At 61.8% G+C, this 112,090-nt stretch carries 109 protein-coding genes and 1 tRNA gene (2 of these 110 running past the window's edge); 67 read left to right on the forward strand and 43 right to left on the reverse strand.

The genetic code is table 11. The features are described 5' to 3' along the window. Window positions 1–622, reverse strand: partial view of a mandelate racemase/muconate lactonizing enzyme family protein gene (locus tag ACIP6G_RS08335; protein ID WP_105656289.1) — the 5' portion only. The gene continues 512 nt to the left of window position 1, outside the view; only the first 622 of its 1,134 coding nucleotides appear in the window; the start codon lies at window positions 620–622; its stop codon lies off the left edge, out of view. Window positions 623–882: 260 nt separating this feature from the next. Further along, on the reverse strand, window positions 883–2,106 hold the full coding sequence (locus ACIP6G_RS08340) for a mandelate racemase/muconate lactonizing enzyme family protein (RefSeq protein WP_365943758.1): 1,224 nt from the start codon (window positions 2,104–2,106) through the stop codon (window positions 883–885). A gap of 280 nt (window positions 2,107–2,386) precedes the next feature. On the opposite strand from ACIP6G_RS08340, the gene ACIP6G_RS08345 reads away from it, so the two are divergent. The 4 genes from ACIP6G_RS08345 to ACIP6G_RS08360 all read left to right on the forward strand — a co-directional run bounded on the left by ACIP6G_RS08345 (window position 2,387) and on the right by ACIP6G_RS08360 (window position 6,655). Next, the gene (locus ACIP6G_RS08345) at window positions 2,387–3,313 is read left to right on the forward strand and encodes a carbohydrate ABC transporter permease (protein ID WP_105656291.1); all 927 of its coding nucleotides are present in this window, start codon (window positions 2,387–2,389) and stop codon (window positions 3,311–3,313) included. A 52-nt stretch (window positions 3,314–3,365) separates the two neighbouring features. Continuing rightward, complete coding sequence (locus ACIP6G_RS08350; RefSeq protein ID WP_400289488.1) at window positions 3,366–4,286, forward strand: carbohydrate ABC transporter permease; 921 nt, start codon at window positions 3,366–3,368, stop codon at window positions 4,284–4,286. Window positions 4,287–4,382: 96 nt separating this feature from the next. Beyond that, window positions 4,383–5,738 carry a Gfo/Idh/MocA family oxidoreductase gene (locus ACIP6G_RS08355; RefSeq protein ID WP_365943756.1) on the forward strand — a complete coding sequence of 452 codons (1,356 nt, stop codon included), beginning with the start codon at window positions 4,383–4,385 and terminating at the stop codon, window positions 5,736–5,738. Window positions 5,739–5,746: 8 nt separating this feature from the next. Next, window positions 5,747–6,655, forward strand: coding sequence for an NAD(P)-dependent oxidoreductase (locus tag ACIP6G_RS08360; protein WP_105656293.1), 909 nt, complete (start codon window positions 5,747–5,749; stop codon window positions 6,653–6,655). A 75-nt stretch (window positions 6,656–6,730) separates the two neighbouring features. On the opposite strand, the gene ACIP6G_RS08365 is transcribed toward ACIP6G_RS08360, so the two are convergent. From ACIP6G_RS08365 to ACIP6G_RS08385, 5 genes are read right to left on the reverse strand one after another with little or no spacing between them, the layout of a single operon-like run. Beyond that, window positions 6,731–7,825, reverse strand: a complete 1,095-nt coding sequence (locus tag ACIP6G_RS08365) for a M24 family metallopeptidase (protein ID WP_365943755.1) — start codon at window positions 7,823–7,825, stop codon at window positions 6,731–6,733. Window positions 7,826–7,827: 2 nt separating this feature from the next. Further along, on the reverse strand, window positions 7,828–9,957 hold the full coding sequence (locus ACIP6G_RS08370) for a DUF6807 family protein (RefSeq protein ID WP_365943754.1): 2,130 nt from the start codon (window positions 9,955–9,957) through the stop codon (window positions 7,828–7,830). Window positions 9,958–9,987: 30 nt separating this feature from the next. Continuing rightward, window positions 9,988–10,896 carry a sugar phosphate isomerase/epimerase gene (locus ACIP6G_RS08375; protein WP_105661980.1) on the reverse strand — a complete coding sequence of 303 codons (909 nt, stop codon included), beginning with the start codon at window positions 10,894–10,896 and terminating at the stop codon, window positions 9,988–9,990. Then, window positions 10,893–12,131: a dihydrodipicolinate synthase family protein gene (locus ACIP6G_RS08380; protein WP_400289622.1), complete on the reverse strand. Its 1,239-nt coding sequence runs from the start codon at window positions 12,129–12,131 to the stop codon at window positions 10,893–10,895. Before ACIP6G_RS08380 ends, ACIP6G_RS08375 begins: the two co-directional genes overlap by 4 nt. A gap of 11 nt (window positions 12,132–12,142) precedes the next feature. Continuing rightward, a complete protein-coding gene (locus tag ACIP6G_RS08385) occupies window positions 12,143–13,279 on the reverse strand; it encodes a Gfo/Idh/MocA family oxidoreductase (RefSeq protein ID WP_365943759.1) in 1,137 nt (378 codons plus the stop codon). A gap of 174 nt (window positions 13,280–13,453) precedes the next feature. Here ACIP6G_RS08385 and ACIP6G_RS08390 point away from each other — a divergent pair, with 174 nt between their 5' ends. The 10 genes from ACIP6G_RS08390 to ACIP6G_RS08435 all read left to right on the forward strand — a co-directional run bounded on the left by ACIP6G_RS08390 (window position 13,454) and on the right by ACIP6G_RS08435 (window position 22,438). Then, window positions 13,454–14,473: a LacI family DNA-binding transcriptional regulator gene (locus tag ACIP6G_RS08390; protein WP_359185465.1), complete on the forward strand. Its 1,020-nt coding sequence runs from the start codon at window positions 13,454–13,456 to the stop codon at window positions 14,471–14,473. Between the two features lie 173 nt (window positions 14,474–14,646). Beyond that, window positions 14,647–15,963, forward strand: coding sequence for an ABC transporter substrate-binding protein (locus ACIP6G_RS08395; protein ID WP_105661977.1), 1,317 nt, complete (start codon window positions 14,647–14,649; stop codon window positions 15,961–15,963). 571 nt (window positions 15,964–16,534) lie between these two features. Continuing rightward, the gene (locus ACIP6G_RS08400) at window positions 16,535–17,464 is read left to right on the forward strand and encodes a BadF/BadG/BcrA/BcrD ATPase family protein (RefSeq protein WP_365943753.1); all 930 of its coding nucleotides are present in this window, start codon (window positions 16,535–16,537) and stop codon (window positions 17,462–17,464) included. A gap of 96 nt (window positions 17,465–17,560) precedes the next feature. Beyond that, complete coding sequence (locus tag ACIP6G_RS08405) at window positions 17,561–17,878, forward strand: bifunctional 3-phenylpropionate/cinnamic acid dioxygenase ferredoxin subunit (protein ID WP_105656303.1); 318 nt, start codon at window positions 17,561–17,563, stop codon at window positions 17,876–17,878. Beyond that, the gene (locus ACIP6G_RS08410; protein WP_400289493.1) at window positions 17,879–19,012 is read left to right on the forward strand and encodes an NAD(P)/FAD-dependent oxidoreductase; all 1,134 of its coding nucleotides are present in this window, start codon (window positions 17,879–17,881) and stop codon (window positions 19,010–19,012) included. A gap of 7 nt (window positions 19,013–19,019) precedes the next feature. Next, a complete protein-coding gene (locus ACIP6G_RS08415) occupies window positions 19,020–20,276 on the forward strand; it encodes an MFS transporter (protein ID WP_365943751.1) in 1,257 nt (418 codons plus the stop codon). Between the two features lie 152 nt (window positions 20,277–20,428). Continuing rightward, a complete protein-coding gene (locus tag ACIP6G_RS08420; RefSeq protein ID WP_105661972.1) occupies window positions 20,429–20,917 on the forward strand; it encodes an Lrp/AsnC family transcriptional regulator in 489 nt (162 codons plus the stop codon). A gap of 200 nt (window positions 20,918–21,117) precedes the next feature. Next, complete coding sequence (locus tag ACIP6G_RS08425) at window positions 21,118–21,363, forward strand: hypothetical protein (RefSeq protein ID WP_105656307.1); 246 nt, start codon at window positions 21,118–21,120, stop codon at window positions 21,361–21,363. Between the two features lie 351 nt (window positions 21,364–21,714). Further along, entirely contained in the window at window positions 21,715–22,086 is a 372-nt protein-coding gene (locus ACIP6G_RS08430; protein WP_365943750.1) for a hypothetical protein, read from the forward strand. Window positions 22,087–22,249: 163 nt separating this feature from the next. Beyond that, entirely contained in the window at window positions 22,250–22,438 is a 189-nt protein-coding gene (locus tag ACIP6G_RS08435; protein ID WP_038993331.1) for a hypothetical protein, read from the forward strand. On the opposite strand, the gene ACIP6G_RS08440 is transcribed toward ACIP6G_RS08435, so the two are convergent. Continuing rightward, a complete protein-coding gene (locus ACIP6G_RS08440; protein ID WP_365943749.1) occupies window positions 22,435–22,656 on the reverse strand; it encodes a LapA family protein in 222 nt (73 codons plus the stop codon). The genes ACIP6G_RS08435 and ACIP6G_RS08440 overlap by 4 nt on opposite strands. 2 nt (window positions 22,657–22,658) lie before the next feature. Continuing rightward, entirely contained in the window at window positions 22,659–23,306 is a 648-nt protein-coding gene (locus ACIP6G_RS08445; protein ID WP_105656310.1) for a TetR/AcrR family transcriptional regulator, read from the reverse strand. Between the two features lie 106 nt (window positions 23,307–23,412). On the opposite strand from ACIP6G_RS08445, the gene ACIP6G_RS08450 reads away from it, so the two are divergent. The 3 genes from ACIP6G_RS08450 (at window position 23,413) to ACIP6G_RS08460 (ending at window position 27,391) form a co-directional block, all read left to right on the forward strand. Beyond that, window positions 23,413–24,840, forward strand: a complete 1,428-nt coding sequence (locus ACIP6G_RS08450) for an NAD(P)/FAD-dependent oxidoreductase (RefSeq protein WP_365943747.1) — start codon at window positions 23,413–23,415, stop codon at window positions 24,838–24,840. 3 nt (window positions 24,841–24,843) lie between these two features. Continuing rightward, window positions 24,844–25,716, forward strand: coding sequence for a universal stress protein (locus tag ACIP6G_RS08455; protein WP_365943746.1), 873 nt, complete (start codon window positions 24,844–24,846; stop codon window positions 25,714–25,716). Window positions 25,717–25,867: 151 nt separating this feature from the next. Further along, window positions 25,868–27,391, forward strand: a complete 1,524-nt coding sequence (locus ACIP6G_RS08460; protein ID WP_365943745.1) for an APC family permease — start codon at window positions 25,868–25,870, stop codon at window positions 27,389–27,391. Between the two features lie 91 nt (window positions 27,392–27,482). Here the strand turns inward: ACIP6G_RS08460 and ACIP6G_RS08465 are convergent, their stop codons facing one another. Beyond that, window positions 27,483–27,731, reverse strand: a complete 249-nt coding sequence (locus ACIP6G_RS08465; protein ID WP_146112217.1) for a hypothetical protein — start codon at window positions 27,729–27,731, stop codon at window positions 27,483–27,485. A gap of 167 nt (window positions 27,732–27,898) precedes the next feature. Between ACIP6G_RS08465 and ACIP6G_RS08470 the strand changes: the two genes are divergently transcribed. Then, window positions 27,899–28,303, forward strand: coding sequence for a low molecular weight phosphatase family protein (locus tag ACIP6G_RS08470; RefSeq protein ID WP_105656315.1), 405 nt, complete (start codon window positions 27,899–27,901; stop codon window positions 28,301–28,303). A 14-nt stretch (window positions 28,304–28,317) separates the two neighbouring features. Further along, the gene (locus tag ACIP6G_RS08475; protein WP_105656316.1) at window positions 28,318–29,511 is read left to right on the forward strand and encodes an MFS transporter; all 1,194 of its coding nucleotides are present in this window, start codon (window positions 28,318–28,320) and stop codon (window positions 29,509–29,511) included. 74 nt (window positions 29,512–29,585) lie between these two features. Here the strand turns inward: ACIP6G_RS08475 and ACIP6G_RS08480 are convergent, their stop codons facing one another. Beyond that, complete coding sequence (locus ACIP6G_RS08480) at window positions 29,586–30,068, reverse strand: Lrp/AsnC family transcriptional regulator (protein WP_105656317.1); 483 nt, start codon at window positions 30,066–30,068, stop codon at window positions 29,586–29,588. A gap of 227 nt (window positions 30,069–30,295) precedes the next feature. On the opposite strand from ACIP6G_RS08480, the gene ACIP6G_RS08485 reads away from it, so the two are divergent. Then, complete coding sequence (locus tag ACIP6G_RS08485) at window positions 30,296–30,502, forward strand: helix-turn-helix domain-containing protein (RefSeq protein ID WP_105656318.1); 207 nt, start codon at window positions 30,296–30,298, stop codon at window positions 30,500–30,502. Window positions 30,503–30,549: 47 nt separating this feature from the next. On the opposite strand, the gene ACIP6G_RS08490 is transcribed toward ACIP6G_RS08485, so the two are convergent. After that, window positions 30,550–31,341, reverse strand: a complete 792-nt coding sequence (locus ACIP6G_RS08490; RefSeq protein ID WP_365943744.1) for a MerR family transcriptional regulator — start codon at window positions 31,339–31,341, stop codon at window positions 30,550–30,552. Between the two features lie 503 nt (window positions 31,342–31,844). Here ACIP6G_RS08490 and ACIP6G_RS08495 point away from each other — a divergent pair. Continuing rightward, a complete protein-coding gene (locus tag ACIP6G_RS08495) occupies window positions 31,845–32,654 on the forward strand; it encodes a hypothetical protein (RefSeq protein WP_365943743.1) in 810 nt (269 codons plus the stop codon). A gap of 182 nt (window positions 32,655–32,836) precedes the next feature. Here ACIP6G_RS08495 and ACIP6G_RS08500 read toward each other — a convergent pair whose 3' ends face one another. Beyond that, window positions 32,837–33,070 (reverse strand): hypothetical protein, encoded by a 234-nt coding sequence (locus ACIP6G_RS08500; protein ID WP_365943742.1) that lies wholly within the window; start codon window positions 33,068–33,070, stop codon window positions 32,837–32,839. Window positions 33,071–33,195: 125 nt separating this feature from the next. On the opposite strand from ACIP6G_RS08500, the gene ACIP6G_RS08505 reads away from it, so the two are divergent. The 6 genes from ACIP6G_RS08505 (at window position 33,196) to ACIP6G_RS08530 (ending at window position 39,694) form a co-directional block, all read left to right on the forward strand. Then, on the forward strand, window positions 33,196–33,849 hold the full coding sequence (locus ACIP6G_RS08505) for a peptidyl-tRNA hydrolase (RefSeq protein WP_365943740.1): 654 nt from the start codon (window positions 33,196–33,198) through the stop codon (window positions 33,847–33,849). A gap of 145 nt (window positions 33,850–33,994) precedes the next feature. Further along, the gene (locus ACIP6G_RS08510; RefSeq protein WP_365943739.1) at window positions 33,995–35,956 is read left to right on the forward strand and encodes an SH3 domain-containing protein; all 1,962 of its coding nucleotides are present in this window, start codon (window positions 33,995–33,997) and stop codon (window positions 35,954–35,956) included. Window positions 35,957–36,034: 78 nt separating this feature from the next. Beyond that, the gene (hutG, locus tag ACIP6G_RS08515; protein ID WP_365943738.1) at window positions 36,035–37,000 is read left to right on the forward strand and encodes a formimidoylglutamase; all 966 of its coding nucleotides are present in this window, start codon (window positions 36,035–36,037) and stop codon (window positions 36,998–37,000) included. Between the two features lie 113 nt (window positions 37,001–37,113). Continuing rightward, complete coding sequence (locus ACIP6G_RS08520; protein WP_400289502.1) at window positions 37,114–38,070, forward strand: metal ABC transporter substrate-binding protein; 957 nt, start codon at window positions 37,114–37,116, stop codon at window positions 38,068–38,070. Further along, a complete protein-coding gene (locus ACIP6G_RS08525) occupies window positions 38,067–38,822 on the forward strand; it encodes a metal ABC transporter ATP-binding protein (protein ID WP_365943736.1) in 756 nt (251 codons plus the stop codon). The genes ACIP6G_RS08520 and ACIP6G_RS08525 overlap by 4 nt, the downstream gene beginning before the upstream one ends. After that, window positions 38,819–39,694, forward strand: a complete 876-nt coding sequence (locus ACIP6G_RS08530) for a metal ABC transporter permease (RefSeq protein WP_365943735.1) — start codon at window positions 38,819–38,821, stop codon at window positions 39,692–39,694. Before ACIP6G_RS08525 ends, ACIP6G_RS08530 begins: the two co-directional genes overlap by 4 nt. 289 nt (window positions 39,695–39,983) lie before the next feature. On the opposite strand, the gene ACIP6G_RS08535 is transcribed toward ACIP6G_RS08530, so the two are convergent. Together ACIP6G_RS08535 and ACIP6G_RS08540 are read right to left on the reverse strand one after the other, a co-directional pair. Continuing rightward, window positions 39,984–40,856 (reverse strand): HNH endonuclease family protein, encoded by an 873-nt coding sequence (locus ACIP6G_RS08535; protein ID WP_400289505.1) that lies wholly within the window; start codon window positions 40,854–40,856, stop codon window positions 39,984–39,986. A 291-nt stretch (window positions 40,857–41,147) separates the two neighbouring features. Further along, window positions 41,148–41,834, reverse strand: a complete 687-nt coding sequence (locus ACIP6G_RS08540) for a metal-dependent transcriptional regulator (RefSeq protein WP_400289624.1) — start codon at window positions 41,832–41,834, stop codon at window positions 41,148–41,150. A 230-nt stretch (window positions 41,835–42,064) separates the two neighbouring features. Here ACIP6G_RS08540 and ACIP6G_RS08545 point away from each other — a divergent pair, with 230 nt between their 5' ends. The 8 genes from ACIP6G_RS08545 (at window position 42,065) to ACIP6G_RS08580 (ending at window position 49,113) form a co-directional block, all read left to right on the forward strand. After that, window positions 42,065–43,099, forward strand: coding sequence for a LacI family DNA-binding transcriptional regulator (locus ACIP6G_RS08545; protein ID WP_365943732.1), 1,035 nt, complete (start codon window positions 42,065–42,067; stop codon window positions 43,097–43,099). 21 nt (window positions 43,100–43,120) lie between these two features. After that, entirely contained in the window at window positions 43,121–44,635 is a 1,515-nt protein-coding gene (locus tag ACIP6G_RS08550; RefSeq protein WP_365943731.1) for a sugar ABC transporter ATP-binding protein, read from the forward strand. Beyond that, complete coding sequence (locus tag ACIP6G_RS08555; protein WP_359185508.1) at window positions 44,635–45,603, forward strand: ABC transporter permease; 969 nt, start codon at window positions 44,635–44,637, stop codon at window positions 45,601–45,603. Before ACIP6G_RS08550 ends, ACIP6G_RS08555 begins: the two co-directional genes overlap by 1 nt. Window positions 45,604–45,652: 49 nt before the next feature. Then, the gene (locus ACIP6G_RS08560; protein WP_105656332.1) at window positions 45,653–46,588 is read left to right on the forward strand and encodes a substrate-binding domain-containing protein; all 936 of its coding nucleotides are present in this window, start codon (window positions 45,653–45,655) and stop codon (window positions 46,586–46,588) included. 74 nt (window positions 46,589–46,662) lie between these two features. Next, window positions 46,663–47,586, forward strand: coding sequence for a ribokinase (locus tag ACIP6G_RS08565; protein ID WP_365943730.1), 924 nt, complete (start codon window positions 46,663–46,665; stop codon window positions 47,584–47,586). A 34-nt stretch (window positions 47,587–47,620) separates the two neighbouring features. Continuing rightward, window positions 47,621–48,004, forward strand: a complete 384-nt coding sequence (gene rbsD / locus ACIP6G_RS08570) for a D-ribose pyranase (RefSeq protein ID WP_365943729.1) — start codon at window positions 47,621–47,623, stop codon at window positions 48,002–48,004. Between the two features lie 53 nt (window positions 48,005–48,057). After that, complete coding sequence (locus tag ACIP6G_RS08575; RefSeq protein ID WP_105661953.1) at window positions 48,058–48,249, forward strand: hypothetical protein; 192 nt, start codon at window positions 48,058–48,060, stop codon at window positions 48,247–48,249. A 63-nt stretch (window positions 48,250–48,312) separates the two neighbouring features. Then, on the forward strand, window positions 48,313–49,113 hold the full coding sequence (locus ACIP6G_RS08580; RefSeq protein ID WP_365943728.1) for an oxygenase MpaB family protein: 801 nt from the start codon (window positions 48,313–48,315) through the stop codon (window positions 49,111–49,113). 12 nt (window positions 49,114–49,125) lie between these two features. On the opposite strand, the gene ACIP6G_RS08585 is transcribed toward ACIP6G_RS08580, so the two are convergent. Continuing rightward, window positions 49,126–49,611: a DUF6328 family protein gene (locus ACIP6G_RS08585; protein ID WP_365943727.1), complete on the reverse strand. Its 486-nt coding sequence runs from the start codon at window positions 49,609–49,611 to the stop codon at window positions 49,126–49,128. Window positions 49,612–49,766: 155 nt separating this feature from the next. Here ACIP6G_RS08585 and ACIP6G_RS08590 point away from each other — a divergent pair, with 155 nt between their 5' ends. Both ACIP6G_RS08590 and ACIP6G_RS08595 read left to right on the forward strand, forming a co-directional pair. Continuing rightward, window positions 49,767–50,144, forward strand: coding sequence for a hypothetical protein (locus ACIP6G_RS08590; RefSeq protein ID WP_365943726.1), 378 nt, complete (start codon window positions 49,767–49,769; stop codon window positions 50,142–50,144). Window positions 50,145–50,197: 53 nt separating this feature from the next. After that, window positions 50,198–52,654, forward strand: coding sequence for an excinuclease ABC subunit UvrA (locus tag ACIP6G_RS08595; RefSeq protein ID WP_365943725.1), 2,457 nt, complete (start codon window positions 50,198–50,200; stop codon window positions 52,652–52,654). Between the two features lie 7 nt (window positions 52,655–52,661). On the opposite strand, the gene panD is transcribed toward ACIP6G_RS08595, so the two are convergent. From panD to ACIP6G_RS08615, 4 genes are all read right to left on the reverse strand, one after another. Next, window positions 52,662–53,084, reverse strand: coding sequence for an aspartate 1-decarboxylase (gene panD / locus ACIP6G_RS08600; protein ID WP_365943724.1), 423 nt, complete (start codon window positions 53,082–53,084; stop codon window positions 52,662–52,664). 110 nt (window positions 53,085–53,194) lie between these two features. Continuing rightward, a complete protein-coding gene (gene hutH / locus ACIP6G_RS08605) occupies window positions 53,195–54,736 on the reverse strand; it encodes a histidine ammonia-lyase (RefSeq protein ID WP_365943723.1) in 1,542 nt (513 codons plus the stop codon). A 141-nt stretch (window positions 54,737–54,877) separates the two neighbouring features. Next, window positions 54,878–55,450 (reverse strand): hypothetical protein, encoded by a 573-nt coding sequence (locus tag ACIP6G_RS08610; protein ID WP_400289510.1) that lies wholly within the window; start codon window positions 55,448–55,450, stop codon window positions 54,878–54,880. Between the two features lie 279 nt (window positions 55,451–55,729). Next, window positions 55,730–56,152 carry a hypothetical protein gene (locus ACIP6G_RS08615; RefSeq protein WP_365943721.1) on the reverse strand — a complete coding sequence of 141 codons (423 nt, stop codon included), beginning with the start codon at window positions 56,150–56,152 and terminating at the stop codon, window positions 55,730–55,732. A gap of 238 nt (window positions 56,153–56,390) precedes the next feature. Between ACIP6G_RS08615 and ACIP6G_RS08620 the strand changes: the two genes are divergently transcribed. Beyond that, complete coding sequence (locus ACIP6G_RS08620; protein ID WP_133834001.1) at window positions 56,391–56,900, forward strand: Dps family protein; 510 nt, start codon at window positions 56,391–56,393, stop codon at window positions 56,898–56,900. A gap of 78 nt (window positions 56,901–56,978) precedes the next feature. Here the strand turns inward: ACIP6G_RS08620 and hutU are convergent, their stop codons facing one another. Beyond that, window positions 56,979–58,655 carry a urocanate hydratase gene (gene hutU / locus ACIP6G_RS08625; RefSeq protein WP_365943720.1) on the reverse strand — a complete coding sequence of 559 codons (1,677 nt, stop codon included), beginning with the start codon at window positions 58,653–58,655 and terminating at the stop codon, window positions 56,979–56,981. 130 nt (window positions 58,656–58,785) lie between these two features. Then, a complete protein-coding gene (locus ACIP6G_RS08630) occupies window positions 58,786–60,000 on the reverse strand; it encodes an ROK family transcriptional regulator (protein WP_332487599.1) in 1,215 nt (404 codons plus the stop codon). A 158-nt stretch (window positions 60,001–60,158) separates the two neighbouring features. On the opposite strand from ACIP6G_RS08630, the gene ACIP6G_RS08635 reads away from it, so the two are divergent. The 7 genes from ACIP6G_RS08635 to ACIP6G_RS08665 all read left to right on the forward strand — a co-directional run bounded on the left by ACIP6G_RS08635 (window position 60,159) and on the right by ACIP6G_RS08665 (window position 67,485). Further along, entirely contained in the window at window positions 60,159–60,899 is a 741-nt protein-coding gene (locus ACIP6G_RS08635) for a sugar phosphate isomerase/epimerase (RefSeq protein WP_365943719.1), read from the forward strand. 5 nt (window positions 60,900–60,904) lie between these two features. Continuing rightward, on the forward strand, window positions 60,905–62,017 hold the full coding sequence (locus ACIP6G_RS08640; RefSeq protein WP_400289513.1) for a Gfo/Idh/MocA family protein: 1,113 nt from the start codon (window positions 60,905–60,907) through the stop codon (window positions 62,015–62,017). A 46-nt stretch (window positions 62,018–62,063) separates the two neighbouring features. Beyond that, entirely contained in the window at window positions 62,064–63,416 is a 1,353-nt protein-coding gene (locus ACIP6G_RS08645; protein WP_105656349.1) for an ABC transporter substrate-binding protein, read from the forward strand. 95 nt (window positions 63,417–63,511) lie between these two features. Then, window positions 63,512–64,504, forward strand: coding sequence for a carbohydrate ABC transporter permease (locus ACIP6G_RS08650; RefSeq protein WP_105656350.1), 993 nt, complete (start codon window positions 63,512–63,514; stop codon window positions 64,502–64,504). Continuing rightward, complete coding sequence (locus tag ACIP6G_RS08655; RefSeq protein WP_105656351.1) at window positions 64,497–65,336, forward strand: carbohydrate ABC transporter permease; 840 nt, start codon at window positions 64,497–64,499, stop codon at window positions 65,334–65,336. Before ACIP6G_RS08650 ends, ACIP6G_RS08655 begins: the two co-directional genes overlap by 8 nt. An 18-nt stretch (window positions 65,337–65,354) precedes the next feature. Continuing rightward, a complete protein-coding gene (locus ACIP6G_RS08660) occupies window positions 65,355–66,461 on the forward strand; it encodes a Gfo/Idh/MocA family oxidoreductase (RefSeq protein ID WP_365943715.1) in 1,107 nt (368 codons plus the stop codon). A 13-nt stretch (window positions 66,462–66,474) separates the two neighbouring features. Then, on the forward strand, window positions 66,475–67,485 hold the full coding sequence (locus ACIP6G_RS08665) for a sugar phosphate isomerase/epimerase (RefSeq protein WP_365943714.1): 1,011 nt from the start codon (window positions 66,475–66,477) through the stop codon (window positions 67,483–67,485). Between the two features lie 7 nt (window positions 67,486–67,492). Here the strand turns inward: ACIP6G_RS08665 and ACIP6G_RS08670 are convergent, their stop codons facing one another. The 4 genes from ACIP6G_RS08670 to cobA all read right to left on the reverse strand — a co-directional run bounded on the left by ACIP6G_RS08670 (window position 67,493) and on the right by cobA (window position 71,542). Then, window positions 67,493–68,266, reverse strand: coding sequence for an IclR family transcriptional regulator (locus ACIP6G_RS08670; protein WP_105656353.1), 774 nt, complete (start codon window positions 68,264–68,266; stop codon window positions 67,493–67,495). Between the two features lie 201 nt (window positions 68,267–68,467). Further along, window positions 68,468–69,376: a carbohydrate kinase gene (locus ACIP6G_RS08675; protein WP_105656354.1), complete on the reverse strand. Its 909-nt coding sequence runs from the start codon at window positions 69,374–69,376 to the stop codon at window positions 68,468–68,470. 46 nt (window positions 69,377–69,422) lie between these two features. Beyond that, window positions 69,423–70,523: a uroporphyrinogen-III synthase gene (locus ACIP6G_RS08680; protein WP_105656355.1), complete on the reverse strand. Its 1,101-nt coding sequence runs from the start codon at window positions 70,521–70,523 to the stop codon at window positions 69,423–69,425. Continuing rightward, window positions 70,523–71,542, reverse strand: a complete 1,020-nt coding sequence (gene cobA, locus ACIP6G_RS08685) for a uroporphyrinogen-III C-methyltransferase (RefSeq protein ID WP_286134062.1) — start codon at window positions 71,540–71,542, stop codon at window positions 70,523–70,525. The genes ACIP6G_RS08680 and cobA overlap by 1 nt, the downstream gene beginning before the upstream one ends. Window positions 71,543–71,832: 290 nt before the next feature. On the opposite strand from cobA, the gene ACIP6G_RS08690 reads away from it, so the two are divergent. Further along, window positions 71,833–72,507, forward strand: coding sequence for an alpha-ketoglutarate-dependent dioxygenase AlkB (locus tag ACIP6G_RS08690; RefSeq protein ID WP_365943713.1), 675 nt, complete (start codon window positions 71,833–71,835; stop codon window positions 72,505–72,507). On the opposite strand, the gene ACIP6G_RS08695 is transcribed toward ACIP6G_RS08690, so the two are convergent. Further along, window positions 72,504–73,382 carry an endonuclease/exonuclease/phosphatase family protein gene (locus ACIP6G_RS08695; protein ID WP_365943712.1) on the reverse strand — a complete coding sequence of 293 codons (879 nt, stop codon included), beginning with the start codon at window positions 73,380–73,382 and terminating at the stop codon, window positions 72,504–72,506. The two genes, ACIP6G_RS08690 and ACIP6G_RS08695, sit on opposite strands and share 4 nt — an antisense overlap. 208 nt (window positions 73,383–73,590) lie before the next feature. On the opposite strand from ACIP6G_RS08695, the gene ACIP6G_RS08700 reads away from it, so the two are divergent. Next, on the forward strand, window positions 73,591–74,817 hold the full coding sequence (locus ACIP6G_RS08700; RefSeq protein ID WP_365943710.1) for an MFS transporter: 1,227 nt from the start codon (window positions 73,591–73,593) through the stop codon (window positions 74,815–74,817). On the opposite strand, the gene ACIP6G_RS08705 is transcribed toward ACIP6G_RS08700, so the two are convergent. Then, on the reverse strand, window positions 74,814–75,251 hold the full coding sequence (locus ACIP6G_RS08705; RefSeq protein ID WP_365943709.1) for a VOC family protein: 438 nt from the start codon (window positions 75,249–75,251) through the stop codon (window positions 74,814–74,816). The genes ACIP6G_RS08700 and ACIP6G_RS08705 overlap by 4 nt on opposite strands. A 190-nt stretch (window positions 75,252–75,441) precedes the next feature. Between ACIP6G_RS08705 and ACIP6G_RS08710 the strand changes: the two genes are divergently transcribed. Beyond that, window positions 75,442–75,517, forward strand: a tRNA-Ala gene (locus ACIP6G_RS08710). Between the two features lie 134 nt (window positions 75,518–75,651). Continuing rightward, a complete protein-coding gene (locus tag ACIP6G_RS08715; protein ID WP_365943708.1) occupies window positions 75,652–76,224 on the forward strand; it encodes a dihydrofolate reductase family protein in 573 nt (190 codons plus the stop codon). Window positions 76,225–76,240: 16 nt separating this feature from the next. Here ACIP6G_RS08715 and ACIP6G_RS08720 read toward each other — a convergent pair whose 3' ends face one another. The 8 genes from ACIP6G_RS08720 to ACIP6G_RS08755 all read right to left on the reverse strand — a co-directional run bounded on the left by ACIP6G_RS08720 (window position 76,241) and on the right by ACIP6G_RS08755 (window position 84,818). Continuing rightward, window positions 76,241–76,828, reverse strand: a complete 588-nt coding sequence (locus tag ACIP6G_RS08720; RefSeq protein WP_365943707.1) for an NADPH-dependent FMN reductase — start codon at window positions 76,826–76,828, stop codon at window positions 76,241–76,243. A 138-nt stretch (window positions 76,829–76,966) separates the two neighbouring features. Beyond that, a complete protein-coding gene (locus ACIP6G_RS08725) occupies window positions 76,967–77,302 on the reverse strand; it encodes a cupin domain-containing protein (protein WP_365943706.1) in 336 nt (111 codons plus the stop codon). 2 nt (window positions 77,303–77,304) lie between these two features. Next, window positions 77,305–78,078, reverse strand: a complete 774-nt coding sequence (locus tag ACIP6G_RS08730; protein ID WP_365943705.1) for an IclR family transcriptional regulator — start codon at window positions 78,076–78,078, stop codon at window positions 77,305–77,307. A gap of 31 nt (window positions 78,079–78,109) precedes the next feature. Next, a complete protein-coding gene (locus ACIP6G_RS08735) occupies window positions 78,110–79,462 on the reverse strand; it encodes an MFS transporter (protein WP_365943704.1) in 1,353 nt (450 codons plus the stop codon). A 193-nt stretch (window positions 79,463–79,655) separates the two neighbouring features. After that, window positions 79,656–80,909 carry a M24 family metallopeptidase gene (locus tag ACIP6G_RS08740; RefSeq protein ID WP_013350050.1) on the reverse strand — a complete coding sequence of 418 codons (1,254 nt, stop codon included), beginning with the start codon at window positions 80,907–80,909 and terminating at the stop codon, window positions 79,656–79,658. Between the two features lie 296 nt (window positions 80,910–81,205). Beyond that, window positions 81,206–82,852: a BCCT family transporter gene (locus tag ACIP6G_RS08745; protein ID WP_400289626.1), complete on the reverse strand. Its 1,647-nt coding sequence runs from the start codon at window positions 82,850–82,852 to the stop codon at window positions 81,206–81,208. A gap of 100 nt (window positions 82,853–82,952) precedes the next feature. Next, window positions 82,953–83,747, reverse strand: a complete 795-nt coding sequence (locus ACIP6G_RS08750; protein ID WP_365943702.1) for a creatininase — start codon at window positions 83,745–83,747, stop codon at window positions 82,953–82,955. A 411-nt stretch (window positions 83,748–84,158) separates the two neighbouring features. Further along, window positions 84,159–84,818, reverse strand: a complete 660-nt coding sequence (locus tag ACIP6G_RS08755) for a GntR family transcriptional regulator (RefSeq protein WP_365943701.1) — start codon at window positions 84,816–84,818, stop codon at window positions 84,159–84,161. A gap of 151 nt (window positions 84,819–84,969) precedes the next feature. On the opposite strand from ACIP6G_RS08755, the gene glyA reads away from it, so the two are divergent. The 6 genes from glyA (at window position 84,970) to purU (ending at window position 92,353) form a co-directional block, all read left to right on the forward strand. Beyond that, the gene (gene glyA / locus ACIP6G_RS08760; RefSeq protein WP_365943699.1) at window positions 84,970–86,286 is read left to right on the forward strand and encodes a serine hydroxymethyltransferase; all 1,317 of its coding nucleotides are present in this window, start codon (window positions 84,970–84,972) and stop codon (window positions 86,284–86,286) included. A 2-nt stretch (window positions 86,287–86,288) separates the two neighbouring features. Next, window positions 86,289–87,506 carry a sarcosine oxidase subunit beta family protein gene (locus ACIP6G_RS08765; RefSeq protein ID WP_013350045.1) on the forward strand — a complete coding sequence of 406 codons (1,218 nt, stop codon included), beginning with the start codon at window positions 86,289–86,291 and terminating at the stop codon, window positions 87,504–87,506. An 11-nt stretch (window positions 87,507–87,517) separates the two neighbouring features. Next, window positions 87,518–87,817, forward strand: a complete 300-nt coding sequence (locus ACIP6G_RS08770; RefSeq protein ID WP_013350044.1) for a sarcosine oxidase subunit delta — start codon at window positions 87,518–87,520, stop codon at window positions 87,815–87,817. Then, entirely contained in the window at window positions 87,814–90,711 is a 2,898-nt protein-coding gene (locus ACIP6G_RS08775) for a sarcosine oxidase subunit alpha family protein (RefSeq protein WP_365943698.1), read from the forward strand. Before ACIP6G_RS08770 ends, ACIP6G_RS08775 begins: the two co-directional genes overlap by 4 nt. Continuing rightward, on the forward strand, window positions 90,704–91,312 hold the full coding sequence (locus tag ACIP6G_RS08780; RefSeq protein WP_365943697.1) for a sarcosine oxidase subunit gamma family protein: 609 nt from the start codon (window positions 90,704–90,706) through the stop codon (window positions 91,310–91,312). Before ACIP6G_RS08775 ends, ACIP6G_RS08780 begins: the two co-directional genes overlap by 8 nt. Before the next feature lie 180 nt (window positions 91,313–91,492). Next, complete coding sequence (gene purU / locus ACIP6G_RS08785) at window positions 91,493–92,353, forward strand: formyltetrahydrofolate deformylase (protein ID WP_193057963.1); 861 nt, start codon at window positions 91,493–91,495, stop codon at window positions 92,351–92,353. On the opposite strand, the gene ACIP6G_RS08790 is transcribed toward purU, so the two are convergent. Then, window positions 92,350–92,583, reverse strand: coding sequence for a hypothetical protein (locus ACIP6G_RS08790; RefSeq protein WP_134779510.1), 234 nt, complete (start codon window positions 92,581–92,583; stop codon window positions 92,350–92,352). The genes purU and ACIP6G_RS08790 overlap by 4 nt on opposite strands. A 4-nt stretch (window positions 92,584–92,587) precedes the next feature. Next, window positions 92,588–93,769 carry a S8 family serine peptidase gene (locus ACIP6G_RS08795; protein ID WP_400289528.1) on the reverse strand — a complete coding sequence of 394 codons (1,182 nt, stop codon included), beginning with the start codon at window positions 93,767–93,769 and terminating at the stop codon, window positions 92,588–92,590. 257 nt (window positions 93,770–94,026) lie between these two features. Between ACIP6G_RS08795 and ACIP6G_RS08800 the strand changes: the two genes are divergently transcribed. The 3 genes from ACIP6G_RS08800 (at window position 94,027) to ACIP6G_RS08810 (ending at window position 97,739) form a co-directional block, all read left to right on the forward strand. Then, window positions 94,027–95,910 (forward strand): BCCT family transporter, encoded by a 1,884-nt coding sequence (locus ACIP6G_RS08800; RefSeq protein WP_400289531.1) that lies wholly within the window; start codon window positions 94,027–94,029, stop codon window positions 95,908–95,910. Between the two features lie 120 nt (window positions 95,911–96,030). Next, on the forward strand, window positions 96,031–97,242 hold the full coding sequence (locus tag ACIP6G_RS08805) for an NAD(P)/FAD-dependent oxidoreductase (protein WP_400289533.1): 1,212 nt from the start codon (window positions 96,031–96,033) through the stop codon (window positions 97,240–97,242). Between the two features lie 47 nt (window positions 97,243–97,289). Continuing rightward, window positions 97,290–97,739: a universal stress protein gene (locus ACIP6G_RS08810; RefSeq protein ID WP_013350036.1), complete on the forward strand. Its 450-nt coding sequence runs from the start codon at window positions 97,290–97,292 to the stop codon at window positions 97,737–97,739. On the opposite strand, the gene ACIP6G_RS08815 is transcribed toward ACIP6G_RS08810, so the two are convergent. Then, window positions 97,736–98,089, reverse strand: coding sequence for a CHY zinc finger protein (locus ACIP6G_RS08815; RefSeq protein ID WP_013350035.1), 354 nt, complete (start codon window positions 98,087–98,089; stop codon window positions 97,736–97,738). The two genes, ACIP6G_RS08810 and ACIP6G_RS08815, sit on opposite strands and share 4 nt — an antisense overlap. Window positions 98,090–98,260: 171 nt before the next feature. Between ACIP6G_RS08815 and ACIP6G_RS08820 the strand changes: the two genes are divergently transcribed. Together ACIP6G_RS08820 and ACIP6G_RS08825 are read left to right on the forward strand one after the other, a co-directional pair. After that, window positions 98,261–99,640 (forward strand): MFS transporter, encoded by a 1,380-nt coding sequence (locus tag ACIP6G_RS08820; protein WP_133834904.1) that lies wholly within the window; start codon window positions 98,261–98,263, stop codon window positions 99,638–99,640. 321 nt (window positions 99,641–99,961) lie between these two features. Further along, window positions 99,962–100,504 (forward strand): hypothetical protein, encoded by a 543-nt coding sequence (locus tag ACIP6G_RS08825; RefSeq protein WP_400289536.1) that lies wholly within the window; start codon window positions 99,962–99,964, stop codon window positions 100,502–100,504. A 7-nt stretch (window positions 100,505–100,511) separates the two neighbouring features. Here ACIP6G_RS08825 and ACIP6G_RS08830 read toward each other — a convergent pair whose 3' ends face one another. After that, on the reverse strand, window positions 100,512–101,441 hold the full coding sequence (locus ACIP6G_RS08830; protein WP_400289537.1) for a LysR family transcriptional regulator: 930 nt from the start codon (window positions 101,439–101,441) through the stop codon (window positions 100,512–100,514). A gap of 141 nt (window positions 101,442–101,582) precedes the next feature. On the opposite strand from ACIP6G_RS08830, the gene mmsB reads away from it, so the two are divergent. From mmsB to ACIP6G_RS08855, 5 genes are all read left to right on the forward strand, one after another. Continuing rightward, complete coding sequence (mmsB, locus tag ACIP6G_RS08835) at window positions 101,583–102,527, forward strand: 3-hydroxyisobutyrate dehydrogenase (RefSeq protein ID WP_400289539.1); 945 nt, start codon at window positions 101,583–101,585, stop codon at window positions 102,525–102,527. A 2-nt stretch (window positions 102,528–102,529) separates the two neighbouring features. Then, entirely contained in the window at window positions 102,530–103,627 is a 1,098-nt protein-coding gene (locus ACIP6G_RS08840; RefSeq protein WP_400289541.1) for an alcohol dehydrogenase catalytic domain-containing protein, read from the forward strand. A gap of 31 nt (window positions 103,628–103,658) precedes the next feature. Beyond that, a complete protein-coding gene (locus ACIP6G_RS08845) occupies window positions 103,659–104,723 on the forward strand; it encodes an ROK family transcriptional regulator (RefSeq protein ID WP_400289543.1) in 1,065 nt (354 codons plus the stop codon). Window positions 104,724–104,793: 70 nt separating this feature from the next. Then, the gene (gene ppgK / locus ACIP6G_RS08850) at window positions 104,794–105,603 is read left to right on the forward strand and encodes a polyphosphate--glucose phosphotransferase (RefSeq protein WP_332727753.1); all 810 of its coding nucleotides are present in this window, start codon (window positions 104,794–104,796) and stop codon (window positions 105,601–105,603) included. 6 nt (window positions 105,604–105,609) lie between these two features. Further along, window positions 105,610–106,425 carry a Cof-type HAD-IIB family hydrolase gene (locus tag ACIP6G_RS08855; protein WP_400289545.1) on the forward strand — a complete coding sequence of 272 codons (816 nt, stop codon included), beginning with the start codon at window positions 105,610–105,612 and terminating at the stop codon, window positions 106,423–106,425. 276 nt (window positions 106,426–106,701) lie between these two features. Here the strand turns inward: ACIP6G_RS08855 and ACIP6G_RS08860 are convergent, their stop codons facing one another. The 3 genes from ACIP6G_RS08860 to ACIP6G_RS08870 are packed head-to-tail and all read right to left on the reverse strand — an operon-like array spanning window position 106,702 to window position 109,397. Further along, the gene (locus tag ACIP6G_RS08860) at window positions 106,702–107,910 is read right to left on the reverse strand and encodes an amidohydrolase (RefSeq protein WP_400289548.1); all 1,209 of its coding nucleotides are present in this window, start codon (window positions 107,908–107,910) and stop codon (window positions 106,702–106,704) included. Between the two features lie 11 nt (window positions 107,911–107,921). Next, complete coding sequence (locus tag ACIP6G_RS08865) at window positions 107,922–108,641, reverse strand: hypothetical protein (RefSeq protein WP_400289550.1); 720 nt, start codon at window positions 108,639–108,641, stop codon at window positions 107,922–107,924. 9 nt (window positions 108,642–108,650) lie between these two features. Then, the gene (locus ACIP6G_RS08870) at window positions 108,651–109,397 is read right to left on the reverse strand and encodes a DUF5058 family protein (protein ID WP_400289551.1); all 747 of its coding nucleotides are present in this window, start codon (window positions 109,395–109,397) and stop codon (window positions 108,651–108,653) included. 242 nt (window positions 109,398–109,639) lie between these two features. On the opposite strand from ACIP6G_RS08870, the gene ACIP6G_RS08875 reads away from it, so the two are divergent. Together ACIP6G_RS08875 and ACIP6G_RS08880 are read left to right on the forward strand one after the other, a co-directional pair. After that, complete coding sequence (locus tag ACIP6G_RS08875; RefSeq protein ID WP_400289553.1) at window positions 109,640–110,593, forward strand: Lrp/AsnC family transcriptional regulator; 954 nt, start codon at window positions 109,640–109,642, stop codon at window positions 110,591–110,593. A gap of 245 nt (window positions 110,594–110,838) precedes the next feature. Next, on the forward strand, window positions 110,839–112,090 hold the 5' end (the start) of the coding sequence (locus tag ACIP6G_RS08880; protein WP_400289555.1) for an aminotransferase class I/II-fold pyridoxal phosphate-dependent enzyme. The gene runs 1,484 nt beyond the window's last position; the window shows 1,252 of its 2,736 coding nt (coding positions 1–1,252); the start codon lies at window positions 110,839–110,841; its stop codon lies beyond the right edge, outside the window.

Genomic DNA, 112,090 nt, shown 5'->3' on the forward strand with positions numbered 1-112,090 from the left:
TGGCGTCGACCATGAGCGGGAAATCCGGGCCAATATGCTCGCGCACTGCGGCAACGCGGCGCAGGTCTTCGGCGCTGTCCGGCAGGCCGACCTTGATCTTGATGCCGCCGATCCCTTCCTCGATGGACTGGGTAGCCCGATCCTTGACCTCCTCGATGCTGGCGTTCAAGAAGCCGCCGGAAGTATTGTAGGTGCGCACCGAATCGCGGTGGGAGCCGAGGAACTTGGCTAGCGGAAGCCCCGCGCGCTTGGCTTTCATGTCGTAGAGCGCGATATCAAGTGCGGCCAGCGCCTGGGTCGCCACACCAGAGCGGCCCACCGAAGCGCCGGCCCAAAGGAGCTTGGTGTACAACTTGGCGATGTCACTTGGATCTTCGCCAATCATCGCTTGTGCGACTTCCTTGGCATGGGCGTACTGTGCGGGACCGCCGGCCCGCTTGGAGTAGGAGAACCCGAAACCCTCATGGCCCTGTTCCGTGGTGATCTCCGCGAAGAGGAAGACCACCTCGGTCATTGGCTTCTGGCGGCCGGTGAAAACTTTCGCATCGGAGATCGGTGTGGCCAGCGGCAACCGGGCCGTTGAAAGCTTGACGTGGCGGATGGCGTCGGGGGTATAGGTCATGGCGGGAATCTCCTGTTGGGATCACTGTGGGGGTAAGCTCATTTAATTACTTATCTTATAAGTAAGGAACTTATTACACAAGTGATTTTTCGAGTGTTTTCTTCGGTGGCCTGCTGCCCCTTTCTTCTCTGTGGTCGAATGCGCCCGGAGCTGCCGCTCGGGTGCTTGAAACCACGGCAGGTTCCCGTCTGGACGGCGGGGCTCCAGGCAATCGCGGGCTGTCCGCAATGCTTGAAGCGGCTATTGCCTTGCCGGATCATTTACCCTTCGCAAGGCGCAGTGGTCAAGACCAGATGCTTGAGGGCATGGTTTTCAAGAACGACTGGATCCGGAGTGAAACCGAGCCCGGCTTCCGTTGGCAGACGGATCGTACCCTCGTTAGTGAGCTTCCCCTGATGCGGCGCATGCCAAGGGTGGAGCTGGGTTTCCCAACCGAGGAAGGGGATTTCCAATTCCGGACGGAGTGACCCGTTGGCAAGCTGGACTTCCTGGTCTGCGGCGATCAGCTGCGCGGTGGCCAGGAGGGCCGGACCGTAGTAGAAGCAGTGTGGCACCACATGGACATTAAGCCGTTGACCCGCCTCGCGAATTTTGAGCATGGCGCTGAGTCCGCCAATCTTTCCGACGCTAGGCTGGGCAAACTGCAGGGCGCCGAGTTCCATATCCGAGGTCAGCCCCTGGACCCCTGAATGGTTTTCTCCACCGGAGACGTTGCCGAAACGAGCATTGAGGGCGGCTAGTGATTGCGAATCATCTGGCGGGAAGATCGGTTCTTCGATCCACAGCAGCTCCAGGTCCGCCATGGCAGCAATCGACGACCCGGCTTCGGCTGGATGATGCCACTTGCAATTGACATCGACCATCAGCGGGTGGGAGCCCACGGCCTGCCGTGCGGCCTTGATGGCTGGAATCGAGGACTCATGGATTTTGAACGCCTTGAATCCGTGTTCCAAAGCCCTGGAAAGATGAAAAGCAACCTCCTGCGGATCCTCGGCATAGTGGACCAAAGACGCGTAGGCATTGATTTCATGGCGGGCATCGATATTGATGAATTCCCGCAGCGTCTGTCCTGCACGACGTGCCGCTATATCCCAAAGAGCGATGTCCACTGCGGATAGTGCGAAGTGAATGGGTCCGGTGCGCCCGAAGGCGTGGAATGCATATTCGGCCGAGGCAATGCTCCCGTCGAGGGCCGATGAACGCCCCAAGAAAAAGGGGGCCACGATCTGTTCAAGGGCAGTCCATGTCGCGGGATTGGATTTGTGGCCGAAGGCTTCGCCCCAGCCGGTGAATCCATCCGCGGTTTGCACCTTCACCATTAATGATTCCATCTGGGTCAACGTGCGTGATGATGCATTGAAAGCATCGATTGATTCCGCATTGGAATCTTCCTGGCTTCGCCGCGCGGCATCAAAAGGCAGTGATATCCGATAGAGCTCTATTGACACGATAGTGTCCCTTAAACCGTCTTTGGCCTGCGACATTTTACTGATCTCCTATTTTCATATGGACGCATCCAGCGACTGTTCGCACCGTGTGATGGCGTCCAGCGGTGGCTCCGAGGCGATTCCCCAAACCTATCTCGCCAGTGTGGTTGACCTCACGTTGGTGTTTAGTTTAGCGTTGAGGAATAGAGATTGGAAAGCGCATTCCTGAAGTCGATTTCGAATCATCTTCATCAAGCGCTTCTAGCAAGGAGTCACTCATGTCGGTCCCGATTCGTAAGGGCTGCCTTCGCGTTTCGTCGAAAGGAGGTAGTGGTCAATGAGCGCCATTGCCGAACTGCAGAACCTCAGCAAGAACAATGGCCGCAAAGTCCCTCCCAAGGACAACAAGGCAGCGCATATCTTCCTCATTCCGTGGACGATCGGGTTATTCCTTATCACCCTGGGGCCCATGGCCATGTCGCTGTATCTTGCGTTTACGGACTACAACCTTTTGCAGGCTCCGTCCTTTTCAGGGTTTGAGAACATTGAACGGATGCTCGACGACCAGCGGCTGCATAATTCATTGCGGGTCACGTTCACCTACGTTTTGATCGGTGTTCCGTTGCAGCTGGCAGTGGCCCTCGCCGTAGCAATCTTGCTTGACCGGGGAATGCGCGGGCTCTCTTTTTACCGCTCAATTTTCTACCTGCCTTCCATGCTGGGTTCCTCAGTTGCAATCGCAGTGCTGTGGAAGCAGATTTTCGGTACCACCGGCCTGGTGAATCAGCTCTTGGAATTGGTCGGTATCCAAGGCATTGGATGGATCTCCGATCCAAACACGTCACTTGGAAGCCTGATCTTGCTCAACGTGTGGACCTTCGGCTCACCGATGGTGATCTTCCTTGCGGGTCTGCGTCAAGTTCCCATGATGTATTACGAAGCAGCCTCCATTGATGGGGCGAGCAAATGGCGGCAGTTCCTGAGTATCACGTTGCCGATGATTAGCCCCATTATTTTCTTCAACCTGGTCCTGCAGATCATTGGGGCCTTCCAGAACTTCACTCAAGCTTTCATCGTGTCCAATGGATCGGGCGGTCCTGCCGATTCCACCATGTTCTTCACGCTCTACCTGTACCAGCAAGGATTCAAACAGTTCGATATGGGTTATGCCTCAGCCATGGCATGGCTCCTGGTGCTCATAGTTGGTGCATTTACCGCTGTGAACTTCTTCGTTTCTAAGTATTGGGTGTTTTACGATGACTAATCAAACTTCACTTCCAGATTCGCAAGTACGCGGTGGGTCACCGCAAGAACTCGTGCTTGATGAAGAAGAACTTCTCGGAAAAAAGCCGCCGGTTGGCGGTACTGATGAACGAGGCAAGACCGTTAAAGATAAGAGCCCGAAGTTCAAGGTTTCAATGCGCTCATTGATCAAGCACGCGCTGCTGATCCTGGGTGCCGGAGTCATGATCTATCCATTGCTGTGGATGGTAGCTAGCTCCTTCCGCCCGAACGACCTGATCTTCCGTGAGGCCGGTTTGGTTATTTCCCAGGTGGACTGGAATAACTACCCCAGCGGTTGGAACGCGCTGTCTGAACCTTTCAGCAAGTACTTGATGAACTCTGCGATTTTGGTTTTGGGATGCATCCTTGGCAACTTGGTGTCCTGCTCCATGGCGGCATACGCATTTGCCAGGCTTGACTTCAAGTTCAAGAAGATTATGTTCGCGCTGATGCTGATGACCATCATGCTGCCGATCCACGTGATTATCGTTCCGCAGTACATCATGTTTTCTCAGATCGGCTGGGTCAATACCTTCTGGCCAATCATCGTTCCGAAACTGCTTGCCACGGATGGGTTCTTCATCTTCCTGATGATCCAATTCATCCGAGGAATCCCTAAGGATATGGATGAAGCAGCCCGAATCGATGGCGCCGGCCATCCACGGATCTTCCTGCAGATCATCCTGCCGCTTATGGTTCCAGCCTTGGCAACTACGGCAATCTTCACGTTCATCTGGACCTGGAGCGACTTCTTTACCTCACTGATCTACCTCACCAACCCGAGTAATTACACCGTGCAAGTTGCGCTCAACGCATTCATAGACTCCACCGGAGAATCCAACTGGGGCGCACTGTTCGCAATGTCGATCGTCACGTTGGTCCCTGTATTCCTTGCCTTCCTCTTCGGGCAGAAATACCTGGTCAAGGGCATCGCAACTACTGGGATCAAATAGCAGGAATATGCCACTGGCCTAGGACAACAGCGCTAGGCCAGTGGCCTCGACCGATACCAGCCACAAGCGCCAGAAACTTATCGTAGGAGAAACCGCATGGGAAGCTCATCACGCACCAGCTACGTACTGATCGGCACAGGGAACCGATGCGAAATGTACCTGACTGCTATCTTCGGTGAACATAGCGACGTCGCTGAACTTGTCGCATTGGCAGATACCAACCAGGGGCGAATCGAGTACTACCAAGACGTAGTTGAACAGACCTTCGGCGAGAAGGTCGGGTCCTTTGACCCGCAAGACTTGGCCAAAGTCATTCGAGAACGCCACATTGACCGGGTAATCATCACGAGCCCGGACTACACGCATGCTGAGCTGATCTGCACCGCTCTGTATGCCGGCGCCGACGTGATAGTTGAGAAACCACTTACAATTGATGCGCCGAGCACCGCTCGTATAGCTCGGGCGGTGGAAGAAAGCGGCCATCAAATCGTGGTCACGTTTAACTACCGTTATTCTCCTCGGAATACAGCCCTGAAGAAGGCCATCGACGATGGGAAAATCGGCCAAGTCACATCCGTGGACTTCAACTGGATGCTGGATACCGTTCACGGAGCAGACTACTTTCGCCGATGGCATCGACTCAAGGAAAACTCTGGCGGCTTGCTAATCCATAAGTCCAGCCATCATTTCGATCTGGTCAATTGGTGGCTCGACGATTCACCGCAGAAGGTCTTTGCAACAGGAGGGCTGAAGTTCTACGGGCCCGACAACGCAGAGTTCAGGGGCCGCCAAGCCAACGAACGCGGTACCCACGGGCTAAGCGATAAGGATCCGTTTGATTTGGATCTTCGCAGCGATGAGCGGTTGGAAAAGCTCTATCTAGAGAACGAACACTTTGATGGGTACCGCCGAGACCAGGGAGTCTTCAATGGCGAGATCACCATCGAAGACAATTTGAGCCTGACTGCTGAGTATCAAAACGGACCGGTGCTTTCATATTCCCTGAACGCGCACAGCCCATGGGAAGGATACCGGGTTGCGGTGAACGGGACGGAAGGACGCCTGGAACTGGACGTTGTCGAACGGGCAGCAGTACTGCCCGCGGCCGGCGGGCATCCGGTGGATCCTTCATATAGCAATGATGGCCAGAGCGGCAATGCCAGGTCGAAAGGCGAGAGATTGCTTTTGCAGCGGCATTGGGAAGAAGCAGTGGAGATCCAGATCGAAAACTCGAATGGATCGCATGGTGGCGGCGACAAGCTCCTGCTCGAAGAGCTCTTCCGCGGAGCCAACGAGGATGGATATGCGCGGCAAGCCGGATTCATCGACGGTGTGCGCGCCATTGCTGTCGGGATTTGCGGAAATCAATCGCTGGAAACCAGGCAGCTCGTGGACGTCGGGAGTGCTGGCCTGGGCGTGGACATTTCGTTTCAACCGAAGGTCAAGGTGTAAACAGAGCCATGGGTGAAAAAGTCGTCATCACCGGGGGAGCAGGGCGTTTAGGCCGTGCCGTGCTCGCGGGGTTCTCCCACGCAGGGCATGAAGTGATCTCTCTTGACAGGCAGATTCCGGAAGAACCTCTCGATGGCGTGGAGTATCACTGCATCGATCTGATGGATGCGAAGGCTACGCATGCGCTATTCGAGCAGCTTGCTCCGCAAGCGGTGGTGTCCCTCGCGGCAATGGCTGTTCCTTTCATGGCCCCGGAAGAGGTGCTTCTGCACACGAACGCGACCATTGCCCATAACGTCACCTCGGCGGCAGTGGAGGCCGGTGCTACCAGGGTCGTGCTGGCCTCCAGCCCATCAATAATGGGCTATGGTTCTCCGGGCGGATGGGTGCCGGAGAAGCTGCCTCTTGATGAAAACGAAGTTCCCAAGCCATGGCATGCTTATGGGCTTTCCAAATTCGTAGCCGAGCAGATTGCCGCCATGTTCGCAGCGAAAATGGGACCGGCAAGTTCGGTGAAGTTCGCTTCCTTCAGGCCCTGCTATGTGATCGCAGAGGAAGAGTGGGCCGGCGCTCCAACGCAGCAGGGACACACTGTTGCTGAGCGCCTACAAGATCCTCGCTTGTCAGCGCCTGCGCTATTCAATTACGTTGATGCGCGGGACGTGGCAGATTTCCTGCTGGTACTGCTTGAACGGTTTGACCGCGTAGAGAATGGCTCGGTGTTCTTCGTTGGTGCAAAGGATGCCATGGCAACGCGTCCGCTCGCAGAGCTGATCCCAGAGATTTATCCGGAGCTCGAGGACGTCGCAGCGGGACTCACCACGGATAGCCCTGCCTTCAGTATCCAGAAAGCGCGAGATGTCCTTGGCTGGGAACCGAAACGCAGCTGGCGCTCGGAATTGAAGGCCACCGTATAAAGGGCATCGGTACATAAAATTATTGGCTGGGAAACCTCAAAAGGATTTCCCAGCCAATAATTGTTTAGGGTGCGCTTAGCGTTGAAGTACTGCTGGCCGTGGCAAACCGTTAACCAGGTTTGAGGGCCAGAGCGGATCGAAGGTGAGAACCTCAAAATCCCCGGACTCGGTCAGCAGCATGGTGTCCTCAACTTTGAACGCCAGACCATCGCGTGCTGCACTGGGATTGAACGCAAAAGCCTGGTTCAACTGGAAGAGATCAGTTGCTCCTGGGGTGAGCCGGGGATCTCGTCCGTTGTAGCCGGCAATGCCGCCTTGATGATGCAACGACCATTCCCCGGCATCGAAACCATGCTCCGGGTAGGATCCCTGGATGACGGCCAATAATTCACCGAGAACGCCGCCAGGGCGAATTGCCGCAAGGATATCTGCCTCGACAGCCAGGATGTCGTCTTCTCCAGAGAGTTCCTGAGGCGTCGGCGCACCGAATCGCACCCACCTGGTGATGTTGGCAATGAGCCCCTGACGTCTTACGCACAGCACTGCCATGGCTTTGCCTCCGAGCGGGGCCGCGGTTGGCAGGGGGTGCCGGGCTGCGGCACGTGAATCGCCGCTGACCAAGGCAACGAGCACTTCGCCTCCTTGGGCGATGGCTCCAGCTGTCAGCTTGGCTGCCACATCAAACTCGGAATCATCGCTACGGGCGGCCGACAGCACTTGGGTCATGAGCGCAGCCGTGTCGCGGCAAAGAGCGCGATACCTATTAATCTCAGTTTCATTGAGTGCTGAGCGAAGGGCTCGCAAATCGGACTCGATTTCCCGCTCGCTGAGGATCTTTTGTCCGCTCGCCGCTGGAAACCATTCTCGGACATTGTCGAGATCCTGGTACCAGGCGGTGACATGCACCGAAACTTGTTCCACGTTGCCGAGCTCTTCTCGCTGGATCCGTGCAGCTTCACTCACGGACGTTGCAAGCTCGCACCCCTGGGCATGAACCAGAACCCTGGCAATGGGTGGTGCCGCAAGAGATACGTGCGTGCGGGCACCGCCCAAGAGCCAGGCAAGCGAAGCGGGGGTTGAGAGAAGCAGATACTGCCCATCGCGGCTTCTGATGAGCTCGACCAGTTGGGCATGCTTCTTTGCGTATTCATGAGTGGCGGTGGTGGGCACAATCAGCCTTCCTTGGAACCTGAACCGTATTTTCGGGCTAGCAGGGCCACGGTCTGCACCGGGACCCTCCCATCAACCACGAGTACTCGTACCTGGCGGGTTATCGCTTCCTGAGGGTCCAGCACAACCGGTGTAGACCAGGCCAGCGAACTGCCGACACCCGGATATCCAGAACTGCGAACAAACCATGGGTCATCATGCTCACTGCAGAAAATGATGGTGGCATCCCCGTGGCCTTCAGCAAGATCAGCCAAAGCCACCGAGTCCGAAGAGAACGTAGCACTGAAGGCGAGCCACGGACTGTGCACACCGTGGACTTGCGATTCCCCGGAAGCCGATGGGGTAAAAATCTGTGGATCAGCGATTGGCGGCAGACGCCAGAAAAAACCTCCGTAGCCGCCGTTGTGACGGCCATTGGTACCCGGAGAGTCAAGCGACACCTGGCGTTCGCGCGCCGAGAGCCTGAAACTGAAATCCAGGCTCCAGCCGGTGATGGCGCTTTCATGGTCCTCAAATGCATTGAGCTCAATCGAACGGTGCTCATCGAGCAGGATTTCCTGTTCGTGGCTGACCCATTCAAGCTGCGAATCCAAAGCGCTGCCATTGCGGGTGAACGCATTGGACGCTGTGCGGATATGTCCATGGTCCGCACGCCATATGTAGCGTGACGCGTCACGGGTGTAGGTGCGCCCACCCCAGAAATTGGTCCCGTTCACATCTTGCAATGCAACCCCGACACCTAGATGCCAGGTGTGGTCAAGCGGTTGCTGCTCACTGACCACAACTCCGTTGAAGGTCTTCAGATTATCCAAGAAAGGACGCGGTGAATTGGTGCGGGAAATATCTTCTCCCGTCCGCAACTCCGCAAGGGTGCGCTGCTTCCCCGTTGCGGGATTGATCAGCGACAACGAGCCACTGGTTTTCGCTGGCAAGGCCCAAGGCGCTCCGAGCGAAGAGAAACTGGACTGCGCCGCCACCGCTCGGTCGATGAATCGTTCGATGTTCGGTATCACTGGGTGGAAATCTGCTCCATCCCCGGCAGGGATAACCTGCTCTTCTGCGATCTGAGTTGGAGCATCCGAGGTCCGTATCTGCTCGAGGACGCGCATGAAAGCACCGGCCGACGCCAAAGAGCTCAAGAGTTCAGTTTCGCTGCCGTTGCGCACCTCGACGAGGTTCTCGAGAAGGTTGACTCGTCCGAAAACTTCAGAAGATTCTGGAAGTCCCAAGTCCGGGTTGGGTCGAACTAGCAGCTCATCACGGGTGTAGTACAACGTTGCGGTGCCCTCGGTGCCATAGATGGTGATCCATGGATCCTGCTGTTCACTGGCGCAAACGGTCAGCGCGGCAATGACGGGGATTCCGGTGCTCGTTTGCACGCGCACCACGGAGGTATCGTCTGCTTCGATGCTGTGCGCGTGATACAGCTCGGTGGCAAGATGGGCGACGTCCTGGGCTTTGCGCGCTCCGGCGATGTGCAAGGCGCTGGCGACCGCGTGGGCCAGGGGATTGGTCACTACACCGTCGGCAATCTCGACGCCGTCGAGTTTTCGATGTCCTGCCCAAGGCGAACGTGCATAGTAGCCCGTGGTGCGGAGCCAATTTCCACTGGCACCCACCGCACGAAGGGCCCCGATGGGAGAGTTCTTCGCGTTATCGGCGAAGAACCCATCTATGGTTTTCAAGGCTGTCGAGCCAAGGGCCTGGAACCCTACCTGCACGTGGGCGCCAGCATCGGCCGCGGCTTGCAGCAGGCGTGAATACTGATCCAGGGTCGCTGTCGGCGGTTTTTCGAGGTAGAGATCTGCACCTGTACGCAAGGCCTTCATCGCCAGGTCGGCATGCGTACTGATCGGCGTTGAAATAATGATGATGTCCGGGGTTAATCCGGAGCTGAGGAAAGCATCAAAGTCGGCGAACACGTGCGTGTCCTTGCCGCGAATCTCTTTCCCGGGATCGACCGGATCGATGCCGGCAAGGAACGTGATTTTCTCCTCGGCTGCGAGTCGATGGATATTTGCCAAATGCTGGCGTCCGAATCCGTTCAGACCAATCAGCACCACCGCAGGAGCAGTTGGCGCTGCCAGGGCACTAGTCGTTGCAGATCCCGCTGCGGTGGCTTGCTGATTCATCGTGTTCCTTCAGAGATATTCGAATTCAGATCAGTTTAATGCGCTGGCCGGCTGAACGCCCGCAGCTTGCTCAAGATGGGGCAGTACGAGAGTTTCGTAGCGCTGGGACATGGTTGCCAAGGTCAGCGCGGAATCCTGCTGGTTGATCTCGTCATTGAAGATCTCGACTTCAACTGGACCTCGGTATCCAGCCTGTGACACCCATCGGGAAATCGCCGAGAAATCGATATGGCCGTCGCCCATCATGCCTCTGGATTGCAGCGCATTGCTGGCAATTGGCAGATTGAAATCACAGATCTGGTAGCTGGCCAGGCGATGCTCAAGGCCCGCCCGCTGGATCTGCTGCTGCAACTGCGGATCCCAGAACACATGAAAGGTGTCAACAACAACGCCCACGGCCTTGGTCGGATAAGGACTAGCCAAGTCCAGGGCCTGTCCGAGCGTGGAAAGCACCGCTCGGTCGGCGGCATACATTGGATGCAACGGTTCTAGCACCAGCCGAACGCCGTGTTCCAAGGCGATGGGAACCAGTTCTTCCAAGCCGCGCGCGACGCGATCGCGAGCCGCGACAATGTTCTTGTCTGCTGGATCCCCGGTGCCGCCCAGAATATGCGCGGCCGACGGCAAGCCGCCCACGACCATGATCAATTCATTGGCGCCGATGACGGCAGCTTCCTCGATGGCCTGCCGGTTCGATGCCAGCGCGGCAGCTTGGGCTTCGGCCGAAGGTGCAGTGAGAAAGCCGCCACGGCACAAGGTGCTGGCTTTGAGCCCTGCCCCAGCGATGATCTGGGCTGCTGGCCCAGCGCCACCGGCCTCGGCAAGCAAATGCCGCCACGGACCAATATGGCTCAGGCCCGCCTGCGCTGCAGCTTCGGCGGCTTCGTGGAGGCTGAGATTCGGGGTAGTGCCGGTATTAAGCGATAGTTCGAATGTCATGACACACCTGTCAGGGACGAAGTTGTAGTTTTGATTCCAGAAATTGCCAGGAGCTGTTCCATTCGCTCAGCAGCCAGATCAGGGTTTTGCAACAGGCCAGCGCCATCAGCGAGAACGAATGTGCGCACCAAATGCGGCAGGGAACGTCCGGCGTGCAGCCCGCCGATCATCTGGAAACCGCTTTGGTGCCCATTGAGCCACGAAAGGAAGGCAATCCCGGTCTTGTAGTAGAACGTTGGGGCGCTGAAAATATGCAATCCCAGCTCTCTGGTGGAGTCCAGGATCTTCCGGCCGCGTTCTGCGTCGCCTGCATCGAAAGCCTGCAAGGCCGTTGACGCAGCGGGATAGATGGCGGCGAAAATTCCCAGCAACGCATCGGAATGCAGTTGCCCGTCACCGTGAATCAGCTCGGGATAGTTGAAATCGTCGCCAGTGTAGAGGCGCACTCCAGCTGGCAATGCGGCACGAAGCTGTTTCTCATGCTCGGCATTGAGCAAAGAGACTTTGACGCCGTCGATTTTCGACGCGTGCTGCTCCAGAATGGACTGGAAAACCCCGGTGGCTTCTGCCAAATCCTGTGTTCCCCAGTAGCCGCTCAACTGTGGATCGAACATGTCGCCAAGCCAATGCAGGATCACTGGCTGTTTGGCAGCATCGAGCAAAGTCGCATACACGTCCAGATAATCCTGCGAGGTGCGCGCAGCCTTGACCAGGGCCCGGGAGCACATCAAGATCGCCTTCGAACCTGAATCTTCAACAAGCCGCAGCATCTCCAAATAAGCGTTGGTGACTTCAGCCAGCTGGCCCGGCTGGACAGTGTCTGCCGACAGCTGGTCCGTGCCGACACCGCAGGCGAGAATATCCCTGACGGTGAGCCCGGCCAAGGCCGGGTAGCTGTTCTTCTGGAGAACCCCGGCCGCTTCGATCGCCGATCGCCTGATCAACTCGCAGGTAGCCGCGTAGTCCAGCCCCATGCCTCGCTGCGCCGTATCCATCGCATCGGCGACACCCAGACCGTAGGACCATAGCTCGTGCCGGTAGGCCAGCGTCGCATCCCAATCGATGCTTGCCGGTGCGCCAGGCGTATTGTCTGCTCCCATGAGGGGGATGACATGGGCTGCGGCATAGGCTTTGCGCGAGGAAAGCGGGGCAGACGGCCGCTGGAATTCTCCGGGGCCTTTCAACCGATAGGAAAAGTTCTGCCCGTTTTCGTCAATGAGTGTCAATTCGGGCAAGGATGCGTAGCTCATAGCGTGATCTCCGGGATATCGAGGGTGCGTCGTTCGGCGGCTGACTGCAATCCCAAAGCCGCCAGCTGGACACCGCGAGCTGCCGAAAGCAAGCCATACTGGTGTTCGCGTCCCGCTGCGACGTCGGCCAAGAAATCTTCCCACTGCAGCTTGAAGCCGTTATCCAGGTCGGCATTGGCGGGAACTTCCATCCACTGGTCGCGGAACGACTCAGTGACTGGCAAATCGGGGTTCCAAACAGGCTTCGGAGTGTGGGCGCGTTGCTGGGCAACGCACTTGTTCAATCCCGCGACGGCGGAACCGTGGGTGCCGTCGATCTGGAATTCCACCAGCTCATCGCGGTAGACGCGCACTGCCCACGAGGAGTTGATCTGCGCAATTACTGCATCGCCGGAAGGAGTTTCGAGTTCGAAGATGCCGTAGGCCGCATCATCTGCGGTGGCTTCGTAGGCTTCGCCTCGTTCGTCCCAGCGGGTAGGGATGTGGGTTGCCGTGGTCGAGGTGACCGACTTGACCTTGCCGATGATTCCTTCAAGGACGTAGTTCCAGTGGCAGTACATGTCGGTGGTCATCGATCCGCCATCCGCAAGACGGTAGTTCCAGGAAGGCCGCTGCGCTTCCTGGATGTCTCCCTCGAATACCCAGTAGCCGAACTCGCCGCGCATTGAGAGAATGCGTCCGAAGAAGCCTTCGTCGACCAAGCGGCGTAACTTCACCAGGCCGGGCAAGTAGAGCTTGTCGTGCACGACGCCGGCGGTAATTCCCTTGGCCTGTGCCTGGCGGGCGAGATCAACGGCCTCTTCGAGGGTTTCAGCGGTCGGTTTTTCGGTGAAGATATGCTTGCCTGCCCCGATGGCTTTCGACAGCGTTTCGTAACGCAAGGAAGTCATGGACGCGTCGAAAATGATGTCGACACTCGGGTCATCAATCAGGGAGTCAAGATCGGTGCTGTAGTGCTCAACCTGGTGCTTCTGAGCAAGTTCGCGCAGCTTCGCTTCGTTACGTCCAACGAGGATCGGTTCAACGGTCAGCTTCGAACCGTCCCCGAGAATGATTCCTCCCTGGTCTCGGATAGGAAGGATTGAACGCAGCAAGTGCTGGCGGTATCCCATGCGGCCGGTGATGCCGTTCATGGCGATGCGTAGAACTTTTGTTTCTGTCACTGGGGTCTCCTCAAAACGGGGAATGCGTAAGGGAATAGAATGGGAATGCGCTTTCCACGATAGTGAGGTGTAATTGGAGTGTCAACCATCACGTTCGCGAAAGATAAGCTTGTGCCAAGTTGCAGAGAATGATAAGGATTTCAGATGGCTGTTCGACTAACTGATGTGGCTAATGAAGCCGGAGTTTCCCTGGCGACCGCTTCGCGAGTGCTCAATGGGTCAGCACGCAAGCCGGCTGTGGAAATCTCGGATAAAGTGCGTGCTGCGGCTGAAAAGCTCGGATACTTCCCCAATGCCCAAGCGCAAGCGCTTGCCAGATCCACCACGAAGCTGATCGGCTTGGTGGTCAGGGACATAGCCGACCCCTACTTCTCTACCATCGCCCGGGGAGTGCAGCGCTCTCTTGGTGATAGCGGTGTCCAGCTGCTTTTGGCCAGCACGGAGTACGATCCCGAGCGGGAAATCGAAGCCGTTCAGGCATTCATGTCGCAACGGACGGACGCTATCATCCTGTCGGGATCGCGCAGTTTGGGCGAGAATGGGCAGTTGCTGAAACTGATCGAGAATTATCAGGAAAACGGTGGCCAGGTCATGATTATCGGCCAGCCTATGACCGATATGGGCGGCATACAAATCGACAACGAAGCAACTGCCGAGCATCTGGCGGCCGAGCTGATCAGTGCCGGCCACCGCAGGTTTGTCGTATTGGCAGGGGAAGCGAATCTGCTGACATCGAGGGACCGTTCCAACGGGTTCCTGGAGAAGCTGAAGCGCAGTGGCCTGGATGCAGAGGAAGTTATCAGCGGTCCCTTCTCGCGCGAGGGGGCCTATGTTGCAATGAGCGACTACCTCAAGCAGCAGAAGTCGGCAGGCGGTGTCCATCGGGTGTGCGTGTTCTGCGTTTCGGATGTCATGGCCCTGGGTGCCATTCGGGCGATTCGCGAAAACCGCTTGCGTATTCCCGAAGATATCGCTGTGGTGGGATTCGATGACATCCCGACCCTTATCGACATTACGCCCACGGTCAGCACTGCTCGACTTCCTCTGGAAGAAATCGGAAAATGGGCTGGTGAGATGGCGCTGAACCACGGCGAACTGCGGAAGATTGTGGTTTCCGGTGTGCCGGTCCTGCGCGAGTCCACGCAGCTGGCTGACGGCCAGTAGTGATGTTCATTGGGAATCGTGCCATGCGAAAACTAACTGACTTGATCCCCGAAACCCCTTGACCAGTGACCGCAATCACACCTAGATTGTTTGGCAAGCGCTTTCCACAATGAAAAACCGGGTGTTGCTTGCAGGATGGCCTCGCATCACCACCCCACCCAAGGAAGATTTTCATGACTCAGCAGGTATGCACGAGAAAAACTGGACGGAAATTCGGTCTGCGGCTAAGCAAATCAGTTGCAGTTGTGGCGGTAGCCGCTCTGGCCCTCACTGGCTGTGGCGGTAGCAGCGCTGCCGACGGTGAGGACGGGAAGATCCAGCTTCGTTTCTCATGGTGGGGCTCGGATTCGCGGGCCCAGGCAACCAATGAAATTATTGAGGCTTTCGAAGCGGCCAACCCGGACATCGATGTCCAAGGCGAGTACTCCGACTGGAGCGGCTACTGGGACAAGCTCGCAACACAGGTTGCCTCCAACGATGCTCCGGACATTATCCAGATGGACGACAAGTACCTTCGCGAATACGCGGACCGCGGCGCATTGCTGGACCTCGAAGGCGTAGATGTTTCCAAGTTCGAAGACGTTGCCGTTCAAAACGGTACGACCGATGCCGGCCTTGTCGGCATTACCACCGGAATCAATTCCTTCACATTGACCGCCAATCCAAAAGTCTTAGCCGAAGCTGGCCTGGAAGTTCCAGATGACAAGACCTGGACGTGGGATGACTACCGGACGATCACCGAGACGGTGAGCCAGAAGCTCGACGGCAAATATGGAGCCGAAGCCCCGAACGAACCGGCCGGGTTGCAGACCTGGTTGCGTCAAGACAAGAAGAATCTGACGAGCTCGGATGGATCACTCGGATTCTCGCCTGACGATCTGGCCAAGTACTTCCAGCACCACAAGGACTTGATGGATAACGGTTCTTATCCAAAGGCCTCGGTCCTGGCGGAAAACCAGAATGCAGGTCCAGACCGTTCTATGACAGGCACGGGAGTGGCAGCCTTCGGCATGTGGTGGAGCAACCAGTTGGGAGGCCTTTCCACAGCGGTTGGTTCGGACTTGGTTCCGCTGCGACTGCCAAGCCACACCGGCAAGGCTGAGGACAATGGTCTTTGGCACAAGTCGTCAATGATGATGTCGGGGTATGCTCGCACCGAACACCCGGAAGAGGTCAAGAGATTTGTTGACTTCATGGTGAATTCGCAAGAAGCTGGCGCGCTGAACCAGATGGACCGCGGGTTACCTTCGAACACCGAAGTGCGGGAACAAGTCGTCTCAAAATTGGATTCAATCGAAGCTTCTTCTGCAGAATTCGTGACGAGCTTGAAACCCGAACTTCAGAGCACGGAACCAATCCCGCCAATGGGGTTCAGTGCGGTTCAGGATGTCCTCTACCGTTATGAAATGGAAGTGTTCTTCGAGCGCCAGAGCGTAAGCGACGCGGCGCAGAATGCCTTCAAGGAAATCGAAACTGCGGTAGCCCAATAGCTGAACGAGAATCAACCATCGTTCTTGCGGTCGTTGCAATCCCTGGATCCCGGGGATTGCAACGGCCTTTGCGCGTTCGAGGGAAAGTTCATTCTGCTCCTCCTTCAACTCTCTGCGCGGTGCAATCCTTGAATTCGCCACGGCGCGTGCCGTACAGGGCTGCGGTTTGAACCAGGGCTTCCAGATGCCTCATAACCTTGTTCGGTCGTGATCTGCGCCCAAGCAAGCCTCTCCAGCCATTTGCGTGCGACGAGTCGCGAGTGCACCAGCAACCGGGATGCGAGTCGCCAGCGGCCGTTGAACTTTCCAGGGCATGGCCTATCGGAAGGGCGCTGCCAATCAGCTGGAATCCCGCAGAGGTGGATTGCCATTGGGTTCCTGCTTTCTTCCATCCATTGCCAGAGGCAACCACACCGCGGTGCCCGCAGTTCTGGGCCGCGCAGCTGCTGGCTCGACCTTGCCGGTGATCGGTTTGCGGCACCTGGGGATTGCAGGTCGAACCCCGCCAGCTCTGCGGCCAATGCGGGGAGCACAAAGTATCCTGAAAACTAAGTGCAAGAGGAATGGAAAAATGGCATCTGGACTTTTGGCAGTAGACGGCGGGCAGACCGGAATCAAGCTGAGATTCGAGCAGGATGGCGAAACTGCAGAATTAGCGCTTCCCGGTGTGCAAACCCATGAACCCGTCCTGCCCCAACTGGCACGCGCCATTAACCAAGCTGCCGCTGGCGCCGGATGGGAGTGCAGCACCGTGAGCGTAGGCACCACAGGCCTGGTGAAAGCCGAACATGATGCACGGCAGCTCTACGACCTCATCGGATCCAGCGCCATTTCCCATATTGCGCTGGCCCACGACTCGGTGACCAGCTATCTCGGAGCGCTGGGAGAACGCCACGGCGCTGTCGTTGCAGCCGGTACCGGTGTCGTCACCTTGGCGGTAGGCCCCTGCTCGGTGGCCCGAGTTGATGGATGGGGCCACATCATGGGTGATGCCGGCAGCGGCTATTGGATTGGCCAGAAGGCAATGAACGCGGCCATGCGCGGCTTTGACGGCCGCGGGCCAGCTACCGCGCTGACCGGGGAACTCGCGAAGCGCTGGCCCGATCTCTCCGAAGCGTATATTGACTTGCAAGCGATGCCGGACAGGGTGGCCATCGTCGCCTCCTTTGCGCAGAGGGTTGCCCAGTTGGCCGCGACCGATGAAATGGCGGCGCGGATCTGCGCGCTCGCCGGTGCAGAACTGGCCAGCTCCGCAGCAACGGCATTGTGCCGCGCGGGGCTGGAACAACAGGCCGGAGCGATTCCGGTCGCAGCCATCGGGGGAGTGCTCGCCGGCGAATTCGCCAGAAGCAGCTTCGTGCGGGAGCTGCACCTGCTGGTCCCTGCCGCGCAAGTCCAGGATTCGCCGGGAAATGGGCTGGACGGAGCCCGTGCATTGGCCCTCCTGCCAGCGGACCACGCCTTGCAAGGCCTCGTATCGCGCTTTCGCGCCCAGCCATAAGACGTGGGCAGCGGTGATAACTGGCCATCAAATAGGCGCAGGCAATCAATAGGTGACAAGATTAGTGGAGAACGTCGTGATTATTAAGGAGTCATCGTGAGTTTCCGAGTCGGTCCCGTAGATCTTGTCCCCGAAGGCGAATCGCTGCTGGTTGAAGCCAAAGACAGCGGCGCAAGCGAAGACATCGCGATCTTCCACGCCGAAGACGGCAACTTCTACGCGCTGCAGGATGAATGCACCCACGAGGTCGCTTCGCTTTCCGACGGCTGGCTCGAAGACTGCAGCATCGAATGCCCCATCCACTCCTCGACCTTCGACCTGAAAACCGGCAAGGTGCAGTGCATGCCAGCCACCGTGGACGCCCGGACCTACAAGGTGGACGTCGTGGACGGCTTCTTGGAGCTTGAAATCTAAATGCCTTCCGTGCACATCATCGGAGGCGGGGTCGCGGGGTACGCACTGGCCCGGCACCTGGTGCAGCAGCAGTACGCCGGATCCATCAAGATCAGCGATGCCCAGGGCCTGCCCTATGATCGTCCGCCGCTGAGCAAGTCCCTGCAGGTTGAACCGTTCGCACCGGTGTCCTGGTACCAGCACCATGGCGTCGGCCTGATCCAGGAAGATGTCCAAAGCCTGCAACTGCCGCAGTCCGCTGACGACTGGGTAGTGCTGGCTACCGGCACCACGCCCAAGGCATTGGATGTTCCCGGCGGGCACCATGCGCTCAGCCTGCACAGCGCAGCTGACGCCGCCCGCATATCAGACGTCCTGGAATCGGGGATGTTCGGCCAGCGGGTGCTTGTCATCGGAGCGGGGCTGGTAGGGGCCGAGTTCGCGTCCACCGCCAAGATGTCCGGGGCACAAGTCACCTTGATTTCCAGCTCCGACGCACCTCTTGCCCACGTGCTGGGCCACGAACTTGCCGAACAGCTGCACGCGGATCATGCCAACCACGGCATTGCCACCTTGACCGGTGCGGTGACCGAGCTCGGCCCCAACTATGCAATGGCCAATGGCCAGCGCCATGATGCGGAGCTGATCGTGGCAGCCATCGGCGTCGAACCCGAAACTGCGCTCGCCGAGCAGCTGGGCCTGGAAGTCGACGACGGGATCGTGGTCGACGCGCAGCAGCGTTCTGCCAGCTGCCCCCAGGTGCTGGCTATCGGCGACGTCGCCCGGGAGGAAAACCAGCCCCGTGCGGTGCACTGGGAAGCTGCCATGGAAGATGCCGCCCAAGCGGCGGCAACCATCATGGGCACAGCCGCACCGAAGCGTTCGGTGCCATGGTTCTGGAGCGACCGCCACGAAATGCACGTGGAAACGGTGGGCGACTTCAGCCAGGCCGCCAGCACCGTGACGCGCCTGAACCGGCGAGGCAAGATCCAGACGGTCTTCGGGCTCGACGCCAAGGGCTCATTGGTGTCCGCCTCGATGATCGATGGCGGCCTGATGGCCAAGGCCGTGAGACGGCTCATTGCGAAATCAGCCACCCCAAGCATTGAACAATTGAAGGACCCCCTGACGGGTCCGCGCGAGTTAGGCCGGTAAGAAACTTATGAATGCAGCCGAACCACTGAAGGTTCCCGCGGCCCTGCAGACGCCCACCAAACGGGTTGGCCCTGGCTGGATCGCTGCGGTTGTCATTGTCCATATCGGTATCAATGTCGGCTTCTTCGCACCGATCCAGGTACTGCTCGGATTGCATGCCGAACAGCTGGATGCCAGCCAGAAGAACGCGATTCTCTCGCTGGTCACCGGCGTTGGCGCGGCCGTCTCGCTGGTAGCCAACCCGCTGTTCGGCGCGCTCAGCGACCGCAGCACATCGAAATTCGGGCGCCGCATCCCGTGGGTGTTCTTTGGAACTATCTGCGCTGCGCTCGCCCTGCTGCTGATGTCGACCTCGCAAACCGTGAGTACGCTGGTCATCGGCTGGGCGCTGATGCAAGCTGCCGGCAACGCCGCGCTGGCTGCGATCTTCGCGGCCATCCCGGACAAGGTGCCGGTAGAGCAGCGCGGCATGGTTGGCGGGCTGGTGGCCTTGGGCCAAACCTGCGGTTCGCTGATCGGTGCCGTGATCGGCATGGTCGCTGCGAGCAATCTGGTCTTCGGCTACGCCATCGTCGCAACCGCCGTGGCCATTTGCTCCATTCCGTTCGTGCTGATGCGCCAGGATCTTCTGCTGCCCAAGGGAGCACTGGAGCCTGTCAAGCCGCTGGAATTCGTGCGCAGCTTCTGGATCAACCCGGTCAAGCATGCCGACTTCGGATGGGCGTGGCTGACCCGGTTCTTGCTGTATCTCGGCTGCCAGCTGTGCCTGGTCTACCTGCTGTTCTTCCTGCAGGATGCCATCAAGCATCCAGAACCGGCCCAGGGTGTGCTGGTGCTGACCGCGATCTACGCCTTCTGCGTGATCTTCTCTTCGGTGATCTCCGGCAAGCTCTCGGACAAGGACGGCAAGCGCAAGAAGTACGTCATCATCTCTTCGGTCATCGTGGCCGCCGCGGCCGGCGTGCTGGCCACGGCAACCTCCTTCGCCACCGCCATTGTCGCCGCAGTGCTCCTGGGCATCGGCTTCGGCGCCTACCTGGCGGTGGACTTTGCGCTGCTGACCCAGGTATTGCCGAACGCCGATTCGCGCGGCAAGGACCTGGGCATGATCAACATTGCCAACTCGCTGCCGCAGGTGGTCGCCCCGCTGATCGCCTGGCTGGCGGTGAGCTGGTTCGGCGGCTACCCAACCCTGTTCCTGTGCTCTGTGGTGATCAGCCTCCTCGGCGCCGTGCTGGTACGCCAGATCAAGAGCGTTCCGTAGGTCCTGGACGAAGCATTCCCCAGCGTCGCGCACCGAACGGAACGGAAACGGTGCGGCACCGGGAACTGGTGGCGGAAAAACGCCAAGGGGACGCCAACCGGGCCGTATGATGAATCCAGCGAACCGCGATAATGAGGAGCAGGTGCGGCTGAATGTCGATGAACGAATCCGGGCGGGAGAGCCGTGCAACGCAGCTTGATGGCATAGACCGCAAACTGCTGGCGTTGCTGACGAAGAACTCCCGGCGGACCAACAACTCCCTGGCCGAGGAGCTGGGCATAGCACCGTCCACCTGCCTGGCGCGGTTGAATGCCTTGCGCGATTCGGGAGTGATTTCGCGCTTCACCATCGAAGTGGATCCGCAGGTTCTGGGCCGGGAGCTCGAAGCGCTGATCTTCGTGAAAATCCGTCCCGGAGCCCGTCACCTGATGTCGAACTTCGCTACTGACATGCGCAGCAAACCGGGGGTGCGACAGCTGTTCTTCCTGGGCGGCGCTGACGACTTCGTCCTGCACGTAGCGGTGCGCAATTCTTCGGATGTGCGCCAGTTCGTGCTCGATAACCTCTCGGCCAATCCGGCCGTGGCCACCACCCAAACCTCCCTGGTATTCGAACACGGCCACGGCAGCGGAGAGTACTAGGCCCCATTCTTGACCGATTTCCATCTCGCCCATGTTCGCAGGAACAACCCGCAGCCCTGCGTTGGTCGAAGAAACATGCTAAACTTGATGTTCTTCTCTTGGCATGGCTGCGGCCCGTTGGCAGCTGGGGATCGGTTCTCCAGACAAGCAACGGACCCCACCGCAGCTGCGACTGAAAGAATGGGGAGGTCGAGAAGATAATGCATTTTGACGCAACTGTTGTCACCGCACTGGTGACCTTGATTGTTCTGGCCATCGCAACCGTTGTGCTGGTGATCCGGTACAAGCGCACCCACCAGGCAGAAATCCGCCAGGCCCTGGTTGCCAAGGCCCGGAAGCGCGGCGTTGCCTCGCCGGAAGACCTGTCGAACCACGATCTGGTACTGCAGATCCGCGCGGCAAAGCGCCAGCGCAAGCAGGATGGGCAGGACCTGAAGACCGCATAGGGTTTGCGCTGACGATGCTGAGCCCCAGTCCATTTCCGGACTGGGGCTCAGCCGCGTCAAGGGCCCTTGGGCGGCCGCTGGCCCCGTCTTTATCCAAAGCTGATGAACCGGGAAATGGCGTCGGGAATAAACGGCAGGTGCCAGCGGAATGCAGGCAGGTAATTAACCTCGCGCAATTCCGGGAAACTATGTCCCCGATCACCAGAAAAGCCGATTTAACCCCTGAATCATGCGGATTGCATCACAGGGGCATGTGGGTTTCTGAACAAACCACTTCTCAATAGACAAATGGTCGGAAATGATGGATATGACTGGAAATGCAGCAGCGTTAATTCTTTAGGAGCAACAACAATGGCCTCGATCCCACTCGGTGAAGACATCCTCTTGGCACGCCACGGCGCCAACATCGTCAAGCTCCGCCAGGATCGGAAGAACCGCACCACTGTTGCCCATCTGCGCGGTGGAGCCACCGATACGGCCTCGAACCTGCTCACCGCACCAGTTCCCGCATTGACCCCGGCAGCCAGCTTCACCCAGGGCGCGGCTCGCTACTTCAACGATGAAGCCGAGGTTAGCCGCGGCGAAGTTCGTTCGCTGGTCAAGATCTCGCTCGGCTTTTCTGCCATCATGGGCATCGTCTTCGGCGGCCTGGTCTTGGCTTTGTACAAGGTCGGCGGCAATGAAGCTCTCCAGTCGCTGAGCTACATGGGCGCAAGCCAGTAGCTCTCGCAAGCATTTCCAGGAAAACGGGATTCCGAGGCAACTCGGGATCCCGTTTTCCTGTTTCCGGACCAGGTGCTTACTCCGAGGCCGGGCTTGCGGCAAGTCTCGTATTTCTTGCCCGGCAGGCATAGGATGGCGGCAACGGGAAGGACGGGAGCAGGCCATGCGTTTTGTTTTGGAAGTTAACTTCGATACCGAGAACATGCAGCTCAAGCCATTGGAGGAGCTGCAGAAGATTCTGCGCGACTGGTCGACGAACATCACGATGTATCCGATCGTTGCCGGCGCCCAGGAAGATGTCTACGACTCGGATAACGAGCAGGTAGGGGAATGGGCAATCCTCGACGACTAGCCTCGCCGTCTGGAGAACCACCCGATGGCATACCCCGCGCCCAGGGTAATGAGCAGGACAAGCCACAGCGGGGCCGTGGAATGGATCAAGAAGAATTCAACGCGGACGAAGGCCAGGTTCTGCAGCATGAAGACCACCGCGAGGATCACCAGTGCAATAGCTGCCCATTGCTTGGCGCTAAGCCCCTTCTTCGGCGGCCGCTGCTCCGGATAGCCCATGCTCAGCTTCCGTTCGCCAGCAAGCCGGCAACGAGAGCCGACAACCCGCGCTGGAACGAATCGTCGCTGGTATCAAGCTCTGATCGGCGTTGCGCGGCCACAGCCTGGGTGAAATGCGGAGTGAGATCCTGGTGATTGCTGGTGTCGAAAATGTCATGCGGAGCGGCCGTATCCATGGCCGAGCCGAAGATGAATGATTCCAGTGCGACAATCGTCGGAACAATCTCGTTCTCTGCCATGCCGAAGTCTGCCAGCGCTTCGGCAACGCGCTCGTACATTCCCAAGGTGCGCGGCGAATCGGAGACGGGCAGTACCGCGATGACCGGAATCAGGGGAATGTGCCGCGCGAAGACGTTCCGGTAGCTCGTAGCCCATTGAAGCAAAGCCTGCTTGGTATCGGCTTGGTCGAATACCGAGGTGTCTATATCGGCCATGACCAGTTCCTGGATCCACTGCAGGAGGTCGTGCTTGGAATCGACGTGGTTGTAGAGGGCCGATGGAGAGACGCCCAGGGATTTTGCCAGCCGCTGCATGGTCAGGGACTCGTAGCCGTCCCCGGAAACAAGTTCCAGCGCGTGCTCGGTAATGCGCTCCCGATTCAGCACCGCCTTGCGCGGGCGCCCGGCTCGCCTGGCTTCCGTTTCACTCATGCGGACCTCTTCCTGACGTGGGGTGCTTCACAACTGGATCTTCGTACCCTATGCTATATGACAGGTAAATGAACCTTATTCATTTAAATGTGCAAGGGAGTCGATCATGCAACATCTGGAACGCGACGTCGTCGTCATCGGTGCAGGGCCATCGGGACTGACAGCAGCCTATGAGCTGAGCAAGGCGGGCAAGTCCGTCGCGGTGCTCGAAGCCCGCGACCGCGTCGGCGGGCGCACCTGGACCGACGTCATGGACGGCGCGACCATCGAGATCGGCGGCCAGTGGATCAGCCCCGACCAGACCGGCCTCTACTCGCTGATCAATGAACTTGGCATCGAGACCTTCGAACGCTACAAGGCGGGCAAGAGCGTCTACCTCACCGGGGAAGGCGAGCGGATCGCCTATGAGGGCGAGGACTTCCCGGTGGCCGCCAGCACCGTGGCCGAAATGGACAAGCTGGTAGAACTCATGAACCAGCTGGCCGCCGAAATGGACCCGGACAAGCCGTGGGAGCACCCTCAGGCCCAGGAGCTGGACCAGATCTCCTTCCACCACTTCCTGCGCCAGCACTGTGCCGACGAGCTGGCCTGCAACAACGTGGGCCTGTTCATTGCCGGGGGCATGCTGACCAAGCCGGCGCACACCTTCTCCGCGCTGCAGGCGGTGCTCATGGCGTCCTCGGCCGGCTCCTTCGACAACCTGGTGGACGAGGACTTCATCCTGGACCGGCGCATCGTGGGCACCATGCAGGGCGTATCCAAGACGCTGGCCGAGAAGCTGGGCCAGCAGACCGTCTTCCTGGACAACCCCGTGCTCAAGCTCGAATGGTTCGATGGCGGGGTGGTGGCCCACGGGAGAACCGTGACCGTCTCGGCGAAGAAGGCCGTGCTGGCGGTACCGCCGAACCTGTACTCGCGCATTTCCTACGTCCCGGCGCTGCCGCGCAAGCAGCAGATCACCCACCAGCACCAGTCCATGGGCCTGGTCATCAAGGTCCACGCCGTCTACGACACCCCGTTCTGGCGCGAAGAGGGCCTGTCGGGCACCTGCTTCGGCCCGAGCAGCCTGGTCCAGGAGCTCTACGACAACACCTATGCCGGGGAGGAAACCGGCACACTGGTCGGCTTCATCTCGGATCTGAAGGCCGACGCCATGTGGGAACTGGACGAGGAACAGCGCCGCGCGGTGATCCTCAAGGCCATGGCCGGCTACCTGGGCGAGAAGGCACTGGATCCCAAGGTCTTCTACCTCTCGGACTTCGCCGCCGAGGAATGGACCCGCGGCGCCTACGCCACCAGCTACGACCTGGGCGGGCTGCACCGCTTCGGCCCGGCGCAGAACGAGAATGTCGGACCGATCTACTTCTCCTCCTCGGATCTGGCCGGCGAAGGCTTCCAGCACGTGGACGGCGCGGTGCGCATGGGCCGCCGCTCGGCCGCGCGCATCATCGCCGCACTGGATGGCACCGCCTACGACCAGAGCTACGATGGCGTTGCCACGCTGACCCCGTCCAAGGAAAAGGCCAGTGCCTAGGCCATGAAATTGCTCGTAGGTTACACCGCGGACCAGCGCGGTGCCGAAGCCATCGAACTGGCCAGCGCCCTGGTGGCCGGTACCCGCGACGCGTCCTTGCGGATCGCCATCGTGCTGCCTGCCGCCACCCCGTTCAACGCGGTCTACCCCGGCGGGGACCATGGGTTCTCCTCCATCCTTTCCGACCAGGTGGACCGCTGGGCGGCGCAGGCCCTGGCCCTGGTGCCGGAAGGAATCGCCACATCGGTGGTAGCCCGTTCCGTGCCCTCGGTGGCCGAGGGGCTCATCGGCCTGGGCGAGGAATTCGGGGCGCACGGGATCGTGCTGGGCGGCCGCAAGCGCCACCGCGCCGGATTCTTCAGCCCCGGGGCGATCGCCAATGCGCTGCTGCATTCCTCGCCGATGGCCGTGTTCATGTCCTCGCCGGCCTCCTTGGCCACGCTGCGCGCAGCCGGCGGGAAGATCACCAGGCTGACCGCATTCGTGGGGGACCGCCCGGGGGCACGGGAAGTCATCGGCCTCTCGGCGCGGATCGCCGCCGCCTGCGGACTGCCGCTGCGCGTGGCCACGCTGGTCTCCCATATGGATCTGGGCGACCCCCGGCTGGAGCTGGATGACCATCTGGCCCAAACCCGCAGCTACCTGCAGGAACTGACCGGTTCCCTGGGCCTGGAGGCGGTAGTCGAGGTGGTCTCCGGGCGCGGCCTGGACGAAGCGGCCGCCCAGCTGTCCTGGCAGGACGGGGACCTGGCACTGCTGGGATCGGCCCGGCTGGCCGCCCCGCGCCGATTGTTCATCGGCCCCAAGGCCCAGCGGATCCTGGGCCAGCTCAACGTCCCGATAGGCGTCATCCCGACCCTCGAGGCTGCCAGCTAGAAGGCAGCGCGTCATTCTTGCACGATCCTTGTTCCCCGGGCACTTGCCGTCGCGAAGCACGCGGACGGTGCCCATCTGACCCCTGACGGAAGGTGGCTCGGTACTTCTGGCCGACGCACTCACACCTCGCTAATTGTTTAAGGTAACCACCATGTCGCACGACCTGAGGCAGGCATCGCCGCCTGCACGCTCCGAGAGCGGATTGCACGAAAAAGGACTGTCCAAGGGCACCGTTGGCGTTCTGGGGCTTGTCGTTATCGGCATCTCCTGCATCGCCCCGGCCTACACCCTCACCGCAGGCCTCGGCGCCACGGTGGCCGAAGTCGGCACCAGCCTGCCTGCGATCCTGCTGGCCGGATTCCTGCCGATGCTGCTGGTGGCCTTGGGCTACCGCGAGCTGAACAGCGCAATGCCCGATTCGGGCACCTCCTTCACCTGGGCGACGCGTGCCTTCGGCCCGATGATCGGCTGGATGGGAGGCTGGGGCCTGATCGCCGCGACGGTGATCGTGCTCTCCAACCTGGCGGCAGTGGCCGTGGACTTCTTCTATATCCTGATTGCCCAGCTCACCGGCCAGCCATGGATTGCGGAGCTGACCGGCAACCTGTGGGTCAACATCCCCACCACGCTGGTGTTCATTGCGGTGGCCGCCTGGATCTCCTACCGGGGCATGAACGCCACGAAGGTCTTCCAGTACGTGCTGGTCGGGTTCCAGGTGGCGGTGCTGCTGCTCTTCGCGGTCATGGCCCTGACCTCCAGCCAGCCCAATGATCCGACACCCATCACCTGGCAGATGTTCAATCCGGCCGGCATCGATACCTTCTCGGCCTTCGCCGCGGGCATCTCGCTGTCCATCTTCGTTTTCTGGGGCTGGGATGTCACCCTGACCATGAACGAGGAAACCACCGATCCGAAGAAGGTCCCCGGACGCGGTGCCACCTGGACGGTGCTGGTGATCATCGCGTTGTACCTGGCCGTATCCCTCGGGGTGATCTACTGGGCCGGGGTGGGCACCACGGGCCTGGGCGCAGGCAACCCGGAGAACCAGGAATCAATTTTCGCGGTGCTTTCCGGTCCGGTCATGGGCCCGCTGGCGATGCTGATGTCCTTGGCCATCTTGTCCTCCTCCGCGGCCTCGCTGCAATCCACCATGGTTTCGCCGGCACGCACCTTGCTGGCCATGGGCTACTACAAGGCGCTGCCCTCCAGCTTCGCGAAGATCTCCGCGCGCTTCATGTCCCCGTCGGTGGCGACTTTCGCCTCCGCTGCTGCCGCTGCCCTGTTCTACGTGGTCACCAGGCTGCTCTCGGAGAACGCATTGTGGGACACGATCACGGCGCTGGGCCTGATGATCTGCTTCTACTACGGGCTGACCGCCTTGGCCTGCGTCTGGTACTTCCGCGGGGAACTGTTCGCCAATGCCAGGAACTTCTTCTGCAAGTTCTTGGCGCCGTTGGCAGGTGGCGTCGTCTTGCTGGTGATGTTCTTTGCCACCGCCATCGAATCCATGAATCCGGACTACGGTTCGGGCTCCAATATCGGGGGAGTGGGCATGGTGTTCATCCTCGGGGTCGGCGTGCTGCTGCTGGGCGTTGGCATCATGCTGTGGATGCGGGTGCGCCACCCGGCGTTCTTCAAGGGAGAAACCATCAAGACCTACAAGCTGCTGAAGTAGGACCGGCGCAACGAACCAGAAGGACCACTCGCGAACGAATCGCGGGTGGTCCTTCGTGTTCGGTGCCGCCGCCGCAGGAGCTATCTTGCCGCTAGTCGGCGGCGTCGGCCCGGGTCATGTGCTTGGCCACGCCGATGGCGGCCAGCACGGCGCCGAAGGGGATGAGCGCGCTCTGGATCAATGAATTAAGGAAAGCCAGCGGCGCGCTGCCCAAAGGGCTGCTTCCAAAACCGGATTCGAAGCTCCACATCGCCAGGACTGGCAAGATGCTGCTGATGAGAACGCCTGCCAACACGATGACGACGCCGGATACAATCATCTTCTTATGTAGAGCAAGCAACGTTTTCTCCTATTGCCTTGGGCTGAGTATTTCCAACCGTAGCCAAATCCGCCACTTTTAGCTATAGCGGGAGTGCTGTTTGCTTTCGCCAAGGGCAGGTCTTTTCCTGCTTCGCAACCTTCTCGTCCAAAGGCCCCTAACCGGCGCGCAAATGGTTCAATAGGTGCATGGCTAACTCGGTACTTTTCATCTGCTCCCGCAATGCAGGCAAATCGCAAATGGCGGCCGCATTGATGGACTACATTTCTGAAGGGAAAGTTACCAGCTACTCGGCTGGAACCAACCCAGGTTCAGGCATCAACCACGAAGCGGTTGAATCGCTCTCGCAGGCCGGCGCGGACATGTCGCAGGGCACGCCCAAGGCCATCGACCCTCGCGTCGTCGAGCAAGTTGACCGCGTGGTAATCCTTGGCTCCGATGCGAATCCGCAATTCGATCCGTCCATCAAGACCGAACGCTGGGTCACCTACGAACCCAGTGAAGACGGCATCACCGGTGCCGAACGAATGAACATGATCCGCGATGAAATTGCTGATCGCGTCCGTGAACTGTTCCACGAGTTGGAGCGGTAGAAATCACTGTTCGCATGACCACCCGAAAGGCAACTCCGTGGTGGCTTCCGGGCGTATGCCTTGTGCTCACTGGTTGGTGTGCCAACCAATACGTATCGCTGATCAATTGGTACCAGCAATTCCGCGAGCTCAGTGAGTTCGAGGCCATGCTGGTCATGGGCAGCTACCTGGCGGGCATGATCCCGGCGTTGGCTTTCGGCGGACCGCTGGCGGACAAGTTCGGGCGCAAGCCATTTTCGCTGCTTGCCCTGGCCTGCTCCATTCTGGGATCCCTCGGGCTCATCTTCGGATCGGTTCACGAGTCCGGTCTCTATGCGGGACGCATCCTGACCGGCTTGGGCATGGGCCTGGCCATGGTTGCCATCACCAGCTGGGTGAAGCTGCTTAGCCCGGGAGCTGCCGGCGCGACTCGTGCCGCGCTGTGCACGTCCTTGGGCTTCGCGCTGGGACCGGTCATTTCAGGGGCAATTGTCGGGACCAGCGGCAGCCCGGAACTGGCATACATCGTCCATGCCGCCGCGGCGCTTTCCTGGTTGCTGTTGATGTTCTTCACCCGAGAAGACCGAGTCACTGACCGGGCAGGGCATCATCTGGAGGCCGACGTGACGACTCCGGCAAACCTCCAGCGGTTCTACCGCATCGTCTTGCCCGCAGCCCCATGGGTCTTTGGCATGGCGGCAACAGGGTTTGCCGTGGTTCCGGCGCTGAGCAACGGCGCCGGTGAATCCAGCCTGTTCTACACCACCTTGGCAGTCGCGGTCACCATGGGCATGGGCACCTTGATCCAGCCATTCGTCAAGAGATTCAATGACTTGGGCAAGATCAAGCTGCTCATGGCTGGACTGGCTACCTCGCTGGCTGCACTGCTCATGATGATCGCAGTGTCGCTGAGCGGCTCAGAATTCTTGGGAATTATCGCATTCGCCATAGCCGGTTCGGCCAATGGCATTTTGCTGGTTGCCGGGCTAAGCCAGGTATTGGATCTTGCCGGCGGCGCCGATGTCGGCAAATTGACCGGCCGGTTCTACATGTGCTGTTTCATCGGGTTCAGCTTCCCGACATTCTTTGCACTGTGGCGCACGGTCGCTCATCCTGCTCTATTCATTGGCCTGCTAGCCGTGCTCTGCCTGCTGTCCATGATGCAGGTGTACCGCTCGGCCAAGTATCTGCCCGCTGCCATTCTCGAAGAAGTTCCAAACAGGCCATAATGCCAAACGCCGCTGCCGGCCACCTTGCGGTGCCGGCAACGGCGTTTACGCATTGGACTCCAACGTACTGGGAGCTAGTCCTGGCTCAGCTTCTTGAGCAGCTCGGTGGTGCGGAATGGGATGACATCGCGCAGGATCATCGAGGTGGAAGTGCGGGTTATGCCCGGGCAGAGGCGGATCTCTTCACTGACCCGGTACAGGTCATCCGGGTCAGTCGCGGCCACACGAATCAACAGGTCCGTGTCTCCCGCCGGCGCGACGCATTCCAGAACCTCGGGAATCTGGCGCAGTGCGGCGATGGCCTCATTCAAGCTGGCCTGGTTCAATTCAGCGCTAACGAAAGCGCTGACGCCACGGCCCATGGACGCAGGGAGGATTCGCGCGGTGTTCGGGCGCAACGCACCTGAATGGGCCAAGCGTTCCAAACGAGTCTGCACGGTGCCGCGGGCCAGGCCCAGCTGCTGCGCCAGCATCATGATCGGCACACGCGGATCCGCATCGAGTGCCAGAAGGATACGCCGGTCGGTTTCATCGAGCTGATACGTATCCGAATTCATGTGGTGGTCTCCTGAGACAGGTTGTGTTGCGCGTGCATAAGTACCAACCTAGATTTTAGTCAATATGACCAGTGAATCCCAAATGTGTTGCGCGGATTGGCCGATATTATTGCGTGCAAGTCGGCTACTGGGGCCAACAGGGCGAATGCTCGGGCGAAAAGCCATCTTTTATCCACAAAATAACCAGGCTGAGATCAAATGGGCGCTAATCACAGTAACCTGTTGATATGAGGTTTTTGCGGTTGGAAGACGTGGCAGAGGAACTGAATGTGAAGCTGCCCCAGGTCCGCGCTTTGGTGAAAAGCGGCGAGCTGCCGGCCATCCAAATTGGCGGGCGGGGCATGTGGCGCGTGGAACGCGTTGCACTGGAGAACTATATCCAAGAACGCTATGCGCAGGCCCGCGACGATATCGCGAACGAGTCCCAGAGCTGAATGCGGTGCCCTTGGCTGTTCCCGAGTCCATCGGGAACAGCCACCGCCTAGTCCAGCTCGATAGCCCGTTCTGCAAAGACCCGCAATGCGTCGCGAACCAGCTCCGCGTATCCGCCGTAGTTCTTTGCAAACCGCGGATCAGCGACATACATCTCGCCGAGATTGCAGATATATGCCTTGTGCTGTGCCGGATCGCCGGAATCCAGCGGGGTGCCCTTGGCGCTCTGGAGCCAGCGCACATGTCGAGCCGCTAATTCCTGGGCTTCGAAGCTGTCCGCTGGGACGGAATTCTTGCCCGCCGTAATCCAATCCTGATTGAGCATTTTCACCTCTTCCATGAATGCGTTTTGCTGGTCCCCGGTTTTGGAACGCCACCAGCGATTCGATGCTTCATACGCGTCGGCGCCCCAGCGTTCGGCGACCTCTTGCTTGTACTGCTCGTTGAAGCCGTCAAAGCTCTTTTCCAGTTCCATGTTTCCTCCTGTCGTTAGTGTTGAAATGCTGTGCTCCAAGGCAACGATCTGCCGGTCCAGCGCCGCACGCTGCCTATGGAGCTGTTCCTTGTGGGTGCTCAGCGCGACCAGTTCATCGCGTTGCTCGTCCAGGATTTCAGCGATGGTCTCCAGCTTGATGCCCAGCTGCTTGAGTAGGAGAATCTGCTGGAGCCGGACCAGCTGCCCGTCGGTGTAGAACCGATAGCCGTTGGCGGACACGTAGTCAGGTTTCAGCAAGCCGATCTGGTCGTAGTGCCGCAAGGTACGGCTGCTGATGCCAGCGGATTTTGAGACGTGCGCAATCGAGTGGTGAACTGCCGGCTCGTGGCTAGTTGAATCCTTCATGGCTACCACGCTAATGGTTGACGCAACGTCAAGGTCAATAGTCCCAGTCGCATTTCCTAATCAAAATTTGTGATTCAGATCTCAGGGCAAAATGGCGAATAATAGCGAGGCATTCCTTGCCTGATTGATCATATTGACTAGTTGTTAGCACGCCTGTTGCACAGTGTGATCTATGTGTAGTTCACTGTTGGTAGATGAAGTTGAACAGGCTACCGCCGAAATCAACGAGGACCGCCTGATGACGTGAACCATCTGCATTTACGGGATCAAGGAGCCCTGGCCACCCACGCCGAGGCAAGGTAGAAGACATAGTCCAGATGGCTCGCGGGCATTCCAGTTGGGTGGAATGCCCACGGGCCATCTGGCATTTCTGCCAAGATCACTGACGTTCGGATCATAAGCTCCGAGCGAGTTGGGGGAAACGCCTGCCGGCATTCGCGATGCTTCGCTCTGGCTCTGGAACAATGAGCGCGTAGGGACACCGAGGAGTAAGAGTGGGTTCAATGAGGCGCGTCTGGCAAAACTGGTGGATGCAATTGGTCGCCGGATTGCTGATCACTGCGATCGTGGTGTTGCCGTGGTTATGGATCGGTCAGGAAGACCGCTCAATTCTCCCGCATGCCAGCGACGACGCCCAAGGGCTACTAGTGGTTTTCTCCGTGATCACCCTTTGGGGCAGCTGGTTTGCCCGACGCGTTGGATATAGCCGCACCGGCTTTGCCATCGTGACTGCCGTGGGCATGGTCCTGGGACTCTTGGGCCTGGGGTTCCAAGGACTCCATGCATTCGAACCGGGGCTTTTGAAGGGGGAACTCTCCGCAGCTTCGATTCGCCATCTCTGGGTTTTCGGTGGCCTGCTGCTGGTCAGCCAAGCCTGGTATTTCCTGGCCACTAAATTGCGGCTGCCCATAGCGGTGCTCTTCTATGCAACGCTCACTGTGGGCGTGAGCTATTGGCTGCAGATCATCGCATCGCTCGTTGCGGGCGCCCAGTCGTACTACGTTTACCTTTGGTATTCCGGGCCGCTGATCCTCGGCCTCATCTTGGGATTCGTCGGGTTCTCGAGGATCATGAACCTGCTGATGTGGGTTTTCGCATTGGCTATCCAATGGATGATGCCGGCAGTCGTGGAAAGCGCGGCCAGGGTTATTGGGTCGAAGACCACTGGCTGGAAGACCGTCGGCTCCTTCTGGGAACAATTCACCGCAAGTGTCCTGGAAATTCCGTGGCAGACTCCGCTGCTGGTCAGCTTGGCGACGGCCATGCTTACAAGTGTCATCTTGCTGATTGTTCGCAAGGTGCGGCGGCGCTAGGCAAGAGTCCAAGCCGCTAGTTAGCCGGTGCTGGCCAAATATCGGCAACGACGCGAACTGCACCCTGGAAGTTCATTGCTGCCAAGACAGCATCAAAGGCTTGCGGGCCATTCGTAATGGATTTTTAGAACAACGGTGACCAGGCGCGCCCAGCTCCTCGTGGTTGGCAAGAGTGCGCGCCGTCAGGATCTCCGCTGGATCGTTGCCCGGAACACCAGGGTCCACCACGTTTTGCCGACAGCCTCATCGAGCAGCACGGTGCCCAGCCCATCGGTACGTACCGTGGGCTCGATGAACTGCACGCCCACTGGCAAAACGGTAGTGTTCATGGAGGTGATTGGAATCAGCTTGCTGGTCAGCTTGCCGTTCCCCGAAGCACCAGTGCTCGGCCCATCGGCCAGCAGTAAGCCAAGCATTGGAACATGGCGCAATGCCGCGCTGTGCACGCGGTGGAAGCCGGGGAGCAATCGGCTTCGCCAGTCGGGGCACTGCTAGTCCGCTCCGAGTATTTCAGGGCCACCACTCGCCATAGAATAAGACTATGACTGAATTGCGCGATCGCGACCCCGGAGAACTGGTCCAGCCCATCATCCTGCGAATCGACAAGGAGGATCCGTCGAACGAGGACGAGGGCCTGTCAGCGGTGGCACGAGCAGCTGTGATTGCCTATCTGCAAGATCCGCAGAACCCGGATTGGCAGCAGTGGGCTTCACAGGCCTACGCCAAATCGGTACGCCGGGCTAATCCCAAGATGTTCGCCAAGGTGCTGGAGATGTTCCCTGAGCAAATGGTCAGTGAAGTGGGCAAGGCCCGAGCCGTTGGCTTGCCTCCATTGCCGGCCGCGGACTTGCCGAAGCTGATTGCCAAGTTGCAGGTCTCCGGCACGCAGCTTCCAAAAGCGGAGGAAGTCCTGGATGCGCAGATCAGCATCGCGCTGAACAAATCCTTGAATATGTCCACAGGCAAGGCCGCGGCGCAGGCAGCGCACGCGCTGTTCGCCTGGCTGACCGAATCCCCAGCGGAAGAGGTCGAAGCGTGGCTCCAGATCCATGCTCCGGTGGGAATCAGGCACCTGCCGCGCAAGGAATTCGACCGCTTGTCGCGGCAGGCCGCAGGACCTGTCATCCAGGATGCCGGGCGAACTGAAATCGAACCCGGATCCGTCACCGCTTTCGTTATTTCCAAGGCACGCTAGAACCTTAGAATCCAAGCGCGGTGAAACCGCCATGCCTGTGTCATGATTTCCTTGGCGGTAACAGCAATTGTCACCACAGCGGATCGCTGTGCACTTCCGTGGGCCGCAGGAAACGGCAATATGCCCTTGCTCGAAAGCACTGACATTGAAATTCTCTAAACGTGTACTGGGCCTGCTGCTGGTCCTGATTCTGTCCTTCGGGACCGCAGCTGGTGCCAGCGCCTCAACGCAGGCTCCAGCCGGCCTTGCGCAACTCGCAGCCGCTCCTCCGGCAATTGCCAAGCAGACCACCACCAACCTGAATTTGCGCAAGTCGCCATCGGTCCGATCCGCGTCGCTGCTAGTCATTCCCAAAGGTGCCAAGCTCCTCGCGTCCAAGGGTTCATCGGGCTGGGTGCAAGCGACTTACATGAAGAAGACCGGCTGGGTCTCGGCCAAGTACCTGGCAACGCCGAAAGCGCCGGCGCCGGCAAAGCCCAAGACTTCAGCCGTGCGCTATCTGATTTCCTTCCAGCCGGTGCGCAAGAAGGCATCGGCGGCATCCGCGGCCTTGACCGGGGCCATGCGCAAAGCCGAGGTCCGGCGTCTGGGCTCAACCGGTTCCTGGAGCCGGATCAGAATCGGCAAGATCACCGGTTTCGTGCCCACCAGCCAGCTGTCTACCGCAATGCCGGCGCCGGTGTACCGGTATGCGAAAACCGCGCAAGTGCTGCGCAAGTCCGCCTCTGCCAAAGCGGCACGCGTCGCGAGTGTTCCAGCTGGAGCCAAAGTCGAGTGGCTGCGCACGTCGGGCTCGTGGACCTATGCCATTTCTGCCGGAAAACGCGGCTGGCTGCCGGCCAAGCAGCTGTCGTCGCAACCGGCAGCAACCCGGAAAACGATCGGGAACCGTTGGCTGATCAGCAACAGCGTCCTGCGCCAGTCCAATCGCAGCTCATCTCCATCCCTTGGAAGCCTTGCACCGGGTGAAAAAGTCGGCTTGTACGCAACCCGAGGTTCCTGGTCCCAGATCAAGTCCCAGCGCGGCACCGGCTGGGTGCCTAGCGCTAGCCTGTCCAGCACCGCCTACAAGCCCGCCAACCCATCGGCTCGCTGGATCCTGGCTAATACCGCCCTGCGCGTCGGCGCTTCGGGCTCTGCCAAGTCCCTGGGGACCGTGCCAGCGGGGTCCAAGCTCACCCTGCACGGCACGTCGAATGGCTGGGCGCGAGTGAAGACTTCTAAGACGATGGGATGGGTTCCATCAAGCGTACTGGTGGCCAAGGCCTACACGCCGCTGAAGCAGGCCAAGCGCTGGACGACGGCTAATGTGCACCTGCGCTCAGGGTACTCCACCGGCCATAAATCACTGGCGGTCCTCTCCAAGGGCCAGCAGGTCAGCGTCCTGGGAACGGCCAATGGCTGGACGCGAGTTGCCTCAACGCAGGGCACCGGATGGATCAGCAATGGCTATCTTGCTACTAGCAAACCGCAGGCACCGCGACCGGCACCGGCACCGAAATCCGAATACCGCTGGACCACAACCAACGTGAACCTCCGCGCCGGCGCGGGAATCAGCCACCAGAGCAAAGCGGTGCTGCCAGCGGGGCAGAAAGTCGCCTACCTGCGCAGCGATTCAGGATGGGCGCAAGTCGCCGCTCCCCAGGCCACCGGCTGGGTCAAGGAAAACTACCTTTCCAAAAATGAGCCGGGAACGTTGCAACCCGATGCGCAGCGGGTCATCGCTGCGTTGCAGGGGAAGACCGGCGATACCATCAGCGCCATTCATACCATTCGAAGCGGCTCTGCCGGGCACAGCTCCGGGAAGGCCGTGGACCTGATGATTCGCGACTACAAGAACCGGCAGCGGGTTGCCCAGGGCCAGAAGCTGGCCCAGTTCCTGCTGGATAACCGCAGCCAGCTGGGTATCTATTATCTGATCTGGCAAGACCGGATTTGGCTTCCCACGACAGGCTGGACGCCGTATTCCGGATCAGGAAAGTACGGAAACCAGTTCACCGGCAATTGGAATGACACCACGATGCATATGGATCACATCCATGTGGAGGTCTACGGCAATTCGGCCACGGGCGGTCCGCTGGACTACGGGGCGCTGCGAACCCGCTAATCTGCTGCTGTCTGGTGTTTCAGACGAAGATGCGCAGGGGGCATAGCGTACTCGCGGTGTCTCTGGTCAGCTGGAACCATGGAGAATTTTAAGCCGGAATTGGCTGTTGACCGGGCAGCGGCTACGTGGAGCGGGCGCAATGACGGTGCCGGAGAGCAGCACCTGAGATGGCATCAGCAAATCAACCGCAAGGCTGACGACCAGTCCGGCGGGCGGGGACCGGCAGCGCTGCTCGGTTTCGCTTCGGATGCCGGCGTGCTGCGCAACGAGGGCCGGGCCGGGGCGGCGCAAGGACCGCAGGCGCTGCGTGCCGCCTTAGTTTCCCTGGCTATCCACGAGCCACGGCTCCTGATTGATGCTGGTGATGTCGTGGTATCTGGCGATGAGCTTGAATCAGGGCAGGAGCGGCTGGCGCAGTCGGTGAGCGCTTTGCTCGGAGAAGGGACGCTTCCAATAGTGCTCGGCGGCGGCCATGAAACGGCTTACGGTTCATTCAACGGGCTTTTCCGGCATTGCAGCCAAGAGCCTGGAACCCGGCTGGGCATCTTGAATCTGGATGCGCATTTCGATCTGCGCAGTGCTCCGCGGCGGAGCAGCGGCACCCCTTTCCTGGATATTGCCAAGGACCTGCAGGCGGCGGGACAAGATTTCAACTATGCCGTGGTGGGCATCAGCAAACCGAACAATACCCGGGTCCTCTTCGAGCGGGCCCGCGCCCTGGAAGTGCGCTACCTGCTTGACGAGCAGTGCACTGCCGGGCAGCTGCCTTCCGTCCTGGCGTTCGTTGCCGACTTCATGGAGAGCGTAGACAAGCTGTACCTGACCATTGACCTGGATGTGCTTCCTGCCTCGGTCGCCCCCGGGGTCAGCGCCCCTGCTGGATTCGGGGTGCCGCTGGAAATAATCCACGGGGTCTGCGCGATGCTGGCGCGCAGTGACAAGCTGGCGCTGGTCGATGTTGTGGAGTTGAACCCATCATTGGATATCGACGGAAGAACGGCACGCACCGCAGCCAGGCTGGTCAATACCCTGCTGGGGGTCTGAAGCAGGAGGCCGCACCGAAATCTGCCGACGCGAACTTGCAATGTTCGACCCCTCAAACATTATGATTGAGAGGGACGAACTAGTCGTCATGGCGAGATTTGGAATGGTGTGCAATGGTGCGAACCCTCAAGCCCCGATCACGTGCGGGGCAACGCGCAGGCTGGCTGGCTGCTGGCCTGGCATGCCTGTTCGCGCTCGCTGGATGCGGCGGTAGCCAAAGTGCCGTGCCCGCAGACAGCCAAGACCACCGGCCGGTGGTGCTGACAACCTTCACGGTCCTGCAGGACATCGCCCAGAACGTCGCAGGCGATCACCTGCGCGTTGAATCAATTACCCGTCTTGGTGCGGAGATCCACGGTTACGAACCTACGCCTGATGATCTGCGCCGGGCATCGCATGCGGACCTGATTCTCGATAACGGGCTGAACCTAGAAGCCTGGTTCCAGCAATTCGTCGAAGGCAACGACGCTCCGCATGCCACCGTCAGCCAGGGGATCAAGGCCATCGATATCGTCCAGGAAGAAGGTGCGGGAAAGCCCAATCCGCATGCGTGGATGAGCCCATTGAACGTGAAAATCTACGTGGACCGCATGGCAGATGCATTTACCGAACTGGACCCGGCCAATGCGCGCGACTACCGGGACAACGCCAAGGCCTACCAAGCCGAACTGCAAAAGGTCCACGACGAGCTCGAAGCGGCACTGGCAGAGATCCCCGAACGCCAGCGGGTACTGGTTACCTGCGAAGGGGCCTTCAGCTATCTGGCCCGGGATACCGCCATGGCCGAAAAGTATCTCTGGGCTGTCAACGCGGAATCGCAGGCTACGCCGCGCAAGGTCGCCGCGGCGATTGACTATGTCAGGGAAAACGATGTTCCTGCGGTCTTCTGCGAATCCACGGTCTCCGATGCGGCCATGCAACGAGTCGTCGAATCCACCGATGCCTCCTATGGCGGAACGCTCTATGTGGACTCGCTCTCCGAGCCTGGCGGTCCGGTACCCAGCTACCTGGACCTGATCTCGCATGACACCAGAACCATCGCCCGTGCCTTGAAAGGCGGAACACCATGAACGCGAAGCCCAGCGATGCCCTCGCAATTGATGTGTCGGCCGCGACCGTCCACTACGGCCCCGTGCTGGCCCTGGACCATGCCTCCTTGCAGTTGGGCCGCGGACGGGTCTGCGGCCTGGTCGGGATGAACGGCTCGGGCAAATCCACGCTGTTCAAAACCATCATGGGGCAGATCAAGCCCGACACCGGCAGCGTGCGCATCAACGGCACCGACCCGCTGCAAGCTCGGAAAAGCGGGCAGATTGCCTACGTGCCGCAAAGCGAAGCCGTGGATTGGAACTTTCCGATCTCGGTGCGTGAAGTGGTGATGACCGGGCGCTACGGGCAAATGGGATGGACCAGGAGAGCCAGGAAGAGGGACCACGCCGCCGTGGATGAAGCCCTCGAACGGGTGGAGCTGGCCAGCTTTGCCAACCGGCAAATCGGCCAGCTCTCCGGAGGCCAGAAGAAGCGTGCCTTCGTCGCCCGATGCATTGCCCAGGGCGCCAATATCATGCTGCTGGACGAGCCTTTCGCAGGCGTGGATAAACGCAGCGAAGCAACGATCACCAAGCTGTTGCGCGAAGTTGCTGATGAAGGCGGCAGCGTGCTGATTTCCACCCACGACTTGCACGCGCTTCCGGAACTTGCCGATGAAGCGGTGCTCCTGATGCGCAAGGTGCTGATGCATGGCCATCCGGATCTCGTGCTGCAGGCAGAAAACCTGGCCCTGGCCTTCGGGCTGGATCCCATGAAGCGAGGCGGGGAATGAACCTCATTGAATTGCTAGCTGAGCCGCTGGGCTACACCTTCATGGTGCGCGCCCTGCTGGTTACGATCATCGCCGCCGTACTGTGCGCGGTCCTGTCCTGCTGGCTGGTCCTCATTGGCTGGTCGCTGATGGGCGATGCAGTTTCGCATGCGGTCTTGCCCGGAGTCGTGCTGGCCTACATCGTGGGTGCTCCCTTTGCCCTGGGTGCCCTGGTCTTCGGATTCCTCGCGGTGGCCCTGATCGGGGGAGTCCGCGAGACCACCAAGCTCAAGGAAGATGCTGCCATTGGCATCGTCTTCACCACGCTCTTCTCCATCGGGCTGGTGCTGGTATCGGTCACGCCGAGCCATGTGGATCTGAACCACATCATCTTCGGCAATTTGCTGGGCGTCTCGGCCAATGACCTGTGGCAGGTCCTGGTGCTTGGCGCGATCACCTTCGCCATCCTGATTCTCAAGCGCAAGGACTTCACCCTCTATGCCTTTGACCAAACGCACGCACATGCCTTGGGGATGAGCCCGCGGATCATCGGCGCGGTGCTCCTGGGGCTATTGGCCATGACCTCTGTTGTGGCTTTGCAGGCGGTGGGCGTCATCCTGGTAGTTGCCATGCTGATCATCCCCGGCGCCACGGCCTATCTGTTGACCGATCGATTCGGGAAGATGCTCCTGATCTCGCCGATCCTCGCAGCCTGTGCAGGAATCCTGGGTGTCTACATGAGCTATTACCTCGATGCATCAACCGGCGGAATGGTGGTTCTGGCCCAGGCGGCGATTTTTGGAATTGCCTATCTGTTCAGTCCGAAGCAAGGACTCATTGCCACCCGGCTGGCCAGCAAGGGGCGGCGCAAGGCGCTTGCGGCGAACACGTAGAAGGCGGTGGCAAGTTTCCCGCAGCTGAAAGGAAATTGGCGTGTGAGACGTGCGCTCGCCGGCGTCAGCTGATGGGCAATGGGTGCACGCATCATCGAATCAGCGTATTTCCCATGGCCGGCAACGCTGCGGCAGGTCCTCTCGATTCATGGCTGGATCCGGATCCGGGCGATCCGGCGCATGGCTTGAACCTCCACCCGACCACCCTGCTAACTGGAAGGGCGCTGCCCTGCGCTGCGCCCGGATGGGCAGCTGAATCAGTTGGCTCGATCGGGACCTGCAAGCGGCATTAGGCGCGCCAGCGCAGTTTGCCCTTGGCGTCGGTCTTGCAGGTGTAGAGCTTGCCGGCCTTGGACTTGCCGCGCTTTCCCTTGTCTGCCTGCTTGCAGTAAGCGCCCGGATGCACGGTGCCCTTGACCACGGAAGGAGCCTTGTGCACGTCCTTCTTCGGTGATGCCTTGGGCTTGGAACCGGCAGGCTTGATCGTGGTGACTTTCGCGGCCTTCTGGTTGCGGCAGCTCTTGAGCACTTTGGCCATGGCCTGCTTTTCGGCTTTGGTGACCGACAGCGAGTACTTCTTCTTGACGCTGATCTGGGTGGCTACGTACTGGCATCGGAAGGACTTGTTCTTGGGGAGCCATTCAGCTGTGTTCTTATCGCCCTTTTGGCGATTGGCAGAGGCATCAGCGGCCATCAAATTCAGCGGGTCGTTAGCCAGAGCCTGGCGCTGGGCCTGGGAAAGCTTCTGGCCGCCGGAGAGCCACGCGTTCTTCAGGGAAACCACGTGGTCAATGTCGACGCTGCCTGACTTGACCTTCCAGTTGATCCTCTTGCCGGTGTAGCTGTCATGCAACGTGCCCGAAGCTAGGGTGCACTTCTTGCGGTCCTTGAACTTCACCTTGGACATGTCCCGGGACAAGGTGTCCTGGCGTTCATCGCATTTGTCCTTGTCGAAGTCCTTCCACCCATTGCCGAACTTCTTGTTCCGGTTGTACCCAGTGGCGGCCGCCTTGCCCTTTACCGGCAGGGTCTTGAGCATTGCGGTGGCCTTGGGGCCCTTGAGCTTCGCCCCGGGAAGGACCTTCTTGCTGCTGGTGGCAGCCCGTTCAACCAGCAACGGACGATCTGTTGCCAGCAGGTCTTCAACCGGTGCGGGATCCATCCCGGTAAGTGCCGAAGGTTCCGCCGGTGCGCTGCATCCAGCGAGCACCAAAACTGCAGCGCAGAGCGCAGCAATGAGTTTTCTTGGCAAGGTGATGTCTTTCAAGAGAGTGTGAGCGCAGGAGTTCGCCAAGAATGCTGCAATGCACCCCCATGTAAAACTTGTACATTGCAGTATCCCTGGTTGATCATCACTTTAGACTATTGGCCGGACAATCAGCACCCTGGGTGCAGGGACGCGTCGATTCCACGGGCCTTCCGCGTGCCGTTGACCAGAACCTGGAAGGGCATTTCAGGGGAGAAGGGAGACCCATGCGGCCGCGGCTGCACGTGATCCCAAGCGCAGGGTTTCGCCAGTTGAGCAGACCTGGACATTCACTGTCTCGGAGAATTGCTCGCCAGCGGTAATGCGCAGTTGCGCGCCGACAACGATCCGGTGATCGGAGAAATACTGCAGCAGCTGCGAATCGTCATCGGCGATGCGTTCGACAACCACCTGGGCGTCATCGCTGGCATCGCTCAGGTTGAACGCCTGCGGGATGGAAATGCGGCCTTCGGCCGTCGGGATGGGGTCGCCATGCGGGTCGCGGGTGGGGTGCTCCAGCAGGCTGTCGATGCGCTCGATCATGAAATCGGATACCGCATGCTCCAGGCTCTCGGCCTCCTCATGCACCTGGTCCCAGCGGTAGCCCAGCATCTGCACCAGGAAAGTTTCGATCAGGCGATGGCGGCGCACCATGGTCACCGCATACTCGCGTCCCAGTTCGGTCAGCGTTACGGCGCCATAGGGCGCATGGTCTAGCAGGCCCTGCTGGCGTAATTTGCCCAGGGCGCCGGAAACCGTGGAGAGCTTCATGCCTGATTTGCTGGCGATGATGCTGGCGGTTACCGGATCGCTCGACCACTCGTTGAGACCGAAGATGATCTTGAGATAGTTCTGGGCGCTATCTGAAAGCTGGTTGACCGACACAAGCACCATCTTAGCGACCATCGGGCCAGCTGGCCGCGAGGTGACTTTGATTATGGGGCATTTCGGGCTGGAGACCGCTGACAACTGAAAGTGGCTAGTCACGAGCCTAAAAATTCTGCTCCATGGATAAGGATTATCCGAGGCCCAGGGGCAGCGTATTGACTTAAATTTCTTTGTGAGGAAAACTGTGTAATCGATTCCATGGAATCGATTACACGTAAGCAAAGGGGCTTATCGACATGAACGCTGTCACCATCAAGGATGTGGCACTTGCAGCCGGAGTATCTTCCGCGACTGCCTCGCGCGTTCTATCCGGCCACCCCGCCACTTCGGCCGCTTCCCGCGAAAAAGTGGAAGCTGTCGCCAAGGATTTGGGTTTCGTGCCCAATGCCCAGGCCCGCTCCCTGCGCTCCACCAAAACCGACACCATCGCGCTGCTGATATCCGATGTGCGCAACCCCTACTTCTCCGATCTCGCGCATGCCGTCGAGCAGCAGGCCCACGCCGCGGGAATGATGACCTTCATCGGCAATGCCAACGAGGACACCGAACAGCAGGACCAGTTCCTCGCCGCGATGCTTTCGCGCCGCGTTGACGGATTGATTCTCGTTCCCCAGGGCCTTGATGAAGACGCCGACCGGCCAAGCCAGATGATGCAGCGCATCATTGCCTCGGGCACTCCGCTGGTTTTCGTCGACCGCACCCTGCCCGAGCTTCGCATCCCATCCATCACCGCCTCCAGCACCGGAGCCCTGGAAGAAGCCATCGCGCGGCTGAAGGCCTTGGGCCACGCCAAGATCGCTTTCTTGGGCGGCCCGGCCCACGCTTCCACCGCCCGCGAGCGCCACAGCGCCTTCGACTCGGCGATGGCAGCCAACGGCCTGGATACCGATCCTGCCCTGCACTTTGCCGGCGACTTCCGCGCCGCCTCGGGTGCCGAAGGCGCCCGCTGGCTGCTGGGCCATGAACTGCAGCCCACCGCGGTGGTCATCGCCGATGCGCCAATGGCCATCGGCGCACTGACCGTGTGGCGCGAAGCCGGCATCCGGATCGGGAAGCAGCTCTCGGTGATCACTTTCGACGAGGTGGACGCAATGCTCATGCACGATCCGCCGATCGCCACGATCAGCCACGACCTGACCAGCATGGGCCGCGCCGCGGTCACCGCGCTCCAGGACGTCATGGCGGGCAAGAGCCCCGAGCCCCAAGAATTCATCAGCCGATTCACCGCGCGTGAGTCGCTGGCCCCAACGCAACCCGCCACCGGCGCATAGGCGAGGATGGAAGGAACGAAAATGAGTAATGACGCTCTGCTGGTCCTGGACAAGGTCTGCAAGTCCTTCGGCCCGGTACAGGTGATCGACGAGGTCACCGTCGAGGTGCATGCCGGCAAGGTCTCGGTGCTGCTCGGCGAGAACGGCGCAGGCAAGTCGACGCTGATCAAGATGATCGCCGGCGTGCACGAGCCGGACGCCGGCCGGATCCTGGTGGACGGCAAGGCCGTGAAGATTCCCAACACCAAGGCCTCCGAGGCATTGGGCATCGCCACCATCCACCAGGAACTGAACCTGGTCCCGTCGATGACCATCGCCGAGAACATCACCCTGGGCCGCGTGCCACGCAAATTCGGCATCATCAACCGCCGCGCCATGCGCCAGATCGCCCGCGAAGCGATGGACAAGCTCGGACTGGCGCTGGATGTCGATACGCCGGTGGGCCAGCTGGGCCTGGCCCAGCAGCAATTGGTGGAGATCGCCAAGGCGCTGAGCCTGGACGCCCGCGTGCTGATCCTCGATGAGCCCACCGCGGCATTGACCAAGGCCGAAATCGCGCACCTGTTCTCGGTGGTCGCCACCCTGAAGCAACAAGGGGTGGGCATGGTGTTCATCAGCCACCACCTCGATGAGATTGCCGAAATCGGCGACTTCGTGAACGTGCTGCGCGATGGCAAATTCATTGCCACCGTGCCGGCGGACACCGAGGAGAACGAGCTGGTCCGGCTCATGGTCGGCCGCGATATCGACGCCCAGTTCCCGCGCGTAGCCACCGAGCCAGGCCAGAAGCCGTTGCTGAGCGTGCAGAACCTGTGCGAGGGCATGCTCAAGGACATCTCGCTGGAAGTGCGGCCCGGCGAAGTGGTTGCCCTGGCCGGCCTGATGGGTGCCGGGCGCACCGAGCTGATCCGCGCCATCGCCGGAGCCGACAAGTACGCCAGCGGCGTCGTGGCGGTCAACGGCAAGAAGCTGGCCAGCTTCGACGTCGCTGCAGCTACCCGCGCTGGGATCGGGCACGTTCCCGAGGACCGCAAGACCCAGGGCCTGGTGCTGGATGCCTCGGTGGCCGAGAACATCGGCTACGCCACCATGGCCGCCACCGCCAAGAACGGACTGGTGGACCGCAAGGGCCAGAAGGACCGCGCGCAGCAGGTCGCCGAACGCCTGCGCATCCGCATGGGCAGCATCGATGCGCCCATCCGCTCGCTCTCGGGCGGAAACCAGCAGAAGGCCGTGTTCGGCCGCTGGTTCACCGCCGGGGCCAAGGTGCTGCTGCTCGATGAGCCGACCCGCGGCGTGGACGTGGGAGCGAAGGTCGAAATCTACGAACTGATCAATGAGATCACCGCCTCCGGAGGCTGCGTGTTGATGGCCTCCAGCGAACTGCCCGAAGTGCTGGGCATGTCCGACCGCGTCCTGGTCATGAGCCAGGGACGCATCGCCGGGGAACTGGCCACCGAACAAGCCACCCAGGACGCCATCATGTCCCTGGCCGTCAGCAATGTGCACCGCGAAGAAGAAATGGGAACCAAGTAATGAGCAGCGTAGCTACTGCCCCGAAGAAGGGCTTTGATTTCAAGGCATTCCTTGCCAACAACGGAGCCCTGGTTGGCCTGGTCATTCTTTGCCTGGCCCTGTTCATCGCCACCCCGCGCTTCCTGACCGGACCGAACCTGATGAACATCGGCATCCAGGTCTCCACCATCGCGGTGATGGCCTTCGGCATGACCTTCGTGATCGTCGCCGCCGGCATCGACCTCTCGGTCGGCTCGGTCGCGGCGCTCTCGGCCATGGGCTCCTCCTACGCCATCACCACCGCCGGCCTGCCCGATGGCCTGTCCATCCCGATCGGCCTGGCCGTCGGTGCACTGTGCGGCTGGGTCACCGGTGCGATGAGCGCCTACGGCAAGCTGCCCACCTTCATCGCCTCGCTGGCGATGCTCACCGTGGTGCGCGGGCTGACCCTGGTGATCTCCGATGGCCGGCCGATCTCCACCAGCTCCTCGGTGTCCTGGCTGGGCGATGACCTGGGCCCGATCCCGGTGCCGATCCTGATCCTGGTCGTCTCCGGCCTGCTTGCCGCCTTCGTGCTCAACCGCACCGTCATCGGCAAGAACGCCTTCGCCGTGGGCGGCAACACCGAAGCCGCGCGACTGTCGGGCATCCCGGTCAAGCGCGTGCTGGTCACCGTCTTCATCATCTCCGGCGTCTTCGCGGCCCTGTCCGGCATGATCCTGGCCGGGCGCCTGGACTCGGCCCAGCCGACCCTGGCTTCGGGCTACGAGCTGGATGCCATCGCGGCCGTGGTCATCGGCGGCGCATCGCTCTCCGGCGGCGTGGGACGCATCTCCGGCACCCTGATCGGCGCCCTGGTGCTGGCCGTGATCCGCAACGGGCTGAACCTGCTTTCGGTTTCCGCCTTCTGGCAGCAGGTAGTCATCGGCGCCGTGATTGCGATCGCCGTGGGCTTCGACGTGCTGCGCCGCAAGAACGTCAAGCACTAGATTTTCCCTCCGTACCCAGCAATTCAAGAAAAGTTCAAAGGAGAACCCCATGAAGAACATCATCCGCAAGACCGCAGCCGTCAGCGTCGGACTGGCCCTGGTGGCCGGCCTGGCCGCCTGCAACCGCGGCACCGAAGCAGAGGCCGGCTCGGCCACCTTGGCAGTGTCCACCCTGAACAACCCGTTCTTCGTCGACCTGCGTGATGGAGCCCAGGCCGAGGCCGAAGCGCAGGGCATCGACTTGTCCGTCGTCGACGCGCAGAACGACTCCGCAACCCAGGCCAACCAGCTGGCCACCGCGGCAACCAACGGCTCGGCCGGCCTGATCATCAACGCCGTGGATACCGAAACCGCTGAAGCCGGCCTGAACCCGGTGGCCGAGGCCGGCCTGCCGATCGTTGCGGTTGACCGTGCGGTGGGCGAGACCAAGATCGCTTCCTTCGTGGCTTCGGATAACGTTGCCGGCGGCGAGCAGGCTGCCAAGGCGCTGGGCGAGGCGCTGGGCGGCAAGGGCAAGATCATCGTGCTGGAAGGTGTTCCAGGCGCCTCGGCAACCAACGAGCGCGGCGAAGGCTTCGACAAGGGCCTGGCCGAGTTCAAGGACATCGAGGTCGTCTCCTCGCAGACCGCCAACTTCGACCGAGCCGAAGCACTGGACGTGGTCACCAACCTGATGCAGGCCAACCCGGATGCCGCTGGCGTGCTGGCGATGAACGACGAAATGGCCCTGGGCGCCATCCAGGCACTGGGCGACAAGGCCGGCAAGGACGTGTTGGTAGTCGGCTTCGACGGCACCGACGACGGCTTCAAGGCAGTCCAGGATGGCACCCTGGTTGCCACCATCGCCCAGAACCCGGCCGAGCTGGGCAAGCAGTCGGTGCAGATCCTGGCCAAGGCCATCAAGGGCGAAGAAGTCGAAGCCAATGTGCAGGTCGCCGTTGACACGGTAGACGAGAAGAACGTCGCCGACTACGCAGGCGAGTAATCTGCCCTTAGCGGCAATCAAGCAGTGCACCGGCGCCCATCGGCCGCCGGGTGGAGAGAACCAGAGGACATAGCATGCAGCAGGACATCCAGGTCACCATTGTGGGCTCTAGCAACGTGGACATCACTGCGCTGATGGCCCGCCTTCCCGGCCCGGGTGAAACCGTGCTGGCAGATTCCTACCAGCTCTCGCCCGGCGGCAAGGGCGCCAACCAGGCGCTGGCCGCCCAGCTGGCCGGTGCCGCCACGGAATTCATCGGCGCCGTCGGCAACGACTCGCACGCCGAAATTGCGCTGGGCCAGCTCGGGGAAGCCGGCGTGAAGCTCGATCGCGTGGCCCGCACCAGCGAGCCGACCGGCGTAGCCATCATCCAGGTGGACCGTGGCGCGGAGAACTCCATTGCCGTGGTCTCCGGGGCCAACTCGACCGTCTCCGGCGAGGCTGTGCAGGGCGCCGGGGGCATCGAGGGCATCCTGGTGCTGCAGGGCGAGATTCCTGCCTCGGGCATCAAGGCCGCCATGGATGCTGCCACACAGCGCATCGTGCTCAACCTGGCGCCGGTGATCGAACTGGACCGCGAGTACCTGCTCAAGGCCAACCCGCTGGTGGTCAACGAGCATGAGGCCGAAGCCGTGCTCCAGCAGCTGAACCCGCACCCGGCTCGCCGGTTCGACGGCAAGTACGAGCGCCTGGCCGGGATGCTGGTCGACGAGGGCATCGCCAGCGTGGTCATCACCCTCGGCGCTAATGGCTGCCTGGTTGCCGACCGGTTCCCAGGGGAGAACGGCGGGGTCCAGGTTCGCGCGCTGCCCGCCGTGAAGGTCAAGGCCGTGGACACCACCGGTGCCGGCGACGCATTCACCGGTGCGGTGGCTGCCCGCCTGGCCAAGGGCGATGACCTGGCGCAGGCCGCAGAATTCGCCGGCAAGTTCGCCGCGCTGACGGTGCAGGCGCACGGAGCCCAAGCTTCCTACCCGCGTTCCCTGCAGAACCTCTGAGACCCCTTTTCGAGCAAGACCTGAGGAAGCCGCTGTGCTGAAATCCGAAATTCTCAACGCCCCGCTGCTGGCCGCCCTGGCCAAGTGCGGGCATACCGACACCGTGGTGATAGCGGACTGCGGCCTGCCGCTGCCCGAAGGCCCACTGGTCATCGATCTGGCCTTGGTGCAGGGGCTGCCCAGCTTCGATCAGGTGCTCGAGGTCCTGGCCCGGAACATGGTGATCGAGAACAGCACCCTGGCGGCCGAAGCAGAGAACGGCCCGGTCCAGGAACTGTGCCTGGCCAGGGGCCTGGACCCGGACTTCATCTCCCACGAAGAGCTGAAAGCCCAACTGCCCCAGGCCAAGGTCATTGTGCGCACGGGGGAAGCTACCCCCTACGCCAACGCGATCCTGCACTGCGGGGTAGCATTCTAGGCACCGGATGCCGCAGCTGTTTCGCGGCAGCGCGCTACCCGAGGAGAGACGCAGTGAAGAAGATGTTCTATGCAGCTTTCGCCCTCATGGTGCTGGGGGCGGCCGTCCTGATTCTCACCGTGCCGGCGTTGTCCAGCGACCCGGGCCAGACGCCCCAGAGCATTGCGGTGATCGCGGGAACCGTGTTCATGGCCGCAGCTTCCGTCGTTGTCCTGCTGAAGAAGGGTGCGACGCAAGAATCCTGAGCGACTTCCTGCAGCCATCGGCGCCAATGACCTTGGGCAAGCCGACTGCCTAGAATGGAGGTCATGAAGCAAAGGAACCTGGCCGCAGAGAACGGCGAGCCCTTCTCGAGCATCGCGCCGGAAGCCGGGCTGCTGCTCGGAGCGGGCCGAGCCATCTTGCTTCAGCTGGCCCACCCGCAGATTGGCCGGGCCATTGCCGAGCACTCTGATTTCGCCGCCAACCCGCTCAGCCGGCTGATTCATACCCTCGGCTATATCTATGCATTGAGCAATGGCACAGCAGAACAGCAGCGCAAGATCATCGCCCATGTTGACGCGGCGCACCGGCCCATTCGCGCAACGCGTGACGAGGGCAGGCCCGCGTATTCTGCGCTGGATCCCAGGCTGCAGTTGTGGGTGGCGGCCACGCTCTATGATTCGGCTCGCGTAATTGCCGGCCAGATCCTGGATGAAAACAAGGCCGACCAGGAAGAGCTCTACCTGCAGTACGCACGGCTCGGTGAGGCCTTGCAGATGCCGGGCGACTACTGGCCGCAGGACCTCGGCGGCTTCGAGCAGTACTTTGCGCAGAATCAAGCGAAGCTGGAAGTCACCAACCAGACCAGGGCGCTGGCCCGCGAACTTTTCGAAGCACGCAATGCCCCATGGTGGGTCCGGATCGGCATGCCGCTGATGCGCGACGTGACCATCGCCCAGCTGCCGGCCCCGGTGCGCGAGGGCTTCGGCTATCGCCTCACCGGGAAAGCAGCGCAGCGCAACGCCCGCGTCATCGCCGTCGCCAGGGCCGCCACGCGGCTGCTGCCGCGAGCCATCAGGCATGCGCCGATGCGGCTGATATTGCGCCGCGTCGACAAGATGGCCTAGCCGGCCCGAAGCCTAGTGCCCCAAGCCGTTCTCTGGTCCAACCCGGATCAGGATCCGCGGCAGCGCCACCAGCAGGAACAAGGCCACCAGGATCAGCGGCCCTCCGATCCAGGCCCCGATTTGCCAGCCGAAGAGCACCTGCAGCACAAACCAGACGCAACCCGAGACCAGCAGCCCCACGCCGATGCCCACGATCTTCACGACGGCGTGCCCCAAGCTGACCGTCTGCTCCTTGAGCCGCTGCCCGAAGAGATACCGGTGCACGGCCACGGGGGTGATCAGCAGCAGAATCAGCACAGTGGCCGCCACCAGCAAAATGATGTAGACCACCTCGTCGGTTCGGCTGAGCATCTCGAACCTCGCCTGGAAGGGCAAAACCACCAGGAAAGCAGCCAGGATCTGCACACCAGTTTGCATCACCCGCATTTCCTGCAGCAGCTCGTTCCACTGCCGGTGCGGTGCGCCATCGCTGGTATCGGGGTGGGAACGCTTGATCATCACTGTTCTCCTCGGCCTCAATCCGCCAGCTGGTTGAACCCCGCCGGCTCAAACGACTATGCCAAGCAATGCCGGTGCAGGCAAGAGCCTGCCGGCCCGCCGGGCCAAACTGTAGGTCGCGGCCGGTACATTCGGGAGCCAAGCAGAATTCGACGATGGAGGAGCAGATGGAACCCGATGGCGCCGCCGGGAGCAGCATTGATGTGTGGTCGATGCCCAGCCAGGGCCTGGCCTGGTGCGATTGCGGCAAAGGCCATGAACTCACGGAGGAGATCGTGCTCCAGGCTATGGCGGCAGCCGGATTCGGACCCGGCCGGCCGCTGGCCCATGGACAGCTGGCCGAGCTGATTGCGGATCTCTGGCACTACTCACAGGTCTGCCGGTTCTTCCACCTGGCCGTGGCGCAGGCAGCGATGCGTATCCACGGGAAGGTCGATGAAATCTACCCGTGGGAACACAGTACCGATATCGTCGGATACTTCTCGAAGACCTGGCAAGGATGCCCCGACGCGGCCTGCCAATCCGAAGGGTGAGCGCGCGAGGTGCGAATTGAGTTCGCCCCGTGCAGGCGCATAGTGTGGGAAAGATGAAGAGCTTTGCATCCTTCCGGGCACCTGCCGACCATGACGGATTCATCCACGTGCGGGGTGCCAACGAGAACAACCTGGACAATGTCGAAGTGCGCATTCCGCGCGATGCCATTGTCGCCTTCACCGGGGTCTCCGGTTCCGGGAAATCTTCCCTGGCCTTCGGAACCATCTTCGCTGAATCCCAGCGCCGATTCCTGGAATCGGTGGCTCCCTACGCGCGGCGGCTGATTGCCCAGGGGCACACGCCCAAGGTGGAATTCATCTCCGGGCTGCCACCGGCCGTGGCCCTGCAGCAACGGCGTGGTGCTGCCAGTTCCCGTTCCACCGTTGGGACCCTGACTACGCTGTCCAACTCCGTGCGCATGCTGTTCTCCCGCGCAGGAACCTACCCCCAGGGTGCACCGAGGCTGGATTCGGATGCCTTTTCCACCAACACCGCGGCCGGCGCCTGCGCGCAATGCCACGGTGCGGGAACGGTGCATTCGGTCAGCGAGGAATCGCTGGTCCCGGATTCCTCCCTGAGCATCAGGGACGGCGCGATTGCGGCTTGGCCCGGCGCCTGGCAGGGCAAGAACCTGCGGGACATCACCACGCACCTGGGCTACGACATCGACGTTCCGTTCCAGCAGCTGCCCGCGGAAACACGGAAGTGGCTGCTGTTCACCGAAGACCAGCCAGTCGTGGAAGTCACCCCGGAACGGGATCGCGTGGCCAAACCGTACAAGGGCCGGTTCTGGAGTGCCGAACGCTACGTCCGGCACACGGTTGCGACCTCGAAGAGCGAGAACCTGCGGTCCAAGGCGCTGGCTTTCATGCATTCGCAGGATTGCCCGGCGTGCTCGGGGACGGGATTGCGCCCCGATGCGCTCCAGGTCACCTTCGACGGTCTGGATATCGCGGAATTCAACGGCAAGCCGCTCAGCTCCCTGGCCGAGCTCTTGCGCCCCTTCGCGGCTGATGCCCAGGCAGAGGCGCAGGCCGAAGTCGCGAGCATCATCAGCGCCGACCTGCTGGGCCGAATCCAGGTGCTGGTCGAGCTCGGGCTGGGATACCTGAGCCTGGACCGCGCCACCCCGACGCTGTCGCCGGGGGAAATGCAGCGCCTGCGCATCGCCACCCAGCTGCGCGCGGGACTGTTCGGCGTCATCTACGTGCTCGATGAGCCATCTGCCGGGCTGCACCCGGCCGATGTGCAGCCGCTGATCGAGGTGCTCGACGCGCTCAAGGCCGAAGGCAACTCGGTATTCGTGGTGGAGCACAATATGGATGTGGTCAGCCGTGCGCAATGGATTGTCGATGTCGGCCCCGGCGCGGGCAGCAACGGCGGGCAGGTGCTCTACAGCGGAGAAGTTTCCGGCCTGTCCGGAATTCAGGAATCCGTGACCCGGCGCTTCCTCGATCCCGGGCCTGCGCCGCACCGCGAGCCGCGCGAAGCCCAAGGATGGGTGCAGCTGCGCGGGGTGAACCTGCACAACCTGGACGACGTGGACGCCGCGTTCCCGCTGGGGGTCTTCTGTTCGGTCACCGGCGTGTCGGGATCGGGCAAGTCCAGCCTGGTCTGCGGTGCCCTGGCCCAGGCTGCGGGCGGCCCGGTGCTTGCCGGGCCGGAGGATCCGGAAGCGACGGCGGATCGCGCGGTGATCGCCGAGGTCACCGGCGCAGACCAGCTAAGCCGCGTAGTGCTCATGGACCAAAAACCCATCGGGCGCACGCCCAGATCCAATGTCGCAACCTACACGGGCCTGTTCGATGCGGTCCGCAAGGCTTTTTCCGAGCTGCCGCTGTCCAGGCAACGCGGCTACAGTGCCGGACGCTTCTCCTTCAACGTCGCCGGCGGGCGGTGCGAGAACTGCCAGGGCGAAGGCTACCTGGAAATCGAGCTGCTCTTCTTGCCAGGGACCTACGGGCCATGTCCCGAATGCCGCGGAACCCGGTACAACCAGCAGACCCTGGACGTCGAATACCAGGGCAAGAACATTGCCCAGATCCTGGAACTGGACGTCAGCCAAGCCGAAGAATTCCTCTCCGGAATCCCTTCCGCGGCACGGGCCCTGGCGACCCTGCGCGAAGTCGGACTGGGGTATCTGCAGCTGGGCCAGCCAGCTACCGAAATGTCCGGCGGCGAAGCCCAGCGCATCAAGCTGGCCACCGAACTCCAGCGCCAGCGCCGCGGGCACACGCTCTATCTGCTCGATGAGCCCACCACCGGACTGCACCCTGCCGACGTGCAGCTGCTGGTATCGCAGCTGCAGCAGCTGGTCGACCAGGACAACACCGTCATCGTGGTGGAACACCAGATGGATGTGGTTGCCGCAAGCGACTGGGTGATCGATTTGGGGCCGGCCGGAGGGGATGGCGGCGGGCGCATCGTTGCCGAGGGGACCCCAAGGGCGGTGGCGCAAGACAAGGCCAGCAGAACCGCGCAATACCTTGCGCGCCGGCTGGCCTTGTGAAGCTGGACTAGTTGCTGTTCAGCAGTGCGTGCGGCGGGGTCTGCACCCCGTCGGCCACTGCTTCGGCAGGATCATCGCCGAGGTGGATGATCTTGTTATCGGCATCCACATGCACCACGCTCGGCACATAGCTGCGCGCCTCGGCATCGTCCATCTGCGCATAGCTGATCAGGATGACCAAGTCGCCGGGGTGCACCAGATGCGCTGCCGCACCATTGATGCCGATGACCCCGCTGCCCGGCTCGCCAGCGATGGTGTAGGTTTCCAGGCGGGCGCCGTTGGTGATGTCTACGATGCTGACCAGTTCGCCGGGCAGGATATCCGAGGCTTCGAGCAGCTCGGAGTCAACGGTGACCGAGCCTACGTAGTGCAGGTCTGCCTGGGTGACAGTTGCCCGGTGGATCTTGGACTTGAACATGGTGCGTTGCATTAGACGATTCTTTCACGCGAGGTAAGTGGTTTCCCGGTATCCAAGCTTACGCCTCTTGCGCGCAGATGCCCGGGCATTGTCCGGCACCCCACACAGTTGGCCGCGAACGGCTACTTTGGCAGATGGGTTTCCAGCACGCGATGCACTTCCCCGGAGGCCAGCAACTGGCAAGCAGCTTCCAGCTCGGCAGAGAGGAAACGGTCCTCGCCCGGGCCTGCAACCTTGGTGCGCAGCAGCTCCAATACGGCGCGGGTAGCCGGGCCAGGCTGCAATGGCTGGCGCAGATCCAGGGCTCGGCCGGCAATCAGCATTTCTATTGCCAGGATGCGGCGCAGGTTGGTGACCGAGGTGCGCAATTTGCGCGCCGCGTGCCAACCCAGGGAAACATGGTCTTCCTGCATCGCTGATGACGGGATGGAATCCACGCTGGCCGGTACGGCCAGACGCTTGTTCTCCGCGACCAGTCCGGCCTGCGTGTACTGGGCGATCATCATGCCCGAATCCACGCCCGGGTCATCGGCAAGGAACGCTGGCAGGTCGCGGGAACGAGCCGGGTCGAGCATGCGATCGGTCCGGCGTTCTGCAATGGATCCCAGGTCAGCTACGGCAATGGCCAAGAAGTCCAAGACGTACGCCACGGGAGCACCGTGGAAGTTGCCGTTGGAAGTGACTTCACCCGATGGCAGCACGACAGGGTTATCGATGGCTGCTGCCAATTCGCGGGTGGCGACCAGGCGGGCATGGGCGATGGTGTCGCGTACTGCGCCGGTAACCTGCGGGGAGCAGCGCAGCGAGTAGGCATCCTGCACGCGGCCGTCGCCTTCGCTGTGCGAAGCGACAATGGGGGAGCCCGAAAGGAAACTGAACATGTTTGCAGCACTGCGGCCCTGGCCCGGATGCGGGCGCAGCGGTTCGTGCAGTTCAGCACGGAAGACCTGGTCGGTGCCCAGCTGGGCTTCGACGCTCATGGCCGCGGTGGCATCGGCAATGTCTGCGAGCTCTTCCAGGTCTGCCAGTGCCATCAGCAGCTGGCCGAGCATGCCGTCGGTGCCGTTGACCAGCGCCAGGCCTTCCTTCTCCGCCAGTTCGACAGGTTCCAGTCCTGCTTCAGCAAAGAGCTCCGGCACGGGGCGCTTCACGCCTTCGCGGTCAGTGGCTTCGCCTTCGCCCATCAGGACCAGTGCGCAGTGGGAGAGCGGAGCAAGGTCTCCTGAGCAACCCAGCGAACCGTACTCACGCACTACCGGGGTGATGCCGGCATTGAGCAGTCCAACCATGGTTTCCAGCACTACCGGGCGCACGCCGGTGCGGCCCGAGGCAAGGGTCTTGGCACGCAGGAACATCAGCGCGCGCACCACTTCGCGCTCAACTGGGTCGCCCATGCCGGCTGCATGCGAGCGGATCAGCGAACGCTGCAGCTTAGCGCGGTCCTCGGGAGCGATGTGGCGCGTTGCCAGGGCGCCGAACCCGGTGGAAATGCCATAGACCGGGGTGTCGGCTGAAGCGAGGGCATCGATGTGGGCGCGGACTGCTGCCAGTTCTTCAAGAACCTGAGGCGCGATGCTGATTTGCGCGTTGTGCCGAGCTACCGCAATCACGTCATCGGCGGTGGCGCCAGCTAGGTCCAGGGTTACGTGCGGGGAAGTAGCCATGATTTTCAATCCGTTCTCTACGCTGCAATGAGGTCTCTAATCTCCATTGTTCGGCAGAACGAGTTTGCACGGCACTGATATTCGGGTCATCTGTCCGAAATGCCAGACAGTGCCCTGGAGGCCCGTTCAGGGGTTCCGGTTTCAGAAGGTGAGGCCTTCGAAGGCATCCTCGCCAAATTTGTTGGACGAGCCGTTGTCCGTGACCTTGGCGTTCTCGTTAAGGGATGCGGCCGAATTGCCGATGCCGCTAAAGGTTACGTGCTTGATGTTCTTGACTGCTGCGATATTACCGCTGCCGTCCAGCTCAAGATTTTTGATGTGCGGAGCGACGATCATGTTTCCGGAACCAGAGATGGTGACGTTCTGGCAATCGCCGATGAGCTTCAGCATTTGACCCATTTCAGAGATATCCATGCCGCCCGTGCACCTGATTTCGGTCGCTTGCGCATCGAGGAAATCATAGACGAACTGGAAGGTGCTGTCCGCAGGTGCCTTCGGAACATTGGGAGTACGAGTAGAAGCGCCTTCTGGGGCTTTGGAGCTTGGGGTGACGCTGCCTTCGATAGGCCCGGCGTTCTCCGGTGCCATGCTTTCTTCTGCTGGTGCGCTTGTCTCTTCGCTGGAGGGTTGGATGCTCACGCAACCTGCCAGTGCGCCTGCAAGGATTCCAACCGCCAGCGGCCCAGCGAAGCGTTTGGTAATTTTCGAGAACATGACCATCCTGTCAATCGAACCGGCCAGCGCATTTGGACACGTGGTATAGATACATTCTGCGTTGAATGACGATAAATGACCAACGCGAACGGCACAGGAACGAATGAGTTCTCGTGCCCCGGGAGCACGCAACCATGCAATTTACTGACGATTCCATGCGGGGACAAAAGCAATCGCTTCACCGCATGCCCAGTGCAAGCAGTGAAGCTACTACTAGTGCCCAGGGGGAGAAGGGGCACGGTTTGAGCCGGCAGGCGAACCTACCGGGCTAGTTGGTTCCTAGAATCCTTCATTCCGCTCTTCGGAACCAAACTGGCTTTCATCGTTTCCATACGATTGGCCATCGGACTGCTGTCCGGCCTGGCTTTCGCCGCCAAACGATTCCTCACCGGATTCGTTGCTATCGCCGTAGGATTGCTGCTCCGACTGCTGGCCTTCACCGCCGCCGTAGGACTGCTGGCTTTCGCCACCGCCGTAGGACTGTTGTTCCGACTGCTGGCTTTCGAAGCCTTCAGATTCGTTGTTGTCGAAGTTCCCGAACTGCTCGTTTGCATCCTGCTCAGATGTGCTGTCCTCCGTGGGTCGGTGCTTCCTGACTTGCCCTACGCTATGCGCAGAAAAAGCCCGGATTCCGGGGAAGCTCAGAGCCGCTGGAAACCCGCAGTTAAGCCAATACCCATGGTGTTCGGAGACTTCGGCCAATATTCACCACTGCGTGCTAAAAGGAATCGCCGTTCCCGGGAACCCGAGGGGCAAAGAGTATTTTCCGCAGCTGCCATGGCGGCTTCTGGAATCGCTCAACAGGCGCGAAGAGAAAGCTGAGCGTTCTCCGAAAGAATTGTCCATCCAGTCGGAATCCGCCCGGTAAATCGGTAGTGTCCAGACTGGGACACCGAGACAGGTCTTGCCCCAAGCGTCCATGACAACGTAAGGAGAAGCATTGGCTAATTCGAAGAAGACTCCAGCAAAGAAAACTGATCGCGAAAACGCAGAAAACGGGTTCGTGGCTCCGGAAGTGCTGCGCGAGTCCTTGCAGACCGTGCTGATCCAGCTGCTGGACCTGCAATTGGTGGGCAAGCAAATCCACTGGAACGTCGTTGGCCCCAACTTCCGCGACCTGCACCAGAATCTCGACGAAATCGTTGACATCGCGCGTCGCGGCTCGGATGAAATCGCCGAGCGGATGCGAGCTTTGCATGCCACTCCGGACGGGCTGGCAGCAACGGTCACGAAGTACACGAAGCTGGAACAACCGGTGAATACCGAAATCCTGACCACTAATGCAGTGGACATGGTTGTCAAGGCACTGCAGACCACTGTGGGAGTCATGCGAGAGGTCCATGACCCGGTGGATGAAGCGGATCCGACCACCGCCGATATCCTGCACCAGTACATTGCGGATCTGGAGCAGCAAGCCTGGTTTATCAGCGCGGAAACCCGGAAGCCTTAACCCGGGCCGCGCGGTCCTGGAATTGAATAAATAGCCTGAGGCACCACAATCAGTGGTGCCTCAGGCTATGTGCGCGTCCTACTTCTCCTGTGCGGCCATCGGGATGCGCACGCCGCGCTCAGCGGCAACTTCGGCGGCGCGTTCGTATCCGGCATCGACGTGGCGGATGACGCCCATGCCCGGGTCATTGGTCAGCAGCGCCTCCAGCTTCGCGGCGGCCATTTCGCTGCCGTCAGCCAAGGAGACCTGGCCGGCGTGGATGGAACGGCCCATGCCCACGCCACCGCCATGGTGGATCGAAACCCAGGTGGCACCCGAACTGGTTGCGGTCAAGGCGTTCAGCAGCGGCCAGTCGGCCACGGCATCGGTGCCATCCTTCATGGCCTCGGTCTCGCGGTACGGCGAAGCTACCGAACCCGAATCCAGGTGGTCGCGGCCGATCACGATAGGTGCAGAGACCTTGCCTTCGGCGACCAGCTGGTTGAACAGCAAGCCGGCCTTGTGGCGCTCGCCGTAGCCCAGCCAGCAGATGCGCGCCGGCAGGCCCTCGAACTCCACGTGCTTCTGTGCGGCATCCAGCCAGCGGTGCAGGTGCTCGTTTTCCGGGAACAGGTCCTTCAGCGCCTGGTCGGTGACCTTGATGTCCTCGGGATCCCCGGACAGCGCTACCCAGCGGAACGGGCCCAGGCCTTCGCAGAACAGCGGACGGATGTAGGCCGGGACGAAGCCGGGGAATTCGAAGGCGCGGGTGAAACCGCCCTTGCGTGCCTCGTCGCGGATCGAGTTGCCGTAGTCGAAGACCTCCGCGCCGGCGTCCTGGAATCCCACCATCGCCTCGACCTGCGCGGCCATGGCGGCCTGGGCTTTCTTGGTGAAGCCGGCCGGATCGGCTTCGGCTTCGGCGTGCCATTGGTCCATGGCGTATTCCACCGGCAGGTAGCTGAGCGGATCGTGGGCACTGGTCTGGTCGGTGACGATGTCGAAGGAGAATTCTCCAGCTTCGTGGCGCTTGAGCAGCGCCGGGAAGACCTCGGCGGCGTTGCCGACGTAGCCCACCGACAGCGGTCGGCCCTCGGACTTGGCTGCCAGGACTTTGCCCAGCGCCTTGTCCAGATCCAGTTCGACCTCATCGAGGTAGCGCTTGGAGGCACGGCGGCGCAGTCGGGTTTCATCCACGTCAACGATCAGCACGGCACCGCCGTTGAGGGTCACGGCCAGCGGCTGGGCGCCGCCCATGCCGCCGCAGCCACCGGTCAAGGTCAGGGTTCCGGCCAGCGAGCCCTTGAAGCGCTTCTCGGCGATCGCGGCGAAGGTTTCGTAGGTGCCCTGCAAGATGCCCTGGGTGCCGATGTAGATCCACGAACCGGCGGTCATCTGGCCGTACATCATCAGGCCTTCGGCTTCGAGCTTGCGGAAGTGCTCCCAATTGGCCCAGTCGCCAACGAGGTTGGAGTTGGCAATCAGCACCCGCGGTGCCCACTTGTTGGTCTTGAAGACGCCGACCGGCTTGCCGGACTGCACCAGCAGCGTCTCGTTCTCTTCCAGGTCCTTGAGCGTCTGGACGATCGCATCGAATGCCTCCCATGAGCGGGCTGCCTTGCCGGTGCCGCCGTAGACCACGAGATCCTCGGGGCGTTCGGCAACTTCCGGATCCAAGTTGTTCATCAGCATGCGCAATGGGGCTTCGGTGGCCCAGGACTTGGCGGTCAGTTCGGTACCGCGCGGGGCGCGGACAACACGTGGTTCGTGGCTCATGGCAATTCCTTACGATGTAACGTAGCTAACTGATTCCATCATTGGCTATCGGCCATGGCTTGGGTACCGGAGAATGGGCAGAGCTGTCCGGTATTTCAGAATCGGAGGAATTTCCGGTTGCCTCCAGCTCCTAGGTGGCGGGGATCAGCGCCAGCGCGCTGCGTTCGATGGCCTCCGGGCTCAGGGCTTGGCTGATGGCGATCATGCTGGCTCCGCGCAGGGCTCCAACTTCCCAGCTGCGCGAGGTGCGGATCTGCAGGTGCTGGGTGGAAAGCGGCGCTCCGCGCTGGTAGACCACCTCGCGGATGCCTGCCAGCAGGTGCTCTCCGGCGGCGGAGATCCGACCGCCCACCACGATCAGCGACGGGTTCAGCAAGCTCACGCTGGCAGCCAATACCTCGCCCAAGTCGCGGCCGGCTTGGCGCACTGCATGGATCGCTTGGATGTTCCCCGAGTTCACCAGGGCGACCACATCGGTGTTGCTGTGCGCTTCGATGCCCTGCGCCCGCAATGCGGTGGCAATTTTGGGTCCGGCGGCTACGGCTTCCAGGCAGCCTTCATTGCCGCAATGGCAGTAGATGCCATCGCCGCGGCGGATGCGCACGTGCCCGATATCGCCGGCTGTGCCCTGCGCTCCGCGTTGCAGCAGCCCTCCGGAAATGATGCCCGAGCCGATGCCGGTAGCCAGCTTGACGAAAATGAAGTCCTCGCTGCCGGTCTCCAGCTGGTCCTTCTCGCCAATGGCCATGAGGTTGACGTCATTGTCCACGACCACCAAGGCGTCCAGCTGCTGCTGGAACCAAGCGGGGATGTCGAAGTCGTCCCATCCGGGCATGATGGGCGGATTGGCGGGACGGCCGGTCTCGAAATTCACCGGCCCTGGCACTCCCATGCCTATGGCAATGACATCGTCACGGGTGCGGCCCAGCGAATCGAGCAAGCCATCGGCCAGATCCATCGCGGTCTGCAAGATCGCCACCGGGCCGTCGGCGAAGGAAATGGGAGCCTGGGATTGCACCAGGGGAGTGGGGGCCAGATCGGTCAGCGCAACGCGCAGGTGGCTGGCTCCCAGATCGACGGCCAGCACCAGGCGGGCATCGGGGAGCAGGGCAAGCCGCTGGGGAGGGCGGCCTCCGGTGGACGCGCCATCCGCGATGGTGCCAACCAGGCCCAGCTGGATGAGCACGTCGAGGCGCTCTTGCAGGGTGGAGCGAGCCATGCCGGTCAGGGCGGCAAGGTCCGTGCGGCTGTGCGCGGCACCGTCCATGAACAGTTGCAAGACGTCGCCTGCCCCACTGGCGCCGCGGGCGAATTGCATGCTTTGGGGGCTCGAAGGATTGGCCATGAACCCAGTAAAACACAGCAATGGACGCGAAGCCGAAACACTTTATGAGAATGTCGACATACTTCTATTGACTATCGACAAAAGTAAAACTAGTCTCAAGGTGTGATGCAAGTCATGAGCATCTGGATCGCACCCACCACTTCTTTCAGGAGACGCCTTTGCCTGCCCACGACCTATCAATCCAGCTGTACACGCTGCGCGAGCACATCGCAGAGAACCTGGCCGCGACGCTCGAACGCGTAGCTGGCATCGGCTACACGCAAGTCGAGCCGTACAACTTCGTGGCCCGCGCTGACGAGTATGCACAGGCGCTGGCCGAGAACGAACTCAGCGCGCCAACGGCGCACGCACCGCTGCTCTCCTCGGACTACGACGAGGTCTTCGCCGCGGCCGGCAAACTCGGCATCAGCACGGTCATCGATCCGTTCATCCCGGCGGAGCAGTGGCAGGATGCCGAGTCCATCGGTGCCATCGCGCAGAAGCTCAACGCCGCCTCCCGGCGCGGTGCCGAATACGGCATCAAGGTCGGCTACCACAACCACGACTGGGAGATCTCCAGCAAGATCAATTCCAAAACGTCCCTGGAATACCTGGCTAGCCTGCTGGACCCGGAGGTCGTCCTGGAAGTGGACACCTACTGGGTTGCTGTGGGCGGCGCCGATGTGCTCCAGCTGCTTGAAGCGCTGGCACCCCGCGTTGTGGCCCTGCACATCAAGGACGGGCCGAAGTCCAAGAACCACAAGGAACAGGTTCCGGTGGGCAGCGGATCCATGCCGATCGACCAGATCATCGACGCCACCAGCGGCATGCTGCATGTGGTGGAACTCGATGACTTCGCAGGCGACATCTTCCAGGCCGTGTCCGAAAGCCGCGCCTACCTCGTAGCAGAAAAGAACTAGGGACTATGGAATTCCAGAATCAGCCCATGGGCGTGGGCATTGTCGGAGCCGGCACCATCAGCGACCAGTACCTGGAGAACCTCACCGCATTCCCGGACCTCGCCGTGCGGTTCATCGCCGACCTGGATACCGAGCGCGCAGCAAGCCAAGCGCGCAAATGGTCCGTGGAAGCCTCGGGAACCTATGCTGAATTGCTGGCCCGCGAAGAGATCCAGATCGTCGTGAACCTGACGATCCCGGCAGTTCATGTCGAGGTAGCCCTGCAGGCGGTGGCCGCCGGCAAGCACGTCTGGGGCGAGAAGCCCTACGCACTGGACCGCGAATCCGGACGGCAGCTGGTCGAAGCCGCCAAGGCAGCAGGAGTCCGCGTCGCCGTGGCCCCGGATACCATCCTGGGTGCGGGCCTGCAGACCGGCCTGCGGCAGATTGAAGCAGGCGCCATCGGCACCCCGCTTTCGGGCCTGGCCATCTTCCAGGGCCCCGGCCCGGAATCCTGGCACCACAGCCCGGAATTCCTCTTCGCCCACGGCGCGGGACCGCTCTTCGACCTCGGGCCCTACTACCTGACCACCCTGGTGCGAGTCTTCGGCCCGGTAGCCAAGGTTGCCGCCCTGGGTTCGCAGGCCCGCGCGCAACGGGTCATCGGTGCAGGCCCCAAGGTCGGAACCAGCTTCCCGGTCGAGGTCCCAACCCACGTCGGAGCGCTGCTCTCCTTCGAATCCGGGGCCAGTGCGCAGTGCATCTTCAGCTTCGACTCCAAGCTCAAGCGTGCAGGGTTCGTGGAGATCTCCGGAACGGAAGGCACCGCGCAGCTGCCGGATCCGAACGAATTCACCGGAGACACCATCCTGCACTTCGGGGACCAGGAGCCGAGCGTTGTCACCGCCCAAGGATCCACCTACGGGCGTGGCACCGGCGTTGCCGAACTGGCCCAAGCCATCCGCGAGGGCCGCAAGGAACGCGTGTCCGGCGAACTGGCGTTCCACGTCCTGGACATCATGGTCTGCGCCGCGGAAGCCATGGAATCGGGAGCTTTCATCGACGTGGCCTCGACGGTCGAGCCCATCGCGCTGCTGGACCCGGCCTGGGATCCTTCGGCTCCCGGCATCCTTGCCTGAAGCACCACCCCTTGACAGCATCACCCGCACCTGAAAAGGAATAAACATGTCTGCACCACATTTCAAGAGCAAGCTGGGGCGCTTCACGGCGATCACCTCCATCGCAGCGCTGTCGCTCAGCGGCCTGGCCGCCTGCTCCGGCTCGGCTTCCGGCTCCGGGTCGGAAGAAGCCGGCGGGACCATCACCTACTGGGCTTCGAACCAGGGCAGCTCGGTCACCCAGGACGAGGAGATCCTGGGCGAATCCATCAAGCGGTTCACCGAGGAAACCGGCATCGAGGTCGAGCTGGAAGTCGTCCCCTGGGCCGACCTGTACAACCGCATCCTCACCGCCGTCTCCAGCGGCGAAGGGCCGGACGTGCTGAACATCGGCAACACCTGGGCCACCACCTTGCAGGCCAGCGGTGCCTTCGTCCCCTTTGAAGGCGAGGCGCTGGAGGCCATAGGCGGAGCCGAGAAGTTCGTGCCGGCAGCCCTGGCCACCGGCGGCGCCGAGGGCCAGGCCCCCACCTCGCTGCCGTTGTATTCCATGGCCTACGGCCTGTACTACAACACCAAGATGTTCGAGGAAGCCGGCATCAAGCAGGCTCCGAAGACCTGGGATGAATTCTTGGCCACCGCCAAGAAGCTGACCAAGGATACCGACGACGACGGCAAGGTCGACCAGTACGGCTTCACCTTGGCCGGACAGCGTACCGCCAATAATGCCCACTCCGCATTCATCCTGGGCATGCAGAACGGCGGCGAGCTGTACACCACGGACGGCAAGCCGGACTTCACCAATGATGGCGTCGTCAGCGGCGTCAACGACTGGATCCAGCTGATGGGCGAGGACGGCGTTGTCTCCAAGTCCAACGCCGAGATCAATGACGGTTCGGTGCTGCCAGGGGAAATCATGGACGGCAACGCCGCCATGTTCTTCGACCAGGCCCCGGGCAAGTCCTTCAATGCCGCTGACTTCAAGGACTACGCCATGGCGCCCATCCCGCTGAAGAACGCCGATGCCACCGGGCTGGAAGCCACCCAGTCGCTGGTTGCCGGCATCAACGTGAGCGTCTTCGAGAACTCGGATAACAAGGATGCCGCCCTAGAATTCGTGAACCACCTGCTCAGCGTCGATGAGCAGAAGAAGCTGAACGCCAAGTACACCTCGCTGCCATCGGTCACCGAAGCTTTCGACGACCCGGCCTTCGACACCCCCGAGCAGCAGGCCAAGAAGGAGATCCTGGCCAATAACGCGGCCCCGATGCCGCTGTTCCCCACCGAAGGGCAGATGGAATCCCTCGTAGGCGAGGCCATCGCCAAGCAATTCGCCAGGATTGCCCAGGGCGAAAAAATCACCGAGGCCGATGTCCGCAAGGCATTGGAAGACGCGCAGAAGCAGATGCCGGCTAGCTAGCGGCCCGACACGTTGCACTGGCCGCGGGAGCGGACCTCCTTGCGCCCCCGCGGCCAGTTGCAGCACCCAAATTCGTTTTCATGAAAGGAGACCGAATGTCGGCGCCAGCCCAGACACCGCCTCGAATCAGCGAACCGCTCAAGCCCCGCGACGCTTCAAGGGCGATCAAGCGCAGTTCAATCAAGCGCGACCGGTTCTTCCCCTATGCGCTCTCAGCTCCCGCAGCATTCCTGGAACTGCTGATCCACATCATCCCGATGCTGCTCGGCGTATGGATCGCCTTCCTCTCGCTGACCCAGTTCTCCATTGCCAACTGGGTCAAGGCCCCGTTCGTGGGACTGCAGAACTTCACCACCGCGCTGGACCCCAACGGTCCGATCGGTTCCCAATTCTTCGACGCCCTCGGGCGCACCTTCCTGTTCACCTTCCTGGTAGTGGCAATCGCCTGGAGCCTTGGCATCTTCGCCGCGGTCTTGCTGGCATCCAAATTCCGCAGCAACGGATTCTTCCGCACCCTGTTCCTGGTGCCCTACGCACTGCCAAGCTACGTCACCACCATCGCCTGGGCGTTCATGTTCAACCAGCGCGATGGCATGGTCAACCGCTTCCTGGTCGAAGACCTCGGGATCCTGGAGGAAGGGCCGTTCTGGCTATTGGGCGGGAATTCCTTCTTTGTCATGGTGGTTGTCGCCGTCTGGCAATTCTGGCCTTTCGCTTTCCTGATGCTGCTGGCCGCCCTGCAATCCATCCCGAACGAAGTCTATGAAGCCGCTTCCCTGGATGGAGCCAGCCTGTGGAAGCAGTTCACCAGGATCACCCTGCCAATGATCAAGCACGCCAACGTGGTGCTGCTTTTGATGCTGGGACTGTGGGTGTTCAACCAGTTCGACATCCCCTACCTGCTCTTCGGCCCGGTGTCCCCGGAAGAAGCAACCCTGATTTCCCCGTTGATCTACCAGCAGTCCTTCAACAACTGGAACTTCGGCGTGGGTGGCGCCTTGAGCGTCGTCCTGCTGATTGCCCTGCTGATCGTCTCAGCGTTCTACATCCGACTTGTCATGCCGAAGGGAAAGAGCATCGATGATTGAGACCCGCGGCTTCCGCATCCTGCGAGTTTTCGGACTAGCCTTCATCACCCTGATCATCGTGCTGCCGCTCTACGTGGTGCTCACGACCTCCATCAAGCCCCTCAAGGATGTGCGCGGCGCCTTCGAGTGGATTCCCTCGGAAATCACGCTGGCCCCGTACCTGGATATCTGGACCACGGTGCCGCTGGGCAAGTACTTCGCCAACTCGTTGATCGTGACCATCAGCGCCACCATCCTCTCGGTTTCCATCGCGATCCTAGCCGCCTATGCGCTCTCGCGCTTCGACTTCCGCGGGGCACGGTCCTTCCGGCTGATCGTGCTCTCCACCCAGATGTTCCCCGGCATCCTGTTCCTGCTGCCGCTCTTCTTGATCTTCACCCAGCTGGAGCGTGCCGTGGGACTGCAGCTGAACGGAACCTACCTGGGGCTGATCGTCACCTACATGACGTTCTCCCTGCCATTCTCCATCTGGATGCTCACCGGCTTCTTTGCCGCCATGCCCAAGGAACTGGAAGAGGCGGCCATGGTCGATGGACTTGGCCGGCTCGGCGCACTGCTCAAGGTGGTCTTGCCGGTAGCACGCCCGGGGATCATCGCGGTGTCGGTCTACTGTTTCATCACTTCCTGGAGCGAAGTGCTCTTCGCCAGTGTGCTCACCAATTCGGACACCAGGACGCTGTCCATCGGCTTGCAGGCCTACGCTTCGCAGACCGATGTGTACTGGAACCAGATGATGGCCGCCTCGGTGGTGGTATCGATTCCGGTGCTGGTCGGTTTCCTCTTCGCGCAACGGCACCTGGTCGCAGGCTTGTCCTCCGGCGCGGTCAAGTAAGAAAAGACAAGGAATTACATGTCCCATTTGAACAGCCAGCAGGCTGCACCGGCCATGCAGGAACTGAAGGTCGGCGTCATCGGCGGCGGCTTCATGGCCCGGACCCACGCCGATGCGATCCGCCGGGCAGGCGCCCAGCTCATCGGGGTGCGGTCCAACGGCGAGCAATCCACCCGCCAAGCGTCAGCCGCCCTGGGCGTGCCCGGTTTCGGCAGCGTCGAAGCGCTGCTCGCCCAATGCGACGCCGTGCATGTCACCTCGCCCAATGCGTTGCATGCCGAGCAGGCAGCCGCTGCACTGGCAGCTGGCCTGTCCGTTGTTTGCGAGAAGCCGCTGGCGACCAGCGCCCGGGAAGCCGGCGAGCTGGCATTGCTGGCATCGCGTTCCCGGGCCGTGGCTTCGGTGCCGTTCGTCTACCGCTACCACCCCATGGTGCGGCAGGCCCGGGCCCACGTGCAGGAAGGGAAACTTGGCCGGCTGCTGACCGTGCGTGGCCAGTACCTGCAAGACTGGATGCATACGGTCAGCGACAGCAACTGGCGGGTAGAACCAGCCAATGGCGGACCTTCGCGGGCCTTCGCGGACATCGGTTCGCATCTGGTGGATCTGCTGGAATTCATTGCGGGGGAGCGGATCGTTCGGCTGAACGCGACCACCTCCATTGCCCACAAGCAGCGGGGCGCCGTGGACGTCGATACCGAGGATGCTGCCGCCTTGATTGTGCAGATGGCTTCGGGAGCCATCGGCACGCTGATGGTGTCACAGGTCAACGCCGGCCGGAAGAACGCCTTGACCATCGAGCTGTCCGGAGACCGGTCGGCGCTGGAATTCAAGCAGGAAAAACCGGAAGAACTGTGGATCGGCAAACCCGACATGTCCTCGATCCTGTCCCGCCAGGCCGCTGACCTCAGTCCCGATGCCGCACGCTTGTCGGTGGTCCCTGCAGGACACCCGATGGGCTACCTTGATGCTTTCGCCGCTTTCGTGGCCGACACCTACGCGGCGATCCGTGGCGAAGCGCCCGAAGGGCTTCCAACTTTTGCCGATGGCGCCCGCGCCTGCCGTTTGACCGATGCCGTTCTGGAATCGGCTGATTCCGGGGACTGGATCGACACCGATGACTAGAGGAGAAACCACCATGAACGCGACGCATCCAGTGACGCTTTTCACCGGCCAGTGGGCTGATATGCCCTTCGAAGAAGTCGCCCGGCTGGCTTCAGAATGGGGTTATGACGGATTGGAAATCGCAGCCAGCGGTGACCACCTGGACCTCAACCGTGCCGACGAGGATCCGGCCTACCTCCAGTCGCGGCTGGAAATCCTGGACAAATACGGGCTGAAAGCCTGGGCGATCTCCAACCACCTGGGCGGCCAGGCTGTCTGCGATGATCCCATCGACTTCCGCCACCAGGCCATCCTGCGCGACTATGTCTGGGGCGATGGGGATGGGGAAGGCGTCCGCCAGCGGGCCGCCGAGGACATGAAGCGCTCGGCCCGCGTCGCCCGCAAGCTCGGTGCCGATGTAGTGGTTGGCTTTACCGGCTCGAAGATCTGGCAGTACGTCGCCATGTTCCCGCCGGTTCCGGGCGAGGTCATCGATGCAGGCTACGAGGACTTCGCGGATCGATGGAATCCGATCATGGACGAATTCGATGAGCAGGGGGTGAAGTTCGCCCTGGAGGTGCACCCATCCGAGATCGCCTACGATCACTGGACCACCGTGCGCACCATGGAAGCAATCGGCCACCGCGAAGCGTTCGGGCTGAATTGGGATCCCAGCCATATGTTCTGGCAGGGCATCGACCCGGTCGCATTCATCACCGACTTCGCCGACCGCATCTACCACGTGGATTGCAAGGACACCCGGATGCATCATCCCAACGGGCGCAATGGCATCCTGGGTTCCCATCTCCCGTGGGGCGATCCCCGCCGGCGCTGGGACTTCGTCTCCACCGGCCACGGAGACATCAACTGGGAAGATGCCTTCCGCGCACTGGACTTCCACGGGTACAAGGGCCCCATCTCCATCGAATGGGAAGACGCGGGAATGGACCGCTTGCACGGTGCGAAGGAAGCTGTGGGCTACATCCGCAGCCTCCTGTTCAAACGCCCCGAAGCGTCCTTCGACGCGGCATTCTCGAACCAGTAGCACCTGGCTAGGATGGACGCTTGCCCTGCACCCGCGAGGTAATCACCGAAGCAGTGGCGCGGATCTGCAGCAGGAGAGTCTCCCACTGCTCTTCGGGGACACGATCGGCCAGGAAGGTGACAGCAACGGCGGCCACCGGCCAATCGCTGGAATCCCGGATTTCTACCGCGAGCGAGTGGAAATCCGGGGTGACATCTCCGCGCTCTACGGCATAGCCGCGCTGCGTGCTCTGGTCCAGCTCGCGGCGCAACTGCGAGTAGCTGGAGATCGATGACTCGGCCACGCGCTCCGTGAAGCTGGCGGTACCGGGGTAGAGCGCGCGCACCTGGGATTTGGGCAGCGCGGCGAGAATTGCCCTGCCGGATGCGGTCAGGTGCGAAGGCAGGCGAACACCCACGTCGGTGACCAAGGATGGCCGGCCCTTGGCGCGTTCTTCGACAATGTAGAGAACATCGGAACCATGCAGCACGGCCAGGTGGGCGCTTTCGCCGACCTTGTCGACCAGCTGGGCAATCAGCGGGGCACCCAGCCGTGCCAGCGGTTCCTGGCGGGTATAGGCGCTGGAAAGCTCAAAAGCGGAGACCCCCAGACCATAGGATTTGTCCTCTGGATAGTGGGTGATGAATCCGTGCTCCAGCATCACGTTCAGCAGCTGGTAGACACTGGATCGAGGAAGCTCCAGCAACGTGGCGATCATTGCCGCCGGAGTCGGGGTCTTCCGGCTGGCCAGCAACCTGAGGATCCGCAAGGTGTTATCGGCCGCTGGAACCTTGCTGCCCATGGGGCCTCCTCAATGAATCGTGCATAGTGCTCTGCAAGGAACTCTAGCAACCTGGTCTGCCGTTTCCTTCGATAGTCCAGGCTGCTGGGCTGGCTGCCGGCGGATAATGCAAGGCACCCACAACGAATGAAATAAATAGTCGCTGGGATCAGCGCCATTCCAGGCGGAGATCCCAGCGACTATCGGCCAGAAATGAAAGGTCTAGCGCGTCGTGGAACTGAGGAAATGATTCAGCTCGTCAAGGGTTGGAGGATTCGCCCCGGCGCGCGACACGGTGATTCCCGCGCACACCGAAGCGATCTGCATGACCTTCTCCAGCTCGACGCTGTCCAGCTGCGTGCCATCGCGAAGGGACTTGGCCAGCGAGCTGTCCAAGATGGCGTGGAGCAGCCCGGCCATGAACGCATCACCGGCGCCGACCGTATCTACGGTACGCACCGAAATCGAGGGAACCATGACCTCGCTTTGCCTGGTCCGGGCCTCGGCTCCGCGTGCGCCGAAGGTAATGATCGCTAGCGATGCCCCGCGCTCCAAGAAGTGCTCCAGGATGCGATTGGTGTCCCATCCCGGATAGAGCCACAGGGCGTCTTCGTCACTGAGCTTGACGATATCCGCCAGCCCGGCCAGCTTCTCGATCTGCTTGACCGATTCTGCCCGGTCCTCGACCAGCTCCGGACGCAGGTTCGGATCGAAGCTCAGGATCTGGCCCGGTGGGGAAGCCTCGAAAGCCTCATGGATTCGAGCGGCACTCGGACCCTGGAACGCTGCAACGGATCCTGAATGGAACAAGGTGGCTTGGGTCGAAGCCATGCTCTGCAATTTGCAGTTCAGCTGGAACTCGTAGTTGGCATCTCCGGACTCATCCAGCACGACGGTGGCGCTGGAAGTCTGCGCATCGGTGTGCGATCCGGCTGCGAGCTGAACGCCTGAGGCCGCCACATGTTCGGCGATCAGCCGACCATGCTCGTCATCGCCGATGTCCGTCTGGAGCAGGACTTCGTGGCCCAATCGGCCGAGTCCAACAGCAACATTCATCGGGGAACCGCCGGGATGCGCCACACCATCGACGATATCGACTAGGGCTTCACCGGCAACCTGAATATTAACCATGACATCGATCCTACGTAACCCGGAGGGAAAAAGCCCATCGGGGTGATCATACGTTCAGCCTGTACCCACGTTTGATGACCGTGGCGATGATTTCTGGTTGCGGCAACGCCTTGCGCAGCCGGCTCAAGGTCATATCCAAGGCATGCTTGGAACTGGCTTCCGGAAGTGCGGCCCCTAGTTCGTCGCGGGAGAGGACGCTGCCGCCCGCCTCGATCAGCGCGCGCACCAATTCGGCCTGCCCGGGAGTCAATTCGCAGTTTTCGTCCTGGACTGAGAGGGTGCGACCGCGCAGCTGCACCTGGCCGTGGACTGTTTGCGCCTGCAACGTGCCCAGCGAGGCCAGATGCTCCACGAGCTGGCCGATCATCGCACCCATGCGATGGCGCTCGGGAACCAGCGGGCAGATGCCCGCCTCGATCAGCGGGGCAGCAGTCACCGGTCCAACGGTGGCCACCGCGACGCGCTCGGCCAGTGAGCGCAGCAGAGCGGGCAAGCGACTGCGCGCCTTGGCAGCGGCGAACAGCGCGTGCACGCTCGGCGCGCTGGTGAAGGTCACCGCGTCGAAGTGGGCGGCGCACAGGCCCTCCACCAAAGCAGAAATCCCGCTATCGCTGCTGGTGTCCTGCCAGCGGTAGGGCTCCACCTTCAGCACCCGGCGAGCGCCCAGCTCGCGCAGGCTCTGGGGCATTCCATGGTCGGAATCGGCATGAAGCTGCAAGGCGACGGTGGCGCCCTGGAGCTTGCCCTCCAGCAGTTCCAGCATGGAGGCGCTGCGCCCGTCCTTGGCCACGGCGGCCGGTTCCAGGCCCAGCGCCTTGACGGCGCCATGGGCTTTGGCCCCGCGGACGTAGAGCTGCGCCTGCCCGAGCGCTGCCAGCAGCTCGTCGCCAATGCCGGCAGCCTCGGAGGTATCAACCCAGCGGCGCAGTCCGTAGGCGGTTGTAATGACGGCTACCTGCGGACGGACCTCAATCAGCTTTTGCGTTTGGGCGATCAGTTGCTGCTCGTCGTCCAGCGGGGCGAGCTGGAGCAGCGGAGTATGGGTCACCTCGGCGCCGCGGCGTTCGAAGGCTTCGATGAGTTCTGCGGAACGGCGGTCGCTGGTGACGGCCAGCCGGAAGCCGGCCAAGGGTTTGGGGCTGCTCATCAGGCCACTTCCAATTGCGCTGCCAGCGCGGTCGGCTCTTCTTGCGCTGCCGCGTTCACCAGCGTGGCCGGCAGTCCAGCGACTTCACCGATGACAATGACTGCAGGATTGGAATGGCCGCGGGCTGTTTCGGCGAGATGGGCTAGCCGTGTGCAGCTGGTGCGCTGGATGTCGGTGGTGCCGGATTCGACGATGGCGCATGGCATTTGCGGGTCCATGCCGACCCGGTGCAGCCCGGCGACGGTCTGCTCGATGGTGCCCATGCCCATCAGGATCACGATGCTTCCGCCCAGCTTGGCCAGGTGGTCAAGCTGCGCATCGCTGAGTGGATCGTGGGCCGAGACCACGGTGAACATGGTGTTCACCCCGCGGGCGGTGACCGGGATGCCGGCTGCTGCCGGCACGGTGATGCACGAGCTCAGTCCCGGGATGACGCTGATCGGGATGCCCGCAGCGGTAGCGGCCGCGATTTCTTCGAAGCCGCGGCCGAAGACGAAGGGATCTCCGCCCTTGAGCCGGACTACGGCAGCGCCACCGCGGGCCGCTTCGATCATCAGGGCTTCGATATCCCGTTGGGTGAGCTTGTGGTGTCCGGGAAGCTTGCCGACGTCCACGATTTGAGCTTGCGGTGCGAGAGCGGGCAGGTGCGCTGCGGGACCGAGCCTGTCGGCGAAGACGACTTCTGCTTCGGCCAGGGCCCGCACGCCGCGCAGGGTCAGCAGGTCCAATGCGCCGGGGCCGCCACCGAGCAGGGTGATGGATCCGGCCCGGGTCGCTGGTCCAAGGTGCATGACGGGAATGCGCGCTGCCTGCACCACCGAGGCGAAGCGCTGCGGTTCGGCATCGCAGATCACCAGCAGGCCGGCTTGTTCCAGCAACTGTATTGCCTGGAAGGGCCCGTCGGCGGTGAGCACCGTGGCGCCCTCCGCCTGGAAGCGCAGCGCAGTATTTTTGCTCCCGGATTTACTTCCAGCGATCAGCACAGTGCATCCGCGCAGTTCGAGGTCGATGCCAATCATGGTTTCCTTGATTCTGCTCGAGTTTCTAGGGGTGACATGGGATTCTCCTTGAACTAGTGGATGCACCCAGCCTAGGCCCCCAGGTTTTCCCGGAGGTATCGCAAATGTTTCAAGCGCAATAATTCGAGTAAAGGTTAACCTTTTCGAAATGTTCGCGAGGGTAAGACGAAACACAAAGTCTCTAATGTAAATATTGTTGCGAGGCACTGGCCTGGCTGATCCTGCAAAGTTCAGTGAGCGAATACGCGGGAGACTTGCCGAGCTCTGCCTGCAACGGGCACGCTGGGAACATGGAATCCCTGTTCGACGACAGCGCACTGCCCCGTACCGGGGGAGCCTTGCGCCCAGGAGCCTGGCACTTGCCGGGGTGGCTGGACGCGCCCGCGCAGCAGTGGATCGTCCGGCGCTTCTTCGAATGGGGCAGCGGGCCTGTTCCGCCGCACCGCACAGCCGTCAACGGCCATCCGATGAGCGTGCAGAGCTTGTGCCTGGGGTGGCATTGGAGCCCGAACCGCTACTCCAAGACCGCTGACGACCTGGACGGGCAATCAGTGGCGCCCATGGAAGACTGGCTGGTCCGCTTGGGCAAGCAGGCGGTCGCAGAAGCTACTGGTGACCTGCAGCGCGCGCAGGACTACCAGCCCGATGCGGCTATCGTGAACTACTACGACGTGCAGGCCGCCATGGGCATGCACCAGGATGCGCAAGAGCGCATCAACGCCCCCGTGGTTTCGCTGTCCATCGGCGATTCGGCAACATTCCGCCTGGGCAATACCGAGAACCGCAACCGGCCATGGCAAGAGATCCGGCTGGCTTCGGGGGACCTGTTCGTCTTCGACGGCCCCTCACGCTTCGCCTATCACGGGGTGAGCAAGATCCATGCCGGGACCGCGCCTGCAGGCCTGGGCCTTGGCGGCGGACGCATTAACATCACGCTGCGCCAGACCGGGCTGGAAGCGAACTAGTTCCCCAGGTCGATCGTGGCAGAGAGCGCGTAATGATCGGAATCGGCGATTTCCAGCCGCTCCAGGCCTGCTGATTCGACGCCGCGCAGCATCACATGATCGATGCCGAGCATCGGGAACAGGGACCGCGGCCAGGTCAGGGCCAAGCCCCAGTCGCTGTAGTGGGCTTCCTCCAGCTGGTTAGCGACCGGCGCGAAGTGGCGGTCGGAGCTGGTGGCGTTGAAGTCTCCGGCGGCAACGATCCTCGGAGAATCGTCATCGGCGAGGTAGCCGGCCAAGGAAGCAAGCATCATGTCCCGCTCGTGATGGCCGGTAGGCCTGGCCGACGCCGCATGCACAGCGTACAGGCGGACATCCCCTTTTTCGCTGGCCACGTCCACCCGCAACGCGCGGTCCCAACCCAGGCCCAGATCCAGGGGCTCTGGATTCTTCAGCGGATAGGCGCTCCACACGCCTACGGTGCTGACCATGTAGCTGTAAGGGTGGGATTGGGCGAGCTCGGCGGTGATTTCCGGCTCCTGGCCTTCACCGATTTCCTGCAGGGTGATGACCTGCGCGCCGTTGGCTGCCAATTCGCGGGCAGCCTGCACGCCCGCAGACTCGTGGACGTTTTGCGTGGCAACCAGCAAGGAAGCTTCTGGTGCGCGCCGGTCCGAAGGCAGGAACGCCGGCCCGAAGAGCACAGCCCAAACAACGACCGGTACGAGCAGGCCGATGAAGCTGATGCGTCCGCGCACCACCAAGGCCATCAGCAAGAGCACTGGAATTCCGAGGCCCATCCACGGGGCCAGGTTATCGACGATCAATCCGAGACCCAGGACATCGGGGATCTGCTGGTGGAACACCATTAGCCCGGCCAGCGCGAGACAGAGCATGACAAAGAAGAACCTCGCGATTATTCGCGAGGCCGACAGGCGATGGTGCGATGAATGAGGCATAGGACTTAATACAGTGGCACAAAATACTGTGGGATTCGTAATTTTCCGCTCGGGGATTGCCACTGTCGCCCGATGCAGTCACTACGATGGATAAGAGCGCCGAGGGAGCCGCTTCCCAAGACCCTGCCATGAATTGAGAAATTGAATGACTGCCTATGTATCTGGCGGAAAACTACTGCTGGCAATTATTGCCTTGGCCATGGGCGGCGTCGGCATCGGTGTCACGGAGTTTGCCATGATGGGCTTGCTCCAGGAAGGCGCCGCTGATCTGGAAGTGGGCTATGCGCAGATGGGCCTGATGATCAGCGCCTACGCAATCGGCGTGGTGGTGGGCGCCCCGGTGCTCACTGCGCTGGCTGCCAAGATCCCGCGCAAGCGTGCGGTGCAGCTGCTGATTCTCTTCTTCACGCTCGCCAACCTCTCCTCATTCTTCGCTCCGGACTACAACACCATGCTGGTGACCCGCTTCCTTGCAGGCCTGCCGCATGGGGCCTACTTCGGGCTGGCCGGGGTGCTTGCCGGCAGCCTGGTTCCGGCCACAATGCGCGGACGCGCCATTGCCTGGGTGATGCTCGGGCTTTCGGTGGCCAACGTTGCCGGTGTCCCGTTGGTGACCCGGCTCGGCCAGGAATACGGCTGGCGTTCGATGTTCCTGGTCGTCACTGCGATCGGCGTGTTGACCGCTGTGCTGATTAGCTTGTTCGTCCCATGGCGCAAGACCGATGCCGGGGCGAGCATCCGCCGCGAGCTGACCGCCTTGAAGAGTGCCCAGGTGTGGCTGGCGATGCTCACCGGCATTGTCGGCTTCGGCGGATTCTTCGCGGTGTACTCGTACATTTCGCCCACGCTGACCGAAGAAGCAGGACTGCCAATTGAGCTGGTGCCGCTGGCTTTGGCGCTCTATGGCGTAGGCATGGTCGTTGGTTCGCTGGCCGGTGGCAGGCTTGCCGACTGGTCGATCTTCGGCGCGATCAAGCTTTCTTCCGTTTTCATGATCGCCACCATGCTGATTTTCGCTGCCGTGACGAGCTGGGTGGTTCCGACGATGATCATGGTCTTCGTGATGGGCGCGGTGGGTTCCTTGCTGATCCCTGCGTTGCAGACGCTGCTGATGGATTCGGCCCCGCATGCGCAGTCGCTGGCTGCCTCGCTGAACCACTCGGCGCTGAATGTTGCCAACGCGCTGGGCGCCGCCCTGGGTGCCGCGGTGATTGCCGCCGGTTACGGCTTCCGCGCCCCATCTGTGGTCGGCGCTGGCCTGGCCGCCTTGGGCCTGCTGATCGCGTGGATCACCCAGATCCGCGCGAAGAAGGTGGGCCTGCTCGTAGGCCGCGAAGCTTTGGAAGCCCGCGAGCAGGCGCGCATCCACTAGCGCTTCGGATAGCTGGTCACCGCGGTGATGTTGAACATCCAGACCACGCCGAACTTGTCGCGCAGCTCGCCAAAGGAGTCGCCCCACGGGGCCCGCTCCAATGGCATGTTGATCTGGCCGCCTTCGCCCAATCCTTCCCACCACCGGGTCAGGGTCTCCGCGTCGGCTCCGGCCGTCCCGTCGCTGCTTAGCGCGATCACGCCATTGCCCCGGACGTCCATTTCAGGCGGGGTGTCCGAGGCCATGAAGTGCAGGCCGCGTTCAACGAATAGCGAGGAGTGCATAATCTGGTCGGCAACGGCCGGATTATTGTCATTCATGCCTTCTTGGAAGGTCATCATGGAAAGCTCGCCACCGAGTACCTGGTGGTAGAACTCCATAGCTTCTTTGGCGTCTCCGGCGAAACGCAGGTATGGGGTCAGTCCGATGGTCATGGGATTGCGCCTTTCGAAGGAATGGGTGGGGCCGGCAGGTCCCGACCCATATTCTTCCACTTGGGGAGCACCGTGTGAATAGAGGATTGTGACCAGCGTCTCGAACAGCCGATTTGGAGTTTTCGGCAGTGCTCCGGTAAAGTTTTATCTCGGTTCAGGGGTTCTACAAGCCACTGGAATCACCTCGTTTGGGGGTATGGCGCAGTTGGTAGCGCGTCTGCATGGCATGCAGAAGGTCAGGGGTTCGAATCCCCTTACCTCCACCAAATGGAAAAAAACCGGGAAACATCAGAAATGATGTTTCCCGGTTTTTTTGCATTCTCCCAAGTTCCCAACAGGCCATGCTGTAGGGTTGGCTCAACTTCCCAGACGATTCCGTCTTCGAGCCAAGGGAGAATCAATGAGAGAACTAACCTACTTCGTTGCAGTGAGCTTGGACGGGTACATTGCCGGTCCTCACGGCGAATTCGATGCATTCGCGGTGGCTGGCGACCATGCGGCGCCCATCTGGGACCGCTACCGCGGCACCGCGCCGACCCAGCTGGCAGAGTCGGCTGGACTGCCTATCGAGGGGTGCCCTTTCGATACGGTGCTGATGGGATGGAATACCTACGCTGTCGGCTTGCCAGCACTGCCCAGCCCGTACTCGCATCTGAGACAGATTGTTTTCACGCGCGATCACTCTTCACCTCCAGGAAGCCAAGAGGTGCAGTTCAGCAGTGCGGATCCGCGAGAGGTCATCGGGGAACTCAAATCCCAACCGGGTGACGGCATCTGGCTGTGCGGCGGAGGGCAATTGGCCGCCAGGCTCCGGCCGGACATCGACAGGTTGGCCCTGAAGGTGCAGCCGGTGATGTTCGGGTCGGGTATCAGGCTCTTCGGGGACACAGGGTATGCCCCGGATCGCTGGAGGCTGGAGAACATGCAGGCTTTTGCCTCCGGAGTCTGTCTTGCCGAGTACTCGCGCGTCTAGTGGACGTTGGAGGCGGCTACATACCTTCGTCTCCGATATGACCCGCAGCTGTCGCATCGAGCACACGCTCAACGAACGCCGCATATTCGCCCATGTAGTGGGCCAAGAACTTCTCAGTGTCCGGGTTGCTGATGCTCCCGTCCTCGCCGAAGTCTTCGGGACGGTACTGCAGGTAGACCTCGGGGGAGTTCAGCTGCGGGGCATCCAGGAAGCTGAGGACGCTGCGCATGCTGGACTGCATGACCGCAGTGCCGATGGCTCCGACCGAAGCGCCGAGCAGGCCCGTGGGCTTACGGGCGAAAGAGTTGGAGCCCCAGGGCCTCGAACCCCAGTCGATGGCATTTTTCAGCGCACCGGGAATTGAACGGTTGTACTCCGGGCTGATGAATAGCAGGCCGTCCGAAGCCTCGATGGCGGACTTGAGCGCGGTCCCGGCTTCGGGATAATTGTCATCGTAGTCAGCGCTATACAAGGGCAGATCGCTGATCGGGATTTCCGTGAAACTGAGGTTTTCAGGTGCCAGGGCTATCAGGGCCTTGGACAGGACGCGGTTGATGGAGTTCGTGGCGAGCGAACCGACGAAATAGCCGATGTTGTAATCCATGGAACCACTTCAGCACCGGGGCGAGGGGTGGCAAAAGGCACTCGGGCAAACTCCCAGCTAAGCCAGTCCGCCTGGTTGACCGCGCTGGGTAATCTGCTGCGAGCCGAAGGCTGAGAAGTCGGCTTTGCGTGGCGGGGCCTAAAGCGTGAGCACGCGCAGGCCAGTGCCGCCGGTATTGCGCAGGCCGTGGTCCGCTCCGGCGTCGGCCAGTATGCTGCCACCGGGACCGAGCTCGTTATCGTGCTCGCCGACCCGCGTCAGCGCCCGACCCTCTCGCACTTGGTAGAACTCCTGGGAAGCACTCTCGCCCTCGTGGCGATGGAAGCCCTCGAATCCGCCTGGCTCGATCACCCAGGTCTGGATGGCTACTGGCATCCCGGTATGCCCGGCGAAGTGGTGGCTGACTTTCATAGCTGACCCTTCGTGCATACCGTAGTCGAAGGCATGGGCATCGCGCGCTTCAAACGGGTCCATGGCTAACTTTCCGCCTGGTATCCCAGCCTGGTGCTGATTCGCCTTGCTGCGGTGCGGGTGCTGGAGCAGAGCTGCTCCAGCTCATCGGCGCCGATGCGGTAGAACGGAGCGGCAGTCATGGCGCAGGCTACGAGTTCACCGCGGTGGTCGAGGATGCCTGCGGCCACTCCGACCTCCTCGGCGGAAGTCTCGCCGTAGTTGACCGCGTAGCCGCGCTCGCGCACAAGATTCAGACGTGCTTGGTATTCGGTGGGGGCTGTGCCTGCAAGATCGATCTCTCCACTGGAGATCAGCTCCGCGCGGCGTACTGGATCCTCATTGGCGAGGAATACCTGCACGGTAGCGCTCAGTCCCGAACGGTAACGCGACCCCATGACCGAAGTGTGCTTGACCAGGTGGGTAGAAGGCAGTTGTTCGACCGAAATCGACTCGTTGCCGTCCCAGATATTCAGTACAGCGGTCTCGCCGGTCGCTTCACGAAGATCTTCCAGAAGAGGGTAAGCCACCTGCCGCACATCCAGGTTCGCAAGCAATGGACCGGCAATGGCAATCAGGCCGACACCCAAGCGGTACTTGCGGGTTTCCTCGTCTCTATCCACAACGCGTTCCTGCTCAAGGGTGGCCAGAATGCGCGAGACGCTGGATTTGTGGAGACCAACCTGATCTGCGATTTCGGTGACGCCGACTAACGGGCGCTCAACGGTGAAGCAACGGAGCACATCGAGCACGTTGACAATCACCGAGGCGCCTCGGGTTTCGCTGCGAATTTCAGTCATTTCCCCTCCTGAGTTGCTACTATCCTACGGCTCAAACCAATGGTTTACGGCTGGTTTCGACCGAGCAGGCCACCGCCACCAGCGAAATCACTGCTGCGCCCATCAAGTACCAGCCGGGGGCAAGGACGTTGCCGCTAGTGGCAATCAGTAATGTGGCCACGAATGGCGCGGTTCCGCCAAACAATGCATTTGAGAGGTTGAACGACACTGCGAAGCCGGAATAGCGGACCTTGGTGGGGAACATTTCCGCGAGATAGCTCGGAAGGGTGCCGTCGTTGAGCGTGAGCATCGCGCCGAGCAGGATCTGGACCAAGACAATGACCAGGAAGTTTCCTGATTCCAAAGCCATGAAGGCAGGAACGGTGAACAGGATGAACAGAATCGATGCGCTGATCAAGATGCGCTTGCGTCCGAAACGATCCGAAAGCATGCCCGTGATAAAGATGAAACCGACGTAGGTCAACAGCGCAACGGTCGTTGCCAGGTAGGAACGGGTGGCGTCCAGTCCGAGCTCTTCGGATAGATAGGTCGGCATGTAGGAAAGGATGACATAGAACCCCACGGCGTTCAGCAGCACCGCACCCGCAGCCTGGACCAGCTGGCGCCAGTAGTTCTTCAGCAACGACCCGACTGGGGATCCCTCAGGAGTGGAGGACTCGGACGCTTCAAGGAAAGCTGGCGAATCCTCCAGCTTGGTGCGGATATAGCGGCCAATGAGCCCCATGGGCGCGGCCAGCAAGAACGGTATGCGCCATCCCCAGGACTCCAGATCCCCGGTTGACAGCAACCCGGTCAGCCCGGCGGCCATCAGTGAGCCGAAGAGCAGGCCGGTGGCAGTGCTCGCCGGAACCACTGCCGCGTACAGGCCGCGCCGGTTGGCCGGCGCGTACTCGACCAGGAAGGCGGAGGCGCCGGCATACTCGCCGGCGGCAGAGAAGCCCTGGACCAGACGCAGGGCCAGGAGCAGCAGGGGCGCGCCAAAACCGATGGATGCGTAGCCGGGGAGCAGCGCTATGCAGAATGTGGCACCGGTCATCAGCAGGATCGACCACGACAGGGCTTCACGCCGGCCGATCTTGTCGCCCAGATGCCCCCAAATGAACCCGCCTACAGGACGGACCAGGAACGAGATGGCGAATACCCCGAAAGTCATCAGCAGACCAGCTTGGGGGTCGTCGCTGGGGAAGAATACGGCGGCGATTGTGACGGCGAAGTAGCCGTAGGCCGCGTAGTCGAACCATTCCACGAAGTTGCCGATGAAGCTGGCAGCGATCACCTTGCGGCGGGTCTTCGCGTCAATGGTGCGGGACTGGGACACGCAGGGGGCCGCTGCGGCCGTGGTTCCGGTGGGAGCTTGCAGTGGGGAATTGCTGGAATGGTTCATGGGGTGAAACCGCCTCTGGAGGGCAACGGCTTTGGCCAGTCCTGGCTTTGATGCCGCTGGAATGATGAAGTGTTTCGACAGACCGGTGGGTGGTCTTCGGTTCTAGGCACAGCCCCCTGCTTGCTGCGCCCCAGATGGCTAAAGCAGCCGTGGGGCAGGGTATTGGGCCCTGCCCCACGGTGATCGGTTGCGCTTACGCGTCGATGATGTTGTTCTCCGGGCCGAAGCCGAACTTGGTGATGTTCTCGACTCCGCCATCCTCGCCGATCACGAGGATGTCGTGCTCGCGGTAGCCGCCGGCACCTGGCTCGCCATCGGCGACGGTGATCATTGGCTCCATCGAAACGACCATGCCCGGCTCCAAGACGGTGTCGATGTCTTCGCGCAGTTCCAGGCCTGCTTCGCGGCCGTAGTAGTGCGAGAGGACGCCGAAGGAGTGGCCGTAGCCGAAGGTGCGGTTCGGCAGCAAGTTGTGCGAGATGAAGATTTCGTTCAGCTCTGCGGCGATGTCCTTGCAGACTGCGCCCGGCTTGATCAGTTCCAGGCCCCGCTTGTGGACCTCGACGTTGACGTTCCACAGTTCCAAGCTGCGTGCATCTGGCTCACCGAGGAACAAGGTGCGCTCCAGCGCGGTGTAGTAGCCCGAGGTCATCGGGAAGCAGTTCAGCGAGAGGATGTCCCCGCGCTGAAGCTTGCGGGTGGTGGCCCAGTTGTGGGCGCCGTCGGTGTTGATCCCGGACTGGAACCAGACCCAGGTGTCGCGCACTTCGCGGTGCGGGAAGGTCTTGGCAATCTCGTGCACCATGGCTTCGGTTCCGATCAACGCTACTTCGTATTCGCTGATGCCTTCGCGGATCGCTGCCTTGATGGCTTCGCCGCCCAGGTCGCCGATGCGTGCACCGTGCTTGATGACCTCGATTTCCTCGGCGGACTTGATCATGCGCTGGCGCATGGCATCCTGGGAGACGTCTACCAGTGCGGCACCGTCGAAGGCGGCGGCGATTTTCTCGCGGGTCAGGCCCGGCAGGAAGTCGTCTTCCACGCCGATGCGCGAGGCCTTCACTCCATCGCGCTTGAGTGCTTCCTGCAGGCCGTAGAAGAAGTTGTCGCGCTTCCAGTCGGTGTACACGATGTTCTCGCCGTAGCTGGTCCGCCATGGCATGCCGGCGTCGATGTTCGCGGTGACGGTGGTGGAGTTGGTCTGGGTGACCACCAGCGCATAGTTGCGACCGAAGGTGGTGTACAGGAAGTCCGAGTAGTACTTGATGCCGTGGTAGCTGGTCAGGATGACTGCGTCCAGGGACTTGGCTGCCATGATCTGGCGCAGGCCGGCCAGGCGGCGTTCGAACTCCGCATCCGAGAAGGTCAGCTGCTGCTTGGATCCGTTGTGCAGGGTCTTCAGGCGGGCCAGTTCGGAAACGTTCGTGGCGATGTTGGCGGTAGTCATGGTTGTGGCTCCTTGTAAGAAATCAAGTGTCAAGGCAGGCCGGCCCAATCAGATGGATTGCGAGGATTCATGGGAATCGCCGGAGAAGAAAGTTACGTGTTGCGCTCACTGCAACGCCGTTGCAATTAGACTATGTGTGCTCTGCGTCACTGTCAAGGGAGAATCCAAAAACTTTTCACTTTTACCGAAAAACTCCAATTGACTTAGTGGTATGCAATACAGGTGCGGAGATGATGAAGGCCGCGCAATTGAATATGACCAGTTGCGCGGCCTTCATGCTCGATGCTTCCCAGAGCCTAGTTGTGGCTTCCCTGGTCCGGCTCCGTCTTGCGGATGGCGCCTTCTCCACTGGGATCCGGAACGAAGACGAGGTTCGGGTCCGGATTATTGATGTCCTTCTCCAGCTGCTTGATGGCCTTATCGCGCTTGAGCAGCCGGCGGATGAGGTTGATGATCATCAAGATGATCACGAACGAGAACGGGAAGGCCCCGATGATGGTACCGGTTTGCACGGTATCCACCACCGCGGTTCCGCCCATGGTCAGCAGCACAGTGGTCACGGTGGCCACCGAGAGCACCAGGACCACGCGGAAGACCGGGCCGGACTTGCCTGGCGCCGAGACGAACTCGCTCAGTGCATAGATGCCCGAATCCAGCGAGGTGACGTAGTAGGTGGCCACCAGGATGGTGGAGACCACCAACAGGATCGTGCCAACCACCGGCAGCGAATCAAGCATCACGAACAAGCCCGAAGAGGTGTCTTCGGCCACCGCGGCGCTGACGCCGCGATCGGTCTGGTCATCGTAGTAGATGGCGGCGGAGCCGATGACGGCAACCCAGACCATCACGATCAGCGAAGGGATGATGGTCACGCCCAGCACGAATTCGCGAATGGTGCGGCCTCGGGAGATGCGTGCGATGAAGCCGGCCACGAATGGCGAGAAGGCGATAACCCAGCACCAGATGAAGACCGTCCACCAGCCATTCCAAGAATCCTGCCAGCTGTCCAAAGTCGTGGCCGCCAGGCCGGAATCGGTCCACAGGCTCATATTCGCGAAGTTCGTGAAGAAGCTGCCGAAAGTCTGGGACATGTTCGAGATGATGTACAGCGACGGTCCGAAGATCAGCACCGCGGCAACCAGCGCGATACTCAAGATCGAGTTCAGCCCGCTGATGCGGGCCATGCCCTTGTTGATGCCGACAATCGCGGAGATCGAGGTGATGCCGGCGAAGGTCAAGATAACCATCAGCCACATCATCGGGCTGGCAGTCAGGCCAGTAAAGGAAGTCAGACCCGAAGAGAACTGCATGGCGGCGAAGCCGAAGGAAGTGGCCAGGCCGAGCACGGTAGCGATGATGGCCAGCAGTTCAACAATCACGCCGGCGCCGCGGCGGGACCAGCGGGGCAGGATGTCCACGGTGGCTTCGCGGAAGGTCAAGGTCTTGCCCAGATTGTGGTGCGAGTAGGCCAGGCAGACGGCTACGGCGCAGTACATGGCCCAGGCGGTCAGGCCCCAGTGGAAGTAGGTCCAGACGATGGCGCCTTCTTCTCCGCCGCCGCCCGGCATTGCCGGAATGACCGGGTTTTCATCGCGCAGCATGATCGGTTCGGCCACGGACCAGAAGATCAACCCGATGCCCTGGCCGCAAGCGAAGAGCATGGAGTACCAGGCGAACTTGCTGTGCTGAGGTTTGGCATTCGGACCGCCCAAGCGGATCTTGCCCACCCGGCTCATCGAGAGCCAGATGCACACCACGACGGTGAAGACCGAGTACAAGATGAAGAGCCAGGTGAATTTCCCGGTGACGAAGGTGCGCATTTCGGAAATGGCAGCCGAGGCGGCTTCAGGATTCGAGAGCACCCAAATCATCACGGCGACAATCAGTACTGGCGGGATCGCCCGGATCAGCAGGCGATCAATCGGAGGGATATGCCGTCCCATGAAGCGTGGAACTTCAACTTGCTGTGGGGAGGAGTCTGAAGGCTTGGATGCTTTCAAGGACTTTTTCCTGTCTTGGGATGTTGAATTATCCACCGACATGTTAATTCACCTCTATATTTACATCGCCAAGAAGCAGCTCGCCTTTGAGCGCTTGGGCAACTTGGTCTGTGACGGTTTCGAAAAGTAGTTGGCCGCGTTCGGCGGTTGCTCCCTTGGCGGATGACAAGCAGCCGCTGTCCGGGGTGCGCGCGGGGTCTTCGGGGAAGATGTCGTAGGCGGTGAGCTTGGCTGGCGGGTGGTCGATGACCCGGTCCATGTCCACCAGCTGCGGGTGCAGCAGGAGCATGAGCGAGGTTTCCAGGATGCCGCCGTGCTCGATATCCCAGCCGAGGAATCCGTCGGGGAAGACCTTGGCCAGGGTGTTCTCGTCGACGAAGTCCCAGTACGAAAGCAGGATGGCGCGGGCGGTGGAACCGGCGGTGCGTGTTTTGGCCACGGCGTTATCTACACCCTCGTAGAGGAACTGGTAATTCTCGAAGTGCCCGTTGAGCAGCACCACGTTGTCGAATCCCTGGGAGATGAATGAAGTGACGACATCTTCGACCATCAGGCTCAGCGATGTGCCTCCCAGGCTCGTCGTGCCTACGCGGTGGTTGCCGCCGCCCGAGCGCGGCTGCGACTTGTAGCCGTAGCAAAGAGCTGGAGCAACCAGCGCGCCGGTGAGCTGGGCGACAGCTTCTGCGATGGAGCGGGAAAGCATGGCGTCGACGCCCAATGGCATGTGCGGACCATGCTGTTCGGTTGCGCCCGCAGGAATGATGATGGTGGATCCGGTACGCGCTACGTGCTCGGCGTAGGTCTGGGCATCGAGTTCGTCGATGAATACTGAGTGCATGGATTTCTCCTGGACCCGTGGGGCCCTTCAGGCCGCAGGCGGGGATGATTCTGTATCGGAATACAGTTGCAAGATCTGCAACACTGTTGCAGTGAATCATTTCAGTGGCTCACATCACAGTCAATACCCGTGGTGAAAAACTTTCGAATGGCCGAACTGCGGGCACTCGTAACGGTGCTTCAGACTGAGGAATCCAGCCGGAGAAATCAGTGGTTTAGCGTGACGGTGACCCGAAAAAACTTCTGTTCAAGCGCGTAGCGCCCTCGTGGCTGGCTGGATTCCGCGGCGGCGTCCCTGTTTTATGCAGGCGGAGGTGGGCACCGCCAGTGTGTAGCGAGACAAAGTGAAACAGTTGGCAATGCGCGGGCTGCTCCATATTGTTGGTGGCCAGCTCGGCGGGCAGTGGGGCGCCTAGAGGACGGCGCGAACCGACTTCTGGAAATGCACGATATGTTCTAGGGCCAGCTGGCGCGCTACTGGCGCATCCCCGTCCAGAATGGCCTGCAAGAGCGAGACATGCTCGGCGATATGCTCGTCCACGCTGGGCAGTCGATCCAGTGCCATGCACCAGATGCGCGTGGCCAAGTTATCCAAGCGGATTAGTGTCTCTTCTAAGTGGTGGTTGCCGGCGGCCTGGTAGATCAGCCGGTGCACTTCGAGGTCATTTTCCATCAGGGTGCGGCGCAGATTCTCTCCGGAGAGCTGGCTGACTGCTTCCAAGGTGGTTTCGATGCCGGCGCGGGCGGTTCCTCCGCGCAGGGTTGCGGCCTTAGCCGCTGCCAGTGGTTCAAGGACCTGGCGGATTTCGGTGATATCAGCTAATTCGGTGATATCCACGCGGGTGGCGAAGGTGCCGCGGCGCGGGTAGGACTGCACCAGATGGTCTACTTCAAGGCGCTTGAGTGCTTCGCGCAGGGGAGTGCGTCCCACTCCTAAGTCATCGACTAGTCCGGCTTCGTTGATCGGGTCGCCGGGGGCGATGTCCATCATGATCAGCCGGTCTCGCAGCACCTGGTAGGCGCGTTCGGCCATGGACTCGGTGCCTGCTGCGAGCTGCGTCGTGGTTGTCATCCCGCCTCCAATTTCCTTGCTCCATTCTGCACGATTGTTACGCGCTGAAGTAATTTCGGGTAACCCATTGACCGGGCTGTGATTTCCATCATACAGTGAGTTGCAGATTGATATATCAGTTGTCGACAATTCATACATTTAGGGATGGGTAATGGCACACGCTACGACTCTTGCTGCAGATTCACTGACTGCAGACCTCGCACACCTCGACCCGGAGGTGGCGCAGCGTATCGACGCTGAGCTGGCTCGCCAGCAGCGCGGTCTGGAAATGATCGCGTCGGAGAACCACACCGCGCAGGCAGTGATGCAGGCGCAGGGTTCGGTACTGACCAACAAGTACGCCGAAGGCTACCCGGGCCGCCGTTACTACGGCGGGTGCGAAGAGGTTGACGTGATTGAGACGTTGGCTATCGAGCGCATCAAGGAATTGTTCGGTGCGAAGTTCGCTAATGTGCAGCCTCACTCCGGTGCTCAGGCTAATGCGTCGGTGTACCACGCGTTGGTCCGCCCGGGCGATACCGTGCTGGGTTTGAACCTGGCTCATGGTGGTCACTTGACCCATGGCATGAAGCTGAACTTCTCGGGCCGCTTGTTCAACATCGTTCCTTACGGTGTGGACGAGGCCACTTATGAAGTGGACATGGACGAGGTGGAGCGTCTTGCTGTGGAGAACCAGCCGAAGATGATTGTTGCTGGCTGGTCGGCGTACCCACGCCAGTTGGACTTCAAGCGTTTCCGCGAGATTGCTGACAAGGTCGGCGCGTACTTGTTCGTGGATATGGCTCACTTCGCTGGCCTGGTGGCTGCGGGGTTGCATCCGTCGCCGGTGCCTCATGCGCATGTGGTGACGTCGACTACGCATAAGACTCTTGCTGGTCCTCGTGGCGGCATTATCCTCTCGAATGATGCTGAGATTGCGAAGAAGCTGAACTCGGCGGTGTTCCCTGGCCAGCAGGGTGGTCCGTTGGAGCACGTGATTGCTGGCAAGGCTGTGGCTTTCAAGATTGCTGCATCCCAGGAGTTCAAGGAGCGCCAGGAGCGGACCTTGGCTGGGGCGAAGATTCTTGCTGAGCGTTTGACCCGGGCTGATGTGTCGGCTCAGGGCATTAGCGTTCTGACTGGTGGCACTGATGTGCATTTGGTGTTGGTTGATCTGCGTGAGTCGGAGCTTGATGGGCAGCAGGCTGAGGATTTGTTGGCTCAGGTGGAGATTACGGTGAACCGTAATTCGGTGCCGTTTGATCCTCGTCCGCCGATGGTGACTTCGGGTTTGCGTATTGGTACTCCTGCGTTGGCTACTCGTGGTTTCTCTGAGGCTGCGTTTGCTGAGGTTGCGGAGATCATTGCGCAGACGTTGATCGCCGGCGCCCAAGGCAACACCGAAAAACTTCCCGAACTCAAACAGCGCGTACTGGACCTGGCCCAGGCCCATCCGCTCTACCCGAACCTGAAGAAGATTGGAGAATAGCCATGGCTGATCTGCTGCCTGAGCACCCAGAATTCCTCTGGGCAAACCCGGAACCGAAGAAATCCTATGACGCCATCATCGTTGGCGGCGGCGGCCACGGCCTGGCCACCGCATACTTCCTGGCCAAGAACCACGGCATCACTAACGTCGCCGTCTTGGAAAAGGGCTGGCTGGCCGGTGGAAATATGGCCCGCAACACCACCATCATCCGCTCGAACTACCTCTGGGATGAGTCGGCCGGCATCTACGAAAAGTCGCTGAAGCTGTGGGAACAGCTGCCCGAGGACCTGGAATACGACTTCCTGTTCTCCCAGCGCGGCGTGCTGAACCTGGCCCACACCCTGGGAGATGTGCGCGAATCCGTGCGCCGCGTCGAAGCTAACAAGCTCAACGGCGTGGACGCCGAATGGCTGGACCCATCCCAGGTCAAGGAAGCCTGCCCGATCATCAATACCTCCGACGACATCCGCTACCCGGTCATGGGCGCCACCTGGCAGCCACGCGCCGGCATCGCCAAGCACGACCACGTAGCCTGGGCCTTCGCCCGCAAGGCCAACGAAATGGGCGTGGACATCATCCAGAACTGCGAAGTCACCGGCTTCATCAAGGATGGCGAGAAGGTCACCGGCGTGAAGACCACCCGCGGCACCATCCATGCCGGGAAGGTTGCGCTGGCCGGCGCAGGCCACTCCTCGGTGCTGGCAGAAATGGCCGGCTTCGAACTGCCGATCCAGTCCCACCCGCTGCAGGCTCTGGTTTCGGAACTCTTCGAACCGGTGCACCCGACGGTGGTCATGTCCAACCACATCCACGTTTACGTCTCCCAGGCCCACAAGGGTGAGCTGGTCATGGGCGCGGGCATCGACAGCTACAACGGCTACGGCCAGCGCGGTGCCTTCCACGTCATCCAGGAGCAGATGGCCGCGGCCGTGGAACTGTTCCCGATCTTCGCCCGGGCGCACGTGCTGCGCACCTGGGGCGGCATCGTGGACACCACCATGGACGCCTCGCCGATCATCTCCAAGACCCCGATCCAGAACCTGTACGTGAACTGCGGCTGGGGCACCGGCGGATTCAAGGGCACCCCGGGCGCCGGCTTCACCCTGGCGCACACCATCGCCAACGACGAGCCGCATGAGCTGAACAAGCCGTTCAGCCTCGAACGCTTCGAAACCGGCCACCTGATCGACGAACACGGCGCTGCCGCCGTCGCACACTAGGAGCAACCACCATGATGCTGATTGATTGCCCGAACTGCGGGCCACGCAATGAGAACGAATTCAAGTACGGGGGGGAAGCCCACGTGGCCTACCCCGCAGATCCCCACGCGCTGAGCGACAAGCAATGGTCCCGCTACCTGTTCTACCGCCAGAACAAGAAGGGCATCTTCGCCGAACGCTGGGTCCACGCCGCAGGCTGCCGCAAGTGGTTCAACGCTCTGCGCGACACCGTCACCTATGAATTCAAGGCCATCTACCCAGCCGGCGCACCACGTCCGGAAATCCACAGCGCCGAAGGAGGCACCCGATGAGCAAGCCACAACGCCTGAGCGCCGAGCAGAGCTCCCGCGCTCGCATCAACCGCGAGGAAGCACTTTCCCTCACCGTTGACGGGGCCAAGCTTTCCGCCTTCCGCGGCGACACCGTAGCCAGCGCACTGCTGGCCAATGGGGTGCGCAGGGCCGGCAACTCCCTGTACCTGGACCGCCCGCGCGGCATCTTCGCCGCCGGAGTGGAAGAGCCCAACGCGCTGGTTACCGTCAGTGCCCGCCACGAGCAGGACATCGATGAGTCGATGCTGCCAGCGACCACCGTCCCGGTCACCGAAGACTTGAACGCCACCTTGCTTTCCGGCCTGGGCGTACTGGATCCGACCAAGGATCCGGCCTACTACGACCACGTCCACGTGCACACCGATGTGCTCGTGGTCGGCGCCGGCCCGGCAGGCCTGGCCGCGGCCCGCGAAGCCTCGCGTTCCGGAGCCCGGGTGATGCTGCTCGATGAGCGCGCAGAAGCCGGAGGCACCTTGCTGGATACCGCCGGCGAGCAGATCGATGGCATGGACAGCAGCGCGTGGATCGAGCAGGTCACCAGCGAGCTGGCTGAAGCCGAGGAGACCACCCACCTGCAGCGCACCACCGTGTTCGGCTCCTACGATGCGAACTACCTGATCGCCGCGCAGCGCCGCACCGTGCACCTGGATGGCCCATCCGGCCCCGGCGTCTCCCGCGAACGCATCTGGCACATCCGTGCCAAGCAGGTAGTCCTGGCCACCGGCGCCCACGAACGTCCGATCGTCTTCGAGAACAACGACCGCCCGGGCATCATGCTCGCCGGCGCGGTGCGCAGCTATCTGAACCGCTACGGCGTACGTGCCGGAGCGAGGATCGCGGTAGCCACCACCAACGACTCGGCCTACGAGCTGGTGCGTGAACTGGCCGCCACCGGCGGAGTTGTTGCGGTCATCGATGCCCGCTCAAGCATTTCGGCCGCCGCCGCACAGGCTGTGGCTGACGGGCTCCAGGTCATCTCGGGCTCCGTAGTGGTGGACACCGAAGCCGATGAAAACGGCGAACTGTCGGCCATCGTGGTCGCAGAGCTCGATGAAGCACGCGAGCTGGGGGAAACCCAGCGCTTCGAAGCAGACGTGCTGGCCGTGGCCGGCGGCTTCAACCCGGTAGTGCACCTGCACTCCCAGCGCCAGGGCAAGCTGGATTGGGACACCACCATCCACGCCTTCGTCCCAACCGATGCCGTGGCCAACCAGCACCTGGCCGGTGCGATGACCGGACGCCTCGATACCGCCAGCGCCCTGTCCACCGGCGCAGCTACCGGCGCCGCGGCAGCTACTGCCGCCGGCTTCGCCACCGTGGCCCGCACCCCGCAGGCCTTGGAAACCGCACTGGGCGAAACCCGGCCGGTCTGGCTGGTGCCATCGGTCAGCGGCGATGACGCAGTGAACTACAAGTTCCACTTCGTTGACCTGCAGCGCGACCAAACCGTAGCCGACGTATTGCGCGCCACCGGCGCCGGCATGAAGTCGGTGGAGCACATCAAGCGGTACACCTCGATCTCCACGGCCAATGACCAGGGCAAGACCTCGGGCGTGGCAGCGATCGGCGTGATCGCCGCGGTACTGGGCATCGAGAACCCGGCGGCAATCGGCACCACCACCTTCCGCGCACCATATACGCCGGTGGCCTTCGCAGCCCTGGCCGGACGCAACCGCGGGGACCAGCTGGACCCGGCACGCATCACCGCAATGCACTCCTGGCACCTGTCCCACGGCGCCGAATTCGAAGACGTCGGACAGTGGAAGCGCCCGTGGTACTACCCGCAGGCCGGGGAAACCATGGACCAGGCCGTCTACCGCGAATCCAAGGCCGTACGCGACTCGGTGGGCATGCTCGACGCCACCACGCTGGGCAAGATCGAGATCCGCGGCAAGGACGCGGCAGAGTTCCTGAACCGCATCTACACCAACGGCTACACCAAGCTCAAGGTGGGCATGGGACGCTACGGAGTGATGTGCAAGGCCGACGGCATGATCTTCGATGACGGCGTGACCCTGCGCCTGGCCGAAGACCGCTTCTTGCTGCACACCACCACCGGCGGCGCCGCCGACGTGCTGGACTGGCTGGAGGAATGGCTGCAGACCGAATGGCCTGACCTCGACGTCACCTGCACCTCGGTAACCGAGCAGCTGGCCACCGTAGCCGTGGTGGGACCGCGTTCGCGCGATGTCATCGCCAAGCTGGCCTCCACTGTGGACGTGTCCAACGAGGGCTTCAAATTCATGGCCTTCAGGGACGTGGTGCTGGACTCCGGAATCGAAGCGCGCATCAGCCGCATTTCCTTCTCCGGCGAACTCGCCTTCGAAATCGCGGTCCCTGCCTGGCACGGGCTGCGCGTCTGGGAAGATGCGTACGCCGCCGGCGAGGAATTCAACATCACCCCGTACGGCACCGAAACCATGCACGTGCTGCGTGCCGAAAAGGGCTTCATCATCGTCGGCCAAGACACCGACGGTACGGTGACCCCGCAGGATGCCGGCATGGAATGGGTTGTTTCCAAGCTCAAGGACTTCATCGGCAACCGCTCCTACTCCCGGGCCGATAACGCCCGCGAGGACCGCAAGCAGCTGGTCTCGGTACTGCCGGTGGACAAGTCCCTGCGATTGCCAGAAGGCGCCGCGCTGGTGGCCTCGGATGCTCTGGCAACCGAAGGCATTACCCCGATGGAAGGCTGGGTCACCAGCTCCTACGATTCGCCGAATCTGGGCCGCACCTTCGGCCTGGCGCTGATCAAGAACGGGCGCAACCGCATCGGTGAAGTGCTCAAGACCCCGGTCGGCGACCAGCTGGTCGACGTCGTAGTCTCCGAAACCGTCCTCTATGACCCGGAAGGAAGCCGTCGAGATGGCTAACAACACCTTGATTGAAACCCCGTTGCGCCATTCACCAGCAGAACACCTGGATACGGTCATGGACGCAGCCAGCGTAGCCGGACGTGTGGAACTGCGCGAAATCGCGTTCACCACCCAGATCTCGCTGCGTTGCGCACCGGGCACGCAGGCCCATGCGGCATTGGCCGCGGCCACCGGCGCAGGCTTGCCAGCGAAGGTGGGCGAAGTTGCCGGCGAGGCACAAGGCACCGCGGTGCTATGGCTGGCTCCGGATGAATTCCTGGCCACCAGCGCGGAGAACACCGAACTGGGTGGCGTGCTCAGCGCGGCGCTGGGCGATGCACCGGGACAGGTCGTTGACCTCTCGGCTAACCGCAGCGTGCTGGAACTGACCGGACCGGATGCGCCGCTGGTGCTGCGCAAGAGCTGCCCGGCGGATCTGCACCCGCGTGCCTTTGCAGTGAACCAGGCGATTGTCACCTCGGTGGCGAACATCCCGGTATTGCTGTGGCGTACCGGCGAGCAGGCCTGGCGGATCATGCCTCGCGCATCGTTCACCGAGCACACCGTGCATTGGCTGGTTGATGCCATGTCCGAGTTCGCCTCGGAAGCAATGATCTAGCCCAGCTTCGCTAGAGCACCTTGAGCACAGTTCCGGCCCCGCCCTGATCTTTGGGGCGGGGCCGGAACTGGCCAAGAATGCAAAGGCAGGCTAAGCAATATTCTGTCCAGTTCATGGTGGTAGGCCGTATGCTCCGGCACCGTGCTACATAGGCCGTCCACTCACAGAAAAGAAGGACTCATGAGCGAGCAAATCCGTCACGTCTTGACCCTGCAATGCCCCGAAGGAATGGGGATCGTGAATGCGGTCACCGGATTCCTGGTTAAGCATGAACGCACCATCGTGGAACTCAAGCAGTTCGACGACATGAGCGCCGGACGCTTGTTCCTGCGCGTGGAATTCTCTGGGGAGGCCGAAGAGAATCTGCTGGCTGAGCTGCGCGAGGAATTCACCGCCATCGCCGCCAAATTCGAGATGGACTGGCAGCTGCGCGAACGCGGACAGAAGACCAGGGTACTGATCATGGTCTCCAAATACGACCACTGCCTCAATGACCTGCTTTTTCGCTCGCGCACCGGCGAACTGCCCATCGAGATCGTTGCGGTGGCTTCGAATCACGAAGACAGCCGCGACCTGGTCCAATGGCATGGCATCGAATACCACCACATCCCGATCAGCAAGGAAACCAAACCGCAGGCCGAAGCGAAGCTGCTGGAACTGATTTCCCAGACCGGCGCCGAATTGGTAGTCCTGGCCCGCTACATGCAAGTTCTCTCAGACCATCTGGCCACGGAGCTGACCGGCAAGACCATCAACATCCACCACTCGTTCCTGCCTTCCTTCAAGGGCGCCAAGCCGTACCACCAGGCTTGGGAGCGCGGCGTGAAGACCGTGGGCGCGACCGCCCACTACGTGAACTCCGAGCTGGATGAAGGGCCGATCATCGCCCAGCAGGTCGTGGAAGTGGACCACACCTTCGGGCCATCGGAGCTGATCGCCGCCGGACGCGACTCCGAATGCAGGGCGCTGTCCAACGCGGTGCGCTGGCACTGCGAAGGCCGAGTCTTCCTCTACGGAAACCGCACGGTCATCCTGCGCTAGGCATCATCATCCAAGGCCCGGTATTGCTGCTGGGCATCAACCGATTCCACCGCCGATAAGCCGCGCAGCTTCTCGGCAACCTCCTCGCTGCCCTCGCCAATCACCTGGCCGAGGGCGGCGAGCACCTGCTTAACCTGCAATCCGCGGGACTGCAGTTCGCTGACCACCGGTTCCAGCGGGTGCTGGGTGGAAATGGTGATGACATAGACGTGCACCTCGGCGCCGGACATGCCGCTACGCTTCCTGTGAGGCCGGGGCCTGGACCAGCCCGGCTCCGGCATCCATGGCCGGCAGGGAGACATCTCGGGAAGTTGCCACCAGCTTGTCCCACAGCTGCTGGGAGCGCAGGCCGGTGGATTCGGCCAGCAGCGCTGCCACGCCGGCCACATGCGGGGTGGCCATGGACGTTCCGCTGATGGTGTTGTACCGCTTGGCGCCGGGCCACGAAGAGTAGATGCCAACGCCTGGTCCGGCAATATCCACCTCGCCGCCCTCGGTGTCCAACGCCTGGGCCGAGAAGTCCGCCACGGCCAGCTTCGAGTCCAAAGCCGCTACAGCCATGATGTACGGGCTGTTGGCCGGTGCGCCGACGAATCCCGGGTTCCCGGCAGAGCGCTGTGCATTATTTCCGGCGGCCGCCACGATCAAGGAGCCCAGCTCCAAGGCGCGGCGTCCGGCAGTGACATAGGGCGGGTGCACAGTTCTCACGTCAGCACCCAGCGACATGGAGATGACCTCGCACTTGTTTTCCAGTGCCCAGTTGATGCCGGCCAGGATCGTGGAGTCCGAACCTGAGCCATCGGCGCCCAGCACCTTTCCAGCGAAGATATTGGCTTCCGAGGCGACCCCGTAGCCCGGACCCTGCTGCGGTTCGCGCGGACCGCAGGCGCTGCCGATGCAGTGGGTTCCATGTCCATGGCCGTCAGTGGCGTCCTCGCCTGCGACAAAGGACTTGGCGGTCACCGTGCGGCCTGCGAAGTCCGGATGCGCACTGTCAAAACCGGTATCCAAGACGGCCACGTTGATGCCCTTGCCGGTGTAGCCCGAAAGCGAAGCGCCTACGGCCTGCAGGCCCCAGGTGAATTGGCCGGTGTCCGCATAGGAGTCCGTGGCGGCCGGGGCATCGGGCAGGATCCGGTAAACCAGCTCGGGTACCACCGAGGCTGGCAGCTTGTGCCCGGCGCAGCGCTGGCGGAAGTCCTCAAGCTGGTCAGCCGAGCTGGTGACCACAGCGATGCCCAGCATCGGGAAGTACTCGGTACTGGAATAGCCCTGTTCAGCCAGCAACTGCGGAAGTTCTGATTCGCGCTGGGCTGCTGCGATGCCCGGGGCTCCGGATTCCTGCCGGTCGAAGACCAAGACGTAGCGGTTGGGAATTTCGGCGACGGTTGCGTGACGGGTCTGGTTGCTGTACATGACGGGGCTCCTTGCTGGTTCCGAGAGACTTTCATGCCAAGGCCTACGAGGTACCTCGCACTGTACCCGGTGGCATGGACAAACTGCCATGCCTGGCAACAAGCACCTATGCAGCGCACAGCAACCGCGGCGCACTGCCCGGCGATGCCCGACTGGCAGAAAGAAGCCACTATTCTTCGCTGGCCACTTGAATCTTCGCGGCGAAAGAACAAGGGTGGAAGTCCTAGGGCATTTCTCTGAGTGAAGGAGCCTGGACCATGACGAAGAACATTGACGAAGTTGAACCTCCCGAAGCAGATAATGGGCAGCACGCAAATGCTGTGCTGGAAGCATCCCCGCATACCGCGCCGATCCCGGTGCACATGCACATTGCCGAGGATGACACCGACGAGCAGATCACCGCGAAGCTGCGCCGGCAGGGCGTGCGCCTAGGCAAGGGCGGGATCGCCCCTGCGGTCTTCTGGCCGGCGCTGCTGGTGATCCTGGCTGTGGCGGTCTTCGCGATCCTCGCGCCCAACGCGGCGGACACGACTTTCAACGCCGTGCAGAACTGGATCGTAGCCAACCTGGGCTGGTACTACATGCTGATCATCGGCGGCTTTGTGGCGCTGGTGATCGCCATCGGCTTCTCCAAGCTCGGGCGGATCACCTTGGGCAATGACGGAGAGAAACCCGAATTCGGCCTGTTCAGCTGGTTCGCGATGCTCTTCGCCGCCGGCATGGGCATTGGCCTGGTCTTCTACGGGGTCGGCGAACCTCTGATGTACGCCACCGTGGATCCGAAGCCGGGTTGGGAAGGCAGCGAATCGGAGCTGGCCGGACTGGCCATGGCGCAGACCTTCATCCACTGGGGCCTGCACCCGTGGGCCATCTACGCGGTGATCGGCTTGGCTTTGGCCTACGCGATCCACCGCCGCGGCCGCCCGGTGTCCATCCGCTGGGCGCTGGAACCGATCCTGGGAGATCGGGTCAAGGGCTGGCTGGGAGATGTGATTGATGTACTGGCCATCTTCGGCACGGTGTTCGGCGTGGCCACCTCGCTGGGCTTGGGCGTGCAGCAGATCAGCTCGGGCATGAAAGCGATCGGACTGGTCGGTTCGGTGGATAACACGCTGCTGGTCATCCTGATCGTGGTCATCACGTTCCTGGCCACCATGAGCGTGGTCAGCGGCCTGGGCGCCGGGATCAAGTGGCTGTCGAACATCAACCTGTCCATGGCAGGCCTGCTGATGATCAGCGTGCTGCTGCTGGGCCCGACGCTGTTCCTGTTCCAGAATTTCGTGCAGTCCCTGGGCGTGTACCTGGCCAACTTCATGAACATGACCTTCGACGTGGGCGCCTTCCAGCAGGGTGAGGAATCGGCCACCTGGTTCTCCAGTTGGACGGTCTTCTACTGGGGCTGGTGGATCGCCTGGGCACCGTTCGTGGGCATCTTCATTGCCCGCATTTCGCGCGGGCGTACCGTGCGCCAATTCGTCACCGGCGTGCTGCTGGTGCCGACCATAGTCGGTTTCCTTTGGTTCTCGGTCATGGGCGGGTCGGGGCTGTACCGCCAGTTCTTCGGCGCTGGGGACATGGTCCAGGACGGGGCGGTCTCCGCGGAGGGCTCGCTGTTCCAGGTGCTTGAAGCCTTGCCGCTGGGTTCGATCCTGTCGGTGGTGGCGATCTTGCTGGTCGCGATCTTCTTCATCACCTCTTCGGACTCCGGCTCGCTGGTGGTCGACATGCTCGCCTCCGGCGGGCACCCGAACCCGCCGACCTGGTCCAGGGTGCTGTGGGCGGTGCTCGAAGGCGTGCTGGCCGCTGCCTTGCTGGTGGCTGGCGGGCTGCAGACGCTGCAGGCCGGTTCGCTGGCCACGGCCTTGCCATTCAGCATCATCATGATCATGATGTCGGTGGCCACGATCAAGGGGTTGCGCCATGAAAGCCGGGCCTTGGAAGTCATCGAGCAGAAGCGCCGGCTGGCGCGGGTCACCGAGCACGTCTCCGATGAGCTGTGGGGCGCCTTGGACGAGCAGCCCGAACTGCGCCGCTACGTCGATGACCGTATCGACTACCGGGTCTCGCGCACGCGCGGGATCTTCGGCAAGCGCGTGGAATCAGAAGCAAAATCCCGGCACGTGAAGCCAAGTGACGACTAGGTCCGGGACCTGACCCCCGATGCCTTGCCAAGCAGGGCATCGGGGTGTGAGGATCAAGGTGACAAGCACTATCCACTGGCCGCGGGCCGTCACCGCGGCGGGAAGCAGAGGGGTTGTTCCATGGGCCAGGAGTCGATAGTCATCGTTGGTGCCGGGCTTGCCGCCGCCAGTACGGTGGCAGCACTACGCGAGCGGGGACATGCCGGCCCGATCACCCTGATTGGCGAGGAATCGCACCTGCCCTATGAGCGTCCGCCCCTGTCCAAGGGCTTCTTGCAGGGCAATGACAAGCCAGAAGACTTCACCGTGCATGACGCGCAGTGGTACGCAGCGCAGGAGGTCACCCTCCGGCTGGGAACCGCCGCAATCAGCGTGGAGACCGGCAAGCAGCAGGTGATGCTGGCCGATGGCACCGCCGTGGATTACGGGCAACTGGTGCTGGCCACCGGTTCGCGGGCCAGCGTGGGCGGGGACTCGCCAATGCCCGGTTATGACCTGCCCGGGGTGCATGTGCTGCGCACGCTGGAAGATGCCCAGTCGCTGCGCGAAAAACTGGTCGAGGGTGCCCAAGTGGCCGTGGTCGGCTCGGGCTGGATCGGCATGGAAGTGGCCGCCACAGCCCGCCAACGCGGAGCCCGGGTCACCGTCTATTCACCGTCCGCGGTGCCGTTGGCCAAGGTTTTCGGAGAACGCTTCGGGAACCACCTGCTGGAGCTGCACCAGTCCAATGGAGTGGATGTGCGCACCGCACGCGTGCAGGGCATCGAGCAGGTCGACGGGCACCTGCAAGTGCTTTCGGATGCCGGCTCATCGCGTGCCGATGTGGTGCTGCTGGCTATTGGTGCCAAACCCAATCTGCAACTGGCCGAGACTGCCGGGCTGGCAGTGGATCACGGGGTGGTGGTCGATGCGTCGCTGCGCAGCAGCAACTCCAAGATTCTGGCCATCGGGGATATCGCCCAGGCGTTCAATACCAAGCTGCGCGCCCAATTGCGCGTGGAGCACTGGGACAACGCGATCCGCCAGGGCAAGCTGGCGGCCGCGACGCTCACCGGTGCCGACGCATCCTATGACTGGTTGCCGTATTTCTTCACGGACCAATTCGATCTGGGAATGGAATATGTGGGGCATAATTCCCCAGATGACGTCTCGGTAGTCCGCGGCAGCATGGAAAGCGGAGAATTCTTGTTGTTCTGGCAAGATGGCGAGAAGATCACCGCGGCGGCAAACGTGAATATCTGGGACGTCAATGATCGCCTGCGTGAGATGGTGGGCAAGACGGTGCCAGCCGCCTCGCTGGCGGATCCGGATATCGACCTCGGTGATTTATAGGATTTTACTAAGCAGCAAGTGACCCTCCAAGAAAGTAGGAATAGCTGATGAGCATCATGGTCATGGGCGTGGAGCCGGGGATGTCCCCGGCAGTATTGGCCGCGGCGGCTTCGCTGGCGCGCGGCCTGGATGCGAAATTGGTGTGCATCCATGCCGACTCCGGACGTTTCGTCACCGACAAGCTTGCCGAAGGAAACCTGCTGGCTTCGGCTGCTCCGCTCTCCGAGGAACTCGCCTGGGAAATCAACTCGGTGGTTACCGGTGTCGAGCTTGAAAGCTACACGGTGGCCGGCGACCCGGCCAAGGTGCTCGCTGCCGTTGCCGAACAGCTCGATGCGCAGATGATCGTCGTGGGCACCCGGCGTCCGGGGATCCGCAATAAGATGGCTCAGCTGGTCGAGGGATCAATCGCCGTGGCGCTGGCCCATAAGCAGCACCGCCCGGTCCTGGTGATTCCACAGCAACCTTCCGAAGAAAACGAACTGCCCTGGGACTAGGCGGCTGACTTCATCTCGAAGTACAAGTCCAGATGCAGTTTGCAGCCCGGATTGAACAGTGCCTGACAGTTCGGGCAGGAACTGGTTTCCAGATATTCTGCGGGGCTCAGCTGCGTGCTGCAGACTCCGCAGAGCACCGCCGGTTCATCGAACCTGTCTGCCGGCCACGGCTCTGCCTGGTGATCGGCGAGCTCGGCATGGCAAAGGTGGCAGGGGTAGAAGGTCGCGCAGCAATCGTGCTTCAGCGCGATCACATCGAAGAGCGAGTGGTAGTGGGCGCACCGAGTTTGCCCATCCATGCGCACGCCTCGCAATGCTGCAGGGTGCGCCGGGTTTCCCCATTTCTTCATATGGATCCTTTCAGATAACCGTGATCGGGTGTGCAAATATGCACGCCGAATGTGCACAATCCGTGTCCCACTATGCCTCGTTTTGCCTATCTTTCGCGATGTGATCTAGGCCATACTCGCTGATGAAGCTGGTTCCAAAGGGGGTACTGGCGTGGGCGGAAGGAACGCACAGTGGCAAGCGAAACGTCATCGAAGGCCGAGCGCAAGGGATTGCGCCGGGTCGTAGCAGCCTCCATGGCTGGCACCGTCGTCGAATGGTATGAATTCTTCCTCTACGCGACCGCGGCAACCCTGGTCTTCAACAAGATCTTCTTCCCGGATACCGGCAACGATCTGGATAACATCATCAAGGCCTTCCTGACCTACGCGGTCGGTTTCATTGCGCGCCCCATCGGCGGCATCGTCTTCGGCCACTTCGGCGACAAGTACGGGCGCAAGCACCTGCTGCAGGTGGCGATCGTGCTGGTCGGCGCAACCACCTTCCTGATGGGCTGCCTGCCCACCTTCGACTCCATCGGCTATGCCGCACCGATCCTGCTGATCGTGCTGCGCTTCGCCCAGGGCTTCGCCGTGGGCGGGGAATGGGGAGGCGCGGTGCTGCTGGTGGCCGAGCACGCGCCGAACAAGGAACGCGGATTCTGGTCCTCCTGGCCGCAGGCCGCAGTGCCGGTGGGCAACCTGCTGGCCACCGTGGTGCTGCTGGTGCTCTCGGCAACGCTGAGCGAAGCGGCCTTCCTGGCGTGGGGCTGGCGCATCGGCTTCTGGCTCTCGGTGGTGATCGTGGTCGTCGGCTACTACATCCGCACCCGCGTTTCCGATGCCCCGATCTTCAAGGAGGCCAAGGCTGAGCTGGAGCAGAACGCGGCTGCCGGCTACGGCGTGGGCGAAGTCTTCAAGCGCTACCCGCGCGGGGTGTTCACCGCCATGGGCCTGCGCTTCGGGGAGAACATCATGTACTACATGGTGGTGACCTTCTCCATCACCTACATGGCCACCCAGCTGGACATGGACACCTCCACGATCCTTGGCCTGATGCTCATTGCCCACGTGATCCACGCGATCCTGGTGCCGATCGTCGGCCGTTTCACCGACACCCTCGGCCGCCGCCCGGTCTACGCCACCGGCGTGGTGCTCATGGCCGTCTGGGGCGTGGCGGCCTTCCCGCTGTTCAATACCGCCAACGATGCGGTCATCCTGGCCACCATCGTGCTGGGCTTGGGTGTGCACGCGCTGATGTACGCCGGGCAGCCGGCCATCATGGCCGAGATGTTCCCGACCCGCATGCGCTACTCGGGCGTCTCGCTGGGCTACCAGGTCACCTCCATCGTGGCCGGGTCCATGGCCCCGATCATCGCCACCTTCCTGCTCAAAGTCTACGGATCCTGGGTTCCGGTGGCCGGCTACATCGTGTTCGCCGCCCTGGTCACCCTGGTGGCGGTGTTCTTCATGAAGGAAACCAAGGGGCTGGACCTCGGCGAGATCGACGAGGCGGACCGGCTGGCAGTGAACGGCGAAAATGCCGCCCGCGATGAACTGAAGATGCAGAAGTAAGCCGCAAGATCCAGCACGACGCCGAAGGCCAGCTCCACGCACGGGGCTGGCCTTGGGCATGTTCAGTGGCCTGCGGGCGGGCCATCGGCTTGCGCCGCCGTTGCCGATCTGCGAGTCTGGCAGCCAAGAAGGATGGGGTTTGAGTGGACATCACTGTCCCCAGCATGATGCGATTGCGGGGTGCGCGGGCAGATGGGAATCGAGTACCTGTTGGCGTTCCTGTTCGGTCTTGGCTTCGTTGCCGCTTGCGCTTCATACGGGCGGCGCCGGAGCAGCAAGAAGAATAATGAAAAGTAGCCAAGTTTGCCGTCGGGGTTCGGCATGAAGCGGTGCAGGCTGCATATCTTCGGTGCCAGCGGCAGTGGCACCACGACCCTCGCGCGCGCCGTGGCCGATGCCTGGTCCGTGCCGCATGCCGATAGCGACGACTACTTCTGGGTTCCCACCGATCCTCCATACCGCGAGCAGCGTGCGCCGGCTGCCCGAACCATGCTCATGAACCAGGTCTTCGTTCCGCGCAAAGCCTGGGTACTGTCCGGATCAGTGCAGGGATGGGGAGAAGAAGTCCTGTCGCAGTGCGATGCCTTCGTTTTCCTGGCGCTGGATCCCCAAGTGCGCCTGCGCCGTCTTGCAGAACGCGAGAAGCAGCGCCTGAGCGGGCAATCCCTGGAACTCGGAGCCCTGGAACAAATCATGGCGTGGGCAGCTGGCTACGATGACCCGGACTTCAGCGGACGCAGCCGCGCCCGCCATGAGGCCTGGCTGGAGAACGAAGTCCGTCCGGTGCTCCGACTGGACAGCGCCCGATCAGTGGCGCAGCTGCTGCAAGCCATCGTGGACTGGGAACCGGACGGGCCACGGTGAACGGCGCCTAGCCGGGGGACAAGTTGTACGCCGGGAATGGCGGGATGAACCAGTCGCCGGCGGTGGCTGCATCATTGAGCGCGCGCACCGTTTCCTGGACCGCGCGGCTGCGCAAGGCTTCTTGGCGTCCCACCAGCCAGTACTCGGACTGGTAGGTGAACTGGTCATGGAGCACCGGAACCATATTCGGGTAGTGCTCCGAGAGGAAAGTGGGGAGCAAGCCGATGCCTGCATGGTTCATGGTGGCCGCATATTGCACCGCGATGCTGGTGGAGGAAATCGCGCGGTGCATTGGCGGCAAGGCGCCGGTGGCCTCGTCGAGCTTGTCCACCGTCAGCGCGGTGTCGATGTAGTAGTTCAGGCTATGCCCGGCCAGATCGGCAACCTGTGCCGGGGTGCCGTGGGCTTCCAGGTACTCGGCCGTGGCGTAGAGCCGCAGCTCGTAATCCAGGAGTTTTGTGGAGGCCGCCTTGCGGACGCTGGGTTCGCCAATGACAATCTCCAAATCCATGCCGGTCCGCGTCTGCCGTGCACGGGTGGTTTCCGAAACGATCTCGAAGACCAGTTGCGGATGCTTTAGCTGGAGCTTTGCCAGGGCCGGAGCCGCCAGGTGGGCGCTGAAGGCGTCGGGAGCGGCGACGCGCACATGGCCGGCCAATGCACCGGTCTCCTTCTGGGAGCCGATGGCTTCCACGGCCTGCTCGATGGCTTCCGCGCTGGACATGGCCCGGCGCCCCAGGTCCGTCAGTTCCCAGCCGTTGGGAGAGCGCGTGAGCAGGTGGCCGCCCATGGCTTTTTGCAGTGCGTCGATGCGACGGGAAATCGTCGAGTGGTTCACCCCGAGAACATTCGCGGCGGCGGTGTAGCGGCCCAGGCGCGCAACGGTCAGCAGGGCAATGAGGGATTCGAGATGGCGGTAATCGATCTGACGGTCCATGGTCCACAGTCTGCCATGCCTCGTGTGCGCTAGAGCACACTAGGCCTGCGCAATTGGCGTGCCCAAGTGCATTGAGTCTGGCACGCCGCGCACCCTACGCTGGCCTGACAAGGACAATACTCAAGGACGAGGGGTGTGCAGATGAGCACGTACGCATGGATTGGCCTGGGCAACATGGGCGGACCGATGACCGCGAATCTGGTGGCCGCAGGGCACACCGTGCGCGGCTACGACCTGGACGAGCAGGCCTGCGCCGCCGCGGCCGACGGCGGAGTACAGATAGCCGGATCGATCGCCGAAGCCATGGACCAGGCCGACGCCGTGTTCACCATGCTGCCCAAGGGAGAGCACGTGCGCGCGGTCTATGAGGGTGACGCCGGCATTTGGGCCAACGCCAGCAAGGACATGCTGCTGCTGGATTCCTCCACGGTGGACATCGAGACTTCCCGCTACATCCACGCGGGCTCCGCGCAGCGCGGCCTGCACTTCGTCGATGCCCCAGTCTCCGGCGGCATCTCCGGAGCCGCGGCCGGAACCCTGGCCTTCATGCTCGGCGGGGCACCAGAACTGATGGAGCAGGCCACCGGATTCATCGCCCCGATGAGCGGGAAGACCATCGTTGCCGGGGGCCCCTCCATGGGCATTGCCGCCAAGATCTGCAACAACATGATGCTGTTCATCGACCTGATGGCCAGCGCCGAAGGCTCCCAGCTAGCCGAGGCCCTGGGCCTGGACCCGGAAGTCTTCTGGCAGATCGCCTCGGTCTCCTCGGGACGCTCCTGGGCGCAGCAGACCTGGTACCCGGTGCCGGGCATCATCGATACCGCCGCGGCGAACAACAACTTCGAGGCCACCTTCCGCACCGACTTGGCCCGCAAGGACATCGGGTTGGCCCTGGACGCGGGCGCAAGCACCGGGGTGCAGCTGCCGGCAGCCAGCTTGGCCCGCGAGCACTTCGACGAACTGATCGAGCAGGGACTGGGGGACAAGGACTGCTCGCTGATCGTGAAGAACCTGCTGCCAGAAGGTGGCGTGCGCGGGTGGAACCCGGAGTCGGCCGAAGCCAACCAGCCAACCGTGGGCTGAGCATGCGCCAGATCCATGCCGCGGTGCTTGAGCGCCGGGAGAACCAGCGGCCCTATGCCAAGCACCGGCCGCTGGCGATGCGCCAGCTGCAGCTCGAAGAACCCGGGCCCGGCGAAGTGCTGGTGCGCATCACCGCGGCCGGACTGTGCCATTCGGACTTGTCGGTGATCGACGGGAACCGGCCGCGTCCGCTGCCGATGGTGCTGGGCCACGAGTCAGCAGGCATCGTCGAGCAGGCGGGTGATGGGGTGGATCTGGACATCGGCCAACAGGTGATCTCGGTCTTCCTGCCGCGCTGCGAGAAATGCGAAGCCTGCGCCAAGGGCGGCAAGCTGCCGTGCAGCGCCGGCACCGCGTCCAACGGTGCAGGGACCCTGCTGACCGGCGCTCGCCGGTTGGCCCTCGACGGCCAGCCGGTCCATCACCACCTCGGCGTCTCGGCCTTTGCCGACTACGCGGTGATGGATGCGCGCAGCCTCATCCCGGTGGGCGCGGACGTTCCTGCTGAAGTGGCCGCGGTGCTGGGCTGCGCGGTGCTCACCGGCGGCGGTGCACTGCGCAATGCCGCCGGGGCAACCGGCGCCCAGGATGTTGCCATCGTCGGCCTGGGCGGGGTAGGCATGGCCGCCTTGCTGGTGGCCGCGGGGCAAAGGAGCACCGGCAGTATCCTGGCCGTTGACGCCAATGAGGACAAGCTGGCCACCGCGCTGGCCTTGGGCGCCGATGAAGCCTGCACGCCGCAGGCCCTGGGGCAGCGCACCGCCGAAATCGTGATCGAGGCCGCGGGGCATCCGCGTGCCTTCGAAACCGCCTTGCAGGCCACCGGCGTGGGCGGAACCCTGGTGACCGTGGGGCTTCCGGCTCCGGGCGCGATGAGCAGCATCGAGCCCCTGGGCCTGACCGCAGGTGCGCGCACGATCATCGGCAGCTACATGGGTTCTGCCCTGCCCAAGAAGGACATTCCCTACTACGAGCAGCTCTGGCGCTCCGGCAAGCTCCCTGTGGAGAAACTCGTGGAAACCAGGCCGCTGGCCGAGGTCAACGACGCCCTGGATGCACTAGCCGAGGGACGGTCGGTGCGCCAAGTTCTGCTGCCCTGAAATCAGGGCAGAAGGCCAGTAGGATTGGTGGGTGACTGATTCCACTGCGGGGCCCCGTGCCCTGGCAACGCTGACTGACATCCGGGTATTCGATTACCTTTGCCAAGCCCCGGCGACCCGTACCCAGATCGCTGCGGATCTGGGGATCTCCAAGCCCACCGCATCACAGGCGATCTCGCGCCTGCAGGAGAACGGCCTGGCCTCGTCCATCGAGCGGGACAACGAGCCCAAGCGCGGCCGCGTTCCCGAGCACTATGCGCTGGACAGCGGCTTCGGCCACCTGCTGGCACTGTGCCTGCAGGCAGAATTCCTGCAGGTCCGCGCCACCGACTTGGCCGGAAAGACGCTGGTGGACCGCTTCTACCCGCTGACGGCGCAAACCACCGCCGCGCAGGTAGAGCAAATGGGAGCCCGCGAGATCTCCCGCGTGGCCGCTGAGCTCGGCTCCCCATTGCTGGCCGGGGCCGTGAGCCAGTCAGCCCCGGTGCAGCGCGATGGCGGGCTGCGAGTCCTGGCCACCCCGATTTTCCCTTCCTCCGGGGCCAACCTTGCCGGCCAGTTCGCCGGCGGGGTTCCGGTGCTGCTGGATAACGACGTGAATTGGATGGCCCTGGCCGAAGCCGGGGAGCTGGCCGGTTCCTTGATGATGATCTACATCGGTTCCGGCCTGGGCGCAGGCCTGGTCATCGACGGTGCGCTGCACCGCGGCAAGCACGGCACCGCCGGCGAGCTGGAGACCCAGCTGGTAGGCACCGCGAACCTGCGCGATGCGCTCGGCGAGGCCGGGATGTTCCAGACCCGCGTGCTCTGGGAAAAACTGGCCGATGAACGGAACTGGCCAGCCTTCCTGTCCCCGTTCGGCCGTGTCCTGGCCAACCTGATCGGCTTCGTCGATCCGCAGCGAGTGGTGGCCATCGGCCCGGGGCTCACGCCTCAATTGTGCGCGGCGCTGGAAAGCGAACTGAACAGCTTGCTGCCCAAACCGGTTCATGTTCAGCTTTCCACCTTGGGAACGGAGGCCGCGGCACGCGGCGCTTTGGCCGGCGCCCGGGAGCTGGCCTTGGCCAACTTATGGGAAAACTACCGGGTACGTTGACCAAAGTGACCCAAGCTATATATTGTAAAGAGTCCTTAAAATTTTATTTGCTTCACCGGGGAGACCACTGATGGCACCATCTGACGCATCGGCATCCACGTCCCAGTTCGCTGCCATCGGCCTTGATCTGGGCGGCTCGTCGATCAAGTACGGATTGGTTGGAACCGACGGCAAGCTTGTTGAGAGCACCTTCAGCAAGGCAGCTACGCCTGAGGGCGCGCATCCGGATGCTGTCGCCCAGGTGATGGCGGGCATCGTTGCCGACCTGCAGGAGCTCACCGGCGACGAGCTGGCAGGAATCCCCGCTGGCGTCACCGTGCCTGGCATCGTCATCGACGGGGTCGTGCACTCGGCGGCCAATATCGACAAGGCCTGGATCGGCTTGGACGTCACCGCTACCTTCAGCGCGATCCTGGGCCGTGACGTCTTTGTGCTCAACGATGCGGATGCCGCCGGCGTGGCCGAGGTCTACGCGGGTGCCGGAGCCGAGCAGGGCAAGCCGGTCAAGGGCAGCACCTTGCTGCTGACCCTGGGCACGGGCATCGGCTCGGCCTTCTTCCGCGACGGCGTGCTGTTCCCGAATGTCGAATTCGGCCACCTCGAAATCGACGGATTCAATGCCGAGAGCAAGGCCGCCGCGCGAGTCATGCACGAGGAAAACCTCAGCTGGGAGCAGTACATCGCCCGCCTGCAACGCTACCTGTCCCACGTGGAATTCCTGTGCAGCCCGGATTTGATCATCATCGGCGGAGCGATCTCCGAAGACCACGAAAAGTTCCTGCCGCAGCTGGAACTGCGAGCCAGGATCGTGCCTGCCCAATTCAACAACGCCGCCGGGGTACTGGGCGCTGCGCATCGCGCGCTGAAACCCGGCAACTAGGAACCTATGCATACGATTGACCCGAAGGCCCAGATCAAGCTCGTCGCCGTTGACATGGACGGCACTTTCCTGGACGGCGAAGGCAAGATCCCCGAGGCATCGTGGGCTGTGATCGACAAGCTCCAGGCCCGCGGCATCAAGTTCGTGCCGGCTTCCGGGCGCCAGTTCGCGACCCTGCGCGAGCAGTTCGCCCCCTTGGGGGAGATCGCGATCATTGCCGAGAACGGGACCGTCGTGATGCACGGCGAGAATGAGATCTACTCCAACATCATCGATCCGCCATCGGTAGCCGCCGTGATCCAGGCCGTGCGCGGGCAAGCCGCGCTGGACGCCGGATTGGTGCTGTGCGGACGCCGCACCGCCTATGTGGAGCGCGCCGATGAACGGTTTGCCAACGCCGTGGCCCCGTACTACCGCGCCGTGCAGGTGGTTGACGACCTGGCCCAGGTCGAGGACGAGATCATCAAGATGGCCGTCAACGTCGGCACCGGCGCCGTGCAGGCAATGGCGGCAGCGCTGCAGGTGCCGCTGCAGGTGGTGATCTCCGGCAGCCACTGGGTGGATGCCATGAACCACGGCGTGCACAAGGGACTGGCCCTGGCAGCGTTGCAGGACAAGCTGGGAATCAGCGCGGATGAAACGGCAGTTTTCGGCGACTACCCCAATGACCTGGAAATGATCAAGGCCGCCACCTACTCCTTCGCCATGGCCAATGCGCATCCGGTGGTGGCAGAAGCCGCGAACTTCACCGCGCCTTCCAACCTCGAGCACGGTGTGCTGCAGGTGCTCGGCGCCTACCTCGATGGGCGTACCCGGCTCTGAAGCCACGGGCAAGATACCTCTTGGGGCCGATGTCGGCGGCGGCCGATTCCCGCTAGGCTCGGGGCATCGAGTGAACCCGCTGGGTGCTATTGGGCAAAAGGGGAACGAGCCATGGAATCGCCAACAGCCATCATGGGCGCAGTCCTGGTGCTTATTGCCTTGATCGGTTGCGGGGTTTTCGATCGCAAGCCCAGGGCTAGCGTTCGGGGGGAACTGCACGAGCCGGGGTCCGGGTGGAGGTTTTTCCTTCACTTGGACCCCGGCTTTTCGCGTTGGCTAGTTGCCCAGGTAGTGGCGGATTCCCGCCAGGGCGGCACGTACCCCCGAATCCAATGCTCCACGGTATTCGGGCAGGAAGAACGGGGAGTGGTTGCCAGCCGGTGCTGGATCCTGCGGGTCGGCACCGCCGAACATCCAGAACACGTTCGGCACGCCGATGGCATCGCCCAGGGCGCCGAAGTCCTCGGACCCCATGAGCGGCGGCACCAGGCGGACCTGCTCCTGCCCGAATTCCCCGCGCAGTGCGCCCACGACGTTGCCGGTCTGCTCCGGGTCGTTGTACAGCCGCGGGAAGGTGTAGAGCTGCTCGATCTTCGGCTGCGGAGCTCCCGAGGCCTGCGCCTCGGCATCGATGATGCGGGTGACCGCATCCAGCACCTTCTCGCGGACCGGTTCGGTGAGCGTGCGGATGTTCAGCGTGAGCACCGCAGTGTCCGGGATGATGTTTTCCTTCAGGCCTGCATGGAATGAGCCGCAGGTGACCACGGCGGAATCCAGCGGATGCACTTCGCGCGAGGTGATGGTCTGCAGCCGGGTGATGATATTGGCTCCCAGGACAATCGGGTCGATGGAATCCTGCGGCTGGGAACCATGGGCCTGCTTGCCGTAGAGGGTAACCTCCAGCGAGTTGGCCATCGCCATCGCCGATTCCGGGGTGATGTGGATGATTCCGGTGGGGAAGGGGAAGACATGCTGGCCGAGGACTGCTAATGGCCGCGGAGCCCGCTCCCACAGGCCATCGGCAAGCATGGCGGCGGCGCCGGCGCTGGTTTCCTCGCCGGGCTGGAAGATGAACACCACGGTGCCGGCCCACTGGCCGGTGCTGCGGGCCAGCACGCGGGCCGCGCCCAGGGCGCTGGCCACGTGGGTGTCATGGCCGCAGCCGTGCATCACCGGCACATCGGTGCCATCAGCCAGCAAGCCCCTGGCGGTGGAGGCGTAGTCCACCTTGGTGTCCTCGGCGATGGGCAATCCGTCGCTGTCGGCGCGGAAGGCCACCACTGGCCCCTCGCCGTTGCGCAGGATGCCCACCACACCGGTGCCGCCGCAGCGGAAGTGCTCGATGCCCAGGTCTTCGAGCCTGGACTCGATGAACGCTGCGGTGTTGTGCTCCTGCATGGACAGCTCCGGGGTGCGGTGCAGGTGCAGGTAGTCCTCGTGCAGGGTTTGGGTTTCGGTTTCGGTGAGCCCGAAGGTGTTCAGCATGGAATGATCCTCTAGCTTTCTGCGGTGTAGATTTTCTTGCGGTCGCGCAGGACCCAGGAGAAGACGATGGAGCTGATGACCACGATGGCGGTGGCGAACATGCCCACCGCTGGTGCCGCCGGAACGACCACGAAGTTCATGGCCAGGGCCAACGCCAAGGCGATGATGGTGGGGCGCAGCGACTTCATTGCCACGATGCTCTGGACCAGCACGGCACCCATCAGCGAAGGCAGGATGTACAGGCGGGCCACCTCGATGACTTCGAGGGGGATCAAGGAAACCAGCCAGGTGCCCAGCAGGCCGACGAACAGCAGCAAGCTGGTCAGGTGGACGGTTGCTGCACCGCAGATGGCCATGACCGCGGCCAGGTCGCCGCGCTTGGATCCGGGCTTGGCGCCAATGGTGGACTGGGCCACGATCGCCGCCGGAAGCAGCTTATTGGAGATGTTGCCGATCATGAACGCCTGGTACATGGCTGCCGAACCGAGGATGGGGAAGTAGGTCAGCGGTTCGACGATCCACAGCACGCCGAAGGTTGCACCCACGGCGAGGAAGGCGACCCAAATCATGGACGGGGTGATCTGCAGGCCGCTGAAGAAGGCGATGTAGATCGGGCCGATCAGCGAGAGCACCAGTCCGATGAGCATGGTGATCGAGCCGTAGCGCGACGTCTGCTTCTCGAATCGCGCCATTGATGCGTCGGCGCCGGTCAATTGGGGTGTCGTAGTCATGATTGGTCCTTAGGCGGTGTGCAGGAAGTAGGCGGCGACGATGGAAACGACGATGGAAATGCCCAAGGCCCATTCCTTGAGCCATTTGATGTTCAGCACCTTGGCCAGGTACAAGCACAAGCCCATGCAGGCTGCGGAGATTCCCACCAGAATTGCGTGGATGCTGGATTTCGGCAGTTCGGCAATGGTCAGTGCGGAGAACGCGCCGAGCAGGGCCGCGGTGGGGATCAGCGCCATGATTGCCGGGTTGCGCTTGGACATGGACGCGCCGCCCTTTTTCAGCAGCGGGGTCATGATCAGCGTGCAGATCATCCACATGGCGCCGGACAGGCTCATGGCCAAGAAGGCGACTCCGAAGACCTGCTGGGTGTAGCTGCCGCCACCGAGGGACGCGCCCATGGTGCTGGCCGCGATACTCGCAGAACCGGTTTCAGCCGCGGCGGAGCCGATCAGGCCGATGCGTACCAGGACCGCGGGTGTGCCGAAAAGGGCCAGCAGTGCGATAGCTACCAGGACCACCGCCAGGGACGGGCCGATGGACGCGACCATGCCGGCACGGAAGGATTCCTTGACTTCGTTGAGCGGCATGTCCACATGCGGAGCTGCCTTCTTCGCCGCCCGCGAATACAAGATGCACTGCACGAAGATGACAGCGAAGACACCCAGCGCGCAAAGCCAGAGGACCGGCGAGTTGGCCAGAGCCCAGATGTCGGTTGATCCGGGATCACCTGCTGCCATGACGAGTTGCGGATTCATGAGTGCTCCTTGGGTTGGAAACAGTGGATGTGAGCTGGATCTCTATCGAGTACCAACGATCCGGGATTAGAATGTTTCTGGCAAGATATGAATTGATTAGCCATAAATCTGGCCAAATCCTCCAAAACACCCCAATTGCACGAGTGGAACTTGGGAATTTAGACGAAATAATCTGAACTTTTTCCATATGAATTGCAGTGGTACCGGCGCCATGCGGCGGTTGTGGCCTGAAAGCAGGAATCATGTCCGATTTAAGCATCCTCAGCGACCTGGAACGGCAAATCATCGTCGCCTTGCAGGTCGACGGCCGCGCGACTTGGCGCAAGATCGCCCGGGTGATTGGCGAACCGGAACGTACCGTTGCCCGCTACGGTTCAGCCCTGCTCGAGCAGGGGAAGGTGAAGATCGCGGCTATTGCCCATCGCGCCGGCGCCGTGATTGCCTCGGTGAGCTGCGCGCCCGGAACGATCCCGGTAGCCAGCCAAGCGCTGTCCGCGCGAACCGACACCAGCTTCACCTATATGGTCACCGGTGAAAGCGACGTCGTCAGCGAACTGCACTACGACGGCGGGTTGCAGGACATCCTGACGTTGCAGCTTCCGGCCACCCCGGGCCTGAGCAATATCCAGATCTACCCGATCCTGAAATACTTCAAGACCATTCGCGCATGGCGCGGCGGGGCACTGAGCAATGCGCAGGAAACGGCTTTGGCCCCCAGCACCGGAGGGGAACTGACCACGTGGAACCCCGTCGGAGAGCTGGGGGACAGCGATCACCTCATCATCGACGTGCTGCGCAAGGACGGCAGGGCAAGCATCGAAACTATCTCGCGCCAAGTGCGCCTGAGCGAAACCTCGGTCTCCCGCCGGCTGGATTGGTTGCTGCGCGGCGAGCACATCTCCATTCGTGCGCTGGTTGATCCCGCGCTGATGGGATTCAAGGTCGAAGCGCTGCTCTGGGTCCAGGTCTCCCCGGCCCATGTGGATGCGTTGGGGACCCTGCTCACCAGCCTGCCGCAGGTGAGGTATGTTGCCGCGGTGGCTGGCGATGCCCAATTGCTCGTGGACGTCACGGTGCCAACCCAGCGGGATCTCTACGAATTCATTGCCAAGACGAAATGGGGCGAAATGGTCCAGCTGCGCACCTCGATGGTGCTCGGTGCCCGCAAACGCGGCGGTCAGCTGGCCGGCGCCTGAACAGGCCGGCGGATAAGGTGTTCAGCAACAATTCACCGGTTTTTCGCTCCCGCAGCCGAAGGGGGCCAGCGGCGGTAAACGCAAGGTGAACACTTCCCCGAAAGGCGATAATAATGCGTAATATCGTCTCAACGGTTCGGAACCGCTTCGGAAGTGGCATAGTCTCACGATACCGGGCGGCATGGCTTCGCTCGCGCTGTTAACAACCAGTTAACGCTGCAGGGGTGAAAGGAATACCGGCAACCGTGAGCAAGAGGTTGACCTACGGGACGAACCAGGGAACGGCTACGCCTGAAAGCGCGTGGCGCAAACGCAAGGACGCGTGGGAGCACTTGGGCTATGTGCTCAGCGAGATCTCTTCTGAATACCAGGAGGAAGACCGCCGCACGGAGCACGAACTGGAGGCCGGCCGGTTGCTGGGGCTGCTGGCAGCCATAGAACCGTACTGGGCGAATCCCGGCATCGAATATTTCAACGAGGTTTCCCGGCTCATGTCCGGCGGGCAGTACGAAGATGCCATGAAGCTGGTCTACCAAGCGAACCAGACCTTCAGGACGCTGACCCAGTACATTGACCTTGAAGGCCATGACGAGGCGGAACAGGATCCATCCCAGCTGGGTAACGGTGCACCTGGCAACGCCAGGGTGCAGGCACCGATGGTGGAAATCCTGCTGGTGGATAATGGCCCGGCGGAGGAGATTGAGCTTTTCAAGGAAGAAATCGCCGAACAGCGCCAGCGCACCGATCCGTTCCACTACAACTTCGTGGTGGTGCCCAGCGTGGAAGATGCCTTGGCCGCGATCCTGATCAATCCCGGCATCCAGTCCGTCGTGCTCACCGCCCGCTTTGATGTGCGCACGCGCCGCCGGCTTTCCTCGACGCTCAAGAATTTCATTGCCCGGCGGATGGAAGGCTATTTCCAATCCACTAGGCAGATCCAGGGCCTGCTGGATCTGGAAAACATCCTCGATGAACTGCGCCCCGAAGTCCCGGTGTACCTGATCGCCGGGGTCGCCCTGGAATCGATTGCCCACGAGATCACTGGGCGTTTCCGCCGGATCTTCTCGCGCAATGACCGGATGGATCTGCACCTGTCGATTGTCTCGGAAGTGCTCGAACGCTACCAGACCCCGTTCTTCAACGCGCTGCAGAAGTACGCCAAGCGGCCTGGCGGGGTCTTCCACGCCATGCCGATCTCCCGCGCAGGTTCGGTGCAGAACTCCCCATGGGCCAGGGACCTGGTGGACTTCTATGGCAAGAACCTGCTGCTGGCCGAAACCTCGGCCACCTCCGGCGGGCTCGATTCCCTCCTGGACCCGCAAAGTTCCATCAAGAAGGCCCACGAGCTGGCGGCCCGGGCTTTTGGCAGCCACCGCACCTACTTCGTCACCAATGGCACGTCGACCGCCAACAAGATCGTGCACCAGTCGATTCTCGCTCCGGGGGACATCGTGCTGGTGGACCGCAACTGCCACAAGTCCCACCACTACTCGCTGG

It is taken from the genome of Glutamicibacter sp. NPDC088483, from assembly GCF_044753145.1.
In the GTDB taxonomy this organism is placed as follows: Bacteria; Actinomycetota; Actinomycetes; order Actinomycetales; family Micrococcaceae; genus Glutamicibacter.

Bases quoted from the DNA above. Each gene is read 5' to 3' on its own strand.
- ACIP6G_RS08340 (WP_365943758.1), bottom strand. From the start codon at position 2,106: ATGTCGCAGGCCAAAGACGGTTTAAGGGACACTATCGTGTCAATAGAG.
- ACIP6G_RS08345 (WP_105656291.1), top strand. From the start codon at position 2,387: ATGAGCGCCATTGCCGAACTGCAGAACCTCAGCAAGAACAATGGCCGC.
- ACIP6G_RS08355 (WP_365943756.1), top strand. From the start codon at position 4,383: ATGGGAAGCTCATCACGCACCAGCTACGTACTGATCGGCACAGGGAAC.
- ACIP6G_RS08360 (WP_105656293.1), top strand. From the start codon at position 5,747: ATGGGTGAAAAAGTCGTCATCACCGGGGGAGCAGGGCGTTTAGGCCGT.
- ACIP6G_RS08370 (WP_365943754.1), bottom strand. From the start codon at position 9,957: ATGAATCAGCAAGCCACCGCAGCGGGATCTGCAACGACTAGTGCCCTG.
- ACIP6G_RS08375 (WP_105661980.1), bottom strand. From the start codon at position 10,896: ATGACATTCGAACTATCGCTTAATACCGGCACTACCCCGAATCTCAGC.
- ACIP6G_RS08385 (WP_365943759.1), bottom strand. From the start codon at position 13,279: ATGAACGGCATCACCGGCCGCATGGGATACCGCCAGCACTTGCTGCGT.
- ACIP6G_RS08390 (WP_359185465.1), top strand. From the start codon at position 13,454: ATGGCTGTTCGACTAACTGATGTGGCTAATGAAGCCGGAGTTTCCCTG.
- ACIP6G_RS08395 (WP_105661977.1), top strand. From the start codon at position 14,647: ATGACTCAGCAGGTATGCACGAGAAAAACTGGACGGAAATTCGGTCTG.
- ACIP6G_RS08400 (WP_365943753.1), top strand. From the start codon at position 16,535: ATGGCATCTGGACTTTTGGCAGTAGACGGCGGGCAGACCGGAATCAAG.
- ACIP6G_RS08410 (WP_400289493.1), top strand. From the start codon at position 17,879: ATGCCTTCCGTGCACATCATCGGAGGCGGGGTCGCGGGGTACGCACTG.
- ACIP6G_RS08415 (WP_365943751.1), top strand. From the start codon at position 19,020: ATGAATGCAGCCGAACCACTGAAGGTTCCCGCGGCCCTGCAGACGCCC.
- ACIP6G_RS08420 (WP_105661972.1), top strand. From the start codon at position 20,429: ATGTCGATGAACGAATCCGGGCGGGAGAGCCGTGCAACGCAGCTTGAT.
- ACIP6G_RS08425 (WP_105656307.1), top strand. From the start codon at position 21,118: ATGCATTTTGACGCAACTGTTGTCACCGCACTGGTGACCTTGATTGTT.
- ACIP6G_RS08430 (WP_365943750.1), top strand. From the start codon at position 21,715: ATGGCCTCGATCCCACTCGGTGAAGACATCCTCTTGGCACGCCACGGC.
- ACIP6G_RS08435 (WP_038993331.1), top strand. From the start codon at position 22,250: ATGCGTTTTGTTTTGGAAGTTAACTTCGATACCGAGAACATGCAGCTC.
- ACIP6G_RS08440 (WP_365943749.1), bottom strand. From the start codon at position 22,656: ATGGGCTATCCGGAGCAGCGGCCGCCGAAGAAGGGGCTTAGCGCCAAG.
- ACIP6G_RS08445 (WP_105656310.1), bottom strand. From the start codon at position 23,306: ATGAGTGAAACGGAAGCCAGGCGAGCCGGGCGCCCGCGCAAGGCGGTG.
- ACIP6G_RS08450 (WP_365943747.1), top strand. From the start codon at position 23,413: ATGCAACATCTGGAACGCGACGTCGTCGTCATCGGTGCAGGGCCATCG.
- ACIP6G_RS08455 (WP_365943746.1), top strand. From the start codon at position 24,844: ATGAAATTGCTCGTAGGTTACACCGCGGACCAGCGCGGTGCCGAAGCC.
- ACIP6G_RS08460 (WP_365943745.1), top strand. From the start codon at position 25,868: ATGTCGCACGACCTGAGGCAGGCATCGCCGCCTGCACGCTCCGAGAGC.
- ACIP6G_RS08470 (WP_105656315.1), top strand. From the start codon at position 27,899: ATGGCTAACTCGGTACTTTTCATCTGCTCCCGCAATGCAGGCAAATCG.
- ACIP6G_RS08475 (WP_105656316.1), top strand. From the start codon at position 28,318: ATGACCACCCGAAAGGCAACTCCGTGGTGGCTTCCGGGCGTATGCCTT.
- ACIP6G_RS08480 (WP_105656317.1), bottom strand. From the start codon at position 30,068: ATGAATTCGGATACGTATCAGCTCGATGAAACCGACCGGCGTATCCTT.
- ACIP6G_RS08485 (WP_105656318.1), top strand. From the start codon at position 30,296: ATGAGGTTTTTGCGGTTGGAAGACGTGGCAGAGGAACTGAATGTGAAG.
- ACIP6G_RS08490 (WP_365943744.1), bottom strand. From the start codon at position 31,341: ATGAAGGATTCAACTAGCCACGAGCCGGCAGTTCACCACTCGATTGCG.
- ACIP6G_RS08495 (WP_365943743.1), top strand. From the start codon at position 31,845: ATGAGGCGCGTCTGGCAAAACTGGTGGATGCAATTGGTCGCCGGATTG.
- ACIP6G_RS08500 (WP_365943742.1), bottom strand. From the start codon at position 33,070: ATGCTTGGCTTACTGCTGGCCGATGGGCCGAGCACTGGTGCTTCGGGG.
- ACIP6G_RS08505 (WP_365943740.1), top strand. From the start codon at position 33,196: ATGACTGAATTGCGCGATCGCGACCCCGGAGAACTGGTCCAGCCCATC.
- hutG (WP_365943738.1), top strand. From the start codon at position 36,035: ATGGAGAATTTTAAGCCGGAATTGGCTGTTGACCGGGCAGCGGCTACG.
- ACIP6G_RS08520 (WP_400289502.1), top strand. From the start codon at position 37,114: ATGGTGCGAACCCTCAAGCCCCGATCACGTGCGGGGCAACGCGCAGGC.
- ACIP6G_RS08525 (WP_365943736.1), top strand. From the start codon at position 38,067: ATGAACGCGAAGCCCAGCGATGCCCTCGCAATTGATGTGTCGGCCGCG.
- ACIP6G_RS08530 (WP_365943735.1), top strand. From the start codon at position 38,819: ATGAACCTCATTGAATTGCTAGCTGAGCCGCTGGGCTACACCTTCATG.
- ACIP6G_RS08535 (WP_400289505.1), bottom strand. From the start codon at position 40,856: ATGGATCCCGCACCGGTTGAAGACCTGCTGGCAACAGATCGTCCGTTG.
- ACIP6G_RS08540 (WP_400289624.1), bottom strand. From the start codon at position 41,834: ATGGTGCTTGTGTCGGTCAACCAGCTTTCAGATAGCGCCCAGAACTAT.
- ACIP6G_RS08545 (WP_365943732.1), top strand. From the start codon at position 42,065: ATGAACGCTGTCACCATCAAGGATGTGGCACTTGCAGCCGGAGTATCT.
- ACIP6G_RS08550 (WP_365943731.1), top strand. From the start codon at position 43,121: ATGAGTAATGACGCTCTGCTGGTCCTGGACAAGGTCTGCAAGTCCTTC.
- ACIP6G_RS08555 (WP_359185508.1), top strand. From the start codon at position 44,635: ATGAGCAGCGTAGCTACTGCCCCGAAGAAGGGCTTTGATTTCAAGGCA.
- ACIP6G_RS08560 (WP_105656332.1), top strand. From the start codon at position 45,653: ATGAAGAACATCATCCGCAAGACCGCAGCCGTCAGCGTCGGACTGGCC.
- ACIP6G_RS08565 (WP_365943730.1), top strand. From the start codon at position 46,663: ATGCAGCAGGACATCCAGGTCACCATTGTGGGCTCTAGCAACGTGGAC.
- ACIP6G_RS08580 (WP_365943728.1), top strand. From the start codon at position 48,313: ATGAAGCAAAGGAACCTGGCCGCAGAGAACGGCGAGCCCTTCTCGAGC.
- ACIP6G_RS08585 (WP_365943727.1), bottom strand. From the start codon at position 49,611: ATGATCAAGCGTTCCCACCCCGATACCAGCGATGGCGCACCGCACCGG.
- ACIP6G_RS08590 (WP_365943726.1), top strand. From the start codon at position 49,767: ATGGAGGAGCAGATGGAACCCGATGGCGCCGCCGGGAGCAGCATTGAT.
- ACIP6G_RS08595 (WP_365943725.1), top strand. From the start codon at position 50,198: ATGAAGAGCTTTGCATCCTTCCGGGCACCTGCCGACCATGACGGATTC.
- panD (WP_365943724.1), bottom strand. From the start codon at position 53,084: ATGCAACGCACCATGTTCAAGTCCAAGATCCACCGGGCAACTGTCACC.
- hutH (WP_365943723.1), bottom strand. From the start codon at position 54,736: ATGGCTACTTCCCCGCACGTAACCCTGGACCTAGCTGGCGCCACCGCC.
- ACIP6G_RS08610 (WP_400289510.1), bottom strand. From the start codon at position 55,450: ATGTTCTCGAAAATTACCAAACGCTTCGCTGGGCCGCTGGCGGTTGGA.
- hutU (WP_365943720.1), bottom strand. From the start codon at position 58,655: ATGAGCCACGAACCACGTGTTGTCCGCGCCCCGCGCGGTACCGAACTG.
- ACIP6G_RS08630 (WP_332487599.1), bottom strand. From the start codon at position 60,000: ATGGCCAATCCTTCGAGCCCCCAAAGCATGCAATTCGCCCGCGGCGCC.
- ACIP6G_RS08640 (WP_400289513.1), top strand. From the start codon at position 60,905: ATGGAATTCCAGAATCAGCCCATGGGCGTGGGCATTGTCGGAGCCGGC.
- ACIP6G_RS08645 (WP_105656349.1), top strand. From the start codon at position 62,064: ATGTCTGCACCACATTTCAAGAGCAAGCTGGGGCGCTTCACGGCGATC.
- ACIP6G_RS08650 (WP_105656350.1), top strand. From the start codon at position 63,512: ATGTCGGCGCCAGCCCAGACACCGCCTCGAATCAGCGAACCGCTCAAG.
- ACIP6G_RS08655 (WP_105656351.1), top strand. From the start codon at position 64,497: ATGATTGAGACCCGCGGCTTCCGCATCCTGCGAGTTTTCGGACTAGCC.
- ACIP6G_RS08660 (WP_365943715.1), top strand. From the start codon at position 65,355: ATGTCCCATTTGAACAGCCAGCAGGCTGCACCGGCCATGCAGGAACTG.
- ACIP6G_RS08665 (WP_365943714.1), top strand. From the start codon at position 66,475: ATGAACGCGACGCATCCAGTGACGCTTTTCACCGGCCAGTGGGCTGAT.
- ACIP6G_RS08670 (WP_105656353.1), bottom strand. From the start codon at position 68,266: ATGGGCAGCAAGGTTCCAGCGGCCGATAACACCTTGCGGATCCTCAGG.
- ACIP6G_RS08675 (WP_105656354.1), bottom strand. From the start codon at position 69,376: ATGGTTAATATTCAGGTTGCCGGTGAAGCCCTAGTCGATATCGTCGAT.
- ACIP6G_RS08680 (WP_105656355.1), bottom strand. From the start codon at position 70,523: ATGAGCAGCCCCAAACCCTTGGCCGGCTTCCGGCTGGCCGTCACCAGC.
- cobA (WP_286134062.1), bottom strand. From the start codon at position 71,542: ATGATTGGCATCGACCTCGAACTGCGCGGATGCACTGTGCTGATCGCT.
- ACIP6G_RS08690 (WP_365943713.1), top strand. From the start codon at position 71,833: ATGGAATCCCTGTTCGACGACAGCGCACTGCCCCGTACCGGGGGAGCC.
- ACIP6G_RS08695 (WP_365943712.1), bottom strand. From the start codon at position 73,382: ATGCTCTGTCTCGCGCTGGCCGGGCTAATGGTGTTCCACCAGCAGATC.
- ACIP6G_RS08700 (WP_365943710.1), top strand. From the start codon at position 73,591: ATGACTGCCTATGTATCTGGCGGAAAACTACTGCTGGCAATTATTGCC.
- ACIP6G_RS08705 (WP_365943709.1), bottom strand. From the start codon at position 75,251: ATGACCATCGGACTGACCCCATACCTGCGTTTCGCCGGAGACGCCAAA.
- ACIP6G_RS08715 (WP_365943708.1), top strand. From the start codon at position 75,652: ATGAGAGAACTAACCTACTTCGTTGCAGTGAGCTTGGACGGGTACATT.
- ACIP6G_RS08720 (WP_365943707.1), bottom strand. From the start codon at position 76,828: ATGGATTACAACATCGGCTATTTCGTCGGTTCGCTCGCCACGAACTCC.
- ACIP6G_RS08725 (WP_365943706.1), bottom strand. From the start codon at position 77,302: ATGGACCCGTTTGAAGCGCGCGATGCCCATGCCTTCGACTACGGTATG.
- ACIP6G_RS08730 (WP_365943705.1), bottom strand. From the start codon at position 78,078: ATGACTGAAATTCGCAGCGAAACCCGAGGCGCCTCGGTGATTGTCAAC.
- ACIP6G_RS08735 (WP_365943704.1), bottom strand. From the start codon at position 79,462: ATGAACCATTCCAGCAATTCCCCACTGCAAGCTCCCACCGGAACCACG.
- ACIP6G_RS08740 (WP_013350050.1), bottom strand. From the start codon at position 80,909: ATGACTACCGCCAACATCGCCACGAACGTTTCCGAACTGGCCCGCCTG.
- ACIP6G_RS08745 (WP_400289626.1), bottom strand. From the start codon at position 82,852: ATGGGACGGCATATCCCTCCGATTGATCGCCTGCTGATCCGGGCGATC.
- ACIP6G_RS08750 (WP_365943702.1), bottom strand. From the start codon at position 83,747: ATGCACTCAGTATTCATCGACGAACTCGATGCCCAGACCTACGCCGAG.
- ACIP6G_RS08755 (WP_365943701.1), bottom strand. From the start codon at position 84,818: ATGACAACCACGACGCAGCTCGCAGCAGGCACCGAGTCCATGGCCGAA.
- glyA (WP_365943699.1), top strand. From the start codon at position 84,970: ATGGCACACGCTACGACTCTTGCTGCAGATTCACTGACTGCAGACCTC.
- ACIP6G_RS08765 (WP_013350045.1), top strand. From the start codon at position 86,289: ATGGCTGATCTGCTGCCTGAGCACCCAGAATTCCTCTGGGCAAACCCG.
- ACIP6G_RS08770 (WP_013350044.1), top strand. From the start codon at position 87,518: ATGATGCTGATTGATTGCCCGAACTGCGGGCCACGCAATGAGAACGAA.
- ACIP6G_RS08775 (WP_365943698.1), top strand. From the start codon at position 87,814: ATGAGCAAGCCACAACGCCTGAGCGCCGAGCAGAGCTCCCGCGCTCGC.
- ACIP6G_RS08780 (WP_365943697.1), top strand. From the start codon at position 90,704: ATGGCTAACAACACCTTGATTGAAACCCCGTTGCGCCATTCACCAGCA.
- purU (WP_193057963.1), top strand. From the start codon at position 91,493: ATGAGCGAGCAAATCCGTCACGTCTTGACCCTGCAATGCCCCGAAGGA.
- ACIP6G_RS08790 (WP_134779510.1), bottom strand. From the start codon at position 92,583: ATGTCCGGCGCCGAGGTGCACGTCTATGTCATCACCATTTCCACCCAG.
- ACIP6G_RS08795 (WP_400289528.1), bottom strand. From the start codon at position 93,769: ATGTACAGCAACCAGACCCGTCACGCAACCGTCGCCGAAATTCCCAAC.
- ACIP6G_RS08800 (WP_400289531.1), top strand. From the start codon at position 94,027: ATGACGAAGAACATTGACGAAGTTGAACCTCCCGAAGCAGATAATGGG.
- ACIP6G_RS08805 (WP_400289533.1), top strand. From the start codon at position 96,031: ATGGGCCAGGAGTCGATAGTCATCGTTGGTGCCGGGCTTGCCGCCGCC.
- ACIP6G_RS08810 (WP_013350036.1), top strand. From the start codon at position 97,290: ATGAGCATCATGGTCATGGGCGTGGAGCCGGGGATGTCCCCGGCAGTA.
- ACIP6G_RS08815 (WP_013350035.1), bottom strand. From the start codon at position 98,089: ATGAAGAAATGGGGAAACCCGGCGCACCCTGCAGCATTGCGAGGCGTG.
- ACIP6G_RS08825 (WP_400289536.1), top strand. From the start codon at position 99,962: ATGAAGCGGTGCAGGCTGCATATCTTCGGTGCCAGCGGCAGTGGCACC.
- ACIP6G_RS08830 (WP_400289537.1), bottom strand. From the start codon at position 101,441: ATGGACCGTCAGATCGATTACCGCCATCTCGAATCCCTCATTGCCCTG.
- mmsB (WP_400289539.1), top strand. From the start codon at position 101,583: ATGAGCACGTACGCATGGATTGGCCTGGGCAACATGGGCGGACCGATG.
- ACIP6G_RS08840 (WP_400289541.1), top strand. From the start codon at position 102,530: ATGCGCCAGATCCATGCCGCGGTGCTTGAGCGCCGGGAGAACCAGCGG.
- ppgK (WP_332727753.1), top strand. From the start codon at position 104,794: ATGGCACCATCTGACGCATCGGCATCCACGTCCCAGTTCGCTGCCATC.
- ACIP6G_RS08855 (WP_400289545.1), top strand. From the start codon at position 105,610: ATGCATACGATTGACCCGAAGGCCCAGATCAAGCTCGTCGCCGTTGAC.
- ACIP6G_RS08860 (WP_400289548.1), bottom strand. From the start codon at position 107,910: ATGCTGAACACCTTCGGGCTCACCGAAACCGAAACCCAAACCCTGCAC.
- ACIP6G_RS08865 (WP_400289550.1), bottom strand. From the start codon at position 108,641: ATGACTACGACACCCCAATTGACCGGCGCCGACGCATCAATGGCGCGA.
- ACIP6G_RS08870 (WP_400289551.1), bottom strand. From the start codon at position 109,397: ATGAATCCGCAACTCGTCATGGCAGCAGGTGATCCCGGATCAACCGAC.
- ACIP6G_RS08875 (WP_400289553.1), top strand. From the start codon at position 109,640: ATGTCCGATTTAAGCATCCTCAGCGACCTGGAACGGCAAATCATCGTC.